Origin of the sequence: Pseudomonas sp. D47, from assembly GCF_045447305.1 — a bacterium.
GTDB lineage: Bacteria > Pseudomonadota > Gammaproteobacteria > Pseudomonadales > Pseudomonadaceae > Aquipseudomonas.
In genome coordinates this window covers 57,029-144,814 of the sequence record NZ_JBJGXU010000011.1, presented here as the reverse complement: position 1 = coordinate 144,814, position 87,786 = coordinate 57,029, and the positions used below count along the sequence as shown (strand labels likewise).

Sequence of the window (87,786 nt, the reverse complement as noted above, 5' to 3'; positions counted from 1 at the left end):
GAGTGGACCGGCGATGGCACCAACGGTAGCGCCAGCGTGGCCGCCTGTCAGTGCAGCGCTGACGCCACGTGCGGCACCGCCCACCGCTCCGATGGCGGCGGCGATTTTCCTGGCTTGGTGAAAGGAAGCGATTTTGGGTGAGTGACAGCGAGGGCACTGCAATGACATGGGGTGAAGCTCCATGGTGGTGGTGTCATAGCAGTGATGTAGGACTGAAATTATTTTGAATCCACTTTGGAACGGCCAATTAAAAAGCGAGCCCAATCGGCCATTAATAAGCGACGTTTGTCGAGAAAGTCTGAGCGGGAATATGCTCCTTCAGTCTGATCACGCTCGTCATGTGCCAGTGCCATTTCGCAAACCTCGCGTGGGTAATGGGTGCTTTCCCCCGCCCAGTCTCGAAATGAAGAACGAAAGCCGTGGCGCGTGATGTGTTTGTATTCCATTCTGTGTAGGAGCGTTCGTATGGCATTAGCATGCATAACCCCTGACTTGCCCTGACCTGGAAATAGATAGGGGCTGCCGGTTTTCTGAATGCTCTTAACCAGCGCCACGACTTCGTTGGGGAGCGGGACTACGAAAGCCACTTTCATCTTCATGCGCTCATCAGGCAGGGACCACGTACCAGTTTGCAAATTGAACTCATCCCAGCGTGCGAACCTCACCATGTGCGCGCGTGCGCTTGTCATAATCAAAAGTTGAGCTGCGCACGCCGCCGGTGTTTTGTCTGCTTTGAGCTTAATAAACAGTTCTGGCACGTCCTGCCATCGCAACGCTTCAAAGTGCTCACGCTTTCGAGCCTTCTTCTTTTGAGCACGACTCAATAGATTGTCCAGGTGCCCGCGCCAACGAGCAGGATTCTCTCCCTCTCTCAAGTTACGCGCCTTGGCCGCGTCCAAAACCTGTTCAATTTGTCCGCGCACTTCGTCGGCGGTTCTGGTTTTTATTGCCCATATTGGTTTCAATACTTTGAGTATTTGGGGTGTACCAATCTCTTCTGCTGACAGTTTGCCAATATGGTCAAACGCATATAGTTCGAGCTTTCGTAGCCAGCCTTTACGCCATTTATCTGACCACTGGCCTCCGTGTGCTTCGCAGTAGTCGTTTGCCAGTGTTTCAAATTTCAGCTGTTTCGCCTCGCTGATCCTTAAGGCTTCACGTTGGGCCGCACGTTCGATATCGCGAGCGGCTAGAGGATCTATACCGTCGCTTAATTGGCTGCGTTTAGCGCTGGCGTCCTGCCTGGCTTTTTTGAGGCCCACTTCCGGGAATGAGCCCAAGCCCATTTCCCTGCGACGGCCTGCCAGTTGAAAACGAAGCAGCCAAGATTTTCGCCCTGTTGATTTGACGACGAGCCGCAGCCCGTCACCGTCCTCATAAGTACCAGGGATCGTCAGATTTTCGACTTGTTTCGTATTCAGCTTACCCATTGTATTTCCCCTCTTGTCCCCCCATCTGTCCCCCCACCTGACCTTCGGATGAGGTCAAGTGATAGCGGACGTTACCGGACACCTTAACACTTGAAGCCCTTTGTTATGGGGGCTTTTAGGGTGGGGTGGTGGATGATGAGAGATTGCCTTGGACAATAAAAAAGCCGGCTTGTGGCCGGCTTCTCGGGGACTGCTTCAGCTTGTTTTTGACAAGCCTCACCAGCCTTCAAATCGCTCAGCCAACATCACGTCTGGCTGAATAGTAGGGGCATCTGCGGGAACTCCTCCGCATCGCCCAGCAGGTTAGATAGCGCAAAGCCACCCCCTGCCAAATGTGCCGCGCATTCTACCCACATTCACCTCACATGCCTACCTCCGGGTCCGATTTAGAGCCTTCCCAGCCCAATAGGTGTTCATCCAGCGGCACCGGTCGGCGGTTGTTCAGGGTCGACCACCAGAACACCCAGCCCACGATCTCGAAGTTCTGCTCAAAGCGTTGCTCGTGGGTGAGGTATTCGTCTGGGTGTTCGCTGGCGTTGTGGCTGCGCATGCGCAGGCCACCGCCGGGGCGGTTGTAGAGGTATTTGATGCGCAGCATGCCGTCGTGTTCGACGGCGTAGATTTCGCCGTCGGTGATTTGGCTGCGGCCGCGGTCGATGGCGAGGGTGGCGCCTTGTTGGATGATGTCGATCATGCTGTTGTCGACCATGTAGGCGCCTACGGCGCGGTCGGGGTTTACGTTGAGGGCTTTGAGGGTGTGCAGGGAGACGCGGATGCGCTCGGTGGAGGTGAAGGTGGGGTGGAGGGCGATCTCCACGTCGAGTTTTTCCGGGAGGCAGGCGGGGCCTGTGAGGTATTTGCCGCTTTCTTCGCGGGTGCGCAGTCCTTTGCTTGTGGCGGGCCCTTCGAGTAGAAAGTTGGCCGGTGGGTGTTTGGGGCCTTCGCCGGTGCGTAGCCAACGGCTGGAGACGCAGAGCAGTTCTGCGATCTCGTTGAGTCGGCCCATGGGCACGCCGCGTTTGAACCAGTTGTTCACGTGTTGAGGCGTGACGCCGCGGTTCTTGGCGAAGTCGGAGGCGGAAAGATGAACTTCCCGCAGTAGTGCTTTTAGTCGATCACCTGATGTATTCATAAACAACGAGTTTACTGGCGGGGAAAACACATCAAATAAACCATGCGTTGAATTGCGTACGTAGGGATTTACTTAGTTGTAGGGCGATATTTCAATGTTTTTACTTTATTAAACATTGCGCGTTAAACATTGAACTTCGGGTTTAATTTTTTCCACAAAAAAAGCCCCGAGTAGTCGGGGCTTTTTTGATTGCCGGGGCAATGAGGAGCGGGTATCAGCCTTTGTAGGCAGCGACCGACTTCATGATCTCGGCGCGGGCGGCGTCTGCGTTGCCCCAACCGTCGATCTTCACCCATTTGCCTTTTTCGAGGTCTTTGTAGTTCTCGAAGAAGTGCTTGATCTGTTCCAGCAGCAGTGGCGGCAGGTCGGTGTATTCCTTCACGTCCACGTACAGCTGGGACAGCTTGTCGTGTGGCACGGCGATAACTTTGGCATCGCCGCCGCCGTCGTCGGTCATGTTCAGGATGCCGACTGGGCGCGCGCGGATGACCGAGCCTGGGGTAACCGGGTAAGGGGTTACGACCAGCACGTCGAGGGGGTCACCGTCGTCAGCCAGGGTGTTGGGGATGAAACCGTAGTTGGCCGGGTAGAACATCGGGGTGGCCATGAAACGGTCAACGAACAGGCAGTCGCTGTCTTTGTCGATTTCGTATTTGATCGGCGCGTGGTTGGCCGGAATTTCGATGGCGACGTAGATGTCGTTCGGCAGGTCTTTGCCAGCCGGAATCTTGCTGTAGCTCATTGGGCGATGCCCCCGTAGTTGGCCATGGAACATGGCCGGATTGGCCTAAAAGTGGCGGCGATTATAGGCATATTCTGACGCCGATGCCATGCGTCAGACGTCGTACGGCGCTTGGCGTTCCGTCTGATAGCGCGCATCGCTGGCTTGCAGTTGGTGCAAGCGGGCCAGGGGATCCTGGCGATAAAAGCGGCTCAGCTGCGCGTACACCTGTGGATAACTGTTGGCCAGTAAATCCGGGGCGCTGAAAAAATATTCGCTGGTGACGGCAAAGAACTCCGCCGGGTTTTCGGCGGCGTAAGGGTCGATTTCGGTGTCCACGTCGGGGTGGGCGTCCAGCTGGCGGTTGAGGTCGTCAAACGCGCTTTGCATCACGCTGGCCCATTCCTGCACGCGCATGTCGTGGTGCAGCGGCGGCAGGCCGTTGGCGTCACCGTTGAGCATGTCCAGCTTGTGTGCCAGTTCGTGGATGACCAGGTTGTAGCCTTCCCATTGGCCGCTGGCCAAGACGCCGGGCCAGGCGAGGATCACCGGGCCTTGTTGCCAGGCTTCGCCGCTGTGTTCGCCGTCCCACTCGTGCTCCACGCCGCTGGCATCGCGATGGCGCTGGGGGCTGATGAAGTCGTCGGGGTACAGCACGATTTCGTGGAAGCCCTGGTACCAGTCGAGGTCGCCAAGGTTCATCAGCGGCAGTTTCGCCTGGGCGGCGAGCAGCAGGCGTTGTTCCTGGTGCAGGTCGACGCCGGGCAGGGCGGTGAGGTGTTTTTCGGCGAGGAATACCACGCAGGCTTCGCGCAGCCACTGGTCTTGCTCGGCGTTGATGCCGTCGAGGAAGGTCAGGTGGTGGCGCACCCGTTGCCAGGTGTCATCGGCAATCGGGTGCTTGGCCAGCAGGCGCCGGCGACGCCAGGCGCTGAGGGACCACATCGCAGGTTACTGCGGTTTGGCTTCGGAGGAGTTGTTGCCAAAACGGCTGCGGACCACGCCGATGATCATCGGCACCAGCGACAGCAGGATGATAAACACCACCAGCAGCGACAGGTTTTTCTTGATAAACGGCACGTTGCCGAAGAAGTAGCCCAAGGTCACCAGGCCGCCGACCCAGATAATGGTGCCGAACACACTGAAACCGAAGAAACGCGGATACGGCATTTTGGCGATGCCGGCGACGAACGGTGCGAAGGTACGCAGGATTGGCAGGAAGCGCGCCAGTGTCACGGTTTTGCCGCCGTGTTTGTCGTAGAAGTCGTGGGTTTTTTGCAGGTAGTCGCGGCGGAAGATTTTTGAGTTCGGGTTGCTGAACAAGCGTTCTCCGGCTGTTCGCCCGATCACGTAGTTGGTGCTGTCGCCGAGGATCGCCGCCAGCATCAGCAGGCCGCCCAGTAACACCGGGTCCATGCCGCCGCCTGCAGCCACGGCGCCGGCGATAAACAGCAACGAATCACCCGGCAGGAAAGGCATGACCACCAGGCCGGTTTCGCAAAAAATCACTAGAAACAGAATGGCGTAGATCCACGGACCGTAATTGGTTACCAGCAGGTCGAGGTAGACGTCGAGATGCAGGATAAGGTCGAGCGGGTTGAAATCCATGGGTGGCACCTGTGTGAATGGCCCGACTCAGCAGGCCTGTGCGGAAGCTCGGGTAAGTAAGGCTACATAGGTATGCCGTATTTCTTACAACCCTGAAAGGTGCGCATTATACGTACTGAAAGGTGAAAAGCGTGTGGGTTTTGTAGCGGGGCGTGTCGTGATATTTCGATCTTCTGGTCATTGCTGATCTAAATGTGGGAGCTGGCTTATTGTGGCGAGCGGGCAAGCCCTAATGCCGTTCAGTTAAGCGAACGCAATGTCCAAAGCAGCGAAGATTAAATGTGGGAGCGGCGGTGTGACGATTCGACTTGCCCGCGATGACGTCGGCCCAGCAAACATGGATGTTGACTGACCCACCGCTTTCGCGGGCAAGTCGAATCGTCGCACCGCCGCTCCCACAGGGGATCTGCGCTTAACTGAACGGCATTAGGGCAAGCCCGCTCGCCACAGGAGGCCTGCTGGCCACGGGAAGCTCACTTGCCACACTAGGAAGCAAAAGCGATTTGGCCTTATCAGTCCTCACTGATCGGCAACACGTAGTTCTTGAACTCCGTGTCTTCACGAAACCCAATCGACTCATAGGTCTTCTGCGCCACGTCGTTGTCACTGCTGGTCGACACTCGCAGGCGCACCGCGTGGGTCTCTTTGGCCATTTTCTTCGCCGTGCGCATCAGGTTGTCGGCCACCAGTTGTCGGCGGGCGTCTTCGGCCACGTAGATGTCATTGAGGATCCACACGCGTTTAAGCGACAGCGACGAATAGCTCGGGTACAGCTGGCAAAACCCCAGCAGTCGCTTGTCGTCATCATCGGCCAGGGCCAGGTAGATCACCGACTCCTTGCGGCGCAGGCGCTTTTCCAGGAAGGCCCGCGACGAGTCCGGAAACGGCAGCGCTCCGTAAAACTCGCGGTATTTGACGAACAGCGGGGTTAACAGGTCCAGGTGTTCCAGGGTCGCTTGAGTAATCCGCATGCCAGGCCTCAACTTCCAAATGGGTGATGACCACACAAGCGGCCGTGTCCGGATGCTGCCTAATGGCGCGAAAAAGCGCAATCGTGCGGCTAATAGGTTATTCCGGCGCGCTGAGCAGGAAATTGCCTTTCATCAGGTCAGTATCATCCGATTCGATGGTCTGCACCTGCGCCTCGTCCTTGAGATTGACCCCCGACAGCTGGCGACGACACGCCTCTTTCATCAAGTAAAGCAGGCGATGCGCGGCCATGCCGTAGCTCAGGCCTTCCAGGCGCACATTAGAAATGCAGTTGCGGTAGGCATCGGTAAGGCCGACCTTGGGGTTGTAGGTGAAATACAGCCCCAGGCTGTCCGGCGAGCTGAGCCCCGGCCGTTCGCCGATCAAAATCACCACCATCTTGGCGCCCAGCAACTGGCCGACTTCATCCGCCACCGCCACACGGCCCTGTTCCACCAGAATTACGGGCGACAACGACCACCCTTCGGCGTGAGTCTGTTCCTCCATGCGTGTAAGAAACGGCAACGTGTGTTTATGCACGGCCAGCGCCGACAGCCCATCGGCCACCACCACGGCCAGGTCCACACCGCCAGGGTTGGCGGCGGCATAGTCGCGCAGGCTTTGCGCCGACTCATCACTCAAGCGCCGCCCCAGGTCTGGGCGTTGCAAATACATGTGCCGGTCCACGGCGGCGCTGTGCAACAACAAGCTGTCACGGCCGCGCTCGGCCATCTGGCTACTGAGGGCTGCGTGGTCGAAGGGCAGGTGCACGGCGTCGCGCGCCTGGGCGTGGGCGAATTGAAAGTCCAGCTGCGCGCTGGTGGGGATGCTGGTGCCGGTGCGGCCCAGGGCAATACGCGCCGGAGTCAAGCGGCGCAGTTCCAACCACGGGTTATCAGGCAGTTCTACTTGCACAGGCGGCTCCTTCATCCCAATTGCTTCAAGGCGTGGCGAAACGCCGGTGGCAGGCTGTTGCCGAAGTGCACCTTGCCGTCGGCTTGCGTGAAGATGCCCATTTTCGCCAGCCACTGTTCAAACTCCGGCGCCGGTTTTAAACCCAATGTTTGCCGGGCGTATAACGCGTCGTGGAACGAGGTGGTCTGGTAGTTGAGCATGATGTCGTCGGAGCCGGGGATGCCCATGATGAAGTTGATCCCGGCCACGCCCAGCAGGGTCAGCAGGGTGTCCATGTCGTCCTGGTCGGCTTCGGCGTGGTTGGTGTAGCAGATGTCGCACCCCATCGGCACGCCGAGCAGCTTGCCGCAGAAGTGGTCTTCGAGGCCGGCGCGGATGATCTGCTTGCCGTTGTACAGGTACTCGGGGCCGATAAAGCCTACGACGGTATTGACCAAAAACGGCTTGAAATGCCGCGCTACGGCGTAGGCGCGGGTTTCGCAGGTTTGCTGGTCGACGCCAAAGTGCGCGTTGGCCGACAAGGCGCTGCCCTGGCCGGTTTCGAAGTACATCAGGTTCTGGCCCAAGGTGCCGCGGTTCAGGCTCAAGCCCGCGTCATAACCTTCCTGCAGCACGCTCAGGTTGATGCCGAAACTGGCGTTGGCTGCCTCAGTGCCGGCAATCGACTGAAACACCAAGTCCAGCGGCACGCCACGGTTGATGGCTTCGATGGAGGTGGTGACGTGGGTCAGCACGCAGGCTTGGGTGGGGATTTCGTAGCGCTGGATGATTGCGTCGAGCATCTCCAGCATGGCGCAGATCGAGGCGATGCTGTCGGTGGCCGGGTTGATGCCGATCATGGCGTCGCCGTTGCCGTAGAGCAGCCCGTCGAGGATGCTCGCGGCGATGCCCGCCGGTTCGTCTGTAGGGTGGTTGGGTTGCAGGCGGGTCGACAGGCGCCCGCGCAGGCCCAGGGTGCCGCGAAACTGGGTGACCACGCGGATCTTTTGCGCGACCAAGACCAAGTCCTGCACGCGCATGATTTTGGAGACGGCGGCGGCCATTTCAGGTGTCAGCCCGGGCGCCAGGGCGCGCAGGGAATGTTCGTCGGCCGCGTCGCTGAGCAGCCAGTCGCGCAGGCCGCCAACGGTGAGGTGGCTGACCACGCTAAACGCCTGTTTATCGTGGGTGTCGATGATCAGCCGGGTGACTTCGTCGCTTTCGTAGGGGATCAGCACTTCTTCGAGGAAGTGTTTCAACGGGATGTTCGCCAACGCCATCTGCGCTGCAACCCGTTCGCCGTCGTTCTGCGCGGCCACGCCGGCCAGGAAGTCCCCGGAACGCGCCGGGCTGGCCTTGGCCATCACGTCCTTGAGGCTGTCGAAGCGGTAGGTTTGTGCACCCACCGCGTGGGAAAAGCTTGCCATACAGTGTCTCCTTGGCGACGCGGGCAGGCTGTGAGTAAAGCGCCCGCGTCGAGGTTTACGGCAGTTAGTGCAAGGCGGCCTCTGCGGCCTGGATCGCCGCGAATTCTTCTTCGGGCGTGCCTGCTACCAAGTGATGCCGGCTGTAGAAAGCAAAGTAAGCAATTAATACTCCATAGATGATCGCGGCGCCAATCACTACCCGTGGATCCACCAGAAACCCCGCCACCACGGCCACGCAGGCCAGTACCAGGGCGACGCCGGAGGTGAAAATGCCGCCCGGCGTGCGGTATGGGCGGTCCATTTTGGGGCGGCGGATGCGCAGGGTGATGTGCGCGGCCATCATTAGCACGTAGGAAATGGTCGCGCCAAACACCGCCACCAAGATCAGCAAGTCGCCCTGGCCGGTCAGCGACAGGCCAAACCCGATAATGCCGGGGATCACCAGTGCCAGCACCGGCGCCTTGCTTTTGTTGGTCTGCGACAGTTTGCGTGGCAGGTAGCCGGCGCGGGATAAGGCGAAGATCTGCCGCGAATAGGCATAGATAATCGAGAAAAAGCTCGCGATCAGCCCCGCCAGGCCAACGAGGTTGACGAAGCTGCCCATCCAGGTCGAACCGCCGTAGGACAATGCCAATGCTTCAACCAGCGGGTTGCCCGACTTGATCAGCGCATAAGTGCCGGCGCCGCCCGGTGCGATCACCAGAATCAGCAGGGCAAAACTGGTCAGCACCACAATGGCGCCGATCAGGCCTCGAGGCAGGTCACGTTTGGGGTTCTTGGTTTCTTCGGCGGCCAACGGCACGCCTTCGACGGCGAGGAAAAACCAGATGGCATAAGGAATCGCCGCCCACACGCCGACGTAGCCGAACGGCAGGAAGGTGCTGGCGCCTTTGGCCTCGGTCACCGGGACATCCAGCAGGTTGGCGACGTTGAAGTGCGGCACCATCGATACCAGGAACACACCCAATGCAATCGCCGCGACAGCGGTGATCACAAACATCAGTTTCAAGGCTTCGCCCACACCAAAGATGTGGATGCCGATAAAGATGATGTAGAACGCCAGGTAAATCATCCAGCCGCCAATGCCGAACAGCGACTCGCAGTAGGCGCCGATAAACACCGCGATGGCGGCGGGGGCGATGGCGTATTCGATCAGGATGGCGGTGCCCGTGAGGAACCCGCCCCAAGGGCCAAAGGCGCTGCGGGCAAAGCCGTAGCCGCCGCCAGCGGTGGGGATCATCGAGGACAGTTCGGCCAGGGAGAAACACATGCACAGGTACATGGTGGCCATGAGTAAGGTGGCGAGGAACATGCCGCCCCAGCCACCCTGGGCCAGGCCGAAGTTCCAGCCGGCGTAGTCGCCGGAGATCACATAGGCAACGCCAAGGCCAACCAAAAGCACCCAGCCGGCGGCGCCTTTTTTCAGTTCGCGTTGTTGGAAGTAGTCGGTGCCGACTTTTTCGAAGTCGACGGAAGATCCGGTGGGTTCGCTAGGCATGGGGAAGTACCTTCCATTCTTATTGTTTTAGCTCGGCCTCTGTGTGCCGAATGCGCGTTGCAAGAACGTGCGACGATCTAATGGGGGACCTGGCTTGCCTGCGATGCGGGCAACTCGGTGTATCTGGCTGACCGAGGTGATGCTTATCGCAGGCAAGCCTGCTCCCATACTTGATTGTATTTCAAGTTGAGAGCGGGTCGCCCGTTACAGGGTTAAGTTAGAAAAAGCCCAACGGATTAATGTCGTAGCTCACCAGCAAGTTCTTGGTCTGCTGGTAGTGATCCAACATCATCTTGTGCGTCTCACGGCCCACACCCGACTTCTTGTAACCGCCAAACGCGGCATGCGCCGGGTACAGGTGGTAGCAGTTGGTCCACACACGGCCCGCCTTGATCGCGCGGCCCATGCGGTAGGCGCGGTTGATGTCGCGGGTCCACACACCGGCGCCCAGGCCGAACTCGGTGTCGTTGGCAATTGCCAGGGCTTCGGCTTCGTCCTTGAAGGTGGTGATGCTCACGACCGGGCCGAAGATTTCTTCCTGGAACACGCGCATTTCGTTGGTGCCCTTGAGCAGGGTCGGCTGGATGTAATAACCGCCGGCCATGTCGCCGGTGAGCTTCTCGACTTTGCCGCCGGTCAGCAGTTGCGCGCCTTCGCCCTTGGCGATTTCCAGGTAGGACAGGATCTTGTCGAACTGTTGCTCGGAGGCTTGGGCGCCGACCATGGTGTCGGTGTCCAGCGGGTCGCCGCGTTTGATCTGCTCGACCTTTTTCATCACCACTTTCATGAAGTCGTCGTAGATCGACTCTTCCACCAGCGCACGCGATGGGCAGGTGCACACCTCGCCTTGGTTGAAGAACGCCAGCACCAGGCCTTCGGCGGCTTTCTCGATAAACGACGGTTCGGCTTTCATGATGTCGGCGAAGAAGATGTTCGGCGACTTGCCGCCCAGCTCAACCGTGGACGGAATAATGTTCTCGGCCGCCGCGTGCATGATGTGCGAGCCCACCGGGGTTGAACCGGTAAAGGCGATCTTGGCGATGCGCTTGCTGGTGGCCAGGGCTTCGCCGGCTTCTTTGCCGAAACCGTGCACCACGTTCAGCACGCCCGGTGGCAGCAGGTCGCCGATCAGTTCCATCAGCACGCTGATGCCCAGCGGGGTTTGCTCGGCGGGCTTGAGCACCACGCAGTTACCGGCGGCCAGGGCCGGCGCGAGTTTCCAGGCGGCCATCAGCAGCGGGAAGTTCCACGGGATGATCTGGCCGACCACGCCCAGCGGCTCATGGAAGTGATACGACGCGGTGTGTTCGTTGATTTCGGCGCTGGTGCCTTCCTGGGCGCGGATGCAACCGGCGAAGTAGCGGAAGTGGTCGGCCGCCAGTGGGATGTCGGCGTTGAGGGTTTCACGCACGGCCTTGCCGTTGTCCCACGTTTCGGTGACGGCCAGCAGTTCGAGGTTCTGTTCGATGCGGTCAGCGATTTTCAGCAGCACCAGTGAGCGGTCCTGGGCCGAGGTCTTGCCCCAGGCATCTGCGGCGGCATGGGCGGCGTCGAGGGCTTTGTCGATGTCTTTGGCCGTGGAACGCGGGAATTCGGCGATGGGCTTGCCGTTGACTGGCGAGGTGTTGGTGAAATAGTTGCCATCTACCGGCGCGACGAATTCGCCGCCGATGAAGTTGCCGTATTTGGCCTTGAACGAAACGATCGCGCCGTCAGTACCGGGGTGTGCGTAACGCATGGGGGGCATCTCCTGCTTTTATGTTTATTGGAGTACAGCGGTGTTGCGCTTGATAAAGCCTAGAGCAAAGGTCGGGCCACTGCTTTGCAGGCCAGGTAAATCAAGGGGTTGGGCTTTGTTGCAAGGCGTTGCTGTGGCAGGTGTGGCACAGCTGGGGTGACAGTTTGTGCCACAAACGGTACAGCCTGTGACCGGTGGGTCTGCCCGGGATTGCAATGGCCGGATGGCTGGGGGATGCTGGCTGTTCTCAAGCAGTACGCAAGGAGAATAATAAGAACATGCACAACGATCAGTTCAGCCGCCACGCCCAGCAAGTCCTCACCGTCACACGCGGGCAAGAGATTGCCCAAGGCCCCGGCAGCGACCCGTCCATCGCCCGTTCCTGGCTGCGTTGCCTGGAGGACTACCACCTCGACCCCGCATTGAGCATCGCCCCCACCGTGCTCGAACACGGGCGCCTGCTGGAAAGTCGCGAACGCCTGCAACAGGTGCTGCACATCGCCGGCAGCGAGATGAACAGCCTGCACCAACAGCTCTCCGGCGCTGGCCATGCGGTACTGCTCACCGATGCGCGCGGGGTGATCCTCAACTGCGTCACCGCGCCTTCCGAGCGCAAGATTTTCGAGCGCGCCGGGCTGTGGCTGGGCGCCGACTGGAGTGAAGCGTGCGAAGGCACCAACGGCATCGGCACCTGCTTGGTGGAGCGCCAGTCCCTGACCATTCACCGCGATGAGCATTTTCGCGGGCGCCACACCGGCCTGACCTGTTCGGCGAGCCCGGTGTTCGACCCCCAAGGCGAATTGCTGGCGGTGCTGGACGTGTCGTCGGCGCGCGAAGCCGTGTCGCGTCAAAGCCAGTTCCACACCATGGCGCTGGTGAACCTGTCGGCAAAGATGATCGAGAGTTGTTACTTCCTGCGTCATTTTGAAAACCAGTGGCTGCTGCGTTTTCACCTGCAGGCCGAATCCGTTGGGTTATTCAGCGAGGGGCTGCTGGCGTTCGATGGCGAAGGGCGGATCTGTGCGGTTAACCAGAGCGCGCTGAACCTGCTGGGGCAGCTTCGCGGCGGCCTGCTGGGGCAGCCGGTGGAGGCGTTTTTCGAGTGTTCGCTGGACCAGTTGCTCGGTCGCGCCAGGGTTAACGCCACGGCCAGTTGGCCGCTGCGTACGCGCGATGGCCGGCATTTATTCGCCGCGTTACGTGGCCAAGCGCGAAGCACTGCGGCGCCGATGGCGAAGCCTGAGGCTCCACGCCTGCCGGGGATCTGCCTGGGCGATCCGGCGTTGCAGAATGATTTTCGCAAGGCTGTTAAGGTTTTCGAACGCGACGTGCCGCTGCTGATCAACGGCGAAACCGGCAGCGGTAAAGAAGCGTTTGCCAAGGCCGTGCACCAGGCCAGTCAGCGTGCCGACAAGGCGTTTATCGCCCTCAACTGCGGCGCCATTCCGGAAAGCCTGATCGAAAGTGAATTGTTCGGCTATCGCGGCGGCAGCTTCACGGGGGCTCGTAAGGAAGGCATGCAAGGCAAGCTGCAGCAGGCGGATGGCGGCACGCTGTTCCTCGATGAAATCGGCGATATGCCCCTTGCCCTGCAGACCCGTCTATTAAGAGTGCTGGAAGATCGAATGGTGGTGCCCATCGGCGGTGAGCCCCAGGCTGTGAACGTCAGAATTATCAGCGCCACCCATCGCAACCTGCAGGAGCGCGTGCAGCACGGTGATTTTCGCGAAGACTTGTATTACCGGCTCAACGGCCTGGAAGTCGCTCTGCCGCCCTTGCGTGAGCGCAGTGACAAGGAGCAATTACTGGATTTCCTGCTGATACAGGAAGCAGGTGAGCAACCGGTGGTACTCGATGGTGCTGCTCGGCAGGCATTGTTGACGTTCGCCTGGCCGGGCAACGTGCGTCAGTTACGCACCGTACTGCGCACACTGGCTGCCCTCTGTGAGGGCGGGAAGGTCTGCGTCGCGGATCTGCCGATGATCATCCGGCAGGCACAACCTGAGCGGGTGATTGAAGCGAGTACGACGTTTGCCTTGGGTGATGCAGAGCGTCTAACGCTGCTTAATGCACTGGAGCGCCAATGTTGGCACATGACTAACACGGCGGTCTATTTGGGCGTGAGCCGAAACACACTTTACAGAAAGTTGCGGAAGTATGGAATCGTTCGAAGGACTGTAACTTAACTTACAGTCTGTCGGTCTTTTTCCATTGGTTGTTTAAGTATTAAAGAAAGTGGCGACACTTTCAGCAACTCGGCAGCACTTTGTTACGGTTGTAGGAGAGGCTTGAGGTCAGCGGCCTACAGATGAAAGGATGCTGCTGGCTGAGATTCTTTGGTACATGTTTGTGCGCGTGTGCCGTGTAATTTGTAGGCAATGCAACCACTCAGTGTACGAACGGTAAGTGACCGTTTTACAGTGAGATGGCCAAATGACTTTTATAAAAAGTGCTGTTGGGTTTGGGGATAATTTTTATAGAGCTGAATACGCTAAAGCCGCAGCGGTAAGTGCAGAGAAGAAAAAACCATCGTTGAGCGAAAATCCTTCCGGCCAAATGAGTGGAAAACCTACGTTGGTCGGGCAAGAAGTGGGCATCAGTAAAGCGTCAGTACGTTCAGGTTTTCGTTATAAGGATGGCGATGGCGGTCGCAAGAAGCGCAGTGCCGATCAGCCTGACACGCTAAGCTCCCGTGCAGTTGCAGACGCTGGTGTGGCGAAAGCCTATGCACATGCAGCGGCGCACTACGTCTTCCAAGTGTACCCACCTGACGTTCCAGTCGCTCCAGAGTCCACACTGGGGCGTTGGCGCACGCAACTGGATCATGCATTCAAAAGCCCCGGTTTCTTAGAGTGGGCAAAGGAACAGGGGCTTGATACAACTGGCCTGGCGTTAAACCCTTCAACCGGGGAGCTAACAGGCACTGTCGGCGATAAGAAACAGACCTTTTCTTTAATGGACACCTCGGGATGGTCCGATGTCTCCAATACACTGTTGTCTATCGCCAAGGTTATTGCCCCTGGGCGCGACCAAACGCTTAATTACCCCTGGCCTGAGGGCAAGGTGCCGATGTTCGAAGTGAGCCGGTTTTACAATCAGCCGGTCCTGCACACAGTACTGGAGGCCACTGCGCAACTTAAAAAGTTGGAAGAGCACGCGAGCTTCGCTTTCGAGCATATGACTTATGCCTCGCAACGATCTCCAGACGCATTGCAAGAGCAAAAAATAGCGTTAGGTGATGAGGCTAACACTCACGCACTCATTACGGCGCTGGAGCGACAGATTAACGATGTCGCTGGCAAGATCAATTTAAGCCGGGTCAACGTCCCAATCCACCCCGACTCAACGTATTTCAATGAGAGTGAAGAGCCGCTCGGCGAGGTGAGTGTGGCCGACCTGCTGGATGCGTATGGCTATCATGAGCCAAAGAACGAAGAGGCCGCACGTAACTTGGCAAAAACGCTGTCTTTTGATCTTGAGCACAGAGCGCCCACTGTGGACAAAGGTTATGCGCCGGTATTGGTCAGGTCATCGGGCGCTACAGTGTTGGGCGCTGATTCGCAGACGCAGATTCGGCAAATAGTGGCGCAGTGGAAAGCTCAATCAACACCCGTGCCACCAACCTCTCAAGCTGGGCAAGGTGCGGACAGTTTGATGGGGCGGTTGGTGCGCAAACTTCCCGACAGCACAAGGCAGGCGATAAAAGATAGTCCGGCTGCGGCGTTGGATGCACTCATCCGGTTACCAGACGCGATGGCGTTGGGCAAAAAAATACAAGAGGAACTTGGCGGGATTGAAACGCCCACCAGCGCCATTGAGTATCTAAGTGCAGCGCTTGCACTGGATCTGGATCCGGCTGCCGGTAGATCACGCCATAATCTGGCGGGTTACAATGTGTATGGTCGAGACAGTATCGGTGCTACCCCTTCTGAGATTACGAAGCGCTTCGCTCGTCATCTTGAGGGGACGGTCGGCGTTGAGAGGGCGCCTCTTGCGGCGCGTATATTGTTATCCGTCTCAGCACCTGAGTTCTTGGCAAATCAGCTGCCGCCTAATATCGTTTATGGCTCGCATCTATGGCTCAACTATTCTGTTGAGGCCTTGCGCATTGAAAAACAAGTGCCGGGTGCCCTGGCCAATATGACGTACAGCCAGGTCATGCTTTTTGGGCAAACAAAACCGGTTTCAGCGCAGGGGTTTGATCAGCTCATAGAGGTGCGGAGTGCCCCGATGACTGATTGGGCTGTTGCGAATGATTTTATCAGCGCGAGGGCGGATAACGTTTATTCAGCGACAGATTATCAACTGGCGCTGAAGGCACTGCAGAAGCAGCAACAAGAGTTGGGGTGGGCGTCTGAAGTCTTGGCGGGATCGGCGCCTATCCGAAAAGAACTTGCGCTGTCGGCGTTTAAGAAGGTTTTTGAGAAGCAGTATGGTAAGCGTATAGATTTTGAGAAGAAGGTCATTCAGGACAGTCAAGAACTTTGGCCGTTTAACGTCGCTTACTCGCTGGCGGATATTTATATGTCGGGCGAGCTATTTACAAAAGTGTGGGTATCGAATGACGAACAGGCGGTGCCGTACAGTGAGATACGTAAGCAGTTTCATGAGCTGAACCCGGATATCAACAGGGCATTTGACACAGCGTTTGCCAAATATAAAGCGCGAAAACAAGTTGCTTGGAATACGCTGTTCAGGTACCGCACTTCCTTGCTGCCTGTCGCCGATCGGGAGATTCTGAATAATTCGGATATCAGCTTCTATGCCGTGCGTAAAACGTACGATGGCGAAAATTATGTCAAGACGGATAATCATGAGCGCTTCGTGCCTAATAGCGAGCCGAGCCCCCAAGAGGCTGCGGCGTTGACGGGGCGTCATGGTGTACTGATACAAGCGGATCGCGGTAATGGGGTGTTTGACTATTACAGCTATTTCCCACTCTTGGCAAAGATAGTCAAAGAGCCGCGGCTGTCGAAAGCGCTTGTAAGCACGCCGCAGAAACCCTGGGCGGGGCCTTTGCGCAATGACCGAGGCGAGGTGCTTCGCATTGACGATAATCCTTATCATGGCGCCCCGCCAAAGGAGCATGCCAGGTCAAGGGTTCTGGTTGAGCGGTTGGCGTCACCCAATACAGACCGTTCTGGATCGCAAGTGCCATCTCACCGAGCAGAGGGGCTAAAGGGTGGTTATTTTTCCAGAAGGTACCGTGACTTAGGCTCAACCGTCAGTCATCATTTTTTACCCGGTTTTGAGCACGAGAAGAGAGCGGCAAAGGGCGTAACCGATAGAGAGCAGGAAAGAAAAACTAATCGAAAGCTGGACGAATTTTTTCTTAGTTTGGCTCCCTTCCATGATGGGATTAAGGCGGTCATTAAAGGAAATGTCTCCGGCGCTGTCTTGGATCTGGGCTTCGATATCTTCGGCTTTCTTATTCCCGGTGCTGGTCAGGCGCGAAAAGCCCTCAAAGCCGGCCGGGGATTACTTAAGGCACTCGCCTCTGGGGCAGTAAAAGGCGTGGCCTCATCGTTCTCATTTGATGATTTGTTATCCGCGCCAAAAAATGCACGAACTGGAATAAAAGCCGCAGGGCGAGAATTAAATAATCTGGCCTCCACGTTACCCGGGGTGTTCTCTCGAACCGTCAGAGATTTTGACGCGCGAACCGTGTACAAACATAATGATGTCGTCAGGAACTTTTATCACAAAGTAACGGGCCATTCCGGTGATGTTAAACCTATTACAGCGATTTTTCTCAACGGTGGTTGGTATGGTTATAACCTCATAACCAAAACTCCGTATGGCTTGCAGTTGGTGCAGGACAGTCTTGTTGATGCGGTGGGGGGAGTGCTCTAAAGCATCAATAATTAAGTAAGTTGGCAGTTGGTTTTTCTGGTTTTTGCTGGAACGCTTTGAGTGGACTTACCACTCATGTTGTGGAGGAAATGGATGGCTTCCTAATGTAAATCAATCATTAGGTGAATCATATGAACGTTGTAAACTCTACCGTGTGGCCGTTGTCTTTCGCTCAGCAGCAGTCGGCCCCTGAGCCTGCGAGTAAGCCAGCACCACAGAACGTATTACCTTCAGCGTTAGATGTTGCCCATGACAGCGCTGCAAAAAGTGTTGGCCGGGATATCGCTGCTATAGAGTATGAGATGTTTGCTGATGAAGGTGATCGTTTCAGTCGAGAGGGACGTGGGAGGCTAAGCAAGGTAAATTTTATTAAAAAGAAAAAACCGCTGGCCCCAGACGGTAATAAGAATCCGGATGTTGGAAAACTACCAGACGCTGACGCAAATAAGCCTGGAAGTTCCGGGGCGGGTGCATTTGATAAAGACATTGCCGCGGAGCAAACTGGGTTTAAAGTCGAGAGCGACCAACTCGGAAAGTTTGAGTATGAGAAGATCACCATCGTCGAACCCGCCTCTGTACATTTGTCTGTGCCCAACGCAAACGTGAATGGCAAAGCCATCTCGCCGTTTTCCTCGGACACGTTGAAGAAAGCAAAAAAAGAGTTTGAAGAAGCCACCGCTACCCCTGACGCAAACAAGGCAGAAAAGACCGCGTCGGAAGACGTCAAAGCTGACGCCGATGAAAGTGTGACACCCGAAAAGAAGCTCTCGGATACTAAAAAGCTCATCATCGTGCTAGGCGTCCAGTCGGCAGTAACAACGGCGGTTGCCGCCATCACTAAGACGATCGAAAAGCATTTGGGTGACGATATCTCCGCTAAGTTTAAAACTACGCTTGCCGACACAAAAATTATCGATCAACTTCAGATCGATGTTTTTGACGCCGTGAATATACTGGCTGGTCTTCAGAAGGGTGGTAAGGAGATGAAGCCAGACTTTCAGTGGGCGCTTAAATCCGACGCAGAGCGTATGACGTCGCTTGAGTCTATAACTATCCACCTTGAGCGTGGTTTTGTAGAGATGGCCAAAAAGGTTGGCGTTGACTTCTCGTGGGGCGATTCGCGTATCGAAGAACCCTCCGTCGAGGGGCGCGCAAAAAACATTGAAGGCAGGCTGGCGGTTATGGCCGATCTTACTGCTGAAGTCACCAGAAAGCTCAACGCTCTAGCGTAGTAAGGCATGCGCCTGAGCTTTTTTAACGCCTGACCTGCCTCTTTGCAGTCAGCGGCGTAAAGCTGTTCCCAAAATGCTGTTGTATTCGAAGAGGTCGTGTGCACGCGACGCCTTTGGATGCAATGGCGTTTTTTTTGGGCTACGAGTGGCGGTACTTAATAAAGAGGGCGTTTGAATATCGCTGTGGGCATTAGCACTGCTCAGTGATCAGATGAATGATTTTCGGGGGTTAACATAGAAGTGTCACACACGGTGTGTTTGCGTGTTCGCGAGGAACTGCTTCATCGCAGGTGCCCACTTAAAAAGAGTGCATTATCTTATCTGCGAGGTGTTAAATGACGAGTGTTTCGGGTTTTAACTCAAGACCGATCTTTCCACTTCATGTTTCAGCGTCGGTTGAAACGGTCGCCCTACCTGCCGTGAAGACCGCCCCGGCGGACACCGATAGCAATGCAGTTCGAAGTGAGCGCAATGCAGGGCTGGCTGATAGCCCTGACCGTCGCGCACGTGCTGATGCTCAAGTGGCGAAGTCCTTCGCACGAGCATTGGCTACACGTTCCTATCAGACCTCAATGGCGCCGCCCAATGTTGAGGTTCCTCTACAGTCCACACTTGGGCGTTGGCGCACACAACTCGACAGCGCGTTCAAAGGCCCAGGGTTCTTGGCGTGGGCGAAAGAACAGGGGCTTGATACAAGGCACTTGAAACTGCATCCCGCCCGTGGGGAGCTCTCCGGTATTGTAGATGGCAAGGAACAAACCTTTTCCTTAAAGGACGATTCGGGCTGGTCAGATATTTCTCGAACACTGTTGTCAATTGCCAAAGCGATCGCGCCCGAATACGGGCAAGCGTTTAGTTACCCCTGGCCGGACGGCGAGGTGCCCCTGTACACAGTGGGGCGATTTTACAATAAGCCTATAGACCTCTCGCCTGCGCAGGCCGTTGAGCACCGCAAGCGTTTAGCGGAAAAAGCGCTGTTTGAATTCGCGCCTGTGGCCCATGCGTCGCTGCGATCTGCAGAGGCGATAGCGCAGCAGCAGAAGTCGTTGGGAGAGGATGCTAATCGTCATGCACTGATTACTGCGCTGAAGTCTCAGGTAGACGATGCAAATGGGAAAATCGACCTGGATAAAGTCAACGTCCTCATTGACTCACGCTCTGGCCGGTTTGCCCGCGAGCAGCGCCGGGAAATGAGCGTCGCGCAAATCCTCAAGTTGGAGGGGAATAATGTCCCCATCAACAGCAAGCAGGCACAGGGCATGGCGCTGGCCCTATCCTTTGATCTTGCCCATCGGGCGCCACAGTTGGATTCTGGTGGGGTAAGGCCGGTGGTCGGATTGTTAGGCGCTACTTCACTGCGCAAGATGCGAGCAGTGGTCGATGAATGGAAGACGCGACAAGTGCCCCGGGTTTCAAATCCTCAATCAGAGGCAGCAACGGGCAGTTTATTGCGTATGTTGATTAGCGCGATCCCTGCGCCTACCCGGCAGGCGATGGCCCAAAACCCCGCGTTAGCACGGGAGCAGCTCATTCGGTCACCTGAGGCGCAGGCGCTGGGTCAAAATATACAAAAAAGGCTCAAGATACTGGAGACGCCAACCAGTGCGATTGAGAGTGTGAATGCCGCGCTTATACAAGAACTGGACCCGGATGTAGGCAAGTCGCGCTTCAACGTGGCCGGCTATAATCTGTATGACAAAAACAATGCGGGTGCCTCACCTGCCGAAATTGTTAAACGCTTTACAATTCATCTTGAAAGCAGGGTGGGCGTCGAAGCAGCACCTGTTGCCGCGCAGCTATTATTATCGGCTGCTGCCCCTGAGTTCCTAGTAAGAGACATCCCCGCTAATATTATTTATGGCTCTCATACGTGGGCAAATTTCTGCATCGAGGCTTTACGTATCGAGCAACAACTGCCTGGGGCGTCAGCCAACATGACGTTCAGCCAAATCATGGCTTATGGTGGGGCTCCACTCATCTCCTTGGAGAGCGAAGATCAGCTAAGTGCCGCATCGGGCAACCCTATTATTGCCTGGGGCCTGGCTAATGACGTGATCGACAGTAAGCCCAACCACGTATACGCGTACGCGGACATCAAACGTTCACAAGACGCGTTAAATAAGCAGCAAGAAGAGCTGGAGTGGGCGCGTGCAGCGTTATTGTTGCCGGCAACGACTCGAAAAGAGTTGGCGCTGGCTGAGTTGAAACGGGTTTTTCCAGACGTGGACCCGACAAAGAACGTGTTGCAGTCTCCCGGGGTAAAACACGACCCGGTCTCTCTGCTTGATATTTATATGAGTGGGCCGATTGAGCCGGATAAATGGATGTCGCTGAATAATAAGGACCTTCCTTGGAATGCGTTAAAGTCGCGCTTGTCTGAACTTATTCCCGATATCAATAAACCCTTTGATGAAAAATTTCAGGAATACAAAAAAACCCATGAAAGTGCGTGGGCTATTCAGTTCAAGTACCAGCTTTCGCTGTTACCGTTGGCTGACAGAGAGCGCATAAGGCAGTCGAATATCAGTGTTATGGAAGTGTCTCGACCCTTTCTCGGTACACAGCTTGAACCGTCACATTCTCTGTTTCCCCGACGTATCCCTCGCCTCCCGACTGCGCCGGAGTTGGAGGCGTTAAAAGGGAAGCATGGTTTGCTCATGAAGGTGCAGAGCCAGGACGGATCGGTTGACTACTATAGTTACTTTCCAGCCCTAGGGAAACTCATCAAGGAACAAGGTTTTCCCGGCGATCAAAACAACGCTAACGACAGTGCCTATTTTGGCGGGAGCTCCAAAGGTCGGGTTGCCGGCACGTATAATGTATATAAGCAATATGGTGAAGTTGATAACGTACAGGATCAACCACGTGTAGACGGTAAAGTGCCAGGCGCTTATTTTTCCGGGCGAAATGGCTCGCTGGGGCTAGGGGTGGGTAAGTTTTTTACGAAAGATTATGAGGCGCTTAAGTCAGTGGCGGCCGAGGTCACCGCGCTTGAAAAAGGGCGCGCCTATGATGAAAAATTAAAGGGTTTTTTTCTTGGGCTTATTCCCTTTTATGATGGCATTCAAGATGCGATCAAGGGGAATGTCTCAGGGGCTGTCTTTAATATCGGTTTCGATATTTTGGGGTTCATCCTTCCTGGGCTCAATACTGCGCGTAAAGCGTACAGGGCGGGTAAGTCGGCGCCTCATGTCATCAAAAGTTTTGTTTTTGCCGGTGTCGGTGCCTCTGTGGGGTATACGGATGCGGTTGATATCGCGAAAAACTTGAACCGTGGGGCAAGTGCTGGTTATAAAGACATTAAATATCTGCTTAATCATGGCGACGAGGTACTGTCTCGATTGAAAGGCCATTATCAGCGCTATGATGTGACAAGGGTTTACAAGGAAGGTGATATTGTTAAAGGGTTTTATCGGTCGGAGACTAATAATTTATTTATCCCCGTGGTGGCTGTTTTCAAAAAGAGCGCATGGTATTCGTACAGTATAATCACGAATACACCCTTTGGGCCTCAGTTAGCACAATTTGGTGTAGTGAGCGCGCTGGAATCTCTGAAGGGAAAGTCTTAGGTCTCGTATAAAGCAGCCTAGCGTGCGATCCCCCTGTAACGGTTCGTATCGCAATAAGAAAGCGCTTGTTAACTGGCTGAGTATACACCCGCTTTGGGTGTGTTTTTGGTAGGTGTGACGCGTCTTTATTATTGCTTAATTATGTGTCTGGTCAGGGGGCTGTCGGTGAGAGTGAAATATATTGTTGTTGAGTGTTTTGGAACGGGTTGAGTCTTTTATATCACGTAGTCTATGAAGGAAATGGATGACTTTCTAATGTCAAACAACCATTAGGTAAATCATTATGATATTTTCAAATGCATCCGTAAGGGCCGTCGCATTCTCGAAAATTGGGGACTTTATGAGTGGGGGGTGGACCCGGCGCGTCGAGTCACCTCCCGCTGTTAAGTCCGTTGATACTGCGAAGATAGGAGACGCATCAGGACCTAAGCCGGGCACTGGCAATGAGCATTTTGATCAGAACTTCGTTGACTCAAAAGTTGGCAGCTTCGCAGGGCCTGGGCACGCAAGTGGCACCCGACAGCCTGGAGACGTTGTCGATGGCAATGCCCACGAATCCCCAGGTTTGGATCAATATAAAGAGGCGCAACAACAAAAGTGGCAAATTCAAAAAGATGCTGAAGCTCGAGATAAATTATTTGCTCAGCCGGCGCCAGGTCAAGTGAATGGCAGGGAGGTTGAACCTTTTTCTTCGCATGCCCTGGAAGAGAACGCAAAGACCTTATCGAAGGCCAGCGGTGCGAAAGCCGACCGGGCGCTTTCACTCCAGCGTAAGGATATTGCAAAGGTCGCTGGAATTACGGCATCGATCACAGTGCCCCTCACGATTGTCGGGACATTTGGCGCCAACATTGTTCTCGAAGTCCTCAAGCCGCTCATTAATCCGCCAGCGACGCCTGCCACAGAACAACGTGTTATGGAAGGACGGGTGGTTGATCATAGTCAGAAGAGCGTTTTCCTATTACTACACTCCTTGGCTGTACTTCGTTCAGAAGAGTTTCATGGACCAAGCGTGGAATGGATATCAAAAACAAATGATGAACGTATGGACTACCTTGAGGAAATGCTTGACTACCTTGAGCCGGAGTTCGCTAAAGAAGCTCAGAAGCGAGATATTGCGTTTCAGGCAGCTTCAACGGGTGGGCAACTGGACGACATCAAAAGCCGAGCAGCGAGCTTGGAGCCCAGAATGGCAGCCCTCAACGCGACCATAGCCGCCATTAATAAGGCGAACGTGAAGAGTGAAACCGTATCGGTATAGGTCAATGTCGGTTTTTAATGCCTGAAGGGTGACTCAGGCAATAGGTATCCGTCCAAAAGCGCTGTTGTGTCGATGTGCGCACGCTCATATCGTACGCGGCAGCGCTTTCGATAAGGCTGACAAGGCTCGCAATTACGCCCTACGTATGAACGCCCCCACCTAAAGAGTGCGATTTCCTACTCCCTGCGCTAACCTGCCTCGATGTTTAAGAGGTCAACTATGCACATTCATATTCTCGGTATCTGTGGCACTTTCATGGGCTCGATGGCGGTTCTGGCCAAAGAGCTGGGCCACCACGTCACCGGCTCCGACGCCAACGTTTACCCGCCCATGAGCACGCAACTGCAGGCCCAGGGTATCGAGTTGACCCAAGGCTACGATCCTGCGCAATTCGACCCGGTCCCGGACCTGGTGGTGATCGGCAACGCCATGGTGCGTGGCAACCCAGCGGTCGAATACGTACTCAATAAAGGGTTGCCGTATGTCTCTGGCCCCCAGTGGCTGGCAGACCATGTGCTGCAAGGTCGCTGGGTGCTCGCGGTGGCCGGCACTCACGGCAAAACCACCACCAGCAGCATGCTGGCTTGGGTGCTGGAGCACGCGGGCATGAGCCCGGGCTTCCTGATCGGCGGCGTGCCGCAAAACTTCTCGGTGTCGGCGCGTTTGGGCGACACACCGTTCTTTGTGATCGAGGCGGACGAATACGACAGTGCGTTCTTCGACAAGCGCTCCAAGTTCGTCCATTACCGCCCGCGCACGGCGATCCTGAATAACCTTGAGTTCGATCACGCGGACATTTTTCCCGATCTGCCGGCCATCGAGCGGCAGTTCCATCACTTGGTGCGCACCATCCCAAGCGAAGGCCTGGTCATCCATCCGACCACCGAGCCTGCATTGCAGCGGGTGATCGAGATGGGCTGCTGGACCCCGGTACAAACCACCGGCGCGGGCGGCCAGTGGCAGGTCAAGTTGCTCAGCGAGGACGGCTCTAAATTTGAAGTGCTGTTTGAAGGGCAAGCCCAAGGCATCGTCGATTGGGGCATGACCGGCCAGCACAATGTCGCGAACGCCCTGGTCACCCTGGCGGCCGCGCGGCATGTGGGCGTGGTGCCGTCGATGGGTATCGCCGCGTTGAGCGCGTTTAAAAGCGTGAAACGCCGTATGGAAAAGGTCGCTGACGTGAATGGGATTACCATCTACGACGACTTTGCCCACCACCCGACGGCGATTGCCACCACGCTGGATGGCCTGCGCAAGCAGGTCGGTGACGCGAATATCATTGCGATAGTCGAGCCGCGTTCCAACTCCATGAAGCTGGGGGCACACCGCGATGGCCTGCCGGAAAGCGTCAACGATGCCGACCAGGTGGTCTGGTATGCACCGACCAATCTTGGCTGGGACTTGCCGGCCATCGCCGCGCTGTGCACGGTGCCATCAACCGTCTGCGACTCTATCGAGGGCATCATTAAACACGTCAAGCACCAGGCCAAGCCCGGTACCCATGTGGTGGTGATGAGCAACGGCGGCTTCGGCGGCCTGCACGGCAAACTGGCCGAGGCGTTGAAGTGAGCGGCCCGGAACGCATTACCCTGGCGATGACCGGTGCCTCCGGCGCGCCGTACGGCTTGCGCCTGCTCGATTGCCTGGTGCGCGAAGACCGCGAGGTGCATTTTTTGATCTCTAAGGCCGCGCAACTGGTGCTGGCCACCGAGACGGATGTCACGTTGCCGCCCAAGGTGCAGATGATGCAAGCTTTCCTCACCGAATACACCGGTGCGGCGGCGGGGCAGATCAAGGTGTACGGCAAAGAAGATTGGATGTCGCCCGTGGCCTCCGGCTCCGGTGCGCCGGCGGCGATGGTGGTGGTGCCGTGTTCCACCGGCACCTTGTCGGCGATTGCCACGGGCGCCTGCAACAACTTGATCGAGCGTGCGGCGGACGTGACGTTGAAGGAGCGTCGCCAGTTGATCCTGGTGCCGCGCGAGGCGCCGTATTCGAGCATTCACCTGGAGCACATGCTCAAGCTGTCGAACATGGGCGTGACCATCTTGCCGGCATCGCCCGGCTTCTATCACCAGCCGCAGACCATCGATGACCTGGTGGATTTTGTGGTGGCGCGGATTCTCAACCTGCTCAATATTCCTCAGGACATGCTGCCGCGTTGGGGCGAGCACCATTTGAGCAGCGATGAATAAGGCGCTGCTGGTGGTCTTGGTGCTGCAACTGACCGGCTGCGCCACGGCGCGCACGCTGGATGCCGCACAGCCCGGCGCGCCGGTGGTGTATGCCGGCACGCGGCTGGATTTGTATGCGATTAACGGCGGCTGCTGCGCCAAGGACCGGTTTGGCGCTGAGGCGCCGAGTTATCCACATGTAGACCTGCCGGCCAGTGCGCTGCTGGATACGCTGCTGTTGCCGCTGTCGTTGTTGACGGTGCTGGGTGTTGGGTTTAACGCCACGGGCGGGCTGTAGGTCAGCGGTGCCGCTGCCGGCCTCATCGCAGCGATGCGGCGACCCAATAAGCCAGCTCCCACATTTAGAATGCATTCCCCTGTGGGAGCAGGCTTGCCTGCGACTAGGCCCTTCCAATCAATGCAAAATCACTTGCCTAGCTTGCGTAGCTCATCCGACTCCACCACCCGCACCCCATCCTGCTCTTCCAGCGCCAGGCGCCACATGGCGCGGGCCAGTTCGCAGACTTCAATGCCGCGGTACTTGCCTGGAATCAGTCGCGACAACGGCCCGGCCAGTTGCTCGGCCAAGCGCGGCTCCAAGCGTTCACCCAGCAGCAGCGAAGGCCGTACGATGGTCAGTTGCGGCCAGTCCTGGGCCTTCAGCGCCTGTTCCATTTCGCCTTTGACCCGGTTGTAGAAGATCGAGGATTTCGGGTCGGCGCCAATCGCGCTGATCACGATCAGGTGCCGTGCGCCCATTTCCCGTGCGCGCTTGGCGAAGGCCACGACCATGTCTAAGTCGACGGCGCGGAAGGCTGCTTCGGAACCCGCTTGCTTGATGGTGGTGCCCAGGCAGCAAAAGGCGATATCGACCTGGCCGCTCAGTTGCGGCAGGAACACCGCCGGGTCGCCTACTGGGTTTTCCAGGTGCGGGTGTTCGGCCAGCGGCTTGCGGCTGGGCGCCAGTACGCGGGTCACGGTCGGTTCGTTGAGCAGGCGGTCGAGCAGGTGTTCGCCGGTCAGGCCGGAGGCGCCAGCGAGCAGGATATGTTGAGGTGTCAGGTACATGGTGTTTCCCCCTTGTTACACGTTACAGCTTAGTTGCCTTTGGCTTCCTTGCTATTCATTGAGACGCTTTCGAGCGCCTTTCGTGCCTGCTGTTTACGTAATAACTGCCAATGGGCGATCACGCCTTTGGGGGCCCAGATCTGCGGTTCGGACGCTTCGAAGTTATCCGCCTGTTCGCGTTCAGCGACATGCAGTTGGGCCAATTTGAAGGCTTGTTGCAAATCGTCAGTCTGGTTGAAGGCTTGTGCGAAAAGAGCGTCGCCGAAGTAGGTGAAGTCCGCTTCCTCGGAGCAGCCGAAGGACACGCGATCAGCGCGCGAGGCGGTCATGATCAGCGTGCGCTCATCTTTCAGCGCCGGGATAAACCCGCCGGAGTAGCAGGCCGAAATCACGATGATCTTGTCGCGGTTTTTCAACGGGGCGAGTACCGCCGCCAGCTCATCGGCGGGCAGGTCGGCCAGCTCCATGCGCGGTTGGTCGAGCACCAGTTCGTGTTCGTGGGTGCCGTGGCTGGTCATGTAGATAAACACCAGGTCTTGCGGCCCCGTGCGCTCGGCCAGGGTTAGCACGGCACGGCGCAGGCTTTCGCGGGTGGCCAGAGGGCGGTCGGCGATATGGTCGCGGTGGTTGACCAGGCGGATTTGCCCGCGCGCACCAAAGCGGGTGGCGAGCATGTTGCTGACGTAATCGGCTTCGCGCAGGAACACGCTTTGCTTGCCATCACCGGCCACCGCCAGGGTGTACAGCTCGACGGCGGGCGTGGAGGCGGGCACCGCGGCGAGGGCGGCATCCAGCAAGCGGCCTTGGGCCAGTACGCCGATCTCCAGCGGGTCGGGCAGTAGCTTGCCGTCGGCGTCGCGCACACGCATGCCATTGACCCAGGTGCCGGCCTCTACGGTGCCATCGGTCAGTACGAGGGTGCCTTTGCCTTGATAGCTGTCGCTGTCGAAGCCGCCGATGTAGAAGCTGCCATCGGTGAGGTTCAGGCGGCCTTCGCCCGTGAAGCGCCATTCGCTGAACTGGCCGACATAGTGGCTGCCGTCGACGCCGATCAGCTCGCCTTTGCCGCTGAGCGCGCCCTCCTTGAATTGACCGATCCACACGTCGCCGTCGGCGTTTTCATAGCGGCCTTTGCCGTTGAGCTGGTTTTGTTTGAACTGGCCGACATAGATATCGCCGTCGGCGCTGTTGAAGGTGCCGTTGCCTTCGAGTTGGCCATCGACAAAGTGGCCACTGAACTGGTTGCCGCTGTCGTCGTTGCGCTGGCCTTCGCCATTCGGCTTGCCGTGGGCGAATTGGCCCTGGTATTGGCTGCCGTCGGCTAACTCGAGGCGGCCGAGGCCGGAATACTGGTCGTCCTTGAATTCGCCGCGATAGGTCATCTGCCCCTCTTTGAGGGTGCCTTCGCCGTTGCGTCGACCGTTTTTGAAGCCGCCGACGTAGCTGCTGCCCGGGGTAGTCAGGCTGCCCTGGCCGTCGAACAGGCCTTGCTGGAACTGGCCTTTATAGACCTCGCCGTTGCTGCCGTGCCATTCGCCCTGGCCGTGCCACTGGCCTTTGTCGAACTGGCCGGCGTACCAACTGCCGTTGGGGTAGTCCACTCGGCCCTGGCCTTGCAGCAAACCATTGACCACATCGCCCCGGTAACGGCCGCCATCGGGCAGGCGCGCATCGGGCGGCAACAGCGATTCGCCGTCTCCGCAAGCGGTGAGCAACAGGGCAAGGGCAAGGGGAGCGAGTGGGCGCATAGCGGGATCCGGATAATTGAGCGCCGAGTATGCCGCAGCCGCAGGATTCATACATAAATTTACATACACTGTGGCAAGGTTTATCACCTCGCCACAGGCAAGGCCTTACACGAAGCAGAGTGACAGCGACTCGGCGATGTAAGCGGGTTTTTCCTGGCCTTCGATTTCCAGGGTGGCGGTGGCCTTAAATAGCCATTGGCCAGGTTTCTTCTCGGTGACGTCGGTCAGGGTCACGTTCAGGCGGACCTTAGAGTCGACTTTGACCGGCTGGATGAAGCGCACGCTGTCCAGGCCGTAGTTGACCGCCATCTTCAGGCCCTCGGGCATGATCAGGATGTCTTCCATCAGCTTGGGCATCAGCGACAGCGACAAGAAACCATGGGCGATGGTGCTGCCGAACGGCGTCTTGGCGGCCTTGACCGGGTCGACGTGGATGAACTGATGATCGCCGGTTGCCTCTGCGAACAGGTTAATACGCGCCTGGTCGATGGTGAGCCATTCGGAACGTCCCAGTTCCTTGCCGACATAATCTTTGAGCTGCGCTACAGGTACATAGGGCATTGCGACTCTCCTTGGTTCATCGTTTTTATAGGTGTGCGAAGTCCATGTTAGATCATCATGGGCAACTCACCCGGTCAACCCACCATGCTTTTGGCGAATGCCGAAGCATAGAGCCGGCGTGCTTATAATACGGGCGAGTTTTGAGGGGGATAAGGGATGCTGTTACGTGGCCTGACATGGCTGGTGCTGTTTCAATTGATCGGTACCGCGATCAACCATTTGCTGTTGCCGGTGCTGCCGGGACCTATCATCGGCTTGCTGCTGATGCTGGGCTTCCTGATCTGGCGCGGCGAAGTCGGCGAGCCCCTGAGCCTGGCCGCCAGCAGCCTGTTGCGCTATTTGCCGTTGCTGCTAGTGCCGCCAGCCGTGGGCGTGATGGTGTATGCCAAGGACATTGCCGCAGACTTCTGGGCCATCGTCGGCGCACTCGTGTTGTCGCTGGTGATCGCCATGGGCTTTGTTGGCGTGCTGATGCAGCAGATGGTCAAGCGCAAGGAGAAGGACCAATGACCTTCGACTGGCAGGGCGCATGGACAGCCGTCATTCATCACCCCCTGTTTGGCATCGGCATTACCCTCGGCGCCTATCAGCTGGTGCTGGCGGCATTCGAGAAAACCCGCTGGATCTTCCTACAACCGGTGCTGGTGTCCATGCTGCTGGTGATCGGTGTGTTGCTCAGCTGCGGCCTGACCTACGCCGAGTACCGCAAGAGCACCGAGATCATGGGCATCTTGCTCGGCCCCGCGACCGTGGCCCTGGCTGTGCCGCTGTTCCTGAATTTGCGGCGGATTCGCCAATTGTTCTGGCCGATTTTTACTACGCTGGTGATAGGTGGCGTGTTGGCAACCGGCCTGTGTGTGCTGCTGGGCTGGTGGTTTGGTGCCGAACACATGATGCTGATGACCATGGCGCCCAAGTCGGTAACCTCGCCGATTGCCATGCTGGTGGCCGAGCAGATCGGTGGTGTGGCGGCCCTGGCGGCGGTGTTTGTGTTGATCACCGGCGTGGTCGGCGCGATGATCGGCCCGGCGTATTTGTCACGCCTTGGCGTGCACAGCCCCGCGGCGCGCGGCATGGCCCTGGGCATGACCGCCCACGCCGTCGGCACCTCGGTGGCGCTGCAGGAAAGTGAAGAGTGCGGCGCCTTTGCGGCGCTGGCCATGAGTCTGATGGGCGTGGCCACGGCGGTGTTCCTGCCGCTGGCCGTGTCGGTGATTGTTTAAACCGGGTTTAAGGAAACCTTTATGAGTCTGGCGCTGTTCCCGCTCAATACCGTGCTGTTCCCCGGTTGCACCCTCGATTTGCAACTGTTCGAGGCGCGCTACCTGGACATGATCAGCCGCTGCATGAAAAAGGGCGAAAGCTTCGGCGTGGTGTGCATTCTCGATGGCAGGGAAGTGGGCATGGCCCCCGACGGCTACGCGCTGGTCGGCTGTGAGGCGCTGATTCGCGACTTCAAACAGCAAGACAACGGCCTGCTGGGGATTCGCGTTGAAGGCGGGCGGCGCTTTCGCGTGCGTGACGCCGGGGTGCAAAAGGACCAACTGCTGGTGGCTGAAGTGCAGTGGCTCGAAGAGCTGCCGGACCAACCGCTGGAAGAAGAGGACGCCGACCTGCTGGCGTTGCTCCAGGCCTTGGCCGAACACCCGATGGTTGCCTCGCTTGATATGGACGCCCACGCCGAGGGCCAGCAAGCCTTGGGCAATCAGCTGGCGTATCTGCTGCCGTTCACCGAGGCCGACAAGATCGACCTGCTGCAACTCGATGACCCGCAGCAACGCCTGGATGCGATCCAGATGTTGCTCGACGAATTGCAGGGCGAACTCTTCACTCAGTAGGCGTAGCGCAGCAGCGCGTGGGGTGTGCCGGTGAGGGCGATAAAGCTCAACACCGCCACCAGTGCCGGCAGCAGCAGCCACCAGGTTTTCTGCGCCATGGCCGGCAGCGGGCTTTGGTACTGGATGACGGTCAGGCTGAACGCGCACACCGTCATCGCCAGCAGCGTGCCGGCCAGGATGTCCGTCGGCCAATGCGCGCCGAGGTAAACCCGCGACAGTGCAATAAAGGCCGCAGGAATACAGCCCATCAGCATCCAGGTCAGGCGCAACCGTGTGGGTTGCCCGCGACCGGCCAGCACGGCCAGCGCCAGGAAGAATGCAAATGCGCCGGAGGCGTGGCCGCTGGGCATGCTGAAACTGGTCAGCGGGTCTGTAAGGATTTCGGGGCGGCCACGCGCGAAAAACAGCTTGGTGCCGGTGTTGATCACCGCCGCCCCGGCCAGCGTGGCGCCGACGAATACCGCGTGGCGCCACTGCCGCGCCAGCAGCAACAGGCCGGTGAAGATAGCGCTGGCCACAAACATCTTCTTGAACTCGCCCAACTGGGTGATCCGCACCATCACCTCGTCCAGCCACGGGCTGCGGTGTTCCTGCACCAGTGCGCTCAGGCCCTGATCGAAGTCATTGAGGTGCGGGTAGCCGATAAACAGCGCGATCAACAGCGTCAGGCTGGCGCAGCCGATCCACAAGGTGGCGCGACGATGGCCGCGCAGGCTGCTGTTCAAACTCAGCCCCAGCAATATCGCCAAACAGGCTGCGACAATGCCGGCTTCCGGCCAAAAACCTTCTGGCAGCGGCAGGCGGAACGCAGCGTCGGCCGCCCAGCCTGGCAGCAGATAAGCCACCGACCAACCGGCTGCCGCCAGGATGCTCACGGCGGCAAAGCGTGGGAAGGGCATGTCGCACATGCCGGCGACCATCGGCAGCATGGGGCGCAACGGGCCGATGAAGCGTCCTACCAGCAGGCTGGCGATGCCGTACTTATGGAAGTAGGTTTCTGCGCCATTCATCCATTCAGGGTGGTGGCGCAAGCCGGGCAGGCGCCGGATGTTCTGATGGAAATGCCGTCCCAGGTAGTAGGAAACTCCGTCACCCAACAGGCCACCGAGGAAACCCAGCAGCAGGGTTTCACTCAAGGGCAGCGCCCCGCTGCCGGCCAGTGCGGCAATGGCAAACAGCAACACCGTGCCTGGCACGATCAACCCGGCGATGGCCAGGCACTCCACGCACGCGACAATGAAGACCGCGACGGCCAGCCATTCGGGGTTCAGGGTCAGCCAGCCGGTAATGCTATCGAGCCATTGGCCCATACAATCCACTCCATGTATGTAATACGAAACCTGAGACAGTGAAGATCAACTGTGGGAGCAGGCAAGCCAGCTCCCACATTGGAATTGCTGGGCTGCAGGTTTCAATTATCAGTCTGTTCAAATCAAAAAATAATCGCGGCCTTCGACCTGGCCCCGGCGCAGCGGGTTCCTGGTGCAATAAGGCGCATAGCCCGCATCGACGAAGCGGTACATCAAATGTTCATCGCGACCGCTGGGAATGCCTAGGCGGGTAGTCTGGATGATCTGCGTCGGCGTCTGACCCACGTCTTCAACGTAGAGCAATTCCTGATCAAAGCGCTTGGCGTCCCACATCGGCACTTTCAGCCCGAGGGCTTTACACAGCAGTGTCTGGCCGGCGCAGAGTTTTTGCGAGGGGCGCGGGTGGCCGTTGGCGTCCGGATTGTTCAACAGCATCTGCGCCAGACTGTCCGGGCCGGAGGTTTCATCGACCCAGGGATAGGCTGATTTGATCAACACGGCATTACCCGGGCCTTGCGCGCTGAAGTTCAGCGAATCGCCGCCACGGGCGTAGTACATATAGATATGCCCACCATCCAGAAACAAAGCCTTACGCTTTTCTGTGTAGCCGAGTGAGGCGTGGCTGCCTTTTTCGGCCACGTAATAGGCTTCGGTTTCAATAATTCGCGCTGAAAGCCAGGTATTGCCGACACGATGGCGTATGACTTTCCCGAGTAATTCCCGCGCAAGAACTTGCGCGTCGCGGTCGAAGAAGCGGTCGGGCAGGGCGCTGGCGGGAAGCTGGGGGGCAAAACTGGACATGGCGATCTGGGTTAATACGGCTAAATGTGACCGAATAATAACAACTCCCGCCTTAATTACCGCTGAACCCCAAGTTTTTACAGTTCATTTCGACCATCCGCCCCACACCGCTGTCAGTCGGGCGGCGTCACAGCTATAATCTGCCGCTTTCCTCTTTGCCAAGACTCCCCGACCATGACTGAGTCCGTTCTTGACTACATGACCCGCCTGGGTCGCGCTGCCCGTCAGGCCTCGCGGTTGATCGCCCGCGCGAGCACTGCGCAGAAGAACCGTGCCCTGCTGGCGGCCGCTGATGCTCTGGATGCTTCGCGCTCCGAGCTGGCCGCTGCCAATGAACTGGACTTGGCCAGCGGTCGCGCCAATGGCCTGGAACCGGCTCTGCTGGACCGCTTGGCGCTGACCCCGGCACGTATCGACGACATGATCGAAGGCCTGCGTCAGGTGGCCAAGCTGCCTGACCCCATCGGTGAAATCCGCGATATGCGTTACCTGCCGTCCGGCATCCAGGTTGGCAAGATGCGCGTGCCCCTGGGCGTGATCGGTATCATTTATGAGTCGCGCCCGAACGTGACCATCGACGCTGCGAGCCTGTGCCTCAAGTCTGGCAACGCCACCATCCTGCGTGGCGGTTCCGAGGCGATTAATTCCAACCGCGCGATTGCCGCCTGCATTCAGCAAGGCCTGGCCGTGGCCGAGTTGCCGGCTGAAGTGGTGCAAGTGGTGGAAACCACCGACCGCGCCGCCGTTGGCGCGCTGATCACCATGCCGGAATTTGTCGACGTGATCGTGCCGCGCGGTGGTAAGAGCCTGATCGAGCGCGTCAGCCGCGATGCCAAGGTGCCGGTGATCAAGCACCTGGACGGCGTGTGCCACGTGTTCATCGACGTCGCCGCCGACATCGACAAAGCAATCCGCATCGCCGATAACGCCAAGACTCACCGCTACGCCCCGTGCAACACCATGGAAACCCTGCTGGTGCACGTCGGCATTGCCGATCGCGTGCTGCCGCCGCTGGCTGCCATCTACCGTGACAAGGGCGTGGAGCTGCGCGGTTGCGAACGCACCCGTGCGCTGCTGGGCGCGGACGTGATCGAGGCGACTGAAGAAGACTGGTACACCGAGTACACGGCGCCGATCCTGTCGATCCGCATCGTCGACGACCTGGACCAGGCCATCGAACACATCAACAAGTACGGCTCCAAGCACACCGACGCCATTGTTTCCGAGCATTTCAGCGATGCCCGGCGTTTCCTCAACGAAGTGGATTCCGCTTCGGTGATGGTCAACGCCTCGACGCGCTTTGCCGACGGCTTTGAGTATGGCCTGGGGGCGGAGATCGGCATCTCCACCGACAAGCTCCACGCACGCGGCCCGGTTGGCCTTGAAGGCCTGACCAGCGAGAAGTACGTGGTGTTCGGCGACGGTCATGTGCGCACTTGATGGCTAAACGCATCGGGCTGCTCGGCGGCACCTTCGACCCCGTGCACATCGGCCATTTGCGCAGTGCCCTGGAAGTGGCGGATGCTCTCGCGCTGGATGAGCTGCGTGTGATGCCCAACGCGCGGCCGCCGCATCGCGACACGCCGCAGGTGTCAGCGCAGCAACGCCTGGAAATGGTGCGCCTGGCGGTGGACGGCATCGCGCCGCTGGTGGTGGACGACCACGAACTCAAGCGTGATAAACCGTCCTACACTGTCGATACCCTGGAAGTGATGCGCGCTGAAATGGCCGCGGACGACCAATTGTTTCTGCTTTTGGGCTGGGACGCATTTTGCGGCCTGCCCTCTTGGCATCGCTGGGAGGAACTCCTCCAGCACTGCCACATCCTGGTTTTGCAACGCCCGGATGCCGACAGCGAACCGCCGGATGCCTTGCGCAACCTGCTGGCCGCGCGGTCGGTAAGTGACCCCTTGGCCCTGACCGGGCCGAACGGGAATATTGCATTCGTCTGGCAGACCCCGCTTGCGGTGTCTGCCACCCAGATCCGTCAACTGCTGGCCAGCGGGAAGTCGGTACGTTTCCTGGTGCCTGACGCGGTCCTGGCCTACATCGATGCGCACGGGCTTTACCGTGCGTCGAACTAAAAGGCGCGCTTGTCGCTACGCACAGTCGTGCAGCGAGCGCCCCGAACATACGAGCAAAACGAGTTTTATATGACCAACAAAGACGTAAGTAAAGTTAAGCGCAAAGGCACTTTCAAAAGCGCCCCGCTGCCAGTTGTAGCGCACACCGGCCCTGAGCTGGCTGGCGAAGAGCTGGTAAAAGTCGCCGTGGCTGCCCTGGAAGACGTTAAGGCCCAGGACATCCAAGTGCTGGACGTGCGCGACAAGCAAAGCATCACCGACTTCATGATCATCGCCACCGGTACCTCTAACCGCCAGATCGGCGCGATGCTGGACAAGGTTCGCGAAGCCGTCAAAGCCCAAGGCGTGAAGCCGCTGGGTGAAGAAGGCAAGGGCGACAGCGACTGGGTGCTGCTGGACATGGACGACGTGATCGTTCACATGATGACCTCCAACGCTCGTCAGTTCTACGACCTGGAGCGTCTGTGGAAAGGCGCCGAGCAGAGCCGTGCTGCTGATGGCAAGCACCACAGCCCTGAAGTGGGCCACGCGCACTTCGACAAGCTCAACAAAGACCAGGAATAAGGAACGGCTGTGCGCCTGCGTCTGATCGCTGTCGGTTCACGCATGCCCAAGTGGGTGGAAGAAGGCTGGCACGAGTATGCCAAGCGTCTGCCCGCTGAGCTGTCGCTGGAATTGGTGGAAATACCGCTCAACACCCGGGGCAAGAACGCCGACGTGGCGCGCTTTATCCGGCAGGAAGGCGAAGCCATGCTGGCCAAGGTCGGCCCCAACGAGCGCATCGTCACCCTTGAGGTGCACGGCAAACCCTGGAGCACCGAGCAGTTGGCGGTGGAACTGGATCGCTGGCGCCTGGATTCGCGTACGGTCAACTTCATGGTCGGCGGCCCCGAAGGGCTGGCGCCGGAAGTTTGTGCGCGGGCGGACCAGCGCTGGTCATTGTCGGCGCTGACGCTGCCGCACCCGTTGGTAAGGATTCTGATCGGTGAACAGCTGTATCGCGCCTGGACAGTTCTGTCCGGGCACCCTTACCACAAATAATCTGCGCCCCTCCCGATGACCCAGCCGATCCGCATCAAGGACCACGAGAAAGACGCACGTCTGGTGCGCTCGCGGGTCATTTTTGGCGCTTTTCTGGTGGTGGGTTTGATTGCGGTGCTGATTGCGCGCCTGTATTTCCTGCAGGTGATCCAGTACGACTATCACTCCACGTTGTCGGAAAATAACCGGGTGCATGTGCAGCCGATTCCGCCGACCCGTGGGCTGATTTTCGACCGCAATGGCGTGGTCGTCGCGGATAACCGGCCCAGCTTCAGCTTGAGCATGACGCGCGAGCGTTCCGGCGACTGGCAGCAGATCCTCGATGTGATCGTCGAAGTGCTGCAGTTGACGCCGGAAGACCGGGTGATCTTCGAAAAGCGCATGAAGCAGGGGCGCCGGCCATTTGAGCCGGTGCCGATCCTGTTTGAGCTGACCGAAGAGCAGATCGCCCGAATCGCGGTGAACCAGTTCCGTTTGCCGGGTGTGGAAGTGGTGGCGCAGTTGGTGCGGCATTACCCGCAAGGGCCGCACTTTGCCCACTCCGTCGGCTACATGGGGCGGATCAACGAGAAAGAGCTGAAAAGCCTCGATCCGGTGAATTACAGCGGCACCCACCACATTGGCAAAACCGGCATCGAGCGTTTCTACGAGCCCGAACTGCACGGCCAGGTGGGTTACGAGGAAGTCGAGACCAACGCCCGAGGCCGCGTGCTGCGGGTGCTCAAGCGCACCGACCCGGTGCCGGGCAAGGACATCGTGCTGAGCCTGGACATCAAACTGCAGGAGGCGGCTGAAATGGCCCTCGGCGGTCGGCGTGGCGCCGTGGTAGCGCTGGACCCGAAAACCGGCGAAGTGCTGGCGATGGTCAGCCAGCCGAGTTTCGACCCCAACCTGTTCGTGACCGGGATCAGCTTCAAGGCCTACGCTGAGCTGCGTGATTCCATCGACCGGCCGCTGTTTAACCGCGTGCTGCGCGGGTTGTACCCGCCGGGTTCGACCATCAAGCCGGCGGTGGCGATTGCCGGTTTGGATTCGGGTGTGGTCACCGCATCGAGCCGTGTGTTCGACCCGGGCTACTACATGCTGCCCAACTACGATCACAAATACCGTAACTGGAACCGCACCGGTGACGGCTATGTCGACCTGGACACCGCGATCATGCGCTCCAACGACACCTATTTTTATGACCTGGCCCACAAGCTGGGGATCGACCGGCTGTCTGCCTACATGGGCAAGTTCGGCCTCGGTCAGAAAGTCTCCCTGGACATGTTCGAAGAATCCCCTGGCTTGATGCCATCGCGGGAGTGGAAGCGCGCGACCCGCCGCCAGGCGTGGTTCCCAGGCGAAACCCTGATCCTCGGCATTGGCCAGGGCTATATGCAGGCCACGCCGCTGCAACTGGCCCAGGCCACGGCGCTGGTGGCCAACAAAGGCATCTGGAACCGTCCGCACCTGGCCAAGACCGTCGAAGGCGAGCGGCCAGTGGATGAAAACCCGATCCCCGACATCGTACTGCGCGACCCGTCCGACTGGACCAAGGTTAACCACGGCATGCAGCAAGTGATGCACGGCGCCCGCGGCACCGCGCGTAAAGCGGCGGCGGGTGCGCAATACCGCATTGCCGGCAAAAGCGGCACCGCCCAAGTGGTTGCGATCAAACAGGGCGAAAAATACGACCGTTCCAAGGTTCAGGAGCGCCACCGCGACCACGCCTTGTTTGTCGGTTTTGCCCCGGCAGACGATCCGAAAATCGTCGTGGCAGTGATGGTCGAGAACGGTGAGTCCGGCTCCGGCGTGGCTGCGCCTGTGGTGCGCCAGATCATGGACGCCTGGCTGTTGGCCGACGACGGCAGGCTTAAATCCGAATATGGTGGCCCCCCTTCAAGCACCGAGGTTACGGCCCGTGAAGAGTAATTTTGACCGCATCCTCTCCAGTGAGGATGTGATGCGTCGACGTGCGACGTTGTTGCAGCGCATACACATTGATGGCCCATTGCTGATCCTGCTGCTGACCTTGGCCGCCGGCAGCCTGTTCGTGCTGTATTCGGCCAGCGGCAAGAACTGGGACCTGCTGATCAAGCAAGCCTCGTCGTTCGGCCTGGGCCTCTTGTCGATGGTGGTGATCGCCCAACTCGAGCCGCGCTTCATGGCGCGCTGGGTGCCGCTGGGGTATGTCGCCGGCGTATTGCTGCTGGTGGTGGTGGACGTGATGGGCCACAACGCCATGGGCGCGACCCGCTGGATCAACATCCCGGGGGTGATTCGCTTCCAACCGTCGGAATTCATGAAGATCCTGATGCCGGCGACCATCGCCTGGTATTTGTCCAAGCGCACCTTGCCGCCGCAGCTCAAGCACGTGGGCATTAGCCTGATCCTGATCGGCGTGCCGTTTATCCTGATCGTACGCCAGCCGGACCTCGGCACTTCGCTGCTGATTCTCGCAGGCGGTGCGTTCGTGCTGTTTATGGGCGGCTTGCGCTGGCGCTGGATCCTTAGCGTGCTGGCCGCTGCCATTCCCGTGGCCGTGGCCATGTGGTTCTTCTTTATGCACGACTACCAGAAGCAGCGGATCCTGACGTTCCTCGACCCGGAGAGTGACCCATTGGGCACCGGCTGGAACATCATTCAGTCCAAAGCGGCCATCGGTTCCGGCGGAGTATTTGGTAAGGGTTGGTTACTGGGCACCCAGTCGCACCTCGACTTTTTACCCGAGAGCCACACCGACTTCATTATTGCGGTAATGGGCGAAGAGTTCGGCCTGGTGGGCATTTGCGCGCTGTTGCTGATTTATTTGCTATTGATTGGTCGCGGGCTGGTGATCACCGCGCAGGCGCAGACGCTGTTCGGCAAATTGCTCGCCGGCAGCCTGACCATGACTTTTTTTGTTTACGTTTTCGTCAACATCGGTATGGTCAGTGGCCTGTTGCCGGTAGTTGGGGTGCCGTTGCCGTTCATTAGCTACGGCGGAACTTCGCTGGTGACATTGATGTCAGCGTTTGGGGTTTTGATGTCGATTCACACGCATCGCAAGTGGATCGCGCAGGTTTGAATAAGGTGAAGATGTCAATGCAAGTAATGCGCGGCTGGGCGACTCGGCATGCGTCCTGGATGAGCCTGATTGGGCTGCTGGGCGCGACGCAAGAGGCGCAGGCCGGTGACTATGATGGCTCACCCCAGGTCGCCGAATTTGTCGGTGAAATGACCCGCGACTATGGTTTCGCCGGTGAACAGCTAATGGGCGTGTTCCGCGAAGCCAAGCGCAAGCAGGCGATCCTCGACGCGATCTCGCGTCCCGCCGAGCGCGTTAAACAGTGGAAAGACTACGGCCCGATGTTCCTCACCGACGCCCGTGTGGCCCGGGGTGTGGACTTCTGGCGCCAGCACGAAGCCGTGCTGGCTCGCGCCGAGCAGGAATACGGCGTGCCGGCCCAAGTTATCGTGGCGATCATCGGCATTGAAACCTTTTACGGGCGCAATACCGGCAGTTACCGGGTGATCGACGCCTTGTCGACCCTGGGCTTCGATTACCCGCCGCGCGCCGAGTTCTTCCGCAAGGAGCTGCGCGAATTCCTGTTGCTGGCCCGCGAAGAGCAGGTCGACCCGCTGACCCTCAAAGGCTCCTACGCCGGTGCGATGGGCTTGCCGCAGTTCATGCCGAGCAGCTTTCGCGCTTACGCGGTGGATTTCGACGGCGACGGCCACATCAATATCTGGAGCAACCCCGACGACGCCATCGGCAGCGCGGCCAGCTACTTCAAACGCCATGGCTGGGTAGCCGGTGAACCGGTGGTAATCCGTGCCGACGTGACGGGGGATCGCGCCGATGAAGGCCTGACCCAGGGAATCGAGCCGGTCAAGACCGTCGGGGAGTTGCGAGCGCTGGGCTGGTCGAGTCAGAATGCGCCACGCGATGATATGCCGGTGACGGCGTTCCGCCTGGAAGGCGAAAATGGCCCGGAATACTGGATGGGCCTGAAGAATTTTTACGCAATCACGCGTTATAACCGCAGTGTGATGTACGCCATGGCCGTGCATCAGCTGTCAGACATGCTGGTACAAGCACGGGGCAACAAGTAATGCGGGCATCGCCGTTCAATAAACCGCTCAAGCTGGTGGCGTTTGCCGCATTGTCCTTGTTGGTTGTCAGTTGTTCCTCCACCACCAGCCGTGCGCCTGCGCAAAAGTCGGGTGGCGGTACCGTCCGTGCCCAGCCGGGCCTGGACATCAACCGCGCGCACAAAGACGGCGCGCCGTGGTGGGATGTCGACGTGTCGAAAATCCCGGATGCCACGCCGACCCTGCACACCGGGCCGTACAAGGCCAACCCGTACACCGTGCTGGGCAAGAATTACTTCCCGCTGCAGGAATCCAAGACCTACGTGCAGTCGGGCACCGCGTCCTGGTACGGCACCAAATTCCATGGCCAGAACACCGCCAACGGCGAAGTGTATGACCTGTACGGCATGAGCGCGGCCCACAAGACCCTGCCACTGCCCAGCTACGTACGGGTGACCAACCTGGACAACAACCGCACGGTGATCCTGCGGGTCAACGACCGTGGGCCGTTCTATTCGGACCGGATCATCGACCTGTCCTACGCCGCCGCAAAGAAACTCGGTTATGCCGAAACGGGCACCGCGCGCGTGAAAGTTGAAGGCATCGACCCGGCGCAGTACTGGGCCCAGCGTGGCAAACCGGCGCCGTTGATGCTCAACGAACCGCAAACTCCGCAGCCACAAGTGACCGCCTCAACCGGCAAGATCGAGCAGTGGACACCACCGCCGGCGCAGCACGCCCCGGACACGGTGGTCGTGCCTCACGCAGCACCGGGCGCCTCTACCGTGGGCGGTCAGTACCTGCAAGTGGGTGCATTCGCCAACCCGGATGCGGCAGAACTGTTAAGGTCCAAGCTGAGCAGCATGGTCAATGCGCCGGTGTTCATCAGCTCCATCGTGCGTAACCAGCAGACCCTGCACCGTGTGCGCATGGGGCCGATCGGAACGCCTGGTGAAGTGGCGCAAGTACAGAACAGCGTGCGCCTGGCCAACCTAGGGCAGCCCAGCGTGGTTACCGCCGAATAAGAAAGATTGATGGCTCAGGTTCGTACGCGGTCCTGGGCCCTGGTTGTTGGCTCGTTGAAGAATAAAAACCCAGGGGCAAGGGGTGAGCGGGCAACCGAACACGTGACAGTCTGGCAGCGGGCTGTCTGAATAGTTTTGCCCGCGAGGGCAAGTTTCCATAAGCAATTTCGAGAGACGGATGAACATCACCACTTTAGCCAAACGCACGTGCCTGCTTCTTTCGCTGATCATCACCCCGGCCGCCTGGGCGGTTGAAATGGTGCCGGCTTCCCCGCAACTGGCCGCCAAGGCCTGGGTCCTCATGGATGCCGCCAGCGGTAATGTGCTGGTCGAGAACAATGGTGACCAGCGCCTGCCCCCAGCCAGCTTGACCAAGCTGATGACGGCCTATATCGCGACCCTGGAAATCCGTCGCGGCCAGATCGGCGAAAACGACCCGGTCACCGTCAGCGAAAACGCCTGGCGCACCGGCGGTTCGCGGATGTTCATCAAGGTGGGTTCGCAGGTCACTGTCAGCGACCTGCTGCACGGCATCATCATCCAATCCGGTAACGACGCCAGCGTGGCCCTGTCCGAGCACATCGCCGGCAGCGAAGATGCGTTCGCCGATTTGATGAACAAGACCGCCACCGACCTGGGTTTGACCAACAGCCACTTCATGAACCCGACCGGCCTGCCGAACCCGGAGCACTACTCGTCGGCTCACGACATGGCCGTGCTGGCTCGCGCGATCATCCGCGTCGACCCGGTGCACTACGCGATCTACTCCCAGAAGGAATTCTTCTGGAACAACATCAAGCAGCCTAACCGCAACCTGCTGCTGTGGCGCGACAAGACCGTTGATGGTCTGAAAACCGGCCACACCGACGAAGCGGGCTACTGCATGGTGTCGTCCGCTGTACGTGACGGCCAGCGTTTGATTGCCGTGGTCTTCGGCACTAACAGCGAGCAGGCCCGTGCGGCCGAGACGCAAAAACTGCTGACCTACGGTTTCCGCTTCTTCGAAACCCAGACCTTCTACCAGAAGGGTGCAGAGCTTGCGACCGCGCCGGTATGGAAAGGCGCTACCCACCAAGTCAAGGCCGGCCTGGCTGACGACCTGACCCTGACCATGCCTAAAGGCCAGCTGAAAAAGCTCGCTGCCAGCATGACCATGAACCCACAATTGGTTGCGCCAATTGCCAAGGGTGACGTTATCGGTAAAGTCGAAGTGAAACTGGACGACAAAGTGGTGCACAGCGCCGACCTGATCGCTCTGGAATCCGTCGACGAAGGTGGTATCTTCCGTCGCGTGTGGGATAGCATCCGTCTATTCTTCTACGGCTTGTTCAACTGATTGTGTGCACCTGCAAAGCCCTGCGTTGATCCGACGCGGGGCTTTGCCCGTCGCCACGGCTTACCGCTTACGAGGCCGTTCTGCCATGACCGATAAAGAAGTAGAAGTAAAGGCGCCAAAGATCGAATTCCCGGTGACCGATTATCCTATCAAGGTGATCAGCGACACGGGTGTGGGCCGCAAAGACAGGATTATCGAGATCGTGCGTGTACACGCGACGATCAACGACAACCGAGTGGACGAGCGTTTGAGCTCCAACGGTAAATACACCACGATCCAGTTGCACATCGTTGCGACCGGTCAAGACCAGCTCTACGACATCAACAGCGAACTGCGGGCCACCGGCTTCGTGCACATGGTGTTGTGATGTCACAGGTTCTGGGCTTTCGCGAGCTCGGCCAGATGGCCTACGAGCCGGTCTGGCACGCCATGCAGCGCTTCACCAATGAACGCGGCAGCTCGGCCCCGGATGAAATCTGGCTGGTGGAACACCCGCCGGTGTTTACCCAGGGCCAGGCCGGCAAGGCCGAGCATCTGCTGCTGCCGGGGGATATTCCGGTGGTGCAGGTCGACCGAGGGGGTCAAGTGACTTACCATGGGCCGGGTCAGCTTGTAGCGTATCTATTGCTGGACGTACGCAAGCTTGGGTTTGGCGTACGTGACCTGGTAAGCCGCATGGAAGCTTGCCTGATCGAGCTGTTGGCCAGTTACGGCGTAAGCGCCGCGGCCAAGCCCGATGCACCCGGTGTGTACGTGGACGGCGCGAAAATCGCGTCCCTTGGTTTGCGGATTCGCCACGGTTGTTCCTTTCATGGCCTTGCCTTGAACGTGGACATGGACCTGGCGCCGTTCGGGCGCATCAACCCTTGCGGTTACGCAGGGTTGGCGATGACCCAACTGAGCGACCACGCCACACCGATTAAATTTGCCGAGGTAAGTGCCCGGCTGCGTGCGCAGCTCGTCAAACACCTCGACTATGCTGAGCAGACGACCCTTACGGGCGGAATCGACTGATTATGACTACTGATGCAGTGCAAACCATGATCCCGACGCTGGACATCACCGAGCGTCCGGCCCCGGCCCCGCGTGCCAAGGTGGAAGCCGGCGTCAAGCTGCGCGGCGCCGAGAAGGTTGCACGCATCCCGGTCAAGATCATCCCGACCACCGAACTGCCGAAAAAACCTGACTGGATCCGCGTGCGTATCCCGGTTTCGCCGGAAGTCGACCGTATCAAGGCCCTGCTGCGCAAACACAAGCTGCACAGCGTGTGCGAGGAAGCGTCCTGCCCGAACCTGGGTGAATGCTTCTCCGGCGGCACAGCCACCTTCATGATCATGGGTGACATCTGCACCCGTCGTTGCCCGTTCTGCGACGTCGGCCACGGTCGGCCGAAGCCATTGGACGTCAACGAGCCGCAAAGCCTGGCCATCGCCATCGCTGACCTGAAACTCAAATACGTAGTGATCACCTCGGTAGACCGCGACGACCTGCGTGACGGCGGTGCCCAGCACTTTGCCGACTGCATCCGCGAGATCCGTAAGCTGTCGCCAAACGTGATGCTCGAAACCCTGGTGCCCGATTACCGTGGCCGCATGGACGTCGCGCTGGAAATCACCGCCGCCGAGCCACCGGATGTGTTCAACCACAACTTGGAAACCGTGCCACGCCTGTACAAGGCCGCGCGCCCAGGTTCGGACTACCAGTGGTCGCTGACCCTGCTGCAACGATTCAAGCAGATGATGCCGCACATCCCGACCAAATCCGGCCTGATGCTGGGCTTGGGCGAAACCGACGAAGAAGTCATCGAAGTCATGAAGCGCATGCGCGAACACGACATCGACATGCTGACCCTGGGCCAATACCTGCAACCGTCGCGCAGCCACTTGCCGGTGCAGCGTTTCGTGCACCCGGACATCTTCGCCTGGTTCGCCGAGGAAGGTTACAAGATGGGCTTCAAAAACGTGGCTTCCGGCCCGTTGGTGCGCTCCTCGTACCATGCTGACGAGCAAGCCAAGCTGGTCAAGGCAAGCCTGGTTTCGTAATAACGGGTTGCGCAACACCGCTATCCAATGTGGGAGCGGGCTTGTGTGGGAGCTGGCTTGCCTGCGATTGCATCACCTCGGTTTGACTGATAAACCGAGGCGTGTGCATCGCAGGTAAGCCAGCGCCCACTGGCCCAGCTCCCACATTTCGTTGCGCGTTAATTAGGGAGAATCGTGGATGACCGTCGCCGTACCTGCTCTACGCCCCGAAGGCATAATCGGCCTGATCGCCCCCGCCGGCCCCGCTGCCCTCGACGTTGAAAAAGCCGGGCAATGGATGCGCGCCCGTGGCCATGAGCTGCGGATTTTTCCAGGTGTATACGAACGTGACGGTTACCTCGCCGGCAGCGATGACGTGCGCCTGCGCGACTTGCACGCCGCCTTCGCCGACCCCGAAATCGATGCGATCTTCTGCCTGCGCGGCGGCTACGGCACGCCGCGTCTACTGGATCGGCTCGATTTCGACTTGATTCGGGCAAACCCCAAACCATTCGTGGGTTATAGCGACATCACCGCATTGCACCTAGCCATCAACCGTTACGCAGGCTTTGTGACCTTTCACGGGCCGATGCTCAATGCCGATTTGCTTGGCGATAAGCAGCAGCCGACTGAGTCATCGTTATTCAGCCTGCTGCGCGGTCAACTGGGCGCCGGCAGCGTGCTCGCGCACCCGGTGGCCTACCCGTTGACCACCATTGAACTTGGCATCGCCTGTGGGCGCTTGCTGGGTGGCAACTTGTCGATGATCGCGGCAGTGATGGGCACGGCTTATGAGATCGACGCTGACGGCATCATTCTGCTGATCGAAGACGTCAACGAGCCCATCTACCGCATCGACCGCCTGCTGACGCATCTGCGCCTGGCGGGCAAGCTTGCGCAGGTCGCCGGCGTGCTGGTGGGGGATGTGTCGGGTGTGGATAAGGCTGCGTTGGAACGGCTGCTCAAGCAGACCTTCGAACCGTTGTGCATTCCGGTCTTGTCCGGCTGGCGCAGTGGGCACTGTGACCCGAACCTGACGCTGCCGATGGGCGCGTTGGTGCGGTTGGATGCGGGGGAGCAGCGGGTGGTGTTGGAGCAGGATGTAGTGTTGAAATAGCTGGTTGATCCTTCCCACGCTGAGCGTGGTTGATCGTTCCCACGCTCTGCGTGGGAATGCATCCTGTGACGCTCCGCGTCGCGACCTCAAGAGCAGACGCAGAGCGTCCAGGGCGACATTCCCACGCTGAGCGTGGGAACGATCGTACTCTCAGCGGCCCTGCAACGATTCCAACAGCTTCACCGTCGGATACCCATCCGCCGGCCAGCCCAACGACTGCTGCGCCGCGCGAATCGCTTTGCGCGTATTGGCGCCGATAATCCCGTCCGGGTTGCCAGCGTCATAACCCTTGGCGCTGAGCACTGTCTGCAAATCAATGCGCTGGGAACGACTCAGCGGCAGTTCATCTTTAGGCCAACTGCCACGAATCACACCACCGCCACCAAACTGCTCCGACAGCAGGTTAACGGCCAGGGCGTAGGACGAGGAGTTGTTGTACCTGAGGACCGCACGAAAGTTGTCCAGCACCAGAAACGCCGGGCCACGGTAGCCGGCCGGCAGCAGCAGGGCGGCGGACAGTTGGTCGACATTGGCCGGCAAGCTTGCGCCAGGTGGTAGTTGGATACCGAGTTTCAGCCAGTCGGCGACGGTCTTGCGCACGCCACCGTCTGCCAGGGCGTAATCGAAGTTCGCCGGCAGCTGCTTCACCTCGAAGCCCCACGGCTGACCCTTCTGCCATCCCGAGCTCTGCAGGTAGTGAGCGGTGGAAGCGAGGGCGTCGGCTGGGCTGTTCCAGATATCGCGGCGACCGTCGCCGTCGAAGTCAACGGCGTGGGTGTTGTAGACGGTCGGGATGAACTGAGTCTGGCCCATCGCGCCGGCCCAGGAACCTTTCATCTGGTCGGCTTGAATATCGCCATGCTGGATGATCTGTAACGCTGCCAGCAATTGCGCCTGTGCAAATGCCCGACGGCGACCTTCATAAGCCAGGGTCGCCAGAGAGCCGATCACCGAATTACTGCCCTGGAACTGGCCAAAGTTGCTTTCCATGCCCCACACCGCGACCAGCGCCCGGCGATCAACACCATAGCGGTCCTCGATGCGCTGCAGGATATCGGCGTACTTGACCAGCGCAGCCCGCCCATTACGCACGCGCACCGGCGACAGGGCACTGTCGAGGTATTCCCAAACCGGGCGGGAAAATTCCGGCTGGCTGCGGTCGGCGCGAATCACCGATTCATTGGGGGTGACACCAGCAAAGGCGTTGTCGAAGACGGCGGGTGTGATCCCGGCTTTCAAGGCTTCGACGCGAAAGCCAGCCATCCATTCGGCAAACGTCTGGGGCGGCTGGGTATCAAGATTGTCTGCTGCCAATGGGGCAACCACGGCGGGCGCGACGGCCGGTGCGGCCTGGAGTTTCGGCAGGGGTTGGGCGTCTGCGGCGGTGGGTTTTTCCGCGCAGGCGACAAGCAGAATAAGGCTGGAGGCAGCGATCAATTGGCGAAGGTGCCAACGACGGGAAAGATTAGAGGGCATGCACAGGTCCAGGGATTACAAATCAGGTGCAGACCTTATCATGCCGGAGGGGCGCTTGCCTTCAGGCTGCCAGAAAGTAAGAAGCCTCCCAGCTATTAGACTGGAAGGCTTCGCGGCGGTAGCTGCCTTTGCCCTTGCCGGCGCGTTCCTGACGGCTGCGGAACAGTGGCTGGGCGATGATGGATTTGGCCTTGTTGGGGCCATGCTTGGATGGCTTTTTGCTCATGGTCAGTACGCTCTGGAGATGGGATGAAGCGGTGCAAATAATCTGCCGAAGTGGCGCGGCTGTAAAGCCCGGCGCTGTGTAGGCGGTTTCACACTATCAAGTGGGCGCGGTTAATGTGGGAGCAGGCAAGCCTGCGATATCGGTGTATCAATGCCAGAAATGCAAGATGACTCACCGCCATCGCAGGCAAGCCAGCTCCCACAGGAAAACATCGGGTGTTTGGAGGGGGTTATTCAGCCGGCAATGACAGGCGTTGGCCAGACATCAAAAGTGACAAACGACTCAGGCTCATCCACGGCGAGCCCGCCGCCTGGCCTTTGATTTGCGCGTCGATGCGCTGCGCTTCCAGCAACAGTTGCGCCCAGCGTTGCGCTGAGTGGCGCTGCAGGGCTTTGCTCATCAGCGGTTTGCGTTTGTCCCACACCGGTGGCCGGGCCTGGCTGAAGCATTTGTCCAGCGCAGTGCCCTGGCTGTATTGCAGGGAAATATTGGCCAGCACCCGCAGTTCCCGGGCCAGGGCCCACAGAATCACTGGTGGCTCCACGCCTTCGCCGCGCAGCCCTTCGAGCATGCGCAGGGCGTGGGCGGGTTCGCCGTTAAGAATCGCATCCACCAGCCCGAACACGTCAAAGCGCGCGCTGTCGGCCACCGCGCCTTGCACGGTTTCGACGGTGATTTGCCCGTCTTCGGCCATCAGCTTGAGCTTTTCGATCTCCTGGGCGGCGGCAAGCAAGTTGCCTTCGACCCGGGCGGCGATCAACTCCACAGCGTCTTGCGTCGCCGACAGCCCCGATTGGGACAGGCGCTGACGAATCCACTGTGGCAACTGGTTGCTGTCCACTGGCCAGATCTGGATGAAGTGGGTCTGTGGGCCTTCTACCAGCGCCTTGCCCCACTTGGTTTTCTGCGCGCTGCCGTCAAGCTTGGGCAGGCTGATCAGCAACACCGTGTCTTCGGCGGGCCGCGAGCAGTATTCCATCAAGGCCGCCGCGCCCTTGTCCCCAGGCTTGCCCGAAGGCAGGCGCAGTTCCAAGAGGCGTTTTTCGGCGAACAGCGACATGCTCGCGCCGGCTTGCAGCAGCGTGCCCCAGTCGAAACTGGCGTCGGCGCTGAATACCTGGCGTTCGTCGAAGCCTTGCTGGCGTGCGGCGGTGCGAATGGCGTCTGCGGCTTCCTGGCACAGCAGCGGGTCATCACCGCTGACGATATAGACAGGCGCGAGGCCACCTTGCAGGTGTTTGGCGAGTTGGGCAGGGGCGAGTTTCATAGGCGGGCGGAACGGGACGCCAGGGGCGCCCCGTCAGGCTTACTCGACAGGGACTTCAACAGGCGATTGTTTCGGCGTGTTGTCTTCGTACTCTTTCGCAGCTTTCAGGGCGTCGGCGTCAGCCCTGGCCTTGTTGTCGGCGGTGAGTTGCAAGGCGGCCAGTTTTTCCGGGGTCAGCTGTTGCAGGCGCACCATCATGCGCTGGATCAGCTCACGACGCATTTCCTTGCGAACCTGGATAATTTCCGAGTCCGAACCTACCAGGTTGTTGCCATCGTGGCTGACGACCTTTTGCACTTCGATCTTGTCGCCCATCAGCGGCAGATGGTCGCGGCCCTGTACTTCGAAGTTGAGCGCGGTGCTCAGCTCGATGTCCGACGCACGACCGGCGCTCGCGTAGCTGAGGTTACGCTGTGTTTCTCGCTCGTCTACCAGGTTCAGTTTATAGGTCGCGCCGGTGTAGACACGCACGCCGCTGTTTTCCAGGGTCTGGCGCAGCTGAGTCACGGTGTCGCCATAGGCGTTGCGGGCGCTGAGGTCCAGTTCCTTGAGTGACAGTTCATTGGTGCCGGTGCCGCGCAGCTGGAAGCCGCAAGCGCTCAGCAGCACAGCGAGGCCCATCACCAGCAAATTGCGTTTGATCATTTTGTTGCTCCCCTTGAAACCATGTGGGCCTTATCGAGGCCTTAAAGGTTTAGTTCGGCGCAGGGCTCAAGCCCTGCGCCCGATCCGATTAGCTAGCGACGATGTTGACCAGTTTGCCGGGCACTACGATCACTTTGCGGATCGTCAGGCCTTCGGTAAAGCGCAGCACGTTCTCGTTGACGCGGGCGGCCGCTTCAACGTCTTCGCGGCTGGCGCTGGCTGGCATATCAATCTGGCCACGCAGTTTACCGTTGACCTGGATGACCAGTTGCAGCGTGTCCTGTACCAGGGCGCTATCATCCTGAACCGGCCAGCGCGCATCGATCACCGCGCCGCTGTGGCCCAAACGGCTCCACAGTTCGTGGCTGATGTGCGGCGTGATCGGGGCCAGCAGCAGAACTACCGCTTCCAGGCCTTCCTGTAACAGCGCGCGGTCTTGTTCCGTAGTGTGCGGTGCTTTTTCCAGCACGTTCATCAGCGTCATCACCTGGGCGATGGCGGTGTTGAACTTGTGGTTTTGACCCACGTCCTGGCTGGCTTGGCGGATAGCCAAGTGAGTGCTGCGGCGAATGGCTTTTTGTTCATCGCTCAAGGACGCCACGTCCAGTTTGCCCGGCAAGCCCTGGCTGACATGGGCGTGCGCCAGGCGCCAGACGCGCTTGAGGAAACGGTGCGAGCCTTCGACGCCGGAGTCGGACCATTCGGCGCTCATGTCGGGCGGCGAAGCGAACATCATGAACAGGCGGCAGGTGTCGGCGCCGAACTGATCGATCATCGACTGCGGGTCGACGCCGTTGTTCTTCGACTTGGCCATCTTCTCAGTGCCGCCGATTTCCACCGGCAGGCCGTCGGATTTCAACGTGGCGCTGATCACCTTGGCTTTGCTGTCACGCTCAAGCTCGACGTCTGCCGGGTTGAACCAGGTGTAGGCGCCATTGGCTTCGCGGCGATAGTAAGTGTCGGCGATCACCATGCCCTGAGTCAGCAGGTTCTTGAACGGCTCATCAGAGCTGACCAACCCTTCGTCACGCATCAGCTTGTGGAAGAAGCGCGCGTAGAGCAGGTGCAGAATGGCGTGTTCGATACCGCCGATGTACTGATCCACCGGCAACCAATGGTCGGCCGCGGATTTTTCTACCAGGCCACCTTCATAGTGCGGCGAGGCGTAGCGGGCGTAGTACCACGAGGACTCGACGAAGGTGTCCATGGTGTCGGTTTCACGCTTGGCCGGTGCACCGCATTTCGGGCAGGCGCACTCGTAGAACTCGGGCATGCGCGCCAATGGTGAACCGGCGCCATCCGGCACCACGTCTTCGGGCAGCACCACCGGCAGTTGGTCTTCCGGCACTGGCACGTCACCGCAGGTTTGGCAGTGGATGATCGGAATCGGGCAGCCCCAGTAGCGCTGGCGGCTGATACCCCAGTCGCGCAGGCGGAACTGGGTGCGCGAGGCACCGAGGTTTTTCTTGATCAGTGCCACTTCGATGGCGTCGAAAGCACCCTGGAAATCCAGGCCGTCGAACTCGCCGGAGTTGATCAGTTCGCCGTGCTCACCGTAGGCGTCTTGCCACGGGGCCGGGTTGGTATCACCCACGCTTGTACGCACGACGGACTTGATCGGCAGGCTGTACTGGGTGGCGAATTCGAAGTCGCGCTCGTCGTGGGCCGGCACAGCCATTACTGCGCCATCGCCGTAGTGCATCAGCACGTAGTTGGCGACCCATACCGGCAGCTTCTCACCGGTCAGCGGGTGCTCGACGAACAGCCCGGTTGGCAGGCCTTTTTTCGCTTGGGTGGCGACGTCGGCTTCGGCCACGCTGCCGCCTTTGCATTCGGCGATGAAGGCCTGCAGCTCAGGGTTGTTCTGTGCGGCTTGGGTGGCCAGCGGGTGTTCAGCGGCCACGGCGACGTAGGTCGCGCCCATCAATGTGTCCGGGCGGGTGGTGAAGACTTTGAGTGCGCCCGCCGCGCCGATGGAATCGACGTTGTACGGGAATTGCACTTCCATGCCCTTGGATTTGCCGATCCAGTTGCGCTGCATGGTCTTGACCTGTTCAGGCCAGCCCGGCAGGTCGTCGAGGCTCGACAAGAGTTCATCGGCGTAGGCCGTGATCTTGAAGTAGTACATTGGGATTTCGCGCTTTTCGATCAGCGCGCCGGAGCGCCAGCCGCGACCGTCGATGACCTGTTCGTTGGCCAGTACGGTCTGGTCGATCGGGTCCCAGTTCACGGTGCCGCTTTTTTTGTAGATCACCCCTTTTTCGAACAGGCGCGTGAACAGCCATTGTTCCCAGCGGTAGTAATCCGGCTTGCAGGTGGTCACCTCGCGGGACCAGTCCACCGCCAGGCCCAGGCTGCGCAGCTGGGTCTTCATGTAGGCGATGTTTTCGTAGGTCCACTTGGCGGGCGCCACGTTGTTTTTCATCGCGGCGTTTTCTGCCGGCATGCCGAAGGCGTCCCAACCCATGGGTTGCAGGACGTTCTTGCCGAGCATGCGCTGGTAGCGCGAAATCACGTCACCGATGGTGTAGTTGCGCACGTGCCCCATGTGTAGCTTGCCGCTGGGGTAAGGGAACATCGATAGGCAGTAGAAAGTCTCCTTGCCTGGCTGTTCACTGACTTCAAAGGACTTTTGCTCGTCCCAGAAGGTTTGGGCGGCATTTTCTATTTCACGGGGCTGATATTGTTCGTGCATGGCTACTTTTGAACTGAATAGGGGTGGCCTAATCCTCTTCGGTGCAACGTTCAGGTTGATCGACACCAAAAAGCGGCGCGTCCGTGCCCAAACCCTGCGGGAAGTGGAGTTACAGGAAGCGCCGTAGCATACATGACCCCACTCTATCGAGGGAAACCCTGATTGCGCGGGCGAGGCCGTCTGTCGCGGCGCCAGGCAGGCGCAGCCATGGGGACTACGCTGTTTATTGGGGAGTGAGTCTTATCTTCAATGAGGTGAGGGGATGGTTGAATCGCAGCGAACTTTAACGAAACCGCAATTGTATGAAGGGCTGATCGACCGTTTAGGTCGGGCATTGGATGCCGCGAGAACCGCAGGCCGATTGCGTGATGAGCAGCCTTTGGAGCTGGAGTTGCGAGGCTTGAGCCAGGCAGAACTTGAACTGATCAAGGGCTACTTGGAATTGAATCACCACCGTGCCTCCAAAGAGCAGGCTTCCCCGCCTGCCCAGGAGCCCTCGCGTTCGGCCAAGGTGATCTGGCTGAAGGATGTGGCTGCCGGTCGCGGTCCCGAAAAGCGTCGGGCCGTGCGGTGCAAGTGAAACACCGCGTTATTCAGTAGCCTTCTCGAAATGTGCTGGTAAGGATTGTCGCTAAACCCCGTTGCATCTAGGCTTCGGGCATCTTTGGAGATGCCCGATGCCTTTTCGTTATTTCATTAAACAATTGCTGTTGCCGCCCGGCATTTTTTTGCTGTTGCTTGCGGTTGCCTGGTGGTTTCGCAAAAGCCGCCCTCGGTTGGCCGGGCTGTGTTTTGCCCTGGGGTTGGGCGGGATGTGGTTGATCAGCCTGCCGGTGATGGTGCAATGGGGCGCGCATGCGCTGGAGACCGAGCCACCGTTGGCCCGTGAAGAGTGGGCAACACTGGCCCAGCGGGCAGACGCGATCGTGGTGCTGGGCTCCGGGCGTGAACGGGGTGACCCGGCGTGGGGCTCCGATCAGCCCACCGGCACTGGCCTTGAGCGCCAGCGGTATGCCGCGCGGCTGGCCAAGGCGTCCGGGTTGCCGGTGTTGACCAGCGGCGGCCTGCATTACGGCACGCCGCCGAGTGAGGCCGAACTGATGGCGGTGTCGATGCAGGATGACTTCGGCGTGGCGGTGCGCTGGAAGGAAGAGCGCAGCCGTACCACCTGGGAAAACGCACAGATGAGCGCCGAGATACTGCTGCCTCAAGGCATCAAGCGTGTGGTGGTGGTGACCCAGGCCTGGCACATGCCGCGTGCGGTCTGGAGCTTTGAGAAGGCCGGCTTCAGCGTGGTGCCGGGGCCGGTGGGCTTTTTGGGCGCGGACAATGCCCGGCCATTGGGTGGCTGGATGCCCGAGTTTGTGTCGGTGTGGCGCAGCGGGCAGTTGATCAATGAGGCGGTGGGGCAGGTGGGGTATCGGGTGTTTTACCGATAAGTCGAAACACAGCAGATTAAGTGTGGGCGCTGGCTTGCCTGCGATGGCGTCGTGTCAGTTGGCCGGTTTTTAGCTGGCCCACCGCTATCGCAGGCAAGCCAGCTCCCACATTATTTTGTGTTTAGCCTTTAGACCGTTTTGGACATCCGCCCCGCCAGCAGCGCCCAGCCGAACAACCCCAGGCACACAATGATCAACGGCCACGAACGCCATTGCAGGTACGGCGTGAGGTTGTGCATCGGCACCACCTCGCCGTACAGAATGCCGCGCTCGAACTGCGGGATCTGCGCAGTAATCTGCCCAAACGGGTTGATCAGGCCAGTCACACCATTGTTAGTGGCACGGATCATCCAGCGGCCGGCCTCCAGCGCACGCATTTGCGCCATTTGCAGGTGCTGCAGCGGGCCAATGGAGCGGCCAAACCAAGTGTCATTGCTGATGGTCAGCAACAAATCGCTTTGGGCCGACAGGCCAGCGGCGAATTCTGGGTACACCACTTCATAGCAAATGAACGGTGCAATCTGATAGCCCTTGGCCTGCAGCATCGCCTGGTCAGACGGGCCACGGGCGAAGTCCGACATTGGCAAATCAAAGAAGGCAATTAGCCCGCGCAGCATGTCTTGCAGCGGCACATATTCGCCAAAGGGCACCAGCTTCTGCTTCAGATAAGTGCCTTCGCCCTCACCGACCACGGTGATGCCGTTGAAGTAGCGCTTCTGGTGGTGCACTTCCTGGCGGATCGGCACGCCGGTAATCAGCGCAGTGTGCCGGTCGGCGGCAAACTTGCCCATCATCCCGAGGTAGCCTTCGACAGACTCCTTGAGCACTGGGACAGCCGTTTCCGGCCACACCAGCAGGTCGACGGGCTTGGAGCTGAAGCTCATGTCACGGTACAACGCCAACTGCGCATTAAGCTGCTCGGGGTCCCACTTCATGCTTTGTTCGACGTTGCCCTGGATCGCTGCCACCGTCAGTGGGTCGCCCGAAGGCGAGGTCCAAGCGTGATGTTTGAGTGCCAAGCCTATGGCCCACGGCGCTACCAGCAGCACCAAGCCCGCGCCGATAAAACCGTTGCGCTTGCTCGCCAGCAGGCGCGGCAGGTTGCACAGCACCGCTGCGGTCAGCGCCAGGGCGAAGGAAATCAGCCACATCCCACCCAGCGGCGCGAGGCCGGTGAGTGGGCCGTCGAGTTGGCTGTAACCGGAGTACAGCCAGGGGAAACCGGTGAGGAACCAGCCGCGAAACGCTTCCTGGCCGACCCATAGCGCAGCAAACGTCAGTGCGTCGGCCAGCGGTGCTTCATTACGGCGCAACCAACGCGCCCATAGCCAGGCGGGCAGGGCGAAGAACCAGGCAATGGCAGCGGTAAACAGCAGCATCAAGAAGCCAGCCAGCAGCACCGAAGCGCCGCCGAAGTGGTGGATGCTGTAGTAGATCCAGCTGGTGCCGGCGCCAAACAGGCCGAAACCAAAACACCAGCCACGGCCCAAGGCCTGACGTGGCGTCAGCTCGCGCAGGCCGATATAGAAAAATCCGACCGCAACCAGTGCAAACGGCCACAAATCGAACGGCGCCAGCGCCAGGGTGGTGATGGCGCCGGCCACCACGGCCAGCAAGTTACCGGGCCAGCCGGGGCGGGTTAGGCGCTGCATGTCATTCCTTAGCGGGCAATAGGTGTCAGGCGAATCAGGTGAATACGGCGGCTGTCGGCATTCAGAATGCGGAAGCGATAGGCGCCGATCTCGGTGGTCTCGTTACGTTTAGGCAGATGCCCGAACGCACTCATTACCAAGCCGCCAACGGTGTCGAATTCATCGTCGGAGAATTCGCTGTCGAAAAACTCGTTGAAGTTCTCGATCGGCGTGAGTGCCTTGACCAGGAAGTCACCGCTGGGCAGCGGCTTGATGTAGCTGTCTTCTTCGACGTCGTGCTCGTCTTCGATGTCGCCGACGATCTGTTCCAGCACGTCTTCGATGGTCACAAGACCCGCCACACCGCCGTATTCGTCGATCACAATGGCCATGTGATTGTGGTTGGCGCGGAACTCGCGCAGCAGCACATTCAGGCGCTTGGATTCAGGTACGAAGGTGGCCGGACGCAGCAGGTCCTTGATGTTGAAGTTGTCGCCGTTCTCCTTGAGGATCAACGGCAGCAAGTCCTTGGCCAGCAGGACACCCATGACGTCGTCATGGCTTTCACCGATCACCGGGTAGCGCGAGTGCGCCGAGTCGATCACGGCCGGGAGGAATTCCCGTGGGGTCTGGGTCGCCTTGATGCTGATCATCTGCGAACGCGGGACCATAATGTCCCGAACTTGCAGGTCAGCCACCTGGATGGCGCCTTCGACGATGGCCAGCGCTTCGCTGTCCAGCAACTTGTTCTGATGGGCCTCGCGCAGCAGCTCAAGCAGCTCCTGGCGGTTTTTCGGCTCGTGGGCAAAAGCCTGGGTCAGTTTACCCAGCCATGACTTCTGCCCGTTGCTCGATCGGTCTTCGCTCATAGCGATTACTCTAAATCCTTTGTTGTGTCAGTAAGGTGTCGTTTCAGTTTTCGTCGTCTGCATACGGGTCGCGGTGACCCAATTCTGCAAGCAACGTTTGTTCCAGTGTTTCCATTTCCAAGGCTTCGTCATCGTCTATATGGTCGTAACCCAAGAGATGCAAGCAGCCGTGGATGACTAGATGGGCCCAGTGGGCCTCAAGTTCCTTGCCTTGTTCCTTTGCTTCGCGTTCCACCACTTCGACACAGATGACCAGATCGCCCAGCAAGGGAATATCCAGTAACTCATCCGGTACGTCGGCGGGGAAGGACAGCACGTTGGTCGCGTAATCCTTTTGGCGCCAGGTGTGATTCAGTTCACGGCCTTCGGGCTCGTCCACCAGACGGATGGTCAGCTCCGAGTCGGCGGTGCGCTGGCGCAGGGCCAGTGTGCACCATTGGCGGAACTGCGCTTCGCTGGGGGCGGACGCTTCGGTAGCCAGCTGCAGGTCAAGCTCAAGCATCGCGGCGAACGTCCTTGGCCGGTGCGTCATCCTTGTGTTCGAAGCGCTCGTAGGCCTCGACAATGCGCTGTACCAGCGGGTGGCGGACCACGTCCTTGGGCATGAAGTGCGTGAAGCTGATGCCCGGCACGTCCTTGAGCACCTCGATCACCTGCGCCAGCCCCGATTTGGTGCCCTTGGGCAGGTCGACCTGGGTGACGTCACCGGTGATCACGGCAGTGGAGCCGAAACCGATACGGGTGAGGAACATCTTCATCTGCTCGACGGTGGTGTTCTGGCTTTCGTCGAGGATGATGAAGCTGTTGTTCAAGGTGCGGCCACGCATGTAGGCCAGCGGGGCGATCTCGATCACCTGACGCTCGATCAGCTTAGCCACGTATTCAAAGCCAAGCATCTCGTACAGCGCGTCGTAGAGCGGGCGCAGGTACGGGTCGATCTTCTGGGCCAGGTCGCCGGGCAGGAAGCCAAGCTTCTCGCCGGCCTCGACCGCCGGGCGCACCAGCAGGATGCGGCGTACTTGCTCGCGCTCCAGGGCGTCCACCGCACAGGCCACGGCCAGGTAGGTCTTGCCGGTACCGGCGGGGCCGATGCCGAAGTTGATATCGTTGCCGAGGATTTCTTTGACGTAGCGCTGCTGATTCAAGCCGCGGGGGCGAATCATGCCTTTTTTGGTGCGCAGGGCCACGCTGGCTTCGGCCACTGGGTTGTTGGCCAAATCTTCTACGGCAGATTCCTGCAGGTACAGGTGCACGGTCTCCGGCGACAGCTCACTACCCTTGGTTTCGCGGTAGAGGCGGCGGAGCAGGTTTTCTGCAGACGTGGTGTGTTGAGGTTCACCAATAAGCTCGAACTGATTGCCGCGGTTGCGGATCTCGATGCTCAGGCGTTGTTCGATCAGGCGCAGGTGCTCGTCGAACTGTCCGCACAGGTTGGCGAAACGGCGAGCCTCAAAGGGCTCGAGGAGAAAACGATGGGGTTCTATGGGTGCGTTCAAGGTCGCTTTTAGCCGCCCTTTGGCTGTTGAGATGAAAGAGAGGATAACGCCAGCCGCCGGTGGGCGAAAGCACTTAAATGGACTGGCCTCGATCTCAAGAACCCTGAAGAACCACTGTGGGAGCTGGCTCGCCTGCGATAGCGGTGTATCAGTGCCCGTTGTATCAGCTGGCCCACCGTTATCGCAGGCAAGCCAGCGCCCACATTTTGATCTTCATCGGGTCACCGCGATCAGTTGATCAGCGACCCACGCAACGAGTGCGGTTGCGCCGCATCAATGTGCACATCGGCGAACTGGCCGATCAGGGTTGGGTTGTCGCAGCGGAAGTTGACGATCCGGTTGTTCTCGGTACGCCCTTGCAACTCGCCCGGGTCCTTTTTCGAGTAGTCGGTGACCAGGATGCGTTGGATCGAACCGACCATTTGTCGGCTGACTTCGAAGCCTTGCTGGTTCAGGCGGTGCTGCAGCGCATTCAAACGTTCCTTTTTCAGCGCTTCCGGGGTGTCATCCGCCAAGTCGGCGGCCGGGGTGCCCGGGCGTTGGCTGTAGACGAACGAGTAGGAGAAGTCGAAACCGACGTCTTCGATCAGCTTCATGGTCTGCTCGAAATCTTTCTCGGTCTCCCCAGGGAAGCCGACGATAAAGTCCGAGCTGATGCAAATACCCGGCACCGCGGCGCGCAATTTGCGCAGTTTGGATTTGTATTCCAAGGCCGTGTGGTTGCGTTTCATCGCCGACAGAATGCGGTCCGAGCCCGACTGCACCGGCAGGTGAAGGTGTTTGACCAGCTCCGGCACTTCGGCGTGGGCCTGGATCAGGCTGTCGGAGAACTCCAGCGGGTGCGAGGTGGTGTAGCGAATGCGCTCGATGCCATCAACGGCGGCAACCACGCGGATCAGCTCCGCCAGGTCGGCCAGGCGCCCGTCGTGGGTCTGGCCGCGATAGCCGTTGACGTTCTGGCCCAGCAGCGTGACTTCGCGCACGCCGTTTTCGGCCAGGTGAATGATTTCCGCCAGCACGTCGTCAAACGGTCGGCTGACTTCTTCACCACGGGTGTAGGGCACCACGCAGAAGGTGCAGTACTTGCTGCAGCCTTCCATCACCGACACATAAGCGCTCGGCCCGTCGATGCGTGGCTCGGGCAAATGGTCGAATTTTTCGATTTCGGGGAACGACACGTCGACCTGCGGCAGCTTGGTGGCGCGCGCGGCGTCGATCATTTCCGGCAGGCGGTGCAGGGTTTGCGGGCCGAAGACTACGTCGACATAGGGCGCGCGGTCGCGGATCGCGGCACCTTCCTGGCTGGCCACGCAACCGCCGACGGCGATCACCATGTCCGGGTTGGCCAGCTTCAGTTCACGCCAGCGGCCCAGCTGCGAGTACACACGGTCCTGGGCCCGCTCACGAATCGAGCAGGTATTGAGCAGGATTACGTCGGCATCTTCGGCGCGGGCGGTGACTTCCAGGGCCTGGTGTTCGCCCAGCAGGTCGACCATGCGCGAGCTGTCGTACTCGTTCATCTGGCAACCGTGGGTTTCGATGTAAAGCTTCTTGGCCATGGGAATCATCAACTGGTGGTAAAGAACCGCGCATTATAGGGGGCATGCCCATTGGTTCCTAGCGTTGTGCATCGGGTGCCATGCTATAGTTCGCGCCCTCTTTTATATCCCCGATGTTATCCGCCCACCATGACCAAACGTGAAGCTCCAATCTATAAGGTGATTTTCCTCAACCAGGGCCAGGTGTTCGAAATGTACGCCAAGCAGATCTATCAAAGTGATCTGTGGGGCTTCCTGGAAGTGGAAGAGTTCGTCTTTGGCGAGCGCACCCAGTTGGTCGTCGACCCGGGCGAAGAAAAGCTCAAGGCGCAGTTCGAAGGCGTGGTGCGCAGCTTTGTGCCGATGCATTCGATTGTGCGCATCGATGAAGTTGAGCGCCTGGGCACACCGAAGATCAGTGAAGCGCGTGGCACCAGCAATGTCATGCCGTTTCCGATGCCGATGCCTGAGAAGTAGGGCGTTAGACCCAAGTGTGCCCATCGCAGGCAAGCCAGCTCACACATTCGACCCGTTGGAATGCCGTTCAGTGTGGGAGCCGGGCTTGCCCGCGACAGCGGTAGAAGGGTTTAGCAGAATTTAAGGCAGCGGCGAGAACGGCGAACGCCCATCCGCACTCTGCAATTCCTGCAAGTAATTGCGAAAGATCTGACCCAGCACCTGGGTTGCCACTTCCAACTCATCGCGCTGCATGTGCTCGGCGACTTCGTCGGCGGTGTCCAGTGCATCTTCGGCACCGTTGACCGCGGCCATCTTCAGCACGATATACGCCTGGACGTTATTGGCCGGCACGCCTTCGCCTTTGAAGAACATGGTGCCCAGCTGGAATTGCGCCTGGGCGTGGCCCTGCAACGAAGCTTTCTCGAAGTAGCTCAAGGCTTTGTTGAGGTCTTGGGCAGGGTTTTTGTCGTCGTGGTAGTACTCGCCCAACTCGTATTGCGCCTGCGCATCCCCGCCGTCGGCCTGTTTCTGGCACGCGCTCAGGGCTTCGGCCTGGCTGTCTGGCTGGGTATTGAGGGTGCAACGACCCATCGCTGGGATTAACAACGAGTTGCCGCCTGCTTGGGCATGTGCCAACAGCGGCTGAAGGAGCAACAGGCAGCCCAGAACCAGGGTGCGGCCGGTGCGTTTCATGGGAATCGACTTACCTCTGACGGGGCGCGCGGACCCTCGGGGGTCCAATAAGCGCGCATTATGAAATAAGCAGGCCCCTGCTTACAAAGTCTTTACTCGTTTTTCTGCTGCTTAGGCAAGTTATCTGCCGGATTGCAGGCGATTTCTCGAAAAATGCAGGAAATCTCTGTAAGCAAAGTAGCAAATTCTGACGCCACCAAGGGCAACGTCAGATTTTTATGTCGCTTATTTCAGGGCGGCGAAGGCGCGCTCGGCAGCATCCAGGGTCAGTTTCAACTCTGCATCGCCATGGGCGATCGAGGTGAAACCGGCTTCGAAGGCGCTCGGCGCCAGGTAAACGCCGCCTTCCAGCATCAAGTGGAAGAAGCGTTTGAACATGTCCGCGTCGCTGCCCATCACGTCATCAAAGGTGACGATATCGTCGGCGTCACTGAAGTACAGGCCGAACATACCGCCGGCCTGGGTGGTGACAAACGGGATGCCGGCAGCATCGGCGCGCTGTTGCAGGCCATCGAGCAGGCGAGTGGTGTAGTTGGTCAGCTCGGCGTGGAAGCCCGGGCGGCTGATCAGGCGCAGGGTGGTCAGGCCGGCGGCCATGGCCAGTGGGTTACCCGACAAGGTGCCTGCCTGGTACACCGGGCCCAGTGGCGCGATGTGCTGCATGATTTCGCGCTTGCCGCCAAAGCAGCCCACTGGCATGCCGCCACCGATGATCTTGCCGAAGGTGCTCAGGTCTGGCGTGACGCCGTAGTAAGCCTGGGCGCCACCGAGGGCGACACGGAAACCGGTCATCACTTCGTCGAAAATCAACACCACACCATGCTTGTCGCACTGTTCGCGCAGGGCTTCGAGGAAGCCCGGTGCAGGCGGTACGCAGTTCATGTTGCCGGCCACCGGCTCGACGATGATGCACGCCACCTCTTGGCCTACTTCGCTGAGCATCTGCTCGACGGCGGCGCTGTCGTTGAACGGCAGGGTCAGGGTGTGCTTGGCGAAGGCCGCTGGTACGCCGGCCGAGCTTGGCACGCCCTGGGTCAGTGCGCCGGAACCGGCTTTCACCAGCAGGCTGTCGGAGTGGCCGTGGTAGCAGCCTTCGAACTTGATGATGCTGTCGCGGCCGGTGAAACCACGGGCCAAGCGAATTGCACTCATGGTCGCTTCGGTGCCGGAGCTGACCATGCGCACCATTTCCATCGACGGCACGATCGAGCACACCAAGTCCGCCATCTCGGTTTCCATGGCGGTCGGGGCGCCGTAGGACAGGCCGTGTTGCAACTGCTGGCGTACCGCGTCGAGCACGTCCGGGTGGCTGTGACCGAGGATCATCGGGCCCCAGGAACCGACGTAGTCAACGTAGCGCTTGTCATCCTCGTCGGTGACGTAGGCGCCTTCGGCATGCTTGAAGAACAGCGGCGTGCCGCCCACGCTCTTGAACGCACGCACGGGGGAATTCACACCGCCGGGGATGTGTTTCTGGGCATTGGCAAACAGGGTTTCGGAACGGGACATGGTCGGGCTCTCTAAACTGAAATTTTAAGAAGATCGTTGAATGCGCGGGCGCGGCGCGTGACTTCCTGGGTGCTGTCGGCACCAAACAGGCCGTGCACCACGGCGAGCAGGTCAGCACCGTGGGCCACCAGTGGTTCGGCGTTCTCCAGGGTGACGCCGCCGATCACGCAGATCGGCAAGTGCAAGCGCGCGCGGGCCTGGGCCAGCATCTCAACGGTGGCGGCAGGTGCGCCGGGCTTAGTGTTGGAATTAAAGAAGCGACCAAAGGCAACGTAGCTGGCGCCTTCTTTGGCGGCCTGCTCGGCCAGTTCGATCTGGCTGTGGCAGGTGGCGCCGATGATCGCTTTGGAACCGAGCAAAGCGCGGGCCGGGGTCAGCGGGCCGTCGGTTTGGCCCAGGTGCACGCCGACGCCCAGGCGCGCGGCCAGTTCGGCGTCGTCATTGATAATAAGCTGAGTTTTGTAGCGCGAGCACAGCTCGCGCAGTTTTTCCGCTTCACGCAGGCGGCGGGCTTCGTCGCTGCTTTTATCGCGGTACTGCAGCAAGGTCACGCCGCCGTCCAATGCCGCTTCGACATAGGCGAGGAATTTGCCGGCCAACAGTTGGCTGTCGGTAATGGCGTACAGGCCACGTAGTTTCATCGGGCAGGCCTCTTTTGCTGTTTAAGAGCAGAAATCCAGCGGCAAACGGCGCGGCACGAATTGGCCCTGGCCGAGTTGTTCGGCGTCACGCAGGGTGCGCCACGTGTAGTTGAGCGCGGATTGCACGGCGCTGACCAGGCCTTCGCCCTGGGCGATGCGCCCGGCCAGTGCACTGGCAAGTGTGCAGCCCGAGCCGTGATAGCTGCCGGGCAGGCGCTGGCAAGTAAAGGTCTGGCGCGTGCCGTCGCGGCTGTACAGGCGGTTGTGCACTTGATGCTCGTCGCCGTGGCCGCCAGTGATCAGCAGGTGTTTGATGAACGGCAGCAGCTTCTCGGCGCATTCGTCCGCAGTGCCTTCAGGCAACTCGGCGAGGATGCGCGCTTCAGGCAGGTTCGGTGTGGCGATCAACGACAACGGCAACAGCCGCTCGCGCATGGCATAGCCGACTTCGTCCTTGCCCAGGCTGCCACCGCCGCCGGCCCGCAGCACCGGGTCGCATACCACCGGCAGGTGCGGGTGCGCCTGCAGCAGTTCGACCACGGTGTCGACCATCGCGGTGGAGCCGAGCATGCCGAGCTTGACCGCCGCGACTTCGGAGTCGCTGAGCACGGCATTGGCCTGGGCCAGTACCCACTCGCGGTCGAGCACGCGGAAATCGCTGACATTGACGGTGTTCTGCACAGTCAAGGCAGTGACGGCGGCGGCCGCATGACAACCTTGGGCGAGCAGGGCTTCGATATCTGCCTGCAAGCCGGCGCCACCACTGGGATCATGGCCGGAGAGACAGAGAACAACAGGGCGAGAGCTGTAGATATTCATGGTGCGCGAGCTTACCACCAAACGCTTTTGGCGTGGCCGTCTGGCGAAGGCTGAATTTCGCCGCTATTCAGGCGCGATTATGGCTGTTGGCTAGTATCGAGTATTGCTTCATAAACGTGCTGAAAGCCTTGTTCTAGAGCCTTTCAAAAAATTATTTCAATGGTGTCCAATGGCCTCCAACGGCTATGCTAGAGTGGATCCAAATAACTTACTGTATCGCCGGTATATGTCTTCTCAAAAGGAATGGGGGCATTTGACATAACCGGACAGGCCACGCTGGGGCTCTATGCGCTATTTGCTGATTTTATTATTGTGCGGGCTGCCGATGCTCGCCGGCGCCGTCGAGTTCAACCAGAGCACTCGAAGCCTGCCGCTGGGCCGGGTCATGCAAGTGCTCGAAGACCCCTCCGACGCCCTCACCATCGCCCAAGTCAGTTCCCCCGCTTACGCCGCCCAATTCAGGACCCATGACAAAGCCACCCTTAATGCCGGCTATTCGCGCTCGGTGTTCTGGCTCAAGGTCGACCTGCATTACACCGCCACTGAGGCCCGCGCCCCGCGCACCTGGTTCCTGGAACTGGCGTACCCACCGCTGAACCGGCTGGACCTGTACCAGAACGATGGCACCGGCAACTTCCGGCTGACCACTCGCACCGGCAGCGCGTTGCCGTTTGCCAGCCGTGAAGTGCGCCAGAGCAACTACCTGTTCAAGCTCAACTTTGTGCCCGACCAGCATCAAACGGTGTACCTGCGCCTGCAAAGCCAAGGCTCGATTCAGGCTCCGTTGACGCTCTGGTCTGCCACGGCCTACATGGAAGAGCAGCCGCTGCGCCTGTATGTGCTGGGCGCAATCTACGGTGTGTTGCTGGGAATGCTGGTCTACAACCTGTTCATCTACCTGAGCGTGCGTGACACCAGCTACCTGTATTACATCCTCTATATCGCCTCGTTCGGCCTGTACCAACTGTCGGTCAATGGCGTGGCCGTGGAGTACTTCTGGCCCAACAACCCCTGGTGGGCGAATGCGGCGGTGCCGTTCCTGATCGGGTCGGCGGCGTTGTTTGGCAGCCTGTTTGCGCGCAGCTTCCTGCACACCGCGCAGCACAGCCGCTGGCTCGACCGGATATTGCTGGCGCTGGCGGCCGGCGGCGCGGCGGTGATGGTGTTGGCGCTGCTGACCAGCTACGCCGTGGCCCTGCGCCTGGCCACCGGTTTGGCGCTGGTGTTTACCGTGACCATCTTCGTCGCCGCCATCAAGGCCTGGTATTGCGGCCAGCGTATGGCGCGCTACTTCATCATCGCCTGGTCGGCGTTCCTGCTCGGTGGGGTGGTCAACACCCTGATGGTGTTGGGCTACTTGCCCAATATGTTCCTCACCATGTACGCCAGCCAGCTTGGCTCGGCGATTGAAGTGGCGCTGCTGTCCCTGGCCCTGGCAGACCGCATCAACGGCATGCGCGAGCAGCAGGCGCAGATCCTGTTCGACGCCAGCCAGAAGCTCGAAGTGCTCAACCAGCAATTGGCCCGCAGTAACCGTCTCAAGGACGAATTCCTCGCCACCCTGACCCACGAATTGCGCACCCCGATGAACGGCGTGATCGGCTCCTTGGAGCTGATGCAAACCGTGCCGCTGGACGATGACCTGGCGCAGTACCAGCAAACCGCCGCCGGCTCGGCGCGGGACATGATGCGCATGGTCAACGGGATTCTCACCCTGACCGAACTGCAAGCCGGGCGCCTGTGCGCCCAACCCCAAGTGTTCAGCCTGCGTGGCGCCCTCGACACCTTGCGACAGCAGTTCAGCGCCAGTGCGCAGAGCAAAGGCTTGGAGTTTTCCATCGACGTGGCGGATGAACTGCCGGACCGGGTGATCGGCGACGCCGACAAGCTGATCCAGTGCCTGGACTGCCTGCTCGACAACGCCTTCAAATTTACCCATAAAGGCGCCGTGCGCGTGCGTGTGGTGGGTGTTCCACACAGTGATGGCAGCTTGCGCCTGAGCTTTATCGTGACCGACAGCGGGATCGGCTTTGCTTTCCTTGACGAGGCCACGCTGTACCAACGCTTCTTCCAGCTCGACGGCTCGACCACCCGCGAATATGGCGGCATGGGCATCGGCCTGGCGATTTGCCGGCAGTTGATCGAACTGCTCGGTGGGCGCCTGACCCATCATTCCGAACCGCGCAATGGCAGCCGCTTCCAGTTGGAGGTGAGCGTGAACCCGGTGCCGCCCGAGCCCAAGGCGGCGACCCACGGGCCCTTCACGCAACGTGCGCCCCACGAGTGCACGGTGCTGTTGGTGGACGACAACAGCGTGGGCCAATTGGCAGTGCGCGGCATGTTGCTCAAGTTGGGCTACCGGGTGAAAGCGGTGGATAACGGCCCGTCCGCGCTGGCGATGTTGCAGAGTGAACCCTTCGATGCGGTGTTGTTGGATGTGCCTGAAGGCGGTTTCTCGTTGTGCTGTCAGATACGAGCGTTGCCGGGCTGTGGCGAACTGCCGGTGATCGCCCTGAGTACGTCACTGAATGTGTCGGAGCGTGAGCGCTGCCATGGCATCGGTATCACTGATCGGCTGGCCAAACCCGTGCGTTTCGACGCGTTGCAAGCCGTGCTGGAGCGGCGCTTGCTGTGCCCGCTCGAGGGCGAAAGCGCCGAGCTTTAGGCGGCTATGCCACTTTTTTAACGCCGATGACGGTGCTTAACTGAAATTCAGGCCTCAACTGCACGCGGCCTTTTTTCAGGAGCCCCGTCATGAACCTGCACCCGTTCGCCGAAACCCACGACGTCACCAATCAGCCACCGTCCTTGGACGGCACTAACCTGTACCGCATCGACTTGCCCTTGCAAGACTGGTCGCGCCGCTTCGGCGCCGGCTGGGCCGAAGCGCGTATCGAGGCTTATGGGGCGCTGGCGGGTGGGCCGCTGATGGAGGCCGGGTTCCTGGCGAACCAGAATAAACCGGTGTTCAACAGCCATGACCGTTATGGCCATCGCATTGATCGGGTGGAGTTTCACCCGGCTTACCACGACCTGATGCGCACCGCCGTTGAGCATGGTCTGCCGTCGTTGCCGTGGGCGCATCCGCAGTCCGGTGCCCACGTAGCCCGCGCCGCCATGACTTACCTGCACAGCCAGGCCGAAGCCGGCACCGGCTGCCCGCTGACCATGACTTTCGCCTGCGTACCGGCCCTGCGCCTGCAACCGGATCTGGCGCAGACCTGGCTGCCGAAAATCCTCACTACCGAATACGACCCGCGCAATGTCGGCATCGCCCACAAGGCTGGCGCCACCATCGGCATGGCCATGACCGAGAAACAGGGCGGCACCGACGTGCGCGCCAACACCACCCGTGCTTATCCCGTGGGCACGGGCGGCCCCGGGCAAGCCTATGAACTGGTGGGGCACAAGTGGTTCTGCTCGGCGCCGATGTGCGATGCGTTCCTCACGCTGGCGCAGACCGACAAAGGCCTGACCTGTTTCTTACTGCCTCGGCACCGCCCGGATGACACGCGCAACGAGTTCTACATCCAGCGCCTGAAAAACAAACTCGGCAATTGCTCCAACGCCTCCAGCGAAGTGGAGTTTCGCGGCGCGCTGGCCTGGATGATCGGCGAAGAAGGCCGTGGCGTGCCGACCATTATCGAAATGGTCGCCATGACCCGCTTTGACTGCATGGTCGGCTCCAGCGCCTTGATGCGCCAGGCGCTGACCCAGGCCAGCCATCATTGTGCGCATCGCCTGGTCGGCGGGCGCATTCTCAACGAACAGCCGCTGATGCAAAACGTACTGGCCGACCTGGCCCTGGAAAGCGAGGCGTCCCTGGCCTTGAGCATGCGCATGGGCCGCGCGCTGGATCACCTCGATAACGAGCAGGAAGCCAAATTCGCCCGGCTGGTGACGGCGGTGGGCAAGTATTGGATCTGCAAACGCGCGCCGGCAATGATCAACGAAGCCGCCGAGTGCATGGGCGGTGCCGGGTATGTAGAGGACAGCACTCTGCCGCGCCTGTACCGTGAGGCGCCGGTGAATTCGACGTGGGAAGGCTCCGGCAACGTGCAGTGCCTGGACGTGCTGCGGGCGCTGTCCAAAGAGCCGGGTGTGCTGGAGGCGTTGTTTGTCGAACTGGGCGATGGGCAGGGCGACAAGCAACTGGCGCGGCATATCGAGCAGCTTAAGTCGGCGTTTATGGATACCCAGGATATTCAATACCGCGCGCGGCAACTGACCGAGGATATTGCCGTGGCGTTGCAGGCCAAGTTGTTGCTGGAGGCCGGGAACGCGGCGGTCAGTGATGGGTTTATTGCCAGCCGCTTGGGTGAGTCGTCCGGCCGGGTGTATGGCACCTTGCCGCGTGGTGTGGATGTGGAGGCGATCGTCGCCCGTTCCACGCCCCATATTTCTGAATAAACACGGTTCAAAATGTGGGAGCTGGTTTGCCTGCGATAGCGGTGTGCCAGCCCCCAGATGTATCAATGACCCACCGCCATCGCGGGCAAGCCCGGCTCCCACAGGGATTGCACGCCTCTTGAGATAAGTACTCCAATTCAAAGTTTGCGTCTGGCCGGGATACAGGCAAGATAAAGGCCTGCAAGTCAGAACACAGGATGCTTACCGTGACCGAAGCTTTTGTTGTCGTTCAAACCGCCGAAGAAGCCGTGGACCGGCTGGCGGCTCTTCATGAGCGTGCTACCGGCGCGCTCAATCAAGCCCTCAAGCAATACCTCAAGGACCGCGTCGAACCTGATGCCGCACAACGCGCACTGTTTCGCTACCCGGAGCTGCGCCTGACCTACCACTGCCACGGCGAAGTCCCACAGACCACTCGGGCGTATGCCAAGGTCCAATTGCCGGGCACCTACAGCGTCACCGTCACTCATCCGGCCGCGTTCCGTAAGTATCTGCTGGAGCAACTGGTGCCGCTGATGCACGACTTCACCGTGACGGTGGAAGTCGGCGTGAGCCAACAGAACATCCCGTACCCGTACGTGGTGGAGCAGGGCGACGAACTGGCCGGTTCCGGCGTGACCGCCGCGACCCTGGCCCGCGTGTTCCCCAGCACCGACCTGTCCGCCGCCACCGACGGCATTGCCGATGGCCTCTACGACTGGGAAAACACCGACCCGCTGCCGCTGGCGCTGTTCGATGCGGCCCGCGTGGACTTTTCCCTGCGCCGCCTGGTGCACTACACCGGCAGCGACTGGCGCCATGTGCAGCCGTGGATTTTGCTGACCAACTACCACCGCTATGTCGACCAGTTCATCTTGCATGGCCTGGAGCAGTTGCGCAGTGACCCACGGTTTATCCGCATGGTGCTGCCGGGCAACGTGATCATCGACAAAAGCATGGACCACGGCGAAGCCTCGGCGATTGCTGCCGGTGTGGTCTGGCACCGTTACCAGATGCCGGCCTACCACCTGCAGGCCACCGACGGCCACGGCGTGACACTGGTGAATATTGGCGTCGGCCCGTCCAACGCCAAGAACATCACCGACCACCTGGCCGTGCTGCGCCCGCATTGCTGGCTGATGATCGGCCACTGTGGCGGCCTGCGCCAATCTCAGACCATCGGCGACTATGTATTGGCCCACGCCTACATGCGCCGCGACGGGATTCTCGACCGCGTAGTGCCGCCGAACATCCCGATCCCAGCCCTGGCCGAAGTGCAGATGGCCTTGCAGCAAGCGGCGGCCAACGTCACCGGCGAAAAAGGCGAAGAGCTGAAAAAGCGCCTGCGCACCGGCACCGTGTTGACCTACGACGACCGTAACTGGGAACTGCGTTGGGCCCAGGAACGCCCGCTGATCAACCTGTCCCGCGCCGTGGCCGTGGACATGGAAAGCGGCACCATCGCCGCCCAGGGTTACCGCCTGCGCGTGCCGTACGGCACCTTGTTGTGCGTATCGGACAAACCGCTGCACAGCGAGATCAAGCTGCCGGGTTCGGCCAACGCGTTCTATGAGCGTGCGGTCAGCCAGCACTTGAAGATCGGCATCGAGGCGGTGGATTTGTTGCGCACCGAACTCAACTCGCTGCACTCGCGCAAACTGCGCAGCTTCGACGAGCCGCCGTTCCGCTAAGCGGTTGGGATGGTTATTTAGCGGTCAGGCCACTAGCATTGTCGGTCCTGACCGTTAGATGTTCCTTTGCCATGTCCCGTCCCACCCGTCCCGATTCGCGCCGCCCTGGCGTGAAACCTCCGCATTCTGCCGCGCGTCGCGTTGCCAAGGCGCCTCCGGCCGAGCCGAAATTGGTCCTGTTCAATAAACCCTTCGACGTGCTGACCCAGTTCAGCGACGAAGGCGGGCGCGCGACCCTCAAGGACTTTATCGACATCCCCGGCATTTACCCGGCCGGCCGCCTGGACCGTGACAGCGAAGGCTTGTTGCTGCTGACCAACGACGGCCAGCTACAGGCGCGGATTGCCGACCCCAAGCACAAACTGGCGAAAACCTACTGGGTGCAAGTCGAAGGCGAGCCGAGCGAAGAGCAACTGCAACGCCTGCGTGACGGCGTGGAGCTTAACGACGGCATGACCTTGCCCGCGCAAGCCCGGCAGTTGGATGAGCCTGAGTTGTGGCCGCGCAACCCGCCGGTGCGCTTTCGCAAAAGTGTGCCGACGCATTGGCTGGAGTTGGTGATTCGTGAGGGGCGTAACCGCCAAGTACGGCGCATGACGGCGGCGGTGGGTTTACCGACCTTGCGTCTGGTGCGCGTGCGAATTGGTGACTGGTCGATTGATGGCCTGGACCAAGGCCAATGGAAGGAAGTGCCGGCGCGGTTATAGGGCGCCGGACTCGATCAGGCCGATCACCACGCTCTTGATGATGAACGCGGCCACGCCCAGGCCCAGCACGAAGAACAGGATGAACGAGCCAAAGCGCCCGGCTTTGGATTTCTTCGCCAGGTCCCAGACGATAAAGCCCATGAAAATGATCAGGAGGGTGACCAGGCCGGTCATCATCCATTCTTCAAACAGGGCGGGGTCGATGTTGTTCATGGGTTTTTTCCGACAAAGGCAGGCGGGCAAGTATACGGCAGCGTCACAGACGCAACATTGACCTGGGTCTTGACGCGGTCAATGTGGGAGCTGGCTTGTCGGATCGCCGCACCGCTGCGATGGCATCAACTGGGGCTGGCTGACACCCCGAGTTGTCTACATCGCAGGCCAGCCAGCTCCCACAGTTGATCTTCAGTGCTCTTGAGATCAGGTCCGCAGGTGCGTCAGCGGCAGCTCGGTGCTGTTGAGCACCTGGTTGAGCACAAAGCTCGAGCGCACGCTGGTCACGCCTTCAATACGGGTCAAATGCCCCAGCAGCAGTTTCTGGTAGTGGTCCATGTCCGGCACCACTACTTTCAACTGATAGTCAGCATCCATCCCGGTCACCAAACTGCACTCCAGCACTTGCGGCAGGGTGCGGATGGCGGCCTCGAAGTTCTCGAAACGCTCGGGTGTGTGGCGGTCCATGCCGATCAGCACATAAGCCGTGAGGCTCAGGCCGAGCATCTTGCGGTCGAGCAAGGCGACCTGGCGCGCGATGTAGCCGTCGTCTTCCAACTGCTTGACCCGGCGTGAGCAGGGCGACGGTGACAGGCCGATGCGCTCGGCCAACTCCTGGTTGGAGATCCTCGCGTCGCGCTGCAATTCCGCCAAAATACTCAGATCGTATCGGTCAAGCTTGCTCATTGGGTTGGCCTTTGTCGTAACTATTGCGGTGAATTATCTATGAAGGGTTAAAAATTGCGCAAGCACTGTTTATTGACGCAATCTTCGCAATCATCTGTCGGCACGCCGAGCCTATGATTACCAACAGAATCACCGCCTGGACAACAGTCCACTTACAGCGAGCCCAATCAGGCCCGCTGCGGCCGCCGCCCCAACAGGGTTGAGCCGGCCTCCAGGCTGCACACTGTCCACAAGACGGCGTGAGGTGAGCCAACGTCAAAAGCGTTGAGCACGGACGAAATTCTCAAGGGGTGGCCGACGGGTCACCCCTTTTCTTTTGTGTGCGTTTTTTACCTACGAAAATAACGCTCGTGACTGATAACCTCTCTCAGAACCGGGCGGGGCTTTTCCAGTCTCATCTATGAGGCCGGACGTTCTAGGCCCTTATCTGCAGTGAGGAATAGCATGAAGCGCATCTGGCGTATGGCAGGTGTAGGTTTGCTGATGATGAGCGTCGGCACGCAAGTATTGGCCGACGACCCGCGCTCTGAAGGGGGCGGTCAGCATGAAAGAGGTCCCGAAGGCGGACGGCAAGGTAGCGAACAGCCGCGCCCGCAAAATAACCAATCACGGCCGCAGAACAATCAACCGCGCCCGCAGAACCAGCACGTTGATCGCGCCGAGCAACAGCCGCACGGCGGCGGGCAGTGGCAAGGCCGCCCGCAAGGTGCCGAGCAGACCCGGCCAGCGCCAGCGCCTGCGAATAACCTGCCGATCCAAGGGCGCCCGGACACCGTGCGCCAGACCCAAGAACCGCGCCAGGGTTACTACCGCGACATCCCGCGACGCAACGACGGCAACCCGCATTGGGAGGCCGGCGGCCCTGGTTCGCGCCCGGGTAATAACGGTGGCGGCTTCAACAATGGCCACCCCAATGACAACCACTGGCCAGGTCGCCCGAATGGGCATGGCAACGGCTGGGGCCCTGGCCCGCAATACCGTCCGGGCTACATGGTCGACCGTTTCCCCGACCGCAATTACCGCGTGCCTTACCGTGGCCAGGATTATTTCTTTTCCGGCGGCTACTGGTATCGCCCGCAAGGCCCGCGCTATGAGGTGGTGACGCCGCCATACGGCATCCGCGTGCAATACCTGCCCGACTACGCGCGGGAAGTATGGGTGGGCAGTGCGCTGTTCTTCCTCGCGGCCGGTTCGTATTACACCTATGAAAACGCCACTCAGCAGTACGTGGTGGTGCAACCACCGACAGAAGTGCCGACGCCCCAGCCCGCGCCGCAAGGCAACGGTTATGACGTAGTGGCCTACCCGGCCAACGGCCAATCACCGGCTCAAGTGCAGCAGGACGGCTACGATTGTTATCGCTGGGCGGTGCAACAAAGTGGTTTCGACCCACGCACCGTCACCTACGCCCCGGACCCTGCGGTGGTGCAAACCTACCGTCAGGCCCAGGGCAACTGCCTCACCAGTCGTGGGTATCAGGTGCAATAGGGCAGCGGCTGGCCTCAAGCTCTCAGCTTCATGCTTGGGGCTTATCGCTTGCCCCTTGTGGCTGATCCGCAGGATCCGCATGCACCAGCACTTCGGCGCGCGGGTAGGCCTTGTGAATGGCATCGGCGGCCTGATCGCTGATGCCGTGGGCCACTGACAGCGACAATTCCCCCGGCAATTCCAGGTGCAACTGCACAAACCAGTGGCTGCCGGAAATGCGCGTGCGCAAATCATGCGCACCCAACACGCCCGGCACACTCTGCGCCAGTTCGAGCATGTGCTGGCTCACGTCCGGCGGCAGCTCCTCATCCATCAACACCGCAAAGCTTTCCCGGGCGATCTGGATGGCGCTCCATAGGATGTAGGCGGCAATCCCCAGGCCGAACCATGGGTCTACCTGATGGAAACCAAACGCTGCCAACACCAGCGCTATCAGGATGCTGCCGTTGAGCAGCAAATCCGAGCGGTAATGCAGCGAGTCCGCGCGCACCGCGTTGGAGCCGGTTTCGCGGATCACCCGGTGTTGCAGCATCAGCAGCGCCACGGTCATCACCAGCGAAAACACAATCACACCGATGCTCAGCCACGGCGCGCCGACCGGTTCCGGATGCTGCAAACGTTGGTACGCCTGGTACGCGATCAACGCCGCACTGCCGGCGATAAACAGCGCCTGGGCCATGCCTGCCAGTGATTCAGCCTTGCCATGCCCATAGCGGTGGTCATCATCAGCCGGGCGCAGCGCGTAATGCACCGCGAGCAAATTCAGCAGCGAGGTCACGCCGTCGAGCAGCGAGTCGGTCAACCCGGCGAGCATGCTCACCGAGCCACTGAGCCACCAGGCGATGGCCTTGGTGATAATCAGCGCAGAGGCCACGCCCACGGAGGCGCGGGTGGCCAGGCGCAAGAGCCTGGCGTGTTCGGGACTGGTCATAAACGGTCCTTAAGCGGCAGGTTGCAGGCCCAGGGACGCGAGTTGTTGCACGCTGCCCTTGAACTGGATCATGCGCGGGTCGTCCAGCGGCAGGGTGCGGCCGGTTTCCTTCTGGATGATGGTTTGCAGCTTGGCGTTGTCGACTTTGCCGTCGGCGCCGATGGCTTCGCGAAGTTTCTCGGGGGCGACTTGGGCGGTCTTGCCCGGCTCGAAATAGATGGCGCCGGTGGCGAAGTCCACGCCAAACGCGATCAGGCCCGGGATCACATAGAACAGTAGGCCCACGGCGTCGAGCACGGCAATGGTCGGGTCGATCTTGCCGTCGATCTGGCCACGGCGGTCCGGGTAGAAAATCGAACCGCAGGCGGTCAGTTGGCTCAGCAGGCTGACGGCGAGGACACCGCCGATGACACGGGAAGCGATACGCATGAAAATCTCCTGAACACGGTTGATACGGGACTATATGACAATTCTGTGGAGCGTCGCCGCTCTAATGTGGGAGCTGGCTTGCCTGCGATAGCGGTGTATCAGTGCCACATTGGCTGGCTGACCCACCGCTATCGCAGGCATGCCAGCTCCCACCGTTGACTGCATTCACAGCCCAAGCCGGCGCAGGTGTTGAGACCAACACCGGCATCCGGCAGTTCGCCGTTATACTCGCCGCTCTGCTTTGGAGCCAGTATGAATTCGTTGCCAATCGATGATGTTTTACCCGCCTTGCGTGACGCCTTGGCGATTCGCCATGAAGCCGTGCTGGAAGCGCCGCCTGGCGCCGGTAAAACCACCCGCGTGCCCTTAGCCTTATTAAACGAGCCGTGGCTGGCCGGGCAGACCATCCTGATGCTCGAACCTCGCCGCCTGGCCGCACGCGCCGCCGCCGAACGCCTGGCCAGTGAGCTGGGTGAAAAGGTCGGTGAAACCGTCGGTTATCGCATCCGCCTCGACAGCAAGGTCGGCCCCAACACGCGCATCGAAGTGGTCACCGAAGGCATCCTCACCCGCCGCTTGCAGGACGACCCGGCGTTGGACGGCGTGGGCCTGTTGATCTTCGACGAGTTCCACGAGCGCAGCCTCGACGCCGACCTGGCGCTGGCCCTGAGCCTCAACGGCCGCGACCTGTTTCGCGATGAACAACCGCTGAAAATCCTGCTGATGTCCGCCACCCTCGAAGGCGAGCGCCTGTCCGGCCTGCTGGATGACGCGCCGATTTTGCGCAGCGAAGGGCGCATGTTCCCGGTGCAGATGCGCTGGGGCCGGCCGTATCAGGCCGGTGAATTTATCGAGCCGCGCGTAGTGCAAACTATCCTCGACGCCGTGCATGACGAGACCGGCAGCATTCTGGTGTTTCTGCCTGGGCAGGCGGAGATTCGCCGCGTTAACCAGCAGTTGGTCGACGCCTTGGGTGATCGCCCCGATGTGCTGCTGTGCCCGTTGCATGGCGAGTTGGACCTCAACGCGCAACGCGCCGCCATCGACCCGGCACCGGCCGGCAAACGCAAAGTGGTGCTGGCCACCAACATCGCCGAGACCAGCCTGACCATCAATGGCGTGCGCGTGGTCATCGACGCCGGGTTAGCGCGGGTGCCGCGTTTCGACCCCGGCAGCGGCATGACCCGCCTCGACACTCAGCGTATCTCTCGCGCCAGCGCCACCCAGCGCGCCGGTCGGGCAGGGCGCTTGGAGCCGGGCGTGTGTTATCGGTTGTGGTCCGAGGACCAACATGAAGGCTTGGCGGCCTACGGCAGCGCGGAGATCCTCGCCGCCGACCTCGCCGGCTTGGCCTTGCAACTGGCGCGCTGGGGCGTCACGCCCACGCAGCTGGTGTGGCTGGACGTGCCGCCGACTGCCGCGTATGCCCAGGCCCAGGATTTGCTGGTGCGCCTCGGCGCCTTGAATGACGACAAACTCACAGCCCATGGCCAGAAGATGGCCGAGCTGCCAGCGCATCCGCGTATTGCCCACCTGTTGCTGCGCGGGCAGGACTTGGGGCTGGCGGCGACTGCCTGTGATGTCGCCGCGCTGTTGGGTGAACGCGACATCATGCGTGGCGGCGGCGCGGATTTGCACAGCCGCTTGGCGCTGATGTCCGGCGAAGAACGCGCGCGTGGCACCCAAGGTGGCGTGCAACGAGCCAAGCAACTGGCTCGGCAATACCGTGGCTATTTAAGAGGTCACGCGACTCAGTCCGTCGCCGACCCGGACCACCCACGCTGGCTCGGCGCCTTGCTGGCGCTGGCCTACCCGGACCGCGTCGCCCAGCAACGTCGCCCCGGTGGCGCCGAATACCGCCTGGCCAACGGCCGCGCCGCGCTGTTCGCCGAGGCCGACAGCCTGATGAAACAACCCTGGTTGGTCATCGCCGACCTCGGCAGCCGCCAGGGCCAGCGCGAAGAACGCATCTACCTCGCGGCTGATTTTGATCCAGTGTTGTTCGATAACGTACTCGCCGAGCAGGTGCGCAATGTCGACCAATTGGACTGGGATGAGCGTGAAGGCGTACTGCGCGCTGAACGCCAGCGCAAAGTCGGCGAACTGGTGCTGAGCCGTGAACCATTGACTGGGCTGGACGAGTCCGCACGCAGCCAGGCGCTGGTGAACCTGGTGCGCCGCAAAGGCCTGGAGCTGCTGCCGTGGACGCCTGAACTGCGCCAATGGCAGGCCCGCGTCATGCTGCTGCGCCAGCTGGACGCGGGCAAAACCAGCGAATGGCCAGATATCAGCGACAAAGCCTTGCTCGCCAGCCTGGAGCACTGGCTGATGCCCTACTTGGGCAAAGTCTCGCGCCTGAGCCATTTCGCCAACCTGGATATCTCCAGTTTCCTGCACAACCTGCTGCCGTGGCCGCTGCCCCAGCGCCTTGATGAGCTGGCGCCGCAGCATGTGAAAGTGCCGTCTGGCTCCTCGGTGCGCCTGGACTACAGCGAGCAGCCGCCGATTCTGGCGGTGCGCTTGCAGGAATTGTTCGGGCTGGCGGACACGCCGCGTATTGCCGGTGGGCGTCAGGTGGTGAAGTTGCACCTGCTGTCCCCGGCGCGACGGCCGGTGCAGGTGACGCAGGATCTGGCAAACTTCTGGCGCAGCACGTATGCCGAGGTGAAGAAGGATTTGAAGGGGCGGTATCCGAAGCACTATTGGCCGGATGACCCGTTGGTGGCGGAGGCGACGGCGAGGATCAAACCCCGCAAATAGCCACGACAAAGAACATCTGTGGGAGCTGGCTTGCCTGCGATGCAGACGATGCGGTTTTTCAGTTACACCGCGGCGATGCTATCGCAGGCAAGCCAGCTCCCACACAAGCCAGCTCCCACACAAGCCAGCTCCCACACAAGCCAGCTCCTACATAGATTTTGTGGTGTTGGTTATTGCGCAGCCGGCAGCAGAAACCGCGCAATCACCGGCAAATGATTGGAGATACGCAACGTATCCGCCTGCCGCACCTTCGCCTCCACCCGCTTGATCCGTGGGCTGTAAAACAGGTAATCCAACGTACGATCCGGGCCTTCCAGGCTCGGGTCATTCGGGAAGTTCGTCAGCCATTTCTCACGGTCAATCCCGCTGGACTCACTGTTACTCGGGATCATCGGGTATTTATCCCACAACAAATGCAGCTCACTGTCCGGCGAATACTGCCCGCGCTTACTGGCATCCAGGCGCAGGAACTGCCCCAGTGGCAGCAAGTTGAAACTCCCGCCGATCAGCCAGGGCGTGCCACGGCCTTCGAACTTGTCCAGCAACTTCACCGTGGCCTTCGCTTGCTCCTGCACTGCTGAGCGCCCCGGCACGTCGCCATCCAGGCGGGTATTGAGCACGGCCAGTTGGCCGCCATCGCTCAGTGGCAGGTAGGTCAGCAACAAGGCAGGCTTGGGTTGGAACTGGCGGCTGATGAAGTTGGCCGGGGACACCGGCAGTTGCAGGCGTTCGGCGTGTTCGATCTGGTAGCGGCTGAGGGTCACCAATTTGCGGCCGACGCTGCCGAAGATATGCAGGTCTGGCACAAAGTCGGCTTTCCAGTCGAAGGCCTGGGCGCTGCACGGGTAGAGGTCGACCAGGCGTTCCTGCAGCAGTGCGATTTGGTCCTGGTAATGCGACGGTTTGGCGTTTTCGTCGAGCTCCTGCAACAGCAGGATGTCGGGTTGTTCGTCGCGGATCACCCGCGCCACTTCGTCCAGGCTTGAGGCCATGTCTTCCACGGTGGGGCGGTCGTCCGGGCCGCTGCCGTCGGCGGTGTCGTACCAGAACACGTAGTTCTTGCCGGCCAGGTATTGCACGTTCCAGGTCATGACCTTGAGCGCCTGCCCTGGCAGCAGGGTTGGCGCACGGGGCGCGACGCAGCTCACGGGCAGGGTTTCTTTGTCGGCGGGGCGCCAGGTCAGGCTGTAGATCAGGGCCGTGAGCAGGGCCGCGATGATCAACAGGCTAAACAGGGTGATGCGCAATAAACGGGTCATCGGCTCGGCTTATGGCGTTTCAGGAGTGGCAGGAGCATATCACCGCGCGTCGGCATCGCCACCGATCAGCATGAATAAACGGAATAGCACCACGCTGGTAAACAGTTGCAGGAAGCTGTGGGCGCTGTCGATCAGTACGCCCAGCAGCGGCGCAGGATCAGGGTAGGCCGCCACGCTGGCGCCTTTGAGCAGCCACAGTGGCGTCATCACGCACAGCAGGCACACCAGGATTCGCCAGAAATGCCCACGGGTCAGGCGAAAGCTTTCCTTCATCGCCTCCAGCGCCGGCATGCCGCGCAGCACCAATAGGTATTCGGCAAACGCCAGCACCACCATCAGCCACAGGCCCGGCAGGAAATACAGCGACAGGCCCAACAGGATCAGCAACGTGCTGAGTGCCGTCAGCAGGGCGTAACGTGGCCAAAGTGCCAAGGCCATGGCCCACACAGCTTTAGTGCTTGGCGACTCGCCACGGGTACGTGCATCGAGAAACAGGATCAGCGCGCCGGTGTACAGCGGGTACACCAACAACCCCACGATGACGCTGTAACCGGGGAAGGCATCCGGGCCCAGCGTGTGGTCGAGCACTTGCTGCAGCAGGGCTTCGAGGATCACCAACGGCAGGCACAGCTGGACGATGGCGCCCAGGTTGCGTTGGGTGAAACGGAAGGAGTCGCGCAATACGTCTAACGGATTCATCAGGTTCATCACAGGCCTAAAAGCAAGGCCCACACTTTAACCGATCATGACTAGCCGTAAGCAAACGTAAACCTTGCGTAAAGACCATTGAAACGTCTGGTAACAGCCCCATAACTAGCGCGTAGCTCGCTTGAGTACAGGCGGGCCCATGATTTTTACCGGCAATCTAACGAGGTCGCCATGAACAGCGAAGAGCAAACTCTGATCGACGGACTGTTTTCACGGTTGCAGCAAGCCGAAACGGACTCAGCCCCCCGCGACGCCCTGGCCGAAGCGCGGATCAAGGAGCACATGACTCGCCAACCGGCCGCCGGGTATTACATGACCCAGTCGATCCTGGTGCAAGAGCACGCGATCAAAAGCCTCGACGCGCAGAATAAGCAACAGGCGCAGCAGATCCAGCAGTTGCAGGACGAGTTGCAGCAGGCCAAATCACAAACTGCGCAGCCTGCACCGAGCAGCGGCGGGTTTCTGTCGAGCATCTTTGGCGGCGGCGGTTCTCGCGATTCGCAGCCCGCACAAAGCGCTCCGCCTTCATCGGGTGGCTGGCGTGAACCGGCGCGGCCTCAGTTTGGCCAGCCTGCGCCGCAGCAGCAGAACTACGGCGCCCCGCAGCAGAATTACCAGCAACCACCGGCAGCGCCCATTGGCAGCGGCTTCCTCGGTGGCGCGCTGAAAACCGCCGCTGGCGTGGCCGGTGGTGTGATGCTAGCCGAAGGCATCAGCAGCTTGTTCAACCACAACTCGCAACAGCCGCAAGTGGTGGAAGAAATCATCCGCGAAGAGCCGGCGCCCGCCAGTGACAACAGCAGCGGCGGCAACGATGACCAGCAGTTTGCCGGCAATGACAATTGGGGCAGCGACAACTCCGACAGCTTCGCCGACAACGACTATGCCGACGATTCCTCCTCTTTTGGCGACGACGATTCCTTCGTCTGACCCGCACTCAACCGGGGCGCTTCGTCGCCCCGGGCTGATTTTTCGCTGAAACTTTCCCATGGCTGGCATACTGGCGCCTTTCCGGGCGCTGGCGCCTGGCTGTCATGAGGAAGTGCGGTGAAGAAAATTGCGGTGTTCGCCGATGTACAAAACCTCTACTACACCGTGCGCCAGGCCTACGGCTGCCACTTCAACTATGCGGCCCTGTGGGCTGACATCAGTTCGCGCGGCCAGATCGTCGAGGCCTATGCCTATGCCATCGACCGTGGCGACAGCAAGCAGCAGCAATTCCAGCAGATCCTGCGCAACCTGGGCTTTACGGTAAAACTCAAACCGTACATTCAGCGCGCCGACGGCTCGGCCAAGGGCGACTGGGACGTGGGCATCACCCTCGACATCATGGACGCCGCCGACCACGTCGACGAAGTGGTGCTGGCCTCCGGCGACGGTGATTTCGACATGCTGCTCGACCGCATCATCCAAAAGCATGGCGTCGAAGCCGTGGCCTACGGCGTGCCGGGGCTGACGGCCAACTCACTGATACGCGCCGCCAGCCGCTACGTGCCGATCGAAGGCGCGCTGCTGCTCAAATAAGCGCGGTGGCTCAATAAATTGTTAGACGGAGTTGGAACAGGTTTGGAACGTATAGCGGTCATCGACTTTGAAACCACCGGCATCACCCCGAGCAACCACTGCCGGGCCACGGAAATCGCGGTGGTTATCCTCGAGCGTGGCCAAATCGTGGACCGCTACCAGAGCCTGATGAATGCAGGCGTGCGCGTGCCGGGCTTTATCGAGCAACTCACCGGCATCAGCAACGCCATGTTGCGCAGCGCGCCACCGGCCGAGCGGGTGATGAACGAAGTCAACGAATTCGTCGGCACCACGCCACTGCTGGCGCACAACGCCGCGTTCGACCAGAAGTTCTGGGACTTCGAACTGGGCCTGATCCGCCGCACCCGTCTGCAAAAATTCGCCTGCTCTCTGCTATTGGCCCGTCGCCTGATGCCGGCGGCGCCGAACCACAAGCTCGGCACCCTCAACAGCTACGCCCAACTGCCCCACACCGGCAAGGCTCACCGGGCGATGGCGGATGCGGAAATGGCCGCTAACTTGACGGCGCATCTGGCCGAGCAGCTGCGCGGTACACATGGGTTGCGCGAACTCTCCCATGACCTGCTGTGCACCTTGCAGAAAGTGCCGGCGGCGAAGATCAATGAGCACCTGAAGAAGCACCGCGGGTTCTAAACCTTGCGATGATCGTTCCCACGCTCTGCGTGGGAACGCCTCCTGTGACGCTCCGCGTCACGACTTAAAGAGCGTCCAGGGCGGCATTCCCACGCAGAGCGTGGGAACGATCGTTCAGCCACCATTTTTCCCGTTCCCCTCCAACTGCCCCAACGGCACCCGTCGCTCTATCGCGCTTGAGAGGATGATCGAGGTCTTGCTGAACCCAAACTTCGCGATCCGATTAATCAAATTCTCCAATTCCGGCATCGAGCCCACCGCCGCCTGCATGATCACGCATGGGTCGCCCGTCACCCGGTGGCACTCGGTCAGTTCGGGGATTTCAGCCAGGGCGTCGTACACCTTCTGGCTGCCATGGTTGGTCAGCCTCAGTTCGATGACGCACTGGATCGGCAAGCCTATTTTGGACAGGTCCACCTTGGCCTGATACCCGGTGATCACGCCGCTGGCCTCAAGCTTGGCCACGCGTTCAGCCACGGCGGGGGCGGAGAGGTTTACGGTGCGAGCCAGTTCGGCGTAGGACGCGCGGCCATCCTTGAGCAGGGCGCTGAGGAGCATGCGGTCGTATTTGTCCATGATAAGGCTCCATTTGCGCGTGGCTTTCGAATACACGGGTTATAGCGTTCATAACCATGTTTTGAAAAGTGTATGGGCGCTTTAAACAGGTTTTGTAACTTAAGTTTATCGGGCTGCCTTTCTAGAATAAGCCTCCAATTTCCTGCCGCAGAGCTACCCAATGCCTGGCCCACGTCGCTTTCCCTTGCCGTTGATCGCCGCTTTTTTTGCGCTGTATGTGATCTGGGGTTCTACCTACCTGGTGATTCGAATCGGTGTTGAGTACTGGCCGCCGCTGATGCTGGGCGGGATTCGATTCCTGGTGGCGGGGTTGGCCATGTATGGCTTTTTGCGCTGGCGCGGCGCACCTGCGCCGACGTGGGTGCAGTGGAAGGCCGCCGCCAAGATCGGCGTTTTGCTGCTGACCTTTGGTAATGGCGCGGTGACGGTGGCCGAGCACACGGGCGTTGCCTCGGGTGTGGCCGCACTGGCGGTGGCGACGGTGCCGTTGTTCACCTTGTTGTGCGGCTATTTCTGGGGCGCGCGCAATACCCGCCTGGAGTGGGCCGGGGTGGTGCTGGGGATTATCGGCATTGCCATGCTCAACATGGGCTCAAACCTGCAATCGAGCCCAACCGGTGCGATGTTGTTGCTGTTTGCCGCGGCCTCCTGGGCCTTCGGCTCGGTGTGGAGCCGGCATTTGCCGCTGCCGCCGGGCGCCATGGCCAGCGCGGCCGAGATGATCATTGCCGGTGTCTTGTTGCTGGTGGGCAGTGCACTGACCGGTGAGCGACTGCATTCCATCCCGCCGATTGAGGGCTGGCTCGCTTTGGCGTATCTGGCCGTGTTCGGCTCGATCATCGCCTTCAATGCTTATATGTATTTGCTCAAGCATGTGCGCCCGGCGGCAGCGACCAGTTATGCCTATGTGAACCCTGCGGTGGCGGTGTTGTTGGGGATTGTGTTCGTCGGCGAGACCATCGGCATGGAAGAAGCCTTGGCCATGCTGGTGATCATCAGCGCGGTGCTATTGATCAGCCTGCCTCAGTGGCGCAAGCCCAAGCCCAAGCCGGAAATAAGGTAAACTGCGGCGCAATTGCGACTTGCGCTGAATTTTTCCTACGGTAAACACATGACTTTCGCCACCCTTGGCCTGATCGAACCCTTGCTGCGCGCCCTTGAGACGCTTGGCTACCAGACCCCGACGCCGGTGCAGGCGCAAGCCATTCCGGCGGTGCTGGCCGGTCGCGACCTGATGGCCGCGGCCCAGACCGGCACCGGCAAGACCGCAGGTTTCGCCCTGCCGCTCCTGCAATTGCTGACGATGGAAGGGCCGAAAGTCGCCGCCAACTCGGCGCGTGCGCTGATCCTGTGCCCGACCCGCGAGCTGGCCGAGCAGGTTCACGCCAGCGTCGCCGAATACGCCCAACACCTGCCGCTGACCACTTACGCCGTGTACGGCGGCGTGAGCATCAACCCGCAGATGATGAAGCTGCGCAAGGGCGTCGACATTCTGGTCGCCACGCCTGGCCGCCTGATCGACCTGTTCCGCCAGAACGCGCTGAAACTCAACCAGCTGCAAACCCTGGTGCTGGACGAAGCCGACCGCATGCTCGACCTGGGCTTCTCGGAAGAACTGGCGAACATCTACCGCATGCTGCCGAAAAAGCGCCAGACCTTGCTGTTCTCCGCGACCTTCTCCGATGAAATCCGCCTGCTGGCCGGGCAGATGCTCAACGACCCGCTGACCGTCGAAGTCAGCCCGCGCAACGTCGCCGCCAACACCGTGAAGCAGTGGGTGGTGCCGGTGGACAAGAAGCGCAAGGCGGAGCTGTTTGTGCACCTGATGCGCAAAGGCCGCTGGAAGCAGGTGCTGGTCTTCGCCAAGACCCGTAACGGCGTGGATGCGCTGGTGGATAAGTTGCAGGGCCTGGGCATCAATGCCGACGGCATCCACGGCGACAAACCTCAAGCGACCCGCCAGCGCGCGCTGGACCGTTTCAAATCCAGCGACGTGCAGATTCTGGTGGCCACCGACGTGGCGGCCCGTGGTTTGGACATTGAAGACTTGCCGATGGTGGTCAACTTTGACTTGCCGATCGTGGCTGAGGACTACATCCACCGTATCGGCCGTACTGGCCGCGCGGGCAACACCGGCGAGGCAATTTCGCTGGTGTGCGCCGATGAGGTGAACATGCTGTCGGCCATCGAGATGCTCACGCGTCAGACACTGACCCGCAAGATGGAGCCGGACTTTGAGCCTGAGCACCGCGTGCCGGACACCGATGCCAGTGGGCAAGTGGTGAAGAAGCCGAAAAAACCGAAGAAACCTAAGGCGTCCGGTGGCGGCGGTAAGCGCAATTTGGGTAAGTGGGTGGACAGTGGCGAAGTGGCGCCGTCGGAACCGTCGATTAAACCGGTGCGTAAAGTGCCTGTTTTTAATACGGGGCCACGTAAGAAGAAGTAAGTTTTCGTTAATTAACGAAGGCTTGGTGAGCTAAGTGAGCGGTGCAATGTCGCTCACTCGACCCGATAGAAAGTGTCGCGGCGATAGGTTTGTAACTGTTTAAGTTTATTGATTTGTTTCTTTGCGTGTAGAAATTTTTAGTCATGGTTCACCCTGTAAGTATTCGGAACTTTGAGCTTTCGCTGGCCACTGATGTCGTAGGCTTAAAACTAACGATATGCTTACGGCGAGGATTTTTATATGGCTCTTATTCCTGTTGCGGCTGCGCTTACGGGGTTGTTTATATGGGGGGAGGTTGAGGCCGGTAAGAAAAATACAGCGGAAAATAAGGCAAAGGAGTGGAAGTCGTTTGAACCTCGTTTGGACCATGCCTTCAACAAGTATAAGCGGCATTTTGCGAAAGGGGAGTTTGCGCAAGCGATCAATGCGCTCAAAGAGTATATTGATTTGAATCGGCTGCGTGGGTCGGTAGCGCCTGAGGACGAGAAGATGTTAGGCAGGATGCTTGATAATCTAACTTTTAAAGCCCAGGCAAAAGGGCTGGCCCTGAGTCGTGAGTTCAAAGCCAAAGAAGAGGACTTGAAGGACGATCCTTTTGAACGCTCTAATGCCCACTACGAATACATAGAGAAATTGAAGGCTGTTCTACCTAAAGAAGATACTTTCTTACGCAAGGAAGTGGAACATTATGAACGGTTGAATCCCAAGGTCTCGCTGTACGATTGATGTCAGGTGCCTCGTGAGTGATGGCTCAATGAGCTTTGCCCAAGCGCTTCCCTGTCTGCCGCGTAAAAAGAAGTCACTGTTTATTGTCGATAAATAAGCCGTCAGCCATTAGGGTGCCTGGTATACGCCATTCATTTTTTTGTCGAAGTGCTGTGTGGCCAGTGATGGGCGCCTGGCCAGTAACGTGAGCGTCTTATTGTCGCTCGGTAATATTTTGTTGGGTTATAGATTTCAGAGAGTTAGAGCGCTTGGCGTTACTGATCACTTTGAGTGGCGCCATGAAATGGATTGTAAGTATTGAATTAAATGGAGAGGTGAGTATGGCTGTATTTCTAGTTCCTTTTTTGGCCGTTGTAATCGGTGGCGCACTGGTTGCAGGCGCCGGCGTAGGTGTTATTGAAGCGAGAAGAAGTAAAGCGGCGAATGCCGCCGAACTTGAAAACGCAGAAAAAAAAGCCAGTGAGCTGTTCGTCGGAGTGAAAGCGCATTTGGCGTCGGGGGCTCTTTATCCCGCTTTTCGCGAATACAGGAAGTACATAGACCATGTGGAAAGTTATTTTGATATCTCGCCCGAACAGAAGCGGACTAATCAAGAAACGTATAATGACTTGAGAGGCGCTGCGTTAAGCGAGTACCGAAAACTGCACAGTGACTATCAGAAAGAAGCCGCCGTAGCCTACGACGACGGTGAAGAACCCTTCAAGGCACAGGCTGACTATATCGCTAAGTTGGAAAAGCTACTGGGGCCGGGTGCGCCCAAGCTTAAAGCGCCGGAAACCTCGTTTGGTGCGAGTTACACGGTTTATAAATACGGTCTCACACCCAATTGATCATGTGGGTGAAAGTGTTCTTTCTCCTCAGTCAGGTGGGTAGAACCCCGTAATAGTGGAAGGTGTACAGGGTGAGATTAGGTAGCGAATGTGATGATTTAGAGCGTGAAGCGTTAGAGGAAGTCTACCGGCCACCCCCTCAACGGTCTGCGGCGGGGGAAGTACAACGATTTCCTGTGGATGAGCATTTGCTCAACGCTTTGCAGGAGGTTGAGCAGAGGGTGCGCACGGTCGTTATAGATGCGCGTAGGGACGGGAACTCAGGTGTGCGGTTTTTCCGTGGTGGCCTGAAGCAACCCTTGCGATGAAATCAAGTGTGGGGGCGCTCCGGAGATTGAGCGTTATCAACAAACGGCGGAACATTTACCGGGGTTGATAACGCCTTAAAGGCGTTCTATTGCTGAGTGGGTCGAGGCCAGCCACTCTAGAACGCTTCGCCCGGCCGCCCGCCCGCTGGCAAAACACCCCGTCAGCAAATACCCGCCTGTCGGCGCTTCCCAATCCAGCATCTCCCCGGCACAAAACACGCCGGGCAATTGCTTGAGCATCAACCGCTCATCCAGTGCCTCAAATGGCACACCACCCGCCGTGCTGATTGCCTCATCCATCGGCCGTGTCTTCACCAGTGTCAGCGGCAGCGCCTTGATGTCCACCGCCAACTGCGCCGGATCATTGAAGTGCTCGGCGGGCGCCAGTTCACGCAACAGCGCCGCCTTCACCCCATCCAACCCCAACTGACTGTGCAAGTGCTTGCTCATTGAGCGTGAGCCACGCGCCTTGGCCAATGCTGCCTGGACTTTATCCAGCGGCTTGCTCGGCAGCAGGTCGATATGCACCGTGGCCGAGCCGTTGCGGTTGATCGTTTCACGAATCGGCGCCGACAGTGCGTAGATCAAACTGCCCTCGATCCCGGTGGCCGTGACCACACATTCCCCCAGCCGAGGTTTGTCATCCGCCAGGCCAATGGCGACGTTTTTCAACGGCGCCCCGGCGAATTTGCTCACCATCAATTCGCTCCAGGCCGACACCTCGAAGCCGCAATTGCTCGGTTGCAGTGGGGTGTAGGGCACGCCTTTGTCTTCCAGCACTTTGAGCCAGGCGCCGTCGGAGCCCAGACGCGACCAGCTGCCGCCGCCCAACGCCAGCAACACGGCATCGCTGTGCACAGTTTTTTCGCCGTCCGGGCTGTGGATAAGTAAACCGCCGTCTGCTGTCCAGCCCAGCCAGCGATGCCGGGTGTGGATAACCACGCCTTGATCGCGCAGGCGCTTGAGCCAGGCGCGCAGCAGCGGGGCGGCTTTCATGTCGGTAGGAAAGACGCGCCCGGAGGTGCCGACAAAGGTTTGAATGCCCAAACCATGAATCCACTCGCACAACGCTTCGGCGCCAAACGTGCGCAGCAACGGCGCCATCTGCGGTGCGCGTTCGGCGTAGCGCGACAGAAAGGCCGGGTACGCTTCGGAGTGGGTAATGTTCATGCCGCCCACGCCCGCCAGCAGGAATTTGCGCCCCACTGAGGGCATGCCGTCATACAGCTCCACCCGCACGCCCGCCTGGCTCAAGACTTCAGCGGCCATCAGCCCGGCGGGGCCGCCGCCGATGATAGTGACGTGATGAGCAGGGTGCTGAGGCATGGGCAAGGCTACGGTCGCTGAATAGGCCGAGCATTCTACCCGACGACGGCGGAGCTGCCTGATCAAAAAACGTACACTTTCCTACAGGCCATATGGCTACTCGCTTTCAGGCCCTTACGCTCAAGTTATCCACAGGCCGTTCCACAGGCATTGTGGGTAACGCGCACAGTTCAATGACAACCTGATGACGTCCATACCCGTTGTGCGCTGTGGTGCAGGATGCCGTGGCGGCGGGCCAGGGCAGGGCGGTCTTTGCTGTAGCCGCCGCCGATCACGCCCATCACCGGAATGTCGCGACCCAGGCAGTGGCGCATCACGCTTTCATCACGGGCGGCGACGCCTGCGTCTGTCAGCTTGAGGTAACCGAGGGCGTCATCTTTATGCACATCAACGCCGGCGTCGTACAGCACCAGGTCGGGTTGGTAGAGCGGCAGTAGGTAGTTGAGCGCATCGTCCACGACTTTAAGGTAATCGGCATCGCCCATGCCCATGGGCAGCGGGATGTCCCAGTCGCTCTGGGCTTTGCGCGCGGGGAAGTTCTTTTCGCAATGCAGCGACACGGTGATGGCATCCGGCGTGTCGTGGAGGATGCGTGCGGTGCCATCGCCCTGGTGCACGTCGCAGTCGAAGATCAACACGCGGTTGACCCGCCCGCTGGCCAGCAGGTAATGGCTGATCACCGCCAAGTCATTGAAGATGCAAAAGCCGGCGGGGTAGTCGTAGTGGGCGTGGTGGGTGCCGCCGGCCAAGTGGCAGGCTAAGCCGTGTTCCAGCGCTTGTTCGGCGGCCAGTATCGAGCCGCCGACCGCGCGCACGGTGCGCCGGGCCAGGGCCTCGTTCCAGGGTAGACCGAGGCGCCGCTGGTCTTCACGGGACAACGCGCCGCTCATGTAGCGTTCGATATACCCAGGTTCATGCGCCAGGGCCAGAATCTCTGCCGGGCACAGCTCGGGGCGCAGCAATTGGCCGTCCTCGGTCAGGCCGCTGTCCACCAAGTGGTCGCGCAACAGGCGAAACTTGTCCATCGGGAACCGGTGGTCCGCCGGGAACTCGGGGCTGTAGTCATCGTGGTAGATCAAGGGCAAGGGCATGGGATTTTCTGACGGGAACCTGCGAAGGATCTTACCAGCGCTGTACACTCACGCACATGGCAAGGGAGGGGACCCATGGAGCCGATACTGGAATTGGAAAGCGCACGCTTGCTGATGCGCCAATGGCG

At 59.7% G+C, this 87,786-nt stretch carries 79 protein-coding genes (1 of these 79 running past the window's edge); 41 read left to right on the top strand and 38 right to left on the bottom strand.

Annotation, left to right across the window (positions count from 1 at the left end):
- Window positions 1-218: 218 nt before the first annotated feature.
- The 10 genes from ACI77I_RS10765 to ACI77I_RS10720 all read right to left on the bottom strand — a co-directional run bounded on the left by ACI77I_RS10765 (window position 219) and on the right by ACI77I_RS10720 (window position 11,417).
- Window positions 219-1,430 carry a tyrosine-type recombinase/integrase gene (locus ACI77I_RS10765; RefSeq protein WP_406997465.1) on the bottom strand — a complete coding sequence of 404 codons (1,212 nt, stop codon included), beginning with the start codon at window positions 1,428-1,430 and terminating at the stop codon, window positions 219-221.
- A 361-nt stretch (window positions 1,431-1,791) separates the two neighbouring features.
- Window positions 1,792-2,562 (bottom strand): S24 family peptidase, encoded by a 771-nt coding sequence (locus tag ACI77I_RS10760; RefSeq protein ID WP_094953337.1) that lies wholly within the window; start codon window positions 2,560-2,562, stop codon window positions 1,792-1,794.
- A gap of 214 nt (window positions 2,563-2,776) precedes the next feature.
- Complete coding sequence (ppa, locus tag ACI77I_RS10755) at window positions 2,777-3,304, bottom strand: inorganic diphosphatase (protein WP_003176323.1); 528 nt, start codon at window positions 3,302-3,304, stop codon at window positions 2,777-2,779.
- A gap of 93 nt (window positions 3,305-3,397) precedes the next feature.
- Window positions 3,398-4,228, bottom strand: a complete 831-nt coding sequence (locus ACI77I_RS10750) for a zinc-dependent peptidase (protein ID WP_406997464.1) — start codon at window positions 4,226-4,228, stop codon at window positions 3,398-3,400.
- Between the two features lie 6 nt (window positions 4,229-4,234).
- Window positions 4,235-4,891, bottom strand: coding sequence for a DedA family protein (locus ACI77I_RS10745; RefSeq protein WP_242152898.1), 657 nt, complete (start codon window positions 4,889-4,891; stop codon window positions 4,235-4,237).
- 512 nt (window positions 4,892-5,403) lie between these two features.
- Window positions 5,404-5,862: an N-acetyltransferase gene (locus ACI77I_RS10740; protein ID WP_094953341.1), complete on the bottom strand. Its 459-nt coding sequence runs from the start codon at window positions 5,860-5,862 to the stop codon at window positions 5,404-5,406.
- 97 nt (window positions 5,863-5,959) lie between these two features.
- Window positions 5,960-6,790, bottom strand: coding sequence for an ethanolamine ammonia-lyase subunit EutC (gene eutC, locus ACI77I_RS10735; protein WP_406997463.1), 831 nt, complete (start codon window positions 6,788-6,790; stop codon window positions 5,960-5,962).
- Window positions 6,787-8,181 (bottom strand): ethanolamine ammonia-lyase subunit EutB, encoded by a 1,395-nt coding sequence (locus ACI77I_RS10730; RefSeq protein ID WP_406997462.1) that lies wholly within the window; start codon window positions 8,179-8,181, stop codon window positions 6,787-6,789. The genes eutC and ACI77I_RS10730 overlap by 4 nt, the downstream gene beginning before the upstream one ends.
- 64 nt (window positions 8,182-8,245) lie before the next feature.
- Window positions 8,246-9,679, bottom strand: coding sequence for an ethanolamine permease (gene eat, locus ACI77I_RS10725; RefSeq protein ID WP_083356587.1), 1,434 nt, complete (start codon window positions 9,677-9,679; stop codon window positions 8,246-8,248).
- Window positions 9,680-9,896: 217 nt separating this feature from the next.
- A complete protein-coding gene (locus ACI77I_RS10720) occupies window positions 9,897-11,417 on the bottom strand; it encodes an aldehyde dehydrogenase family protein (protein WP_094953344.1) in 1,521 nt (506 codons plus the stop codon).
- Between the two features lie 278 nt (window positions 11,418-11,695).
- Here ACI77I_RS10720 and ACI77I_RS10715 point away from each other — a divergent pair, with 278 nt between their 5' ends.
- The 8 genes from ACI77I_RS10715 (at window position 11,696) to ACI77I_RS10680 (ending at window position 25,804) form a co-directional block, all read left to right on the top strand.
- Window positions 11,696-13,603 carry a sigma-54-dependent Fis family transcriptional regulator gene (locus ACI77I_RS10715; RefSeq protein WP_406997461.1) on the top strand — a complete coding sequence of 636 codons (1,908 nt, stop codon included), beginning with the start codon at window positions 11,696-11,698 and terminating at the stop codon, window positions 13,601-13,603.
- 247 nt (window positions 13,604-13,850) lie between these two features.
- On the top strand, window positions 13,851-17,270 hold the full coding sequence (locus ACI77I_RS10710; RefSeq protein ID WP_406997460.1) for a hypothetical protein: 3,420 nt from the start codon (window positions 13,851-13,853) through the stop codon (window positions 17,268-17,270).
- 131 nt (window positions 17,271-17,401) lie between these two features.
- The gene (locus tag ACI77I_RS10705; RefSeq protein WP_406997459.1) at window positions 17,402-18,502 is read left to right on the top strand and encodes a hypothetical protein; all 1,101 of its coding nucleotides are present in this window, start codon (window positions 17,402-17,404) and stop codon (window positions 18,500-18,502) included.
- 335 nt (window positions 18,503-18,837) lie between these two features.
- A complete protein-coding gene (locus ACI77I_RS10700; RefSeq protein WP_406997458.1) occupies window positions 18,838-22,071 on the top strand; it encodes a hypothetical protein in 3,234 nt (1,077 codons plus the stop codon).
- A gap of 565 nt (window positions 22,072-22,636) precedes the next feature.
- On the top strand, window positions 22,637-23,332 hold the full coding sequence (locus tag ACI77I_RS10695) for a hypothetical protein (RefSeq protein WP_141240556.1): 696 nt from the start codon (window positions 22,637-22,639) through the stop codon (window positions 23,330-23,332).
- A gap of 219 nt (window positions 23,333-23,551) precedes the next feature.
- Entirely contained in the window at window positions 23,552-24,901 is a 1,350-nt protein-coding gene (mpl, locus tag ACI77I_RS10690; RefSeq protein ID WP_406997457.1) for a UDP-N-acetylmuramate:L-alanyl-gamma-D-glutamyl-meso-diaminopimelate ligase, read from the top strand.
- Complete coding sequence (ubiX, locus tag ACI77I_RS10685) at window positions 24,898-25,527, top strand: flavin prenyltransferase UbiX (protein ID WP_094951235.1); 630 nt, start codon at window positions 24,898-24,900, stop codon at window positions 25,525-25,527. Before mpl ends, ubiX begins: the two co-directional genes overlap by 4 nt.
- Window positions 25,520-25,804 (top strand): YceK/YidQ family lipoprotein, encoded by a 285-nt coding sequence (locus ACI77I_RS10680; protein WP_094951236.1) that lies wholly within the window; start codon window positions 25,520-25,522, stop codon window positions 25,802-25,804. Before ubiX ends, ACI77I_RS10680 begins: the two co-directional genes overlap by 8 nt.
- Window positions 25,805-25,932: 128 nt before the next feature.
- On the opposite strand, the gene ACI77I_RS10675 is transcribed toward ACI77I_RS10680, so the two are convergent.
- The 3 genes from ACI77I_RS10675 to ACI77I_RS10665 all read right to left on the bottom strand — a co-directional run bounded on the left by ACI77I_RS10675 (window position 25,933) and on the right by ACI77I_RS10665 (window position 28,883).
- Window positions 25,933-26,574 (bottom strand): oxidoreductase, encoded by a 642-nt coding sequence (locus ACI77I_RS10675; RefSeq protein ID WP_094951237.1) that lies wholly within the window; start codon window positions 26,572-26,574, stop codon window positions 25,933-25,935.
- 29 nt (window positions 26,575-26,603) lie between these two features.
- Window positions 26,604-28,322 (bottom strand): C13 family peptidase, encoded by a 1,719-nt coding sequence (locus ACI77I_RS10670; protein ID WP_263274047.1) that lies wholly within the window; start codon window positions 28,320-28,322, stop codon window positions 26,604-26,606.
- A gap of 105 nt (window positions 28,323-28,427) precedes the next feature.
- Complete coding sequence (locus ACI77I_RS10665) at window positions 28,428-28,883, bottom strand: MaoC family dehydratase (RefSeq protein WP_034117724.1); 456 nt, start codon at window positions 28,881-28,883, stop codon at window positions 28,428-28,430.
- A gap of 156 nt (window positions 28,884-29,039) precedes the next feature.
- Between ACI77I_RS10665 and ACI77I_RS10660 the strand changes: the two genes are divergently transcribed.
- Genes ACI77I_RS10660 through ACI77I_RS10650 form a run of 3 tightly spaced genes read left to right on the top strand, consistent with a single transcriptional unit; the run spans window position 29,040 to window position 30,721 of the window.
- Complete coding sequence (locus ACI77I_RS10660; protein WP_094951239.1) at window positions 29,040-29,393, top strand: CidA/LrgA family protein; 354 nt, start codon at window positions 29,040-29,042, stop codon at window positions 29,391-29,393.
- A complete protein-coding gene (locus tag ACI77I_RS10655) occupies window positions 29,390-30,106 on the top strand; it encodes an LrgB family protein (protein ID WP_094951240.1) in 717 nt (238 codons plus the stop codon). Before ACI77I_RS10660 ends, ACI77I_RS10655 begins: the two co-directional genes overlap by 4 nt.
- A 21-nt stretch (window positions 30,107-30,127) precedes the next feature.
- Window positions 30,128-30,721 (top strand): LON peptidase substrate-binding domain-containing protein, encoded by a 594-nt coding sequence (locus ACI77I_RS10650; RefSeq protein ID WP_094951241.1) that lies wholly within the window; start codon window positions 30,128-30,130, stop codon window positions 30,719-30,721.
- On the opposite strand, the gene ACI77I_RS10645 is transcribed toward ACI77I_RS10650, so the two are convergent.
- Window positions 30,715-32,031, bottom strand: coding sequence for a bifunctional DedA family/phosphatase PAP2 family protein (locus tag ACI77I_RS10645; protein ID WP_406997456.1), 1,317 nt, complete (start codon window positions 32,029-32,031; stop codon window positions 30,715-30,717). The two genes, ACI77I_RS10650 and ACI77I_RS10645, sit on opposite strands and share 7 nt — an antisense overlap.
- Before the next feature lie 117 nt (window positions 32,032-32,148).
- On the bottom strand, window positions 32,149-32,832 hold the full coding sequence (locus ACI77I_RS10640) for a DNA-3-methyladenine glycosylase (RefSeq protein WP_263274044.1): 684 nt from the start codon (window positions 32,830-32,832) through the stop codon (window positions 32,149-32,151).
- Between the two features lie 174 nt (window positions 32,833-33,006).
- On the opposite strand from ACI77I_RS10640, the gene ACI77I_RS10635 reads away from it, so the two are divergent.
- The 13 genes from ACI77I_RS10635 to ACI77I_RS10575 all read left to right on the top strand — a co-directional run bounded on the left by ACI77I_RS10635 (window position 33,007) and on the right by ACI77I_RS10575 (window position 45,512).
- On the top strand, window positions 33,007-34,272 hold the full coding sequence (locus ACI77I_RS10635; protein WP_094951244.1) for a glutamate-5-semialdehyde dehydrogenase: 1,266 nt from the start codon (window positions 33,007-33,009) through the stop codon (window positions 34,270-34,272).
- A complete protein-coding gene (nadD, locus tag ACI77I_RS10630) occupies window positions 34,272-34,916 on the top strand; it encodes a nicotinate-nucleotide adenylyltransferase (RefSeq protein WP_094951245.1) in 645 nt (214 codons plus the stop codon). Before ACI77I_RS10635 ends, nadD begins: the two co-directional genes overlap by 1 nt.
- 69 nt (window positions 34,917-34,985) lie before the next feature.
- On the top strand, window positions 34,986-35,480 hold the full coding sequence (rsfS, locus tag ACI77I_RS10625; RefSeq protein WP_094951246.1) for a ribosome silencing factor: 495 nt from the start codon (window positions 34,986-34,988) through the stop codon (window positions 35,478-35,480).
- A gap of 9 nt (window positions 35,481-35,489) precedes the next feature.
- Window positions 35,490-35,957, top strand: coding sequence for a 23S rRNA (pseudouridine(1915)-N(3))-methyltransferase RlmH (gene rlmH / locus ACI77I_RS10620; protein WP_003176297.1), 468 nt, complete (start codon window positions 35,490-35,492; stop codon window positions 35,955-35,957).
- A 15-nt stretch (window positions 35,958-35,972) separates the two neighbouring features.
- Window positions 35,973-37,871, top strand: a complete 1,899-nt coding sequence (gene mrdA, locus ACI77I_RS10615; protein ID WP_094951247.1) for a penicillin-binding protein 2 — start codon at window positions 35,973-35,975, stop codon at window positions 37,869-37,871.
- Between the two features lie 31 nt (window positions 37,872-37,902).
- Window positions 37,903-39,006 (top strand): rod shape-determining protein RodA, encoded by a 1,104-nt coding sequence (rodA, locus tag ACI77I_RS10610; RefSeq protein ID WP_176462941.1) that lies wholly within the window; start codon window positions 37,903-37,905, stop codon window positions 39,004-39,006.
- Between the two features lie 17 nt (window positions 39,007-39,023).
- Entirely contained in the window at window positions 39,024-40,034 is a 1,011-nt protein-coding gene (gene mltB, locus ACI77I_RS10605) for a lytic murein transglycosylase B (protein ID WP_242156133.1), read from the top strand.
- Window positions 40,034-41,038: a septal ring lytic transglycosylase RlpA family protein gene (locus ACI77I_RS10600; protein ID WP_094951250.1), complete on the top strand. Its 1,005-nt coding sequence runs from the start codon at window positions 40,034-40,036 to the stop codon at window positions 41,036-41,038. The genes mltB and ACI77I_RS10600 overlap by 1 nt, the downstream gene beginning before the upstream one ends.
- Before the next feature lie 178 nt (window positions 41,039-41,216).
- A complete protein-coding gene (locus tag ACI77I_RS10595; protein ID WP_094951251.1) occupies window positions 41,217-42,374 on the top strand; it encodes a D-alanyl-D-alanine carboxypeptidase family protein in 1,158 nt (385 codons plus the stop codon).
- Window positions 42,375-42,459: 85 nt separating this feature from the next.
- Window positions 42,460-42,741 carry a DUF493 domain-containing protein gene (locus ACI77I_RS10590; protein ID WP_094951252.1) on the top strand — a complete coding sequence of 94 codons (282 nt, stop codon included), beginning with the start codon at window positions 42,460-42,462 and terminating at the stop codon, window positions 42,739-42,741.
- The gene (lipB, locus tag ACI77I_RS10585; protein WP_106579371.1) at window positions 42,741-43,388 is read left to right on the top strand and encodes a lipoyl(octanoyl) transferase LipB; all 648 of its coding nucleotides are present in this window, start codon (window positions 42,741-42,743) and stop codon (window positions 43,386-43,388) included. Before ACI77I_RS10590 ends, lipB begins: the two co-directional genes overlap by 1 nt.
- Window positions 43,389-43,414: 26 nt before the next feature.
- Window positions 43,415-44,416: a lipoyl synthase gene (gene lipA, locus ACI77I_RS10580; RefSeq protein WP_176462942.1), complete on the top strand. Its 1,002-nt coding sequence runs from the start codon at window positions 43,415-43,417 to the stop codon at window positions 44,414-44,416.
- 178 nt (window positions 44,417-44,594) lie between these two features.
- Window positions 44,595-45,512 carry an LD-carboxypeptidase gene (locus ACI77I_RS10575; RefSeq protein ID WP_406997455.1) on the top strand — a complete coding sequence of 306 codons (918 nt, stop codon included), beginning with the start codon at window positions 44,595-44,597 and terminating at the stop codon, window positions 45,510-45,512.
- Between the two features lie 150 nt (window positions 45,513-45,662).
- On the opposite strand, the gene ACI77I_RS10570 is transcribed toward ACI77I_RS10575, so the two are convergent.
- From ACI77I_RS10570 to leuS, 5 genes are all read right to left on the bottom strand, one after another.
- A complete protein-coding gene (locus ACI77I_RS10570) occupies window positions 45,663-46,988 on the bottom strand; it encodes a lytic murein transglycosylase (RefSeq protein ID WP_094951256.1) in 1,326 nt (441 codons plus the stop codon).
- Window positions 46,989-47,049: 61 nt separating this feature from the next.
- Window positions 47,050-47,214, bottom strand: a complete 165-nt coding sequence (arfA, locus tag ACI77I_RS10565; RefSeq protein ID WP_003176285.1) for an alternative ribosome rescue factor ArfA — start codon at window positions 47,212-47,214, stop codon at window positions 47,050-47,052.
- A 229-nt stretch (window positions 47,215-47,443) separates the two neighbouring features.
- Window positions 47,444-48,481: a DNA polymerase III subunit delta gene (holA, locus tag ACI77I_RS10560; protein ID WP_094951257.1), complete on the bottom strand. Its 1,038-nt coding sequence runs from the start codon at window positions 48,479-48,481 to the stop codon at window positions 47,444-47,446.
- 39 nt (window positions 48,482-48,520) lie between these two features.
- On the bottom strand, window positions 48,521-49,126 hold the full coding sequence (gene lptE / locus ACI77I_RS10555; RefSeq protein WP_094951258.1) for an LPS assembly lipoprotein LptE: 606 nt from the start codon (window positions 49,124-49,126) through the stop codon (window positions 48,521-48,523).
- 88 nt (window positions 49,127-49,214) lie between these two features.
- On the bottom strand, window positions 49,215-51,821 hold the full coding sequence (leuS, locus tag ACI77I_RS10550) for a leucine--tRNA ligase (RefSeq protein ID WP_242152863.1): 2,607 nt from the start codon (window positions 51,819-51,821) through the stop codon (window positions 49,215-49,217).
- 262 nt (window positions 51,822-52,083) lie between these two features.
- On the opposite strand from leuS, the gene ACI77I_RS10545 reads away from it, so the two are divergent.
- Window positions 52,084-52,401 carry a hypothetical protein gene (locus ACI77I_RS10545; protein WP_094951260.1) on the top strand — a complete coding sequence of 106 codons (318 nt, stop codon included), beginning with the start codon at window positions 52,084-52,086 and terminating at the stop codon, window positions 52,399-52,401.
- A 97-nt stretch (window positions 52,402-52,498) separates the two neighbouring features.
- Window positions 52,499-53,260 (top strand): YdcF family protein, encoded by a 762-nt coding sequence (locus tag ACI77I_RS10540; RefSeq protein WP_406997454.1) that lies wholly within the window; start codon window positions 52,499-52,501, stop codon window positions 53,258-53,260.
- Between the two features lie 128 nt (window positions 53,261-53,388).
- Here ACI77I_RS10540 and lnt read toward each other — a convergent pair whose 3' ends face one another.
- From lnt to miaB, 5 genes are all read right to left on the bottom strand, one after another.
- A complete protein-coding gene (gene lnt / locus ACI77I_RS10535; RefSeq protein ID WP_242152860.1) occupies window positions 53,389-54,912 on the bottom strand; it encodes an apolipoprotein N-acyltransferase in 1,524 nt (507 codons plus the stop codon).
- A gap of 8 nt (window positions 54,913-54,920) precedes the next feature.
- Window positions 54,921-55,760 carry an HlyC/CorC family transporter gene (locus ACI77I_RS10530; protein ID WP_015373027.1) on the bottom strand — a complete coding sequence of 280 codons (840 nt, stop codon included), beginning with the start codon at window positions 55,758-55,760 and terminating at the stop codon, window positions 54,921-54,923.
- Window positions 55,761-55,803: 43 nt separating this feature from the next.
- The gene (gene ybeY, locus ACI77I_RS10525) at window positions 55,804-56,262 is read right to left on the bottom strand and encodes an rRNA maturation RNase YbeY (protein WP_406997453.1); all 459 of its coding nucleotides are present in this window, start codon (window positions 56,260-56,262) and stop codon (window positions 55,804-55,806) included.
- Window positions 56,255-57,256: a PhoH family protein gene (locus ACI77I_RS10520; protein ID WP_094951264.1), complete on the bottom strand. Its 1,002-nt coding sequence runs from the start codon at window positions 57,254-57,256 to the stop codon at window positions 56,255-56,257. The genes ybeY and ACI77I_RS10520 overlap by 8 nt, the downstream gene beginning before the upstream one ends.
- A 230-nt stretch (window positions 57,257-57,486) precedes the next feature.
- Window positions 57,487-58,815, bottom strand: a complete 1,329-nt coding sequence (gene miaB / locus ACI77I_RS10515; RefSeq protein WP_406997452.1) for a tRNA (N6-isopentenyl adenosine(37)-C2)-methylthiotransferase MiaB — start codon at window positions 58,813-58,815, stop codon at window positions 57,487-57,489.
- 129 nt (window positions 58,816-58,944) lie between these two features.
- Between miaB and ACI77I_RS10510 the strand changes: the two genes are divergently transcribed.
- Entirely contained in the window at window positions 58,945-59,271 is a 327-nt protein-coding gene (locus tag ACI77I_RS10510) for a DUF1820 family protein (protein ID WP_003194436.1), read from the top strand.
- 120 nt (window positions 59,272-59,391) lie between these two features.
- Here ACI77I_RS10510 and ACI77I_RS10505 read toward each other — a convergent pair whose 3' ends face one another.
- The 4 genes from ACI77I_RS10505 to ACI77I_RS10490 form a co-directional block, all read right to left on the bottom strand.
- On the bottom strand, window positions 59,392-59,946 hold the full coding sequence (locus ACI77I_RS10505; RefSeq protein WP_094951266.1) for a tetratricopeptide repeat protein: 555 nt from the start codon (window positions 59,944-59,946) through the stop codon (window positions 59,392-59,394).
- 225 nt (window positions 59,947-60,171) lie between these two features.
- Window positions 60,172-61,455: a glutamate-1-semialdehyde 2,1-aminomutase gene (gene hemL / locus ACI77I_RS10500; RefSeq protein WP_406997451.1), complete on the bottom strand. Its 1,284-nt coding sequence runs from the start codon at window positions 61,453-61,455 to the stop codon at window positions 60,172-60,174.
- Between the two features lie 11 nt (window positions 61,456-61,466).
- The gene (thiE, locus tag ACI77I_RS10495; protein WP_242152853.1) at window positions 61,467-62,096 is read right to left on the bottom strand and encodes a thiamine phosphate synthase; all 630 of its coding nucleotides are present in this window, start codon (window positions 62,094-62,096) and stop codon (window positions 61,467-61,469) included.
- Between the two features lie 21 nt (window positions 62,097-62,117).
- A complete protein-coding gene (locus ACI77I_RS10490; RefSeq protein WP_094951269.1) occupies window positions 62,118-62,915 on the bottom strand; it encodes a hydroxymethylpyrimidine/phosphomethylpyrimidine kinase in 798 nt (265 codons plus the stop codon).
- A gap of 286 nt (window positions 62,916-63,201) precedes the next feature.
- Here ACI77I_RS10490 and ACI77I_RS10485 point away from each other — a divergent pair, with 286 nt between their 5' ends.
- From ACI77I_RS10485 to ACI77I_RS10470, 4 genes are all read left to right on the top strand, one after another.
- The gene (locus tag ACI77I_RS10485; protein WP_406997450.1) at window positions 63,202-65,580 is read left to right on the top strand and encodes a 7TM diverse intracellular signaling domain-containing protein; all 2,379 of its coding nucleotides are present in this window, start codon (window positions 63,202-63,204) and stop codon (window positions 65,578-65,580) included.
- Window positions 65,581-65,669: 89 nt separating this feature from the next.
- Window positions 65,670-67,325, top strand: coding sequence for an acyl-CoA dehydrogenase family protein (locus ACI77I_RS10480; RefSeq protein ID WP_406997449.1), 1,656 nt, complete (start codon window positions 65,670-65,672; stop codon window positions 67,323-67,325).
- Window positions 67,326-67,522: 197 nt separating this feature from the next.
- The gene (gene amn / locus ACI77I_RS10475; RefSeq protein WP_164487962.1) at window positions 67,523-68,995 is read left to right on the top strand and encodes an AMP nucleosidase; all 1,473 of its coding nucleotides are present in this window, start codon (window positions 67,523-67,525) and stop codon (window positions 68,993-68,995) included.
- Between the two features lie 71 nt (window positions 68,996-69,066).
- Complete coding sequence (locus tag ACI77I_RS10470; protein WP_242152848.1) at window positions 69,067-69,702, top strand: pseudouridine synthase; 636 nt, start codon at window positions 69,067-69,069, stop codon at window positions 69,700-69,702.
- On the opposite strand, the gene ACI77I_RS10465 is transcribed toward ACI77I_RS10470, so the two are convergent.
- Window positions 69,697-69,906, bottom strand: coding sequence for a DUF2788 domain-containing protein (locus ACI77I_RS10465; RefSeq protein ID WP_025858220.1), 210 nt, complete (start codon window positions 69,904-69,906; stop codon window positions 69,697-69,699). The two genes, ACI77I_RS10470 and ACI77I_RS10465, sit on opposite strands and share 6 nt — an antisense overlap.
- 216 nt (window positions 69,907-70,122) lie before the next feature.
- The gene (locus ACI77I_RS10460; RefSeq protein WP_003194418.1) at window positions 70,123-70,602 is read right to left on the bottom strand and encodes an Lrp/AsnC family transcriptional regulator; all 480 of its coding nucleotides are present in this window, start codon (window positions 70,600-70,602) and stop codon (window positions 70,123-70,125) included.
- A 444-nt stretch (window positions 70,603-71,046) separates the two neighbouring features.
- Here ACI77I_RS10460 and ACI77I_RS10455 point away from each other — a divergent pair, with 444 nt between their 5' ends.
- On the top strand, window positions 71,047-72,090 hold the full coding sequence (locus tag ACI77I_RS10455) for a DUF6515 family protein (protein ID WP_406997448.1): 1,044 nt from the start codon (window positions 71,047-71,049) through the stop codon (window positions 72,088-72,090).
- 28 nt (window positions 72,091-72,118) lie between these two features.
- Here the strand turns inward: ACI77I_RS10455 and ACI77I_RS10450 are convergent, their stop codons facing one another.
- The gene (locus ACI77I_RS10450) at window positions 72,119-73,021 is read right to left on the bottom strand and encodes a cation diffusion facilitator family transporter (protein ID WP_094951275.1); all 903 of its coding nucleotides are present in this window, start codon (window positions 73,019-73,021) and stop codon (window positions 72,119-72,121) included.
- Between the two features lie 9 nt (window positions 73,022-73,030).
- Window positions 73,031-73,450, bottom strand: coding sequence for a polyribonucleotide nucleotidyltransferase (locus ACI77I_RS10445; RefSeq protein ID WP_094951276.1), 420 nt, complete (start codon window positions 73,448-73,450; stop codon window positions 73,031-73,033).
- Window positions 73,451-73,702: 252 nt separating this feature from the next.
- Between ACI77I_RS10445 and hrpB the strand changes: the two genes are divergently transcribed.
- Window positions 73,703-76,210, top strand: coding sequence for an ATP-dependent helicase HrpB (hrpB, locus tag ACI77I_RS10440; RefSeq protein WP_406997447.1), 2,508 nt, complete (start codon window positions 73,703-73,705; stop codon window positions 76,208-76,210).
- Window positions 76,211-76,380: 170 nt separating this feature from the next.
- Here the strand turns inward: hrpB and ACI77I_RS10435 are convergent, their stop codons facing one another.
- Window positions 76,381-77,469 carry an endonuclease/exonuclease/phosphatase family protein gene (locus tag ACI77I_RS10435; RefSeq protein ID WP_406997446.1) on the bottom strand — a complete coding sequence of 363 codons (1,089 nt, stop codon included), beginning with the start codon at window positions 77,467-77,469 and terminating at the stop codon, window positions 76,381-76,383.
- A 39-nt stretch (window positions 77,470-77,508) separates the two neighbouring features.
- Window positions 77,509-78,168 (bottom strand): YciC family protein, encoded by a 660-nt coding sequence (locus tag ACI77I_RS10430; protein WP_094953638.1) that lies wholly within the window; start codon window positions 78,166-78,168, stop codon window positions 77,509-77,511.
- A gap of 180 nt (window positions 78,169-78,348) precedes the next feature.
- Here ACI77I_RS10430 and ACI77I_RS10425 point away from each other — a divergent pair, with 180 nt between their 5' ends.
- From ACI77I_RS10425 to ACI77I_RS10415, 3 genes are all read left to right on the top strand, one after another.
- Entirely contained in the window at window positions 78,349-79,107 is a 759-nt protein-coding gene (locus tag ACI77I_RS10425) for a DUF2076 domain-containing protein (RefSeq protein ID WP_094953632.1), read from the top strand.
- A gap of 117 nt (window positions 79,108-79,224) precedes the next feature.
- Complete coding sequence (locus tag ACI77I_RS10420; protein WP_083356641.1) at window positions 79,225-79,701, top strand: NYN domain-containing protein; 477 nt, start codon at window positions 79,225-79,227, stop codon at window positions 79,699-79,701.
- Between the two features lie 42 nt (window positions 79,702-79,743).
- Entirely contained in the window at window positions 79,744-80,355 is a 612-nt protein-coding gene (locus tag ACI77I_RS10415) for a PolC-type DNA polymerase III (protein ID WP_094953633.1), read from the top strand.
- A 114-nt stretch (window positions 80,356-80,469) separates the two neighbouring features.
- On the opposite strand, the gene ACI77I_RS10410 is transcribed toward ACI77I_RS10415, so the two are convergent.
- Window positions 80,470-80,931, bottom strand: coding sequence for an Lrp/AsnC family transcriptional regulator (locus tag ACI77I_RS10410; RefSeq protein ID WP_094953634.1), 462 nt, complete (start codon window positions 80,929-80,931; stop codon window positions 80,470-80,472).
- A gap of 160 nt (window positions 80,932-81,091) precedes the next feature.
- Between ACI77I_RS10410 and yedA the strand changes: the two genes are divergently transcribed.
- The 4 genes from yedA (at window position 81,092) to ACI77I_RS10390 (ending at window position 84,933) form a co-directional block, all read left to right on the top strand.
- Window positions 81,092-81,994 (top strand): drug/metabolite exporter YedA, encoded by a 903-nt coding sequence (yedA, locus tag ACI77I_RS10405; RefSeq protein WP_094953635.1) that lies wholly within the window; start codon window positions 81,092-81,094, stop codon window positions 81,992-81,994.
- A gap of 48 nt (window positions 81,995-82,042) precedes the next feature.
- The gene (locus ACI77I_RS10400; protein ID WP_094953636.1) at window positions 82,043-83,377 is read left to right on the top strand and encodes a DEAD/DEAH box helicase; all 1,335 of its coding nucleotides are present in this window, start codon (window positions 82,043-82,045) and stop codon (window positions 83,375-83,377) included.
- Window positions 83,378-83,617: 240 nt separating this feature from the next.
- Window positions 83,618-84,103 carry a hypothetical protein gene (locus ACI77I_RS10395; protein WP_263472521.1) on the top strand — a complete coding sequence of 162 codons (486 nt, stop codon included), beginning with the start codon at window positions 83,618-83,620 and terminating at the stop codon, window positions 84,101-84,103.
- A gap of 278 nt (window positions 84,104-84,381) precedes the next feature.
- On the top strand, window positions 84,382-84,933 hold the full coding sequence (locus ACI77I_RS10390; RefSeq protein WP_406997445.1) for a hypothetical protein: 552 nt from the start codon (window positions 84,382-84,384) through the stop codon (window positions 84,931-84,933).
- Between the two features lie 383 nt (window positions 84,934-85,316).
- On the opposite strand, the gene ACI77I_RS10385 is transcribed toward ACI77I_RS10390, so the two are convergent.
- Together ACI77I_RS10385 and ACI77I_RS10380 are read right to left on the bottom strand one after the other, a co-directional pair.
- A complete protein-coding gene (locus tag ACI77I_RS10385; protein ID WP_094951658.1) occupies window positions 85,317-86,567 on the bottom strand; it encodes a TIGR03862 family flavoprotein in 1,251 nt (416 codons plus the stop codon).
- A gap of 170 nt (window positions 86,568-86,737) precedes the next feature.
- Window positions 86,738-87,658: a histone deacetylase gene (locus ACI77I_RS10380; RefSeq protein ID WP_094951659.1), complete on the bottom strand. Its 921-nt coding sequence runs from the start codon at window positions 87,656-87,658 to the stop codon at window positions 86,738-86,740.
- 75 nt (window positions 87,659-87,733) lie between these two features.
- On the opposite strand from ACI77I_RS10380, the gene ACI77I_RS10375 reads away from it, so the two are divergent.
- Window positions 87,734-87,786, top strand: partial view of a GNAT family N-acetyltransferase gene (locus tag ACI77I_RS10375; protein WP_094951660.1) — the beginning only. It continues 517 nt past the right edge of the window; the window shows 53 of its 570 coding nt (coding positions 1-53); its start codon is at window positions 87,734-87,736; its stop codon lies beyond the right edge, outside the window.

Excerpts from the sequence above, each read along its gene's own strand:
- ACI77I_RS10765 (WP_406997465.1), bottom strand. The coding sequence starts at position 1,430 with ATGGGTAAGCTGAATACGAAACAAGTCGAAAATCTGACGATCCCTGGT.
- ACI77I_RS10760 (WP_094953337.1), bottom strand. The coding sequence starts at position 2,562 with ATGAATACATCAGGTGATCGACTAAAAGCACTACTGCGGGAAGTTCAT.
- ppa (WP_003176323.1), bottom strand. The coding sequence starts at position 3,304 with ATGAGCTACAGCAAGATTCCGGCTGGCAAAGACCTGCCGAACGACATC.
- ACI77I_RS10750 (WP_406997464.1), bottom strand. The coding sequence starts at position 4,228 with ATGTGGTCCCTCAGCGCCTGGCGTCGCCGGCGCCTGCTGGCCAAGCAC.
- ACI77I_RS10745 (WP_242152898.1), bottom strand. The coding sequence starts at position 4,891 with ATGGATTTCAACCCGCTCGACCTTATCCTGCATCTCGACGTCTACCTC.
- ACI77I_RS10740 (WP_094953341.1), bottom strand. The coding sequence starts at position 5,862 with ATGCGGATTACTCAAGCGACCCTGGAACACCTGGACCTGTTAACCCCG.
- eutC (WP_406997463.1), bottom strand. The coding sequence starts at position 6,790 with ATGAAGGAGCCGCCTGTGCAAGTAGAACTGCCTGATAACCCGTGGTTG.
- ACI77I_RS10730 (WP_406997462.1), bottom strand. The coding sequence starts at position 8,181 with ATGGCAAGCTTTTCCCACGCGGTGGGTGCACAAACCTACCGCTTCGAC.
- eat (WP_083356587.1), bottom strand. The coding sequence starts at position 9,679 with ATGCCTAGCGAACCCACCGGATCTTCCGTCGACTTCGAAAAAGTCGGC.
- ACI77I_RS10720 (WP_094953344.1), bottom strand. The coding sequence starts at position 11,417 with ATGCGTTACGCACACCCCGGTACTGACGGCGCGATCGTTTCGTTCAAG.
- ACI77I_RS10715 (WP_406997461.1), top strand. The coding sequence starts at position 11,696 with ATGCACAACGATCAGTTCAGCCGCCACGCCCAGCAAGTCCTCACCGTC.
- ACI77I_RS10710 (WP_406997460.1), top strand. The coding sequence starts at position 13,851 with ATGACTTTTATAAAAAGTGCTGTTGGGTTTGGGGATAATTTTTATAGA.
- ACI77I_RS10705 (WP_406997459.1), top strand. The coding sequence starts at position 17,402 with ATGAACGTTGTAAACTCTACCGTGTGGCCGTTGTCTTTCGCTCAGCAG.
- ACI77I_RS10700 (WP_406997458.1), top strand. The coding sequence starts at position 18,838 with ATGACGAGTGTTTCGGGTTTTAACTCAAGACCGATCTTTCCACTTCAT.
- mpl (WP_406997457.1), top strand. The coding sequence starts at position 23,552 with ATGCACATTCATATTCTCGGTATCTGTGGCACTTTCATGGGCTCGATG.
- ACI77I_RS10680 (WP_094951236.1), top strand. The coding sequence starts at position 25,520 with ATGAATAAGGCGCTGCTGGTGGTCTTGGTGCTGCAACTGACCGGCTGC.
- ACI77I_RS10675 (WP_094951237.1), bottom strand. The coding sequence starts at position 26,574 with ATGTACCTGACACCTCAACATATCCTGCTCGCTGGCGCCTCCGGCCTG.
- ACI77I_RS10670 (WP_263274047.1), bottom strand. The coding sequence starts at position 28,322 with ATGCGCCCACTCGCTCCCCTTGCCCTTGCCCTGTTGCTCACCGCTTGC.
- ACI77I_RS10665 (WP_034117724.1), bottom strand. The coding sequence starts at position 28,883 with ATGCCCTATGTACCTGTAGCGCAGCTCAAAGATTATGTCGGCAAGGAA.
- ACI77I_RS10660 (WP_094951239.1), top strand. The coding sequence starts at position 29,040 with ATGCTGTTACGTGGCCTGACATGGCTGGTGCTGTTTCAATTGATCGGT.
- ACI77I_RS10655 (WP_094951240.1), top strand. The coding sequence starts at position 29,390 with ATGACCTTCGACTGGCAGGGCGCATGGACAGCCGTCATTCATCACCCC.
- ACI77I_RS10650 (WP_094951241.1), top strand. The coding sequence starts at position 30,128 with ATGAGTCTGGCGCTGTTCCCGCTCAATACCGTGCTGTTCCCCGGTTGC.
- ACI77I_RS10645 (WP_406997456.1), bottom strand. The coding sequence starts at position 32,031 with ATGGGCCAATGGCTCGATAGCATTACCGGCTGGCTGACCCTGAACCCC.
- ACI77I_RS10640 (WP_263274044.1), bottom strand. The coding sequence starts at position 32,832 with ATGTCCAGTTTTGCCCCCCAGCTTCCCGCCAGCGCCCTGCCCGACCGC.
- ACI77I_RS10635 (WP_094951244.1), top strand. The coding sequence starts at position 33,007 with ATGACTGAGTCCGTTCTTGACTACATGACCCGCCTGGGTCGCGCTGCC.
- nadD (WP_094951245.1), top strand. The coding sequence starts at position 34,272 with ATGGCTAAACGCATCGGGCTGCTCGGCGGCACCTTCGACCCCGTGCAC.
- rsfS (WP_094951246.1), top strand. The coding sequence starts at position 34,986 with ATGACCAACAAAGACGTAAGTAAAGTTAAGCGCAAAGGCACTTTCAAA.
- mrdA (WP_094951247.1), top strand. The coding sequence starts at position 35,973 with ATGACCCAGCCGATCCGCATCAAGGACCACGAGAAAGACGCACGTCTG.
- rodA (WP_176462941.1), top strand. The coding sequence starts at position 37,903 with ATGCGTCGACGTGCGACGTTGTTGCAGCGCATACACATTGATGGCCCA.
- mltB (WP_242156133.1), top strand. The coding sequence starts at position 39,024 with ATGCAAGTAATGCGCGGCTGGGCGACTCGGCATGCGTCCTGGATGAGC.
- ACI77I_RS10600 (WP_094951250.1), top strand. The coding sequence starts at position 40,034 with ATGCGGGCATCGCCGTTCAATAAACCGCTCAAGCTGGTGGCGTTTGCC.
- ACI77I_RS10595 (WP_094951251.1), top strand. The coding sequence starts at position 41,217 with ATGAACATCACCACTTTAGCCAAACGCACGTGCCTGCTTCTTTCGCTG.
- ACI77I_RS10590 (WP_094951252.1), top strand. The coding sequence starts at position 42,460 with ATGACCGATAAAGAAGTAGAAGTAAAGGCGCCAAAGATCGAATTCCCG.
- lipB (WP_106579371.1), top strand. The coding sequence starts at position 42,741 with ATGTCACAGGTTCTGGGCTTTCGCGAGCTCGGCCAGATGGCCTACGAG.
- lipA (WP_176462942.1), top strand. The coding sequence starts at position 43,415 with ATGATCCCGACGCTGGACATCACCGAGCGTCCGGCCCCGGCCCCGCGT.
- ACI77I_RS10575 (WP_406997455.1), top strand. The coding sequence starts at position 44,595 with ATGACCGTCGCCGTACCTGCTCTACGCCCCGAAGGCATAATCGGCCTG.
- ACI77I_RS10570 (WP_094951256.1), bottom strand. The coding sequence starts at position 46,988 with ATGCCCTCTAATCTTTCCCGTCGTTGGCACCTTCGCCAATTGATCGCT.
- arfA (WP_003176285.1), bottom strand. The coding sequence starts at position 47,214 with ATGAGCAAAAAGCCATCCAAGCATGGCCCCAACAAGGCCAAATCCATC.
- holA (WP_094951257.1), bottom strand. The coding sequence starts at position 48,481 with ATGAAACTCGCCCCTGCCCAACTCGCCAAACACCTGCAAGGTGGCCTC.
- lptE (WP_094951258.1), bottom strand. The coding sequence starts at position 49,126 with ATGATCAAACGCAATTTGCTGGTGATGGGCCTCGCTGTGCTGCTGAGC.
- leuS (WP_242152863.1), bottom strand. The coding sequence starts at position 51,821 with ATGCACGAACAATATCAGCCCCGTGAAATAGAAAATGCCGCCCAAACC.
- ACI77I_RS10545 (WP_094951260.1), top strand. The coding sequence starts at position 52,084 with ATGGTTGAATCGCAGCGAACTTTAACGAAACCGCAATTGTATGAAGGG.
- ACI77I_RS10540 (WP_406997454.1), top strand. The coding sequence starts at position 52,499 with ATGCCTTTTCGTTATTTCATTAAACAATTGCTGTTGCCGCCCGGCATT.
- lnt (WP_242152860.1), bottom strand. The coding sequence starts at position 54,912 with ATGCAGCGCCTAACCCGCCCCGGCTGGCCCGGTAACTTGCTGGCCGTG.
- ACI77I_RS10530 (WP_015373027.1), bottom strand. The coding sequence starts at position 55,760 with ATGAGCGAAGACCGATCGAGCAACGGGCAGAAGTCATGGCTGGGTAAA.
- ybeY (WP_406997453.1), bottom strand. The coding sequence starts at position 56,262 with ATGCTTGAGCTTGACCTGCAGCTGGCTACCGAAGCGTCCGCCCCCAGC.
- miaB (WP_406997452.1), bottom strand. The coding sequence starts at position 58,815 with ATGGCCAAGAAGCTTTACATCGAAACCCACGGTTGCCAGATGAACGAG.
- ACI77I_RS10510 (WP_003194436.1), top strand. The coding sequence starts at position 58,945 with ATGACCAAACGTGAAGCTCCAATCTATAAGGTGATTTTCCTCAACCAG.
- ACI77I_RS10505 (WP_094951266.1), bottom strand. The coding sequence starts at position 59,946 with ATGAAACGCACCGGCCGCACCCTGGTTCTGGGCTGCCTGTTGCTCCTT.
- hemL (WP_406997451.1), bottom strand. The coding sequence starts at position 61,455 with ATGTCCCGTTCCGAAACCCTGTTTGCCAATGCCCAGAAACACATCCCC.
- thiE (WP_242152853.1), bottom strand. The coding sequence starts at position 62,096 with ATGAAACTACGTGGCCTGTACGCCATTACCGACAGCCAACTGTTGGCC.
- ACI77I_RS10490 (WP_094951269.1), bottom strand. The coding sequence starts at position 62,915 with ATGAATATCTACAGCTCTCGCCCTGTTGTTCTCTGTCTCTCCGGCCAT.
- ACI77I_RS10485 (WP_406997450.1), top strand. The coding sequence starts at position 63,202 with ATGCGCTATTTGCTGATTTTATTATTGTGCGGGCTGCCGATGCTCGCC.
- ACI77I_RS10480 (WP_406997449.1), top strand. The coding sequence starts at position 65,670 with ATGAACCTGCACCCGTTCGCCGAAACCCACGACGTCACCAATCAGCCA.
- amn (WP_164487962.1), top strand. The coding sequence starts at position 67,523 with ATGCTTACCGTGACCGAAGCTTTTGTTGTCGTTCAAACCGCCGAAGAA.
- ACI77I_RS10470 (WP_242152848.1), top strand. The coding sequence starts at position 69,067 with ATGTCCCGTCCCACCCGTCCCGATTCGCGCCGCCCTGGCGTGAAACCT.
- ACI77I_RS10460 (WP_003194418.1), bottom strand. The coding sequence starts at position 70,602 with ATGAGCAAGCTTGACCGATACGATCTGAGTATTTTGGCGGAATTGCAG.
- ACI77I_RS10455 (WP_406997448.1), top strand. The coding sequence starts at position 71,047 with ATGAAGCGCATCTGGCGTATGGCAGGTGTAGGTTTGCTGATGATGAGC.
- ACI77I_RS10450 (WP_094951275.1), bottom strand. The coding sequence starts at position 73,021 with ATGACCAGTCCCGAACACGCCAGGCTCTTGCGCCTGGCCACCCGCGCC.
- ACI77I_RS10445 (WP_094951276.1), bottom strand. The coding sequence starts at position 73,450 with ATGCGTATCGCTTCCCGTGTCATCGGCGGTGTCCTCGCCGTCAGCCTG.
- hrpB (WP_406997447.1), top strand. The coding sequence starts at position 73,703 with ATGAATTCGTTGCCAATCGATGATGTTTTACCCGCCTTGCGTGACGCC.
- ACI77I_RS10435 (WP_406997446.1), bottom strand. The coding sequence starts at position 77,469 with ATGACCCGTTTATTGCGCATCACCCTGTTTAGCCTGTTGATCATCGCG.
- ACI77I_RS10430 (WP_094953638.1), bottom strand. The coding sequence starts at position 78,168 with ATGAATCCGTTAGACGTATTGCGCGACTCCTTCCGTTTCACCCAACGC.
- ACI77I_RS10425 (WP_094953632.1), top strand. The coding sequence starts at position 78,349 with ATGAACAGCGAAGAGCAAACTCTGATCGACGGACTGTTTTCACGGTTG.
- ACI77I_RS10410 (WP_094953634.1), bottom strand. The coding sequence starts at position 80,931 with ATGGACAAATACGACCGCATGCTCCTCAGCGCCCTGCTCAAGGATGGC.
- yedA (WP_094953635.1), top strand. The coding sequence starts at position 81,092 with ATGCCTGGCCCACGTCGCTTTCCCTTGCCGTTGATCGCCGCTTTTTTT.
- ACI77I_RS10400 (WP_094953636.1), top strand. The coding sequence starts at position 82,043 with ATGACTTTCGCCACCCTTGGCCTGATCGAACCCTTGCTGCGCGCCCTT.
- ACI77I_RS10395 (WP_263472521.1), top strand. The coding sequence starts at position 83,618 with ATGGCTCTTATTCCTGTTGCGGCTGCGCTTACGGGGTTGTTTATATGG.
- ACI77I_RS10390 (WP_406997445.1), top strand. The coding sequence starts at position 84,382 with ATGAAATGGATTGTAAGTATTGAATTAAATGGAGAGGTGAGTATGGCT.
- ACI77I_RS10385 (WP_094951658.1), bottom strand. The coding sequence starts at position 86,567 with ATGCCTCAGCACCCTGCTCATCACGTCACTATCATCGGCGGCGGCCCC.
- ACI77I_RS10380 (WP_094951659.1), bottom strand. The coding sequence starts at position 87,658 with ATGCCCTTGCCCTTGATCTACCACGATGACTACAGCCCCGAGTTCCCG.